Raw genomic sequence first — 115,343 nt, forward strand, 5'->3', positions numbered from 1 at the left:
GGGGGCGACCCCCCGTCGATGGCCCACCCAAAACGGCCACGGCAGCTACAGCCGCCACAGCAGCCACTGCTGTCACGGCAGTTGAGGCGGCTACGACAGCAGCAATTCCACCGCGCCCACCACCGTCGCCGCGATCACCAGCCGCTCGAACAGCCGCTGGTCGATCCGCCCGACCGCCCATGTCCCGATCAGCGCGCCGGGTACCACGAACACCGCCAGCGCCGCGTCCAGCAGTAGCGAGCGGCCGTCGATGAGGCCGAGGCCGACGCTGAAGGGGACCTTGGAGACGTTGACGATCAGGAAGAAGAAGGCGGAGGTGCCGAGGAAGCCGAGCTTGCGGAAGCCCGCGGAGAGGAGATACATCGACATGACCGGGCCGCCCGCGTTGGCGACCATCGTGGTGAAGCCGCCGAGCACGCCGTACGAACGGGCTTTCACCCGGCCCGCACGGGTGGCGACGGCGTCCGGTTCGTCGGCCGCCTCGGCGCGGCGGCGGCGCCACACGGTGACACCGGCCATGACCAGCAGGATGGCGCCGATGGAAATCCGTACAAGGCCGTCGTCGGCCCAGAACAGGAACAGGGTGCCGCCCACCACGCCGAGCGCGACGGCCGGGAACAGCCGCCACAGGGTGGGCCAGTGGGCGTGCCGACGGTAGGCGCGGACGGCGAGCACGTCGCCGAGGATCAGGATCGGCAGCAGGATGCCGGTGGAGGCGCGGGCGGGGAGGACGGCCGCGAACACGGCGAGACTCACCGTGTTGGCGCCGCTCACGGCGGTCTTGGAGAAGCCGACGACCAGCGCCGCCGCTGCCAGCGCCGCGAACCCCCAGCCGGATATGTGCCACAGCGTCATCGTGTTCATGGAGAGACCGATGGTACGTGCACGAGGCACTCAACTCGACTTCCCACAAGGGGTGTTCGGGCCACACCTCCGTCCGCGATACTCGCGGCGTCCGCACGCGTCACACGCGTACGGCGGTCACGCGTGGCCGACCATCACGCGTGCCCGGCCGCCGTGCGCACACGACAAACGGGAGAGAAGATGCGCGCTCTGTTCAGAAGACTGGTCGCCGCTGCCGCCGCCACGGTAGGACTCGTGGCGCTCGCGCCGGTGCAGCAGGCACAGGCGGGTACGTCCTGCACGCCCGTGCTCGGCTGCTCGGGCACGGTCAACTACTCCGGCAGCCTGGTCCTGGCGGTGCGGGACTGGACGTGCTCCAGCGGTACGACCGCCTCCGCGAGCACGGGATGCGTCTCACTCGCCAACACCCGCTGGCTGAGCGACGGTTACCGTACGCCGAAGGACCAGGACTGGGACGCGTTCAAGGTGGACGCGGGCTGGTGCGTGCTCGTGGAGTTCCAGATCCCGGCCAAGAAGTGGCACGTCACGTACGACCGCCGCAACCAGTCCAGCCCGGTCTACGTGAAGGTCGAGAACTTCGGCACCGCGTACGTACGGGGCCAGTCCCGCACGTCCTGCCCCTGAACCATGCCTGAATTCGCGTGACTTGACGGCCGCGCCCCCGGCGGGGCGCGGCCCGGTCCGCCACAACTCCCCCGGCCGGTGGAGCGCTACGGCGATGACAGCTCAGGCCCGCTCGACCAGTACCGCGCTCCCTTGTCCCACGCCGACGCACATGGTGGCCAGGCCGCGCCCGGCGCCGGTGCGGCGCATGCGGTGCAGGAGGGTGGTCAGGATGCGGGCGCCGGAGCAGCCGAGCGGGTGGCCGAGGGCGATGGCGCCGCCGGTCGGGTTGACGAGGTCCGGGTCGATACCGAGCTGGTCCACACAGGCCAGCGCCTGGGCGGCGAACGCCTCGTTGAACTCGGCCTCCTGGACGTCTCCGATCTCCCAGCCGACGCGGGCGAGCGCCTTGCGGGTGGCGGGGACCGGGCCGAGGCCCATCACGTCGGGGTGAACGCCCGCCGAGGCACCGGCGACGTAGCGGCCGAGGGATTCGAGGCCCAGTTCACGCAGTGCGTCCTCGCTGACCAGGAGCAGACCGGCAGCGCCGTCGTTCATCGGGGAGGCGTTGCCCGCCGTGACCGTGCCGTCCGCCCGGAACACCGGCTTGAGGCGGCCCAGTTTCTCCAGCGAGGTGTCCTCGCGGACGCATTCGTCCTGCTCGACCGCCACTCCGTCCGGCCTTTCCACGGAGAGGAGTTCGGCGTCGAAGTGGCCGTTCTTCCTTGCGGCGGCTGCCAGTTGATGACTGCGCAGTGCGAACTCGTCCTGCCGTGCACGGGAGATGCCGTGGCGGGCGGCGACCTCCTCGGCCGTCTCGCCCATCGACAGCAGGCCGTGCAGGTCCTTCATCGCCGGGTTGACCAGTCGCCAGCCGAGCCGGGTGTCGTGGGTCTCGATGCGGTGCGGCAGCGCCTCGTCCGGGCGGGGCAGCACGAAGGGCGCGCGGCTCATCGACTCGGAACCGCCCGCGAGCACGATGTCGGCCTCGCCGGACGCGATGGTGCGCGCGGCGGCGGTGACCGCCTCCATGCCGGACGCGCAGAGGCGGTTGACGGTCGCGCCGGGCACGGAGTCGGGCAGCCCGGCGAGCAGGACGGCCATGCGGGCGACGTTCCGGTTGTCCTCGCCCGCCTGATTGGCGGCACCCCAGTAGACGTCGTCGATCCGGGCCGGGTCGAGGGCGGGCACGTCCGCGACGAGTCGGCGGACGACAGTGGCGGCCAGGTCGTCGGGGCGTACGGCGGACAGGGCTCCGCGCAGTCTGCCGATGGGCGTACGGCGGGCGGCGGCGAAGTGGACGGGACGCACGGGACGACTCCTGAGGACGAGCACTGCGTTCGAGTTGACCAGCACCACAGTTAATTAGCACTGCTAGTTTGGACTGTAGACCCCGGACGGGCAGCCTGGGAAGATCCCGCCATCCTGCCCCACCCCTGCCCTTGAGGCGGACCTATGGATGTCCCCCATATGTGGGCTCCCCACGTGTGCGGGCCCCACACGTGGGGAGCCCACACGTGCGGAGCCCACACGTGCGGAGCCCACATATGCGGAGCCCACATATGCGGAGCCCACATATGCGGAGCCCACATATGCGGAGCCCACATATGCGGAGCCCACCTACGCGAGCAGAGCAGCACCCCTGCGCGAGCCCCACCCACATAGCGGCACCCCGCATGGCCGGAGACACCACACCCACCCACCCCCGGAGGCCCCCATGCCCGACCCCCGCGAGCACCGGCTCGGCCGCATCACCGCGTACGAGTGGCCGCACCCCGCGCCTCGCTACCTGGCCCTGCTGGTGCACGGCTACGGCGAGCACGCCGGACGGCATGCCGGAGTGGCCGAGGTCCTGCACGGGCACGGAGCCGCCGTGTACGCGCCCGACCACACCGGGCACGGGAAGTCCGACGGCGAGCGGGTGGTGATCGAGGACTTCGAGGAGGTCGTCGCGGACGTGCACCGCGTGTCGGAGCGGGCCCGCACCGCCCATCCAGGGCTGCCGCTGCTCATGGTGGGCCACTCGATGGGCGGGCTCATCGCGTCCCGGTACGCGCAGCGGTACCCGGACGAGCTGAGCGCGCTCGTGCTGTCCGGGCCGGTGATCGGCGCCTGGGAGCTGCCCGTCCGGCTGCTCGCCCTGGACGAGATTCCGGACGTCCCGATCAACCCGGCCGCGCTGTCCCGTGACCCGGTGGTGGGCGCCGCCTACGCGGCCGACCCACTGGTGTGGCACGGCCCCATGAAACGGCCGACACTTCTGGCGTTCACGCACACCCTGGAGCGGATCGCCGAGGAGGGCGAGGTGCCCGCGCTGCCGATGCTCTGGCTGCACGGCTCGGACGACCGACTCGTCCCGATCGACGGCAGCAGGCCGGGCGTGGCACGGCTCAGCGGGGGCCGGGCGGTGGAGCGGGTCTTCCCCGGCGCACGACACGAGGTGTTCCTGGAGACCAACCGCGAGGAGGCCTTCGCGGAGCTGCTGGATTTCGTGGACTCGGTACTCCCGCGCTCCGGAAACCCGGCAGACCCCTCCCCCACCTCATCACCCCGTCCCTGACCTCCTCCTTATCCGGACAGGGAGCTGGCCGAAGACCGTCTGCACCGCGCGGCATGCTCGTGGCAGACTGCACCGCGCGTCCGCCGGGGACGCGCGGACCGGAGGAGTCGGCGTGACGGGTACCGAAGAGGCAGTCGGACGGATCGACACCACCCGCCCGCATCCGGCGCGGGTCTACGACTGGTTCCTCGGCGGCAAGGACAACTACCCCGTGGACGAGGAACTCGGCCGGAGAATAACGGAGATCGAGAGCACCGCGCCGCAGTCCGCGCGTGCCAACCGCGCGTTCATGCGGCGTGCCGTACGCCATCTGGCCGCGGAGCAGGGCGTCCGTCAGTTCCTGGACATCGGCACCGGTATCCCGACCGAGCCCAACCTGCACCAGATCGCCCAGTCCGTCGCGCCGGACGCGCGCGTCGTCTACGTGGACAACGATCCCATCGTGCTGGCCCACGCGGGCGCCCTGCTGCGCGGCACCCCGGAAGGGGTCACCGAGTACCTCCAGGCCGACGCGCTCGACACCGCCTCGATTCTCGAACAGGCCGCGAAATTTCTGGACTTCGGCCGCCCCGTGGCCCTTTCGCTGATCGCCCTGCTGCACTTCATGAAGGACGACGACGGGCCGCACGCGATGGTGGACACCCTGGTGGACGCGCTGGCGCCGGGCAGCTTCCTGGTGCTGTCGATGATGACGGCCGACTTCGACCCGGTGAACGTCCGGCGCGGCATCGACGCGTACGCGGCGGGCGGGGTGACCCTGGTCGCCCGCTCCCGTGCGGAAGTGGGCGCGTTCTTCGGCGAGTCGGAGGTGCTGGAGCCCGGTGTCGTACCGGTCGCGGAGTGGCACCCCGAGGAGCCGATCCCGGCGGGCTCGGCTCCGGTGCCGCTGTACGGAGCGGTGGGCCGCACGTCGTAGACCGCCGACGAGCCTGCCGCCGGGCCGAGTTGGCCGGACCGCCGCCCCGCATTTGTCAGGCGGGCGGCAGTGGAATGTCCAGCACCTCCGCGATCGTCCGCAGCACCCCGTTCTCGTTGTTGGAGGGCGCCATGTGGCGGGCGCGACGGGCCACTTCGGGGTGCGCGTTGGACATGGCGTACGACCAGTCGGCGGCGTCCAGCATCTCCAGGTCGTTGAGGTAGTCCCCGAAGACCATCGTCTGCGCGGGGGTGATGCCCAGGTCACGCTGGAGCAGGCGCAGCGCGGTGCCCTTGTTCGCGGTGCGGTTCATGATGTCCACCCAGTGCTCGCCGGACACGACGACCTGATGGGTGGCGGCGAACGCGCCGAGCGCGGGTGCCGTGCCGTGCTCCACGGGTCCGAAGTCGAAGACGGCGACCTTGATCACGTCGTCGTCCACGGCGGTGACGTCCTCCACCACCCGGTGCTCGACGTAGTACCGGCGCACCTCGGCGAGGAACGCCTCGTCCGTCCGCTCGACGTACGCCGCCCGCCTGCCGCACACCACGGCACCCACGTCGGCTCCACCCTCCGTCAACTTCCTTACGGTATGGGTTATTTCGGCGGCGACGGCGGTGTCCAGCGGGTCGGAGTGCAGCTCCACCCCGTCGCGTACCACGTAGGTGCCGTTCTCCGCGATGAAGGCCGTACCGTCCGCGACCGGGGCGAACTGCCGGGCCAGCGTGGCGTACTGGCGTCCGCTGGCCGGGCTGAACCGCACGCCCCTGCGCCGTAGTTCGGCCAGCATGGGCCACAGGCCGTCCGGGAGGTGCTTGGCGTCGTCCAGGAGGGTGCCGTCCATGTCGGTGACGACGAGACGGATGTCGGCGGGACCGGCGGGCACGGGCGAGGGGTTGATCAGCGGCGCGGGCGTGGCGGGCATGACTTCTTCCGGTGAGGGTATGGCGGATCGGGTGCCGCTCCAGTGTTCCTCATCCGGGGACGGGCCACGCGGCCCGGTGCCGCCCCTCGGCGAGGTGTCCGGCGAGCCGTTTCCGCAGGGTGGGCGGGCCGTCACGGTGCGCGGTTTCCGGGACAGCGCGATCAAGGTGACTGCACAATGGCGGCGGACCACCACGGGGCCACGAGGAGAGGGGCGGCGACGTGACCGAGGGCGACTCCACGACGGCATGGCCGGCGAGGCTGAACACCTCCGTGGCGCACAACGCGCGCGTCTGGAACTACTGGATCGGCGGCAAGGACAACTACGAGGTCGATCAGCGGGTGGGCGAGCAGGTCGCCGGGATGTTCCCGGTGATCCGGGCCGTGGCCCGCGCCGACCGGGGTTTCCTCGGGCGCACGGTGAGCCACCTGGCCGGGGAGCGCGGGATGCGCCAGTTCCTCGACGTGGGCACCGGGCTGCCGACGGTGGACAACACCCACGAGATCGCACAGCGCGTCGCACCGGACTCCCGGATCGTCTACGTGGACAACGACCCGATCGTCCTGGTGCACGCCCGCTCGCTGCTGACCAGTTCCCCCGAGGGCGTCACCGACTACATCGACGCCGATGTGCGCGACCCGGAGTCCATCGTGCAGGCCGCCGCCGACACCCTGGACCTGTCGCAGCCGGTCGCGGTGATGATGCTGGGCATCCTGAACTTCGTCCTGGACACCGACGAGGCGCACGACATCGTGCGCCGGATCATGGCCGCCGTCCCGTCCGGCAGCCATCTGGTACTGACCCATCCGACGTACGACGCGGAGGTGGGCGGCGAGGGCAATGTCGCGGCGATGGAGTTCTGGAACGCCAACGCCACCCCACCGATCACCGCGCGCAGCCATGCGCGGATCGCGGCCTTCCTGGACGGCCTGGACATGGTCGAGCCGGGCCTGGTGCCGTGTTCCCAGTGGCGGGCCGAGGCGGACGCCGCGCCGGTGCCGCAGTACGGCGCGGTCGCGGTGAAACCCTGACCACGGCGACCGGGGACCCACCTCGCGCACCCCGAACCAGCCTGACGGGGAAGGTACTTGGGCGGCGATCCCCCGTCGCCCCCACGGACTTCCCGCACCGATCCGGCCCGCTGCCCGGCGGGCGCCCCACCCGGAAAGTATGATCAAGCAATGTCTGACATGACCGAAACCACGCCCGGCTGGCTGTCCAGCGACGAGCTGGAGATGGCCAGGGCCAGGATGCCGATCCTGTACGTCGAGGCCGTACCCGTGCGGGTGGACGACAGCGGTGAAGTCACCAGCATCGGACTGCTGCTGCGCATCGGCCCGGACGGCACGGTCAGCCGCACCCTGGTGTCCGGCCGCGTGCTGCACCACGAGCGCGTCCGTGACGCCCTGCTGCGCCACCTGGAGAAGGACCTCGGCCCGGTCGCCCTGCCCCGCGTCCCGGCCTCGCTCCAGCCCTTCACCGTCGCGGAGTACTTCCCCACGGTGGGTGTGACCGCGTACCACGATCCCCGCCAGCACGCTGTGTCGCTGGCCTATGTGGTCCCGGTCACCGGGGACTGCCGCCCGCGCCAGGACGCCCTGGATCTCGTCTGGTTCAGCCCCCAAGATGCGGCCTCGGCCGCCGTGCAGAACGAGATGCCGGGCGGCCACGGAGCACTGCTGAAGCAGGCGCTGGCCCATGTGGGTGTGATCGGGTAGCCGGGACCCGCGTGGTTCAGGGTGCGGCGAAGAGGGTGGGGAAGCGCGGGGCGAGCCAGGGTCTGCGCCCCCAGGCGAGCACATGTCCGCGTGACATGGCCTGCCAGGGGCCCAGCCGTCCCAGCGCGATGAGGAGGAAGCCGACCGGCGAGACGAGGATGGTGCAGTCCGGGCGCTCCGGCGGCCCGGGCAGCACCTCGACCGTACCGTCGGTGAAGGTGACGCCGAAGGCCGGGCCGCGCCGGACACGCAGGGTGAAACGGGCCGTCAGCGTGGACGGGACGGCGACGCGCGGCATCACCGCCTTCAGGAACGGCAGACACAGGCCGACCCGCGTCTCGTCGATCATGTGCGGCCGACACAGGCCGCGCGCGAGGTCGTAGCCGTGGCCCAGCATGTGGGTCAGCAGGTACGAGGCCAGTACGTCCTGGTCCATCCGGCCCAGCGGGGTCAGGAGGGTCCGGTCGGCGGTCCCGTCCGCGGCAGCTCGGTCCACGGCGTTAAGAAACGTTTCAGCCTGCGTGACGATCATCGCGGCCAGCGGTTTCGCGGCGCGTTCGGGGAACTCGGTGAGGCTTCGGGCGTTGGCCGCCGCGAGGCTCCGCGGCGTGCCGTCGCCGTAGGGGCGTTCCCGGCCGGACACCAGGTCGGCCATGAGCCCGTTGGCCAGCGCCAGGTGGGCGGCCGTCTCACCGACGGTCCACGCCAGCCCCGGTACCGGAAGGGCCGGGTCGGCGGCGCCGTTCAGCAGCGCGGCGACGGCGTGCGCGGTCTCCCGTATCGCCCGCCCGAGCCCGTCCGGCAGGGTGTCCGGGGCGCTCGTCCGTGCTGCATGTTCCACGCCGCTCGTGCTCCTCGCGTCTCGCCGATCGGGCCTGTGCAGCCGGTACCAAACCAGACCCACCGGTCCGGGACAAGGGGCCCGCGAGGAATCGCACAGAGACCGCACACGGCCGCGCCCGCCGAGCAAGCCGGACATACGAAAGGCCGCCCTCTCGTGGATGAGAGAACGGCCTCCGACCAGCGTTTCCGCGTGGTCGGGACGACAGGATTTGAACCTGCGACCCCTTGACCCCCAGTCAAGTGCGCTACCAAGCTGCGCCACGTCCCGGTGCCCGTCTGACCTGGGGTTTCCCCGGTCGGAACGCGCAGGGAAACAATACCGCACTCGGGTCGGTGGTCGCGCCTCCGTTTGCTGACCGGGGCTCGTGCCGGAGCTGGAGATCTCCAGCGGGTCGCCCCGGCACGGGCTGCCGCTGGCAGTGCGCACCGCGCTGGGGCTGGGGACGCGGGGGTGTGGGGCGGGGGGCGTGGGCGCGGTGCTGGTGAGTGCCGTCGCCTCTTGGACCGGCCGTCCGAGGGCTACACCCACATGGCGCCGGTGACGTGGTGCCGCTGGACACGCTGGATGGCTGGACCGTACGGGCGCCATCCTCGTGGAGCCCTGCCTCGGGGCCGGGCCGGGGCGGCTACCCCGGCGTGAGTCGGCGCCAACCCCGTGCGGGACCGGTGTGCGCCGGTGCGCGGGCCCCGCGTCGGTCAGTGCGGGCCCGGCGCCCGGAGTCGTAGGTCGGCGCGGACCAGCCCTCGTACGGCGGGCAGCGCGAGGAGTGCTGCCGCGACCGCGACGCTGACGACGGCGGATATGCGGAGGACCTGCCCCGCGCCGAGGAGTCCGGCGGCCGGGCCCGCGAGTGCCTGGCCGACCGGCATCATGGCGAGCGATCCGGCGACGTCGTAGGCGTGGATGCGGTTGAGCACGTCGGCCGGGACCTGGGTCTGGACGCTCGTCGCCCACATCACGCCCCAGAACGACGTCCCGGCGCCCGCGACCGCAGCGCCGGTGGCCATCGCGGGCACGTCCAGGCCGAGGCCGACGGCGGCCGGGAACACGAAGAAGGCGAACAGGGCGACCGCACCGGCGCGGAGCATGTGGCGGGGGCGCAGCCGGAGGGCGAGGAGGCCACCCGCGACCGTGCCCGCGCCGAGGGCGGAGTTGACCAGGCCGTAGGCGCGGGCGCCGTGCTGCTGGACGACCTCGGTCGCCACCAACGGGACGGTCGGCCCCCATACCGCGATCATGTAGACGCACCACACGGCGATCACGCCCCAGAGCCAGGAGCGGGCCCTGAACTCCCGCCAGCCCTCGATGAGATCGGCCCGGAAGGCGCGCGGTCCCCGGTTCGGTACGCGGGCGCCGCCGGGCAGCGGGGGCAGCCGCAGCAGGAGGAGGCAGAGGGCGCTGACGGCGTAGGTCGTGGCGTGCGCGGCGAACACCCCGCCGGGCGAGGCGAAGCCGACCAACACGCCCGCGACGGCGGGACCGGCGAGCTGTGCGGCGGACTCGGCGACGCGTATCGCGCCGTTGGCGCCCTGGACGTCGGAGGCGAGCCGGGGCACGGTGCTGGCCACGCCGGGCTGGAAGACGGCGCCCGCGACCCCGTTGGCGAAGCCGATGGCGCAGATCTGCCAGAGCACCACGTGCCCGGTGAAGAACAGCGCGGCGGCGACGGACTGGGTGCCGAGCCGGACCAGATCGGCGCCGATCATCAGCCGCCGGGTGCCGAAGCGGTCCGCGATCACCCCTCCGAAGACGACGAGTCCGGCGAACGCGGCGGCCGTGGACGCCATCGCCAGGCCGACCGCGCCGGCTCCGTATCCGTGCTGCAACAGCCCGGCGGCGAGGGCCACCGGCAGCATGGTGTCCCCGAGCCGGGCGATCGCGCGGGCGGTGAAGAAGAGCGCGAAGTCCCGTGACCACACGGCGCGTCGGGCCGCCGGTACGCCGACGGGAACGGCCTCGGTCCCGGTGCTCTCCCCCTCGTCGATGGCACGGCGCGCGTCCGCTCCGGTCATGGTGTCCTCCCCCGTCCCCCGCCGCGCGGGATCATCCCACGTCCGCGTGGTCCTCCGGCAGACCCAGCGTCGGATGTGCTTCGAGCAGGCGGGGTGGGGCCGCCTGACGCCAGGAGTCGGTCAGGACGGCGCGGAGTTCGGCCTCGTCGTCCAGTGCCGCCAGGCGGGCGCGGACCCAGGCGAACTGTGCCTCGTGGGCGGCGATCCAGAACTTCTCCGGTTCGGCCAGGACCAGTTCGTCGCGCTCCTCCTTCGGGCAGCGCACGGCGAGCGAGGTCTCGTCCTCGGGGAGCGTGACGAACATCTTCCCGGCCACCCGGAAGGTGGGCATGCTCCAGGCCGTCTTCTCGGTGGTGTCCGGCAGGGACAGGGCGATTCGGCGTACGTCTTCTGCGTCCGGCATACAACGCACGGTAGCCGCTGCCACTGACAGTCACCCTGGCCTGTGGACAACCGCCCGGCGACCACCACGCCGACCACCCGGGCGAGGGCTCCGGTGACCCTCCGGGTGACCGCCCCGGCACCTCTCATCGGCGTCCGGCCGCTCCCACCGGCTCTAGGGCCTGTCTTCAAACTCCCCTCTGCCCCACGACGCCCGGCACGCCCTCTCGCCGCACCGGCCGCGACCCCGAGTACGCCCAGTACGAGGGATCACGGCCGGCACACCGAGAGCACGCACCGGACGCCCCGGGGCCGTCCTCCGGACGACGAGGGGAGTGTGAAGACAGGCCCTAAGGCCGCGCCGCCCGCCGCAGCGCGTCCAGCACCGGGCGGATCAGCGGATGCTCCTCCGCTCCGCGCCGTACGGCGGCGAAGACGCGGCGGGTGGGGGCTTCGCCGTCCACCGGGCGGACGACCACGCCCGTCAGGTCCGTGCCGTGCAGCGCGGACCGGGGTACGAGGGCGACGCCCGCGTCGGCGGAGGCGAGGGCGACGACGGCGCGGAAGTCGTCCGAGGAGTGCTCCAGACGGGGCTGGAACCCCGCGCTCTCGCAGGCCAGGACGACCACGTCGTGACAGGGGTTGCCCGGATAGGGGCCGATCCACGGGTCCTTGGCGAGTTCGCCGAGCGGGACGACCGGGGCGTCGGCCAGCCGGTGGCGTACGGGGACGACCGCGTCGAACGGCTCGGCGTACAGGGCCAGGTGGGTGAGGCGGGGGTCGTCGGCGGAGGGCGCTCCCCGGTACTCGACGGCGACGGCCACGTCCACCTGCCGGTCCAGCACCATCGGCAGGCTGGCGTCGCCCTCGGCGTCCTGGACGCGGAGGCGGATGCCCGGCGAGGTCCGGGCGAGGCGGGCCAGCGCGGGCGCCACGACCTCCGCGATGCCGGTGGCGAAGGCGGCCACGGTGACCGTGCCCGCCTCACCGGAGCCGTAGGCGGCGAGTTCCGCCTCGGCCCGCTCCAGCTGGGCGAGGACCACATGGGTGTGCGCGAGCAGGATCTCACCGGCCGGGGTGAGCCGTACGCCCTTGGCGCCGCGCTCGACCAGGCGGTGGCCGGTCTCCTGCTCCAGGGCGGTGAGCTGCTGGGACACGGCGGACGGGGTGAGGTACAGCGCGGCAGCCGCCGCGGTGACGGTGCGGTGGTCGGCCACCGCACGCAGGATGTGGAGCCGCCGTGCCTCGATCATGCGGCAAGTATCGCAAGGGCGCGGACGGGACGGGACATCCGTCCTGGTCAGGCGGGTCCCGAGGGGATCTCTCGGCGCGGTGCGGCCGCGGGACGAGGGGAGGGGCGGCCCGGCCGGGCCGCCCCTCCCCTCGTGCGCTCGCGGTGGCCGGTGCTCAGCCGTCCAGTTCCGCGCGGGCCGCGACGAACGCGTCCACGGCCCGGTTCACGTCCTCGGTGGAGTGCGCGGCGGAGAGCTGGACGCGGATGCGGGCCCGGTCCTGCGGGACGACCGGGTAGGAGAAGCCGATCACGTACACACCGCGCTCCAGCAGGAGTTCGGCCATGCGGCCCGCCCTGGAGGCGTCGCCGATCATGACGGGCGCGATGGCGTGGTCGCCGGGGAGGATGTCGAAGCCCTCCTCCGTCATCCGGCGCCGGAACAGCGCGGTGTTCTCGCGCAGCCGGACCCGCAGGTCGTCGGCGGACTCCAGCAGGTCGAGGACCTTGAGGGAGGCGGCGGCGATGACCGGGGCGAGGGTGTTGGAGAAGAGGTACGGCCGCGAGCGCTGGCGGAGCAGGGCGACGATCTCGGCGCGGGCGGCGACGTAGCCGCCGGAGGCGCCGCCGAGGGCCTTGCCGAGGGTGCCGGTGATGATGTCCACGCGATCCATGACGCCGTGCAGCTCGGGCGTGCCCCGGCCGGACGGGCCGACGAAGCCGACGGCGTGCGAGTCGTCCACCATGACCATCGCGTCGTAGCGGTCGGCCAGGTCGCAGATCTCGGCGAGCGGGGCGACGTAGCCGTCCATCGAGAACACGCCGTCGGTGACGATGAGGCGGCGGCGGGCGTCCTGGGACTCCTTGAGCCGGGTCTCCAGCTCCGCGAGGTCGCGGTTGGCGTAGCGCAGACGGCGGGCCTTGGAGAGGCGGATGCCGTCGATGATGGAGGCGTGGTTGAGGGCGTCGGAGATCACCGCGTCCTGCTCGCCGAGCAGGGTCTCGAAGACACCGCCGTTGGCGTCGAAGCAGGAGGAGTAGAGGATCGTGTCCTCCTGGCCGAGGAACGCCGACAGCCGCGCCTCCAGCTCCTTGTGGACCTCCTGGGTGCCGCAGATGAAGCGGACGGAGGCCATGCCGTAGCCCCAGCGGTCCAGGGCGGCGTGGGCGGCGGCGACGACCTCGGGGTGGTCGGCCAGGCCGAGGTAGTTGTTGGCGCAGAAGTTCAGGACCTCGCCGGGACGGCCGCCGGAGGTGACGGCGACGGTCGCGGACTGCGGGGTGCCGATGACGCGCTCGGGCTTGTGCAGACCGGCGGCGCGGATCTCGTCCAGGGTGGCGCGCAGGTCGTCGCGGACGGAATCGAACATGCTGTTACTCCAACGGTGCGGGGCGGTGGTGCGGGCCGGGCGGGCGGCGGCGCGGCCGGGAGGGGGCGCCGCCGCCGCGCGTCACGCGGTCCAGTCGAGGATGATCTTGCCGCCGGTGCCGCTCGCCGCGTCCGCGAAGGCGGCCTCGAAGTCGCGGTGGTCGTAGCGGCCGGTGATCACGGGCGAGAGGTCGAGACCGCCCTCCAGCAGCACCGACATGGCGTACCACGTCTCGAACATCTCGCGTCCGTAGATGCCCTTGAGGGTGATCATCGAGGTGACGATCCGCGCCCAGTCCACCGGGAACTCCTCGGCGGGCAGGCCGAGCATGGCGATCCGGCCGCCGTGGGTCATGTTGGCGATCATCTCGCGCAGCGCCTCGGCGCGGCCGGACATCTCCAGGCCGATGTCGAAGCCCTCGCGCAGGCCCAGCTCGCGCTGGCCGTCCGCGATGGTGGTGCGGGAGACGTTCAGGGCGAGGCTCGCGCCGATCTTGCGGGCCAGCTCCAGGCGCTCCTCGCTGACGTCGGTGACGACGACGTTGCGGGCGCCCGCGTGCCGGGCGACGGCGGCGGCCATCAGGCCGATCGGTCCGGCGCCGGTGATCAGCACGTCCTCCCCGACCAGCGGGAACGACAGCGCGGTGTGCACGGCGTTGCCGAACGGGTCGAAGATCGCGGCCACGTCGAGGTCCACGGGGACGCGGTGCACCCACACGTTGGACGCGGGCAGCGCGACGTACTCCGCGAACGCGCCGTCCCGGCCGACACCGAGACCGACGGTGGCGCGGCACAGGTGACGGCGCCCGGCCAGGCAGTTGCGGCACTTGCCGCAGACGAGGTGGCCCTCGCCGCTGACCCGGTCCCCGACGCGGATGTCGGCCACGTCACGGCCGGTCTCCACGACCTGTCCGACGAACTCGTGCCCGAGCACCAGGGGCGTTCTGATGGTCTGCTGCGCCCACCCGTCCCAGTTGCGGATGTGCAGGTCGGTGCCGCAGATGCCGGTGCGCATCACCTTGATGAGCACGTCACCGTGACCGATGACCGGCTCGGGCACGTCCGCGAGCCGGAGTCCCGGTTCCGCCTTGTCCTTGACCAGCGCCTTCAACGCTACGGCTCCTGTGAGAGTGCGGTCCCGGCACAGAGGCGCGCTGTCGCGGCCCGCACCGGGGCAGGGGGGTGGATTCACCCCGCAATCTGCCGTACGCGGGGCTCCGGGTCCATCGATGTTTTCTTAACCGGCGCCTCAGCTTTCCTTCACGCCCCGCCGGGGGCGGGCAGCGCACCGGCGTGGCGGCGCGGCCGTCACACCGGCGGGCCAGCGGAAGCGGGGCCGGGGGCCGGGGCGGGGCGGTGGGGCGGGCGGCGCTCGGGATCAGATGGGGAGGCCGTCGTCGGCGGCGCGTTCGACGCGGGCGACGACCTGGGCGGCGAGCGCCTTGACCGCGTCGAGTCCGGAGCGGCCCCAGGTGCGGGGCGCGGTGTCGAAGGCGCACACGGTGCCGAGCGCCATACCGGTGCTGTCGATCAGCGGGGCGCCGAGGTAGGCGCGCAGCCCGTGGTCGTCCACCACGGGGTTTCCGGCGAACCGTGGGTAGTCGCGCACGTCGTCCAGTACCAGGGCCTTGCGGCGGACGGCCACATGGGGGCAGAAGCCGTGGGCGCGGGGCAGCACGCGGCCGGGCGGGCGGTGGCGCGGGGCTCCGGCGTCGGGGTCGGCGGGATCGGCGGGCGGGAGGCGCAGGCCCGCGAAGAACTGCCGGTCGGCACCGAGGAAGTTGACCATCGCGTACGGCGCGCCGGTGAACCGGGCGAGGTGGTCGGCGAAGGCGTCGAGTCCGGGCTCGGGCCGCTCCCCCACACCGAGCAGACGCAGCCGGGCCAGCCGGGCGGGAGCGTCCGGGTCCTCCGGGGTGAGCAGCAGGCCGCGCGCCGGGCGGGACGGTTCGTAGCTCATGGCCGGGCTCCTGCGGCGGCTGCACTGTGTGCGTGGCACATGGGTCGGCTCCCTGAACGGTGTGGTGGGATCACATGTGGGCGCCGTGGCTCGGCGCGGGCGTGGGCGCGTGGGCGATGAGATGCCGTACGAGGACCAGCAGGGTCTGCACCCCGGAGCTGGAGATGCGGGCGTCGCAGCGCACGACCGGGATCGCGGGGTCGAGATCGAGGGCGGCGCGCACCTCGTCGGGCTCGTAGCGGTGGCCGCCGTCGAACTCGTTGACGGCGACGATGAAGCCGAGCCCGCGCTCTTCGAAGAAGTCCACGGCGGCGAAGCACTCCTCCAGGCGCCGGGTGTCGGCGAGGACGACCGCGCCGAGCGCCCCCTCGGACAGCTCGTCCCACATGAACCAGAAGCGTTCCTGGCCGGGGGTGCCGAAGAGGTAGAGGACGTGTTCCGGGTCGAGGGTGATGCGCCCGAAGTCCATCGCGACGGTCGTCTCGACCTTGTTCTCGATGCCGTCGAGGCTGTCGGTGGCCGCGCTGACCGTGGTGAGGAGTTCCTCGGTGCTGAGCGGGGCGATCTCGCTGACCGCTCCCACGAAGGTCGTCTTGCCGACCCCGAACCCGCCCGCCACGAGGATCTTCAGGGCGGTCGGGAACGGGTCAGAGCTGTCGTCGTAGTCCATCGAGCACTGCCTCCAGCAGGGACCGGTCGGTGGGGTTGTGGTGGTACTCGGGGGGCTTGGTGGTGAGCGCCCCGCAGTCGAGGAGGTCCGACAGCAGCACCTTGGTGACCACGGCGGGCAGTTTCAGGTGCGCGGCCACCTCGGCGACCGGGACGGGGGCCCGGCACAGGTCGAGCGCCTGGGCGTGCTCGGGGCCGAGGTAGCCGAGGGGGGTGACCCCGGTGGTCATCACCTGCGACATCAGGTCGAGGGCGTTGCTGGGCTCGGTGCGGCCGTTGCTGACCGTGAAGGGCCGCACCAGCCGTCCGGCCGCGTCGTCGAGCCAGGGTCCGTCGCCGGCTGCGGCCACGCTCAGTGCCTCGTCGCGGTGGGCTCACCGGCGTGCAGCCTGGGGGCGGTCACGAGGTAGGGGCGGACGCTCTTGACCAGCATCGCCATCTCGTAGCCGAGCACGGCGGCGTCGGCCTCGCGGCTCGCCAGTACGGCGAGACAGGTGCCGGAACCGGCCGTGGTGACGAACAGCAGCGTCGAGTCCAGTTCGACCACGACCTGGCGTACGTCGCCGCCATCGCCGAAGCGGATGCCCGCGCTGCGGCCGAGGGAGTACAGGCCGGAGGCGAGGGCCGCCATGTGGTCGGCGCTGTCGGCGTCGAGTCCGTGCACGGACTTGACGAGTCCGTCGCAGGACAGCAGGACCGCGCTGGAGGTGTGCGGCACACGCTGGACGAGGCCGCTCAGCAGCCAGTCGAGATCGGATGCGTGGGGGGTCTGCGCATCGCTCGGCATGGTGGATCGACTCCTTGGGGTGGGAAAGGCCGGGGGTGGGCGGAGGTGGGGTGGGGGCTGGTACGGGTGGGGCGTGGGGGTACGCCGTCGGTGGGCGGCCGGGGCTCCGGTCAGCCTGTCGGGGTGCCGTGGTCGGGTGGGGCCAGGTCCGCCGGGCCCAGGTCGGAAAGCCCCATGTGCGGGGAGCCCGTGTGCGGGGAGCTCATGTGCGGGGAGCCCGTGTGGTGGGCGCCCAGTTCGTAGCGGTCGAGGGCGTCGAGCCGCAGCGAGCCGGTGTCGGTGAAGGACTGGTGGGCCGTGGTGGGGACGGAACCGGTGTCCACCCGCTCGGCCGCCTCCTCGAACTCCAGGCTCTGCTGGGCCTCCGCCAGTCCGACACCGCGCTGGAACGCGGCCATCAGCTGCGGGTCGTGGCCCACCGGGGAGTCGTTCTCCTGGCGCGGTGCCGGGCCGCCCCGCAACTGGGGCACGATGTGCTCCTGGGCGCGTCGGCGCGGGAGTTGGGGCCGGCTCATGGTGCCGCGCACCACCTCGGCGGCACGGGGAGTGGGCACGGCGCCCGTGTGCGACTCCACCACCGGCCGGTGTTCCGGTGCGATACCGGGTACGGCCTCGGCCGGGTTGCCCCGCTGGCGCGAGCCCCGTACGGGCAGCGGCGGGGGTGCCCCGTCCCGCTCGGGCTCCGACGGTACGCGGCGTCTACGGCCGCCCCCGGCGGCTCCCGTGGCTGTGGCGTCGTACGACGTGATGAGCGGCGGGGTCGGGGGGAGGGCGGGGGCGACGGGTGCCGTGGGCACGGCGGGCGCGGCTGACCCCGTAGGAGCGGCAGGTGCTGTGTGTGCGTCACCCATGTGGTCCGGCACCACAGGAACCGGCCCGGTACGGGCGCGGTCCACATGTGCGGGCACCACGCCCCCAGGCACCACACCCCCGGGCACCACACCTCCGGGCACGGCACCGCCGGACACCACACCGCCCGGCGCCCCGGCCTCCGGCACGCCTTGGAGCGGACCGTCCGGCAGCGGGGGCACCGCGGCCGGTGCGTCCGGCATCCCGAGATCCCCCGTCGCCCCCTGCGAGGCGGCCCCCAACAGCGCCTGCGGGATGACCAGTACGGCCTGGACACCGCCGTAGATGTTGCCCTGGAGGCGGACGCCGATGCCGTGGCGGCGGGCGAGCTGGGAGACGACGTAGAGGCCGATGCGCCCGTCGGCCAGCAGGCTGGCGACGTTGACCTGGTCGGGGTCGGCGAGCAGGGCGTTCATCCGCTCCTGTTCCCCGGTCGGCATGCCGAGCCCCCGGTCCTCGACCTCGACGGCGAGCCCGGAGGTGACGAGGTTGGCGCGGAGCAGCACCTCGGTGTGCGGCGCGGAGAACACCGTGGCGTTCTCGACCAGTTCGGCCAGCAGGTGGATGACGTCCGCGACGGCGTGGCCGCGCAGGTCACCGTCCACCGGCGGGACGAGCTTGACCCTCGAATACTGCTCGACCTCCGCGATGGCGGAACGCAGCACCTCGGTCATGCTCACCGGGTTGCTCCACTGCCGCCGGGAGACGGCGCCGCCGAGCACGGCGAGGTTCTCGGCGTGCCGCCGGATGCGGGTGGCCAGGTGATCGACGTGGAAGAGGCCCTTGAGGAGATCGGGGTCCTCGATCTCGTTCTCCAGGTCGTCCAGGATCGAGATCTCACGGTGCACCAGGGACTGAAGGCGCCGCGCGAGGTTGACGAAGACCTCCAGTTTCTGTTCGCTGCCCGCCTGGCTGGAGAGCTGCGCGGCCTGGACGACGGCGGCGACGGCGCGGTCGTGGGCGCGTGCGAGGTCGGCGGCGAGGAGTTCGAACTCGTCGGCGTCGGCGGGCGGTTTGCCGCGCGAGCCGCGCTGCGGGGGTGCCTCGCCCCGGCGCAGCGCCTCGACCAGCGCGTGCAGGTCGGCCTCGCCGCGCGCGGCGGTGCGGCGGAGCGCGTCGATCCGGTCGCTGACGGCGCGGGCGGCCCGGTCGGCGGCGACGGCGGCGATCAGGATGCCCGCGACGGCGACCGCGACGGCCCCGGCGAGCACCGCCCACAGCACGGGTCCGGTACGGGCGCCCGCCGACCGGACGCTGAACAGCACGGCCGCGCTGCCGCTGAGCGCGACGGCGAGCGGCGGGAGCACGGCGAGCCGCATGAGCTGGGGCCGTATCAGCGCCTCGGGCAGTGCGGGAGCGGGGCGGGTCACCGGCCGCCCGTGCCGACCGCCCTCGCGGCGGTCGGCACGGGCGGCCGGTGCACGGAGGTGGGACATCTGCTTCCTCGTACTGGTCCGTCGGGCCTGGGTCCTCGCGGTGCCGGACGGGCGTGGGCAGCGGAAATGAGCCCCCGCGACGCCTGGCGGACACTGACAGTAGTCGGCTGCGCACGGCGTCCGGTGCGCAGTTCACAAACTCCCCCGCCCAGGGTCCCGCTCTGGTATGAGCCGTCGTACGACAGACCGATAACCGCGCCGCAACGCCGAGCGGAAGCGGGCTTCGAACGGTCGGATTCGGTCAGGAACGGTGATCGGACATGACGATGGCCGGTACGCACGAGTGTGCGTACCGGCCATCGGAGCAAACCCAGCAAACTCAGCGAACCCGGCGGCTCGGTGCCGGACCCGGCCGACACCGGACCCCAGCCGAGACCGCCCGGCCGACACCGGCCCCGCCGACACCGGACTCCAGCGTCTCCGGGCTCCGGCGTCTCCGTACCCAGCCGTCTCCGGACTCAGCCGTCCGACGCGAGATCCAGCTCCGCCTGCGCCGCCGGAGCGGCACCCGCGGCCGTCCCCGTCCCGGACGCCGCTCCCGGCTTCCGGCGCCACGGAGCCGTCACCGGGTCCGCGGCCACACGCCACCACCGCTCGGCCGGGATCTCCCCGCCGGGCTCGAAGGGCTGGCCGGGCCGGGGCAGCGCGACGGTCTGCCCGGCGTCCTCGGCGGCGTCGGCGGTCCACTCGCCGGGCTCGGCCCAGGCGTGCATGGCCAGGTTGAAGGTGCCCCAGTGGATCGGGAGCAGCACCCCGTGCGGGGCGCCGCCCTGGAGGTCCAGGTGGGCGCGGACACCCTCCTCGGGGGTCATGTGGATGTCGGGCCACAGCTCGCCGTACGCGCCGATCTGGATCATGGTGGCGTCGAACGGGCCGTGCTCGGCGCCGATGCCCTTGAAGCCCTCGAAGTAGCCGGTGTCGCCGCTGTGGTAGATCCGGTGCCGGTCGCCCGCGACGGTCCAGGAGGCCCACAGGGTCTGCTGGGCGTTGCGCAGGCCGCGCCCGCAGAAGTGGCGGGCCGGGGTGGCGGTCAGCGTGAGGCCGCCGACCTTGGTGGCCTCCTGCCAGTCGAGTTCGCGCAGCCGGTCGGCGGACACGCCCCAGTGTTCCAGGTGCGCGCCCACGCCCAGCGGCACCGCGAACACGGTCTCGGTCCCGGCCAGCGCCTTGATGGTGGGCATGTCCAGGTGGTCGTAGTGGTCGTGGGAGATGACGACCACGTCCACCGGGCCGAGCGCGGTCAGCGGGACGGGCACCGGGTGCAGCCGCTTGGGTCCCGCGAAGGAGAACGGGGAGCAGCGCTCGCCCCAGACCGGGTCGAACAGCACCCGGTGGCCGTCAATCTCGGCGAGCACGCTGGAGTGGCCGAGCCAGGTCACCCGGAGTCCGGTGGCGGGCGGCCGGGCGATGTCGGCGAGGGTGGTGGGGTACACCGGGACCGTGCCGCTCGGGGAGCGCAGCGGGCGGGTGTCCTTGTCGAAGAATGCCTTGGCGAGTTCCAGCGAGGAGGCGTCCGGGCGGCTGCCGCCCCTGCCTCCGGGGTTCTGGAAGACACCGTCCTTGAAATGGGGCGAGCGCCGGATACGGGCGAGTCGCTCACCGCGCGGTTCCGCGCCGAAGGCTTCGGGTCGCAGCGAGCCGAGCCCGAAACGCTGGGAACGCAGACCGGTCACGGTACCTCCAGATGACATCGGTGAGTCCTCCATTATGGTCGCCCCGCGCAACCGTTCGGTGGGGCGGGGTATTCCCCGGCGGGGGCGCGCCGAGCGCGTTGACAGCCTCCGCGACGGCTTCCGATACTGGCCCGCGCCCCGGCCGCCCGCCCGGCCCCGCGCTCGCCACCAGGCCCTTTCACCGTCTCCCCGTACCCGGAGCCCTCATGACCACCCCGCTCATCTCGCTCGTCTGGACCGACCACGTCACCGGCCGCCGGGGCTTCCTCGTCGTGGACCGGCTGGTACGGGGCGTGTCCAGCGGCGGACTGCGGATGCGGCCGGGCTGCACGCTGGAGGAAGTGGCCGGACTGGCGCGCGGGATGACGATGAAGGAGGCACTGCACTACGACCCGGCGGCCCGGTACGTCCCGCTCGGCGGCGCCAAGGGCGGCATCGACTGCGACCCGCGCGACCCGGAGGCGTACGGACTGCTGGTCCGCTACCTGCGCGCGATGCGGCCGTACGTCGAGAGCTGCTGGACCACCGGTGAGGACCTGGGGCTGACCCAGGATCTGGTGGACCGGGCGGCGGCCGAGGCGGGGCTCGTGTCGTCGGTGCAGGCGGTGTATCCGCTGCTGGACGACGAGTCGGCGGCCCGGCGACGGCTCGCGGACGCGTTCGCCGCCGAGGTGGACGGCATCGGCCTGGACGAACTGGCGGGCGGCTGCGGGGTGGCGGAGTCGGTTCTGACGGCGCTGGACCGGGCGGCGGTACCGCACCGGGGCACGCGGGTTGCGCTTCAGGGCTTCGGCACGATGGGCGGGGCGACGGCGCGGTTCCTGGCGCGGGCGGGTCTGTCGGTGGTCGCGGTGGCCGATGTGAAGGGCACCATCGCCCACCCGGACGGCCTGGACGTGGAGGCGCTGCTCGCGGCGCGGGACGCGTTCGGCACGGTGGACCGCGCGGCGCTGCGGCCCGACGACCGTGAACTGCCGGGCGACGCCTGGCTGTCGGCGGACGCGGAGGTACTGGTCCCGGCCGCGGTGTCGTACGCGGTCGGCGCGGCGGAGGCCGGTCTGATCACCGCCCGCTGGGTGGTGGAGGCCGCCAACATGCCCGTACTGCCGGAGGCGGAGGCCGCGCTGACGGCGCGCGGGGTGACGGTGCTCCCGGACGTGGTGGTCAACTCCGCCACCAACGCCTGGTGGTGGTGGACGCTGTTCGGGGACATCGGCCCGGCCCCGGAGGAGGCGTTCGCACACATCCGCCGGGCGATGCGGGCCCTGGTCGGCCTGGTCCTGGACCGCGCGGACCGGGACGCCACCACCCCGCGCGCGGCCGCCCACGCGGTGGCGGCGGACCGCCTGCCGGTGATCGGGGAACGCTTCGGGTGGTACCGCTGAGGGCCGCGCGGCCACCCCGCAGTCACTCCGCCCCGCGCGGGCCGGGTCGGGGCCCGACCGACCCCGGCCCGGCCCGCCCGCGAGCCACTTCGACCGGACTCACGCCACGGAGGCGATACGCATCCGGATGTCCTCGGGGGACAGCGCGCCCTTCGCGGTGACCGTGTCGCCGGAGGACTCACCGCGCAGGCGGCGGCCGATCCACGGCACCAGGTACTCGCGGGCCCACTGCACATCGTCGCGGCGGACCTCCAGGGTGCCGCGCGGCGGGAGCATCGGCCAGGGCTGCTCGGGGTCGGCGGGTACGGGGAGGCCGAGCACCTGGGCGGCGCGCAGGCCGACACGGGTGTGGCCCTCGGGCGAGAGGTGGAGCCGGTCACCGTCCCAGGCCCTGCGGTCCTGTATGGACCGCAGCGACCACAGGTCGAGCACGGGGCAGCCGTACCGGTCGGCCACGGCGCGCACATGCCCGTTGTACGTGGCGATCTTGCCGCGCAGGTGCTTGAGGACGGGAACACCACGGGTGTCGAAGCCGGTGGTGACCAGGACGGTGCCCGCGACGGCGGAGAGCCGGGCCACGGCCCGCTCGAACCGCTCGGCCACCTCGTCCGGATCGGTGCCGGGCCGGATGATGTCGTTGCCACCGGCGCAGAAGGAGACCAGGTCGGGGGCGAGTGCGACGGCCTGGTCGAGCTGGTCGGCCATGATCTGGTCGAGCAGCTTCCCGCGCACGGCGAGGTTGCTGTAGGTGAAGTCGCCCTCGGGGCGGAGGTCCGCGAGCAGGACCGCGAGGCGGTCCGCCCAGCCCACGAACGCCCCGTCGGGGCCGGGGTCACCGACGCCCTCGGTGAAGCTGTCCCCCACCGCCACGTACGACCCGATCATCGCTCTGCTGTCACTCTTCGAATCGTCTGCCACGTCGCGCCATGATTCACCTCGCGGTGTGACCTACGCGACCGTAGGAAAGGGTTGACGAACGGTGACATGAGACACCCTTAAATATTCTGTCAACTCCGGAATACACCCACCGGTCAACATGTTGATCCGCCGACCCGCGTTGATCCACTGTTGATCCATCGACTCATGCCGCTCATGACATGAGTCGCGTTGAGCGGCATTGAGCGGCATAAAGGCCGGACCCCGGTGACCGGGGTCCGGCGTCAATGGTTGACGGTTCCTAGAGACCGACCCCGTGCGCCCGCAGATACGTGACCGGGTCCATGTCGGAGCCGTACCCGGCCGCGGTGCGGATCTCGAAGTGCAGATGCGGGCCGGTGACATTGCCGGTCGCGCCGGACAGCCCGAGCCGCTCCCCCTCGGTCACCGACTCCCCCACCACGACGGACAACTGGGACAGGTGCGCGTACTGCGCGTACCGCCCGTCGTGCAGCCGGACGACGACCTGATTGCCGTACGCGCCGCCCCACCCGGCGGAGACGACGGTTCCGGCGGCGACGGAGCGCACGGTCGTACCGGTGGGGACGACGAAGTCGATGCCGGTGTGATAGCCGCTGGACCACATGCCGCCCGGCACGTGATAGCCGGTGCCGATGGTCGCGCCGACGACGGGCAGCGCGTACCCGGTGGCCGTACTCGGCGCGGTGGGCGCGGACTTCGGCGCGGCGGAGGGGCGTTCGGGCGCGGGGCGCGAGGGGCGCGAGGGGCGCGGCGGAGTGGCGGGCCGGGCGGGCGCGGGGGCGGAGCGGCCGTCGAGGGCGAGCTTGAGGCCGGGGTGGATCAGCGAGGGGTCGCCGCCCACGGCCTGGCGGTTGTCGTCGTAGATGCGCTGCCAGCCGCCGTCCACGGCGTGCTCTTCGGCGATCTTCGCCAGCCAGTCGCCGGACCGGACGGTGTAGGTGCGCGTGCCCTGCGGCCGGTGGTCGGGGGTCTGCCGCTCGGCGGACACGGTGGGGGCGGAGGGCGCGGCGGAAGGGGCGGAGGGCGCGGGCGCCGTGGCGGGCCGGGCGGCGGCCGGATGGCCGGGGGCCGCGTGGGCGCCGGTGGCGCCGATGAGCGGCAGGGCGAGGGCGGCCCCGCCGGTTCCGGCGACGGCGATGGAGCGGCCGAGTCGGTGGGGCTTGGGACGTCTGTGCTTACCCGAGGCGGGCATGGCGCTGTTCCTCTCCGGCGCCTGCGAGGTGAGCTGTCGGGTTCGGGCTGGAGTTGCCCGGCCGCTTGCGCGGCTGCACCCCAAGCCTGTCGCGGAGACCGTGACGGGCGTTGATGCCGGTGGGTCCCCCGCTCCTGCCGGGCACGGGTCATGGGTGTGGGAGGTCCGGTCGGCGGCAGGATTCGGCGTTCCGTCCGGATCTGCGGTGAACGTAAGCGGCGAGGACACGGCCCGACAAGCAAACGGTTCCTCCGCCCGCGCGCCCCGAAGATCCACCAGCCCGTTTCATGGTCACGTTGGGTGAGACGGAGAGGATCACGGTCCCCAACTCCCCAGGAAACATCGCCTATTACGTGTCCCTGACACGCGACGCAGGGTCAGAATATGACACTCCTCACGCATGGGGACTTCATGTCACCCCATTACCGGGCGAGTTGACAGAGAAAGCCCCATTGCCTACAGAAGGCCCACAGCGCACGGAAGCGGACAAGTGTCCCGCCTGCGACGGTGTCCGGGCCGCTCCCGGACCCGGCGTCGTATCGTCGTCGCCATGACCGCCCGCGAGCCGCGCGGGCGGGGCCGGCCCGAAGGAGAGCCCCCGTGACGCAGCAGGTCCCCTCGACCGAAGCCGGGCTGACCGGTGTGCGCAACTTCCGCGACGTGGGCGGACTGCCCACCGCGGACGGGCGCCGGGTGCGCCCCGGTGTGCTGTTCCGCAGCGGCCATCTCGCGCACGCGACCGCCGCGGACGCCGTCTTCCTGGGGTCGCTGGGCCTGCGTACCGTGTTCGACTTCCGCAACGCGGCCGACCAGAGGCTGGAGGGCCCGGACGTCGAGCTGCCCGGCGTGCGGAACGTGAACCTGCCGCTCAGCGACCCGGCGGACGGTGCCGAGTTCTGGCGGATGGTCCGCGACGGCGACGTGGACCAGCTCCGGGACATCCTCGACGGCACCAAGGGCACCGACCGCATGATCGCGTCGTACCGCGCGATGGTCACCGAGCGCACCGACGAACACGCGCGGGTGCTCGGCGCGCTGGCCGACGACAGTCTGCCCGCGCTGATGCACTGCGCCGCCGGGAAGGACCGGGCGGGTGTCTCGGTCGCCGTCACACTGCTCGCCGTCGGCGTGGAGCGGGACGCGGTCGTCGCGGACTACCTGGAGTCCAACGCCCCGCACCGGCGCTACCGGGTGCGCCGCGGCGGCAACGCCGAAACCGCGCACACCCCCGAGGTGATGGAGCTGCTCAGCCCCCTGTTCGACGCACGCGCCGAGTACCTGCTGGCCGCGCTGAGCCGGATCGAGGAGGTCTGGGGCGACTTCGACACCTACTACGAGCGCGGGCTGAACCTGACCCCGGAGGCACGGGAACGGCTGCGCGACCACCTCGTGCACTGAGCCCCGCCCCAGCCCCGGCCCGGCACCCGCACCCGGCCCACCCCGAGTCCCCCGCCCCCGCCCCTGTCCCGTCGTACGGCTCAGCTCTTGGCGCCCACCGAGAACAGCAGGTACAGGAACGCGGCCAGTACGTGCCCCAGCGCGATGTAGATGATGAGCCGAATCCACAGGGACCGGGGGAACTTCTCCTCGATGTCGGTCATGACGACTGCTCTCCGGTGGTCGGGCCCAGGCACAGCGTGGCCGTGGGACTCTGCAAGAGGGTGTGGACGAACAGCAGCTCGACCCCTTCGTGGTCCTCGGCGGCGAGCCGGTGCGGGGTGAGCGAGTCGAAGTGGGCGCTGTCGCCGGGCGCGAGGAGGTGCGCGGTGTCCCCGAGGCGCAGCCGGAGCCGCCCCTTCAGGACGTACAGCCACTCCTCACCGGGGTGGACGCGCACGATGTCGCCCTGCGCGCCGTACGGCACCTGGACGCGCAGGGCCTGCATGCCGCGCCCCTGGGCCCCGGCCCGGAGGTAGGTCCAGCCACCGGCGCGGGTGGGTTCCATGTCGGCGGCACGGACGACGGAGTCCCGGTCGGCTGCGGATTCACCGAGCAGGTCGGAGACGGTCGTACCGTAGACGCGGGCCAGTGCGAGCAGCATGGGCAGCGAGGGCTGGCGCAGGCCGGTCTCCAGCCGGGAGAGGTGGGCCGGGGAGAGCCCGGCGGAGCGGGCGGCGGCCTCCAGGGTGAGGGCCGCGCGCCGCCGCAGGGCGCGGAGTTGAGGCGCGACGGCGGGCAGCGGATCGCCGCCCTCCCCCGCCGGTACGGCGTCCGAGGCGTTCATGCCTCCATTCAGCCGGAACCTTGCCTCCGGGGCAATTTTCTTGCCTCAGAGGCAAAATCCCCGCCCCAAGCCCAACCCCAACCCCCGCCCCCAAGCCCAAGCCCAAGCCCAAGCCCAAGCCAAGCCCGAGCCAAGCGCCGAAGCTCCCTCAGCGGTTGGCCACCGCCTGCTTGATCAGCGTCTTCCCGAAGTCCCACATCAGTCCGCCCCCGCTGTGCGCGTCGTCCATGACGGCGGTGAACGCGTCCACGAACCGGTCCACGTCGGCCTCGTCCAGCACCAGCGGCGGGATCAGCTTGATGACCTCCAGGTGGTCGCCGGAGACCTGGGTGAGAATCCGGTGCCGCTGGAGCAGGGGTACGACCACCATCTGCGCGAACAGGCCCTTGCGGGCGGCCTGGAGCATGGTCCAGCGACCGCGCAGCTTCAGCGAGGTCGGGCGGCCGAACTCGATGCCGATCATCAGGCCCCGGCCGCGTACGTCGGCCAGCAGCTCGTAGGTGTCGATGAGGGCGGCGAGCCGGGACCTGAGGAGTTCGCCGGTGGTGCGGACGTTGGCGACGATCTGCTCGTTCTCCATGACCGACAGCACGGCGAGTCCGGCGGCCATCGCCTGCGCGTTGGCGCCGAAGCTGGCGGAGTGGACCAGGACGCGGTCCATCGAGGAGTAGACCTTCTTGAAGATCCAGTCCCGGCCGAGGGTGGCGCTGACCGGGACGTAGCCGCCGGAGAGCGCCTTGGCTACGCAGACCAGGTCGGGTTCGACGCCGTCTTCGTGCTGGTAGGCGTAGAAGTCGCCGGTGCGGCCGAGGCCGGTCTGCACCTCGTCCGCGATGAGCAACGCCTTGTGCTTGCGCAGGAGTTCCTGGGCGGCGAGGAGATAGCCGGGCGGGGCCTCGTGGACGCCCTTGCCCTGGATGGGCTCCACGATGAGGGCGGCGACGTCGCCCTTCCTCAGCTCGCGGGCGAGCGCGTCGAGGTCTCCGAGGGGGATCGCGGTGTCGGGCAGCAGCGGGGCGAAGCCGTCGCGGAAGCCGTCCTCGCCGTTGACCGACAGGGAGCCGGTGGTCAGCCCGTGGAAGGCGTGGTCGCAGTACAGGACGCGGGGTTTCCCGGTGGCGTACCGGGCGAACTTCAGGGCGGTCTCGACGGCCTCGGTGCCGCTGTTGCCGAAGAACACCCGGTCCAGGTGCGGGCTGTGCGCCAGCAGGCGTTCCGCGAGCAGGCCGGGCAGCGGCTGGCAGTCGAACCGGGTGAGGTCGGCGAGGTCGGCGTCCAGTACGTCGTGCAGCGCCTTGCGGACGACCGGGTGGTGGCGGCCCAGGCCCATCACACCGAACCCGGCGAGCATGTCCAGGTGGTCGTTGCCGTCGGCGTCGAAGAAGTGGGCGCCCTCGGCCCGTTCGTAGACCCTGTCGAAGCCGATGGTGTGCAGCATGCGCGGGAGCTGCGGGTTGAGGTACTTGGCGTGCAGCTCGTAGCGCTCGGCTCCCCGCTCGGCGAGGAGCGCGCCGAGGTCGAACTCCGTGGTCATTCAGTCGTCTCCTTGAGAGTGCCCAGGTCGGTGGCCGGTTCGTGCGCGGCGAGGGCGGCTCCGATCCGGCCGGCGATCTCCACGGGGGTCAGCCCGATGTCGGCCAGCACCTCGCCGCGCTTGGCGTGCGCGAGGAACTGCTCCGGGATGCCGAACCGGCGTACCGGTACGTCCACGTCGGCGTCCCCGAGGGCGAGCGCGACCGCCGAACCGACCCCGGCGGCGCGGCTGTTGTCCTCCACGACGGCGACCAGCCGGTGCCGGGCCGCGAGCGGGGGCAGCGCCGGATCGACGGGTTTCACCCAGCGCGGGTCCACGACGGTGCAGCCGATGCCGCGTGCGGCGAGCAGGTCGGCGGCCTGGAGGCAGACCGGCGCCATCACGCCGACGGCGACGAGCAGCACCTCGGGCGCGGTGTCGCGGCGCAGCACGTCCAGGCCGCCGACCTGGTCGAGCGCCGGGATGTCCGGGCCGACGGACTCCTTGGGGAAGCGGATCAGGGTGGGCGCGTCCGCCACGTCCACGGCCTCGCGGAGCTGGGCGCGCAGCTGTCCGGCGTCGCGGGGGGCGGCGATGCGCAGACCGGGCACGACCTGGAGGATGGACATGTCCCACATGCCGTTGTGCGAGGGCCCGTCCACCCCGGTGACCCCGGCGCGGTCCAGGACGAACGTCACCCCGCACCTGTGCAGGGCCACGTCCATCAGGAGCTGGTCGAAGGCGCGGTTGAGGAACGTGGCGTAGACGGCGACGACGGGGTGCAGGCCGCCGGTGGCGAGTCCGGCGGCGGAGACGGTGGCGTGCTGCTCCGCGATGCCCACGTCCCAGACCCGGCCGGGGAAGCGGGCGGCGAAGGCGCCGAGTCCCACGGGGTGCAGCATGGCGGCGGTGACGGCGACGACGTCCGGGCGCTCCTCCCCGATGCGCACGATCTCGTCGCCGAACACGGAGGTCCAGGAGGGTGCGGCGGCCGGGGTGAGCGGCTCGCAGGTCAGCGGGTCCATCACGCCGACGGTGTGGAAGCGGTCCTCGTCGTGCGCGAGGGCGGGTTCGTAGCCGCGGCCCTTCTCGGTGAGGCAGTGCACGACGACCGGGCCGCCGAACCGCTTGGCGCGGCGCAGCGCGGACTCGACGGCGGCGATGTCGTGGCCGTCGATGGGGCCGACGTACTTCAGGCCCAGGTCCTCGAACATGCCCTGCGGTGCGACGGCGTCCTTGAGGCCCTTCTTGGCGCCGTGCAGCGAGTCGTAGAGGGTGCCGCCGACCACGGGGGTGCGCTGGAGGACGTCCTTGCCCCAGGCGAGGAAGCGTTCGTAGCCGTCGGTGGTGCGCAGGGTGGCCAGGTGGTTGGCGAGGCCGCCGATGGTGGGCGCGTAGGAGCGCTCGTTGTCGTTGACGACGATGATCAGCGGGCGGTCCTTGGCGGCGGCGATGTTGTTCAGCGCCTCCCAGGCCATGCCGCCGGTGAGCGCGCCGTCCCCGATGAGGGCGACCACGTGTCCCCCGGTGCCGCGCACCTGGTGGGCCTTGGCGAGCCCGTCGGCCCAGCCGAGCGCGGTGGAGGCGTGGCTGTTCTCGATGACGTCGTGCTCGGACTCCTCGCGCGAGGGGTAGCCGGACAGGCCGCCCTTGCCGCGCAGCTTGGAGAAGTCCTGGCGTCCCGTCAGCAGTTTGTGCACATAGCTCTGGTGGCCGGTGTCCAGCAGAATCCGGTCCACCGGCGAGGCGAAGACCCGGTGCAGGGCGATGGTCAGCTCGACCACGCCCAGGTTGGGTCCGAGGTGTCCGCCGGTCCGGGACACCGCCTCCACCAGGAACTGGCGTATCTCCTCGGACAGCGCGCCGAGTTCCGTCTCGGACAGCTTCCTCAGGTCGCGCGGGTGCCGGATGTTCTCCAGGATCGTCACGCTGGCCCCCTCTCGGTCCGTGCCGTGCTGTCTGCCGGTCCGCTCCGTGCGGCGGGGTGGAGCCGACCGCCACCGGCCCGGCCCGGACCGCCCGCGACAGGTGCCGCGGGCGGCGGGACGGGCCGGAACCCCGGAGAGCGCTCCGGGGGTACGGCGGTCACGGGCCTACTCCCGGTTCCCGGAGACGGTCTCGCGCATCGCCCGCAGGGACTCCTTCAGGGAGCCCATCGTGGCGAGGACGGCGGTCGGCTCGTAGCCGCAGTGCGCCATGCAGTTGGCGCAGCGCGGGTCCTTGCCCCGGCCGTACTTGTCCCAGTCGGTGTCCTCGACCAGTTCGCGGTACGTGGGGACGTACCCGTCGCTCATCAGGTAGCAGGGGCGCTGCCAGCCGAAGAGGGAGTAGTTGGGGATCGCCCAGGCCGTGCAGGGGAAATCGACCTTGCCCTCCAGGAAGTCCAGGAAGAGCGGGGAGTGGTTGAGCCGCCAGCGGCGCCGGTTGCCGCCCGCGAACGCCTTCTTGAAGAGTTCGCGGGTCTGCTCGACGCCGAGGAAGTGCTCCTGGTCGGGGGCCTTCTCGTAGGCGTAGGCGGGCGAGATCATCATCTCGTCCACCTCCAGGTCGTCATTGAGGAAGTTGAGCACCTCGATGATCGTCTGGGGGGTGTCGGTGTTGAAGAAGGTGGAGTTGGTGGTCACCCGGAAGCCCTGCCGCTTGGCCTCCTTGATGGCCTCGACCGCCTCGTCGAACACGCCCTCCTTGGCGACGGACTCGTCGTGCCGCTCTCGCAGCCCGTCGATGTGCACCGCGAAGGCGAAGTAGGGCGAGGGGGTGAACTTCTCCATCTTCTTGCGCAGCAGCATGGCGTTGGTGCAGAGGAAGACGTACTTCTTCTTCGCCACCAGCTGCCGCACGATCTCGTCGATCTGCGGGTGCATCAACGGTTCGCCACCGGCGATGGAGACCATCGGCGCACCGGACTCCAGCACCGCGCCGACGGCCTGCGCGACCGGCATGCGCTGTTTCAGCACGCCCGCCGGGTGCTGGATCTTGCCGCAGCCCTCGCACTTGAGGTTGCAGGCGAACAGCGGCTCCAGCTCGACGATCAGCGGGAACTTGTCGCGCTTGCGGATCTTCTGTTCGGCCAGGTATGTAGCGACCTTGATGGACTGGCGCAGCGGCATGGCCATCTGGGCTCACCTCCGGGGGAGCAGCAATGAACGGTGCCAATCGAAAAACGCGGGAAGAACGGACCGAAGAACGCGGAAAGCCGATATTCCACCGCGTACCGTGCCGATCCGGACGAGTTCATGTTCTGGAGCGTCCACGACCACCCGGACGGCCGCAACCGGGCGCGCACCGGCGCCCGAGGCGGTCCGGAGCGTGGCGGCGGACTCCATGTCCACCGCGAGCGCCCCGGTGGCGCGCAGCGCGGACCGTTCGGGGCCGCGGACCACGTGGTCGGAACCGGTCAGCGGACCGGTGTGGACGGTGCGGCCGGGCAGCAGCCGCGTGAGTTCCTCGACGAGCAGTTCGGTGCCCTCGCACGGGACGGTCCCGTACGTGTCGCGGGTCTCCTCGGCGACGATCAGGTCGCCGGGGTGGGTGCCGGGGGCGAGCCCGGCGCAGAACCCGGTGGCCAGCACGGCCGCACCGGCCAGCGCCGGGTCCGCCAGATGTCCGGCGACCGACCGCTCGGCCGCCTTCGGGCCCATTCCGGTCCGTACGAGGCGGTACGGGCCGCCGGGCACGCCGCGTGCGCCGGTGCGCAGCGCGAGGTGCTCGATGCCGAGCGCGCAGGCGATCAGCAGCGGGGCCGGGGCGGGCGCGCCGTCCACTCAGCCCTCCCCGGCGGCGCCGCGGCCGTGCGGCCGGGCGGTACGGGCCAGCGGGGGGCGCTCGAAGGGGTCGCCGTTGAGGTAGCGGCCGAGCGCGGTGAGCGGGAACACCTGCCGGTACAGGTGGTAGTTGATGGAGAAGTCCCAGGGGAAGCCGGTGCCGGTGAAGTACGGCTCGTCCCAGGAGCCGTCCTCGGCCTGGGTCTCCACCAGCCACCGCACCCCGCGCTCGACGGCGGCGGAGTCCCGTTCCCCCGCCGCGAGCAGCGCCATCAGCGCCCACGCGGTCTGCGAGGCGGTGGAGACCCCGCGTCCGCTCCACTCCCTGGCGTACCGGTAGGAGCGCAGGTCCTCGCCCCAGCCGCCGTCCTCGTTCTGGACGCGCTCCAGCCAGGTCACCGCGCGCCGGATCGCCGGGTGGGTGCCGGGCAGTCCGGCGGCGGTCAGGGCGGGCACCACCGAGCCGGTGCCGTACACGTAGTTGACGCCCCAGCGGCCGAACCACGAGCCGTCCGGCTCCTGTTCGGCGAGCAGCCAGTCGATGCCGCGCCGGGTGCGCGGGTCGTGGGCGAGGCCCTCGGCGGCCAGCATCTCCACCACGTGCGCGGTGACATCGGCGGACGGCGGGTCGATGACCTCGCCGAAGTCGCAGAACGGCAGCCGGTTGGGGAACTTGCTGGTGTTGTCCACGTCGAACGCGCCCCAGGCGCCGTTCTTCGACTGCATCCCGAGGTTCCAGCGGACCGCGCGGCCGAGGGCGCCCTCCACCCGGTCGGGGTCGTGGTGGCGGACCCGGCGCAGCGCGAGGGCCACCTCGGCGGTGTCGTCGATGTCCGGGTAGTTGTCGTTGTGGAACTCGAACGCCCAGCCGCCCGGCGGGAGTTGGGGCCGCTTGACGGCCCAGTCGCCGCGCCGGACGATCTCCTCCCCGAGCATCCAGTCGGCGGCTCTGACCAGTCTGGGGTCGTCGGCGGGCACTCCGGCGTCCGCCAGCGCGATGACGGCGAGGCAGGTGTCCCACACCGGCGACTGGCACGCCTCGATCATCCGGGAGCCGTCCTCGCGCCACACCGCGAACCGGTCCAGTGACTCAAGTCCCGCGCGCATCACGGGGTGTTCGAGGTCGTAGCCGAGCAAGTGCAGCGCGATGACCGAGTAGACGGCCGGGGGCTGGATGCCGCCCCAGCAGCCGTCGTTCTCCTGGCGCTCGATGATCCAGCGGGCCGCCGTACGCATCGCCGCCTTGCGCAGCCGACGCGGCGCCACCTTGCGGAACCGGTGCAGCACCTTGTCGAGCCGCTGGAACGCACCGTCCCAACTGGCCACCGGAGCGAGGGACTTGGCGGGATTCGGGTCGGCCGGGTCGGTGTGCAGCTCGTCCAGCGGGAACGGCGCGGGCCGCACCGGGCGGTGCGCGGAGACCACGGTGAGCGGCACGATGGTCTGCCGCGCCCAGCAGCCGAAGTCGTAGATGTTCAGCGGCACCCAGGTCGGCAGGTAGATGATCTCGGGCGGGAGTTCGGGCAGGTCCTCCCACTTCCACCAGCCGAACAGAGCGAGCCAGATCCGGGTGAAGACCCGGGCCCCCGCGATCCCCCCGCGCTCGCGGACCCAGGCGGAGGCGCGGGCCATGTGCGGGGCGTCGGGCGCGTCCCCGGCGAGCCGCAGCGCGACGTACGCCTCCACGGTGGCGGACAGGTCTCCCGGGCCGCCGTGGAAGGTGGCCCAGGCGCCGTCCTCGCGCTGCTGCCCGCGCACGAACAGCGCGGAGGCGCGGGTGGTCGCCTCGTCGCGGATGCCGAGGAACTGGCGGAGCAGCAGGTCCTCGGCGTCCATCGTGACGTTGGTCTCCAGATCGCCCTTCCACCAGCCCTGGTCGTCCTGGAGGGCGAGCAGGAACTCGGTGGCGCGGCGGGTGGCGCGGGCGGCCGTGTCCCGCGTCCCGGCCGCCTCGTGGGCGGTGCGGTCGGTGTCACTGGCCGCGGCAGCGCGGGACGGCAGGGCCGCCCCGGTGCTTCCGTCGGTCGTCGCTGTCATGGCTTCCCCTTCGTGCAGTCGTGAGTCGTGCTGCTGTGGGTCCGCCGTCGGCCGGCCCGCCCCTCGCGGGGGCGTCCGGCCGGCGACTACGCGAGGCTCCGGCCGATGGCGCTCATCTCTTCCGTACGACGACGAAGTCGGCGAGCGCCGCGAACGCGTCGCGCACCCGGTCGGGCATGTCCACGGCGTCCAGCGCGTCAAGGGCGACGCGGTGCTGGCGGCGTGCCTCCTCGGCGGTCCATTCGCGGCCCCCGGCCTCCTCGATGAGGGCGGCGCGGGCGGCGAACTCGGCCTCGGAGAAGTTCTCGAAGTCGCTGCTCTTGGCGTCGGCGGCGAGCATCTCGCCGAGCCGCTCGGAGGCCGGGCCCCCGGCCGCGAGGGCGGCGACCACGGGCAGCGACTTCTTGCGCTGGCGCAGATCGCTCCAGGTCTGCTTGCCGGTGGAATCCGGGTCGCCCCAGATGCCGAGCAGGTCGTCCACCGCCTGGAAGGCGAGGCCGAGGTGGTGGCCGTAGCGCTCCAGGGTGTCGGCGGTGCGGTCGTCGGCGCCGCCGAGGACGGCGCCGATGGAGCTGGACGCGGCGAGCAGGGCGCCGGTCTTGTTGCCCTCCATCTCCAGGCACTCCGCGACGCTGACCCGGTCGCGGTGCTCGTAGGAGATGTCCTGCGCCTGACCGTCGATCAGGGCCCGGGTGGCGCTGGTGAGCCGCCGGGTGGCGCGGCCCGCCTCGACGGTGCCGAGCTCCAGCAGCACCTCGTTGGCGAGGGCGAACAGGGCGTCACCGACCAGAATCGCCTGGGCGGGGCCGTGCACCTTCCACACCGTGTCGCGGTGCCTGCGCTGCTCGTCGCCGTCCATCAGGTCGTCGTGCAGCAGCGAGAAGTTGTGCACCAGCTCCACGGCGACCGCGCCGGGCACGCCGGTCTCGGGGGCGGCGCCGGTGACCTCGGCGGAGAGCACCGCGAGGGCGGGACGCACGGCCTTGCCGCCGTCGCCGTCGGCCGGGTTTCCGGCAGCGTCGATCCAGCCGAAGTGGTAGGCGGCGACGGTGTCCATCGGAGGGGCCAGCCGGTCCACGGCCGCGCGCAGGACCGGTGCGGCCAGGGTGCGCCCGCGCTCCAGGAGCGCGGTCACGTCCACCTCGGCTCTCCGGGCGGGCGTCGGGGCCGGGGGAACAGTGGGCACAGTCTCTCCTCTTGTCGCGGTACCGGGGGTGCGCGGGGCTGCCGCGTACGGTTGGGCCGTCACCGGGCACCGCCTCGCGGGGCGCCGGTGGCCTGCGGCTGTCGGCCGGGGGTGCGGAGGTGTTCCGCGAAGTCGGGTCCGGGGGCGGGACGGGCCGTCGCGTCGGCCGTGTAGAGGCCGCGCGGACGGGCTCTGCCCAGCGCGCCGAGGGCCGCGTCGGCGGCGGACACCCCGCTGCGGACGGCGCCCTCCATCGTCGCGGGCCAGCCGGTGGCGGTCCATGCCCCGGCCAGGTAGAGGCCGGGTTCCCGGGTGCGGGCGCCGGGGCGGAGCCGGGCGGTGCCGGGTGCGGGGGCGAAGGTGGCGGTGCGTTCGCGGGTGACGAAGAAGTCCCGTACCTCGGCACCCCGCGCGCGGGGCAACAGCCGCTCCAGCTCCGGCAGATACCGCTCGCGCAGCTCCGCCACGGGGGTGTCGATCTCGCCCTGTGCGGCGGACTGGGACAGCGCCAGATACTGGCCGTCCGTCAGCCCGGAGGCGTGGGTACGGTCGAACACCCACTGCACGGGGCTGCCGAGGGCGGCGAAGAACGGCCGGGTGAGCACGGTGCGGTCGTAGACGACGTGCACGTTGAGGATGGGCGCGGTGTCCAGCTCCAGCAGGCGCTCGGGGGCGTCCAGCGCGCCGGGCGGCAGCAGGGCGTGCGCCTCGCGCTGGGGTACGGCGAGGACGACCGCGTCGGCGGACCTCGTCCCGCCGGGAACCCGAACGCTCCAGCCGCCGTTCTCCTGGGGGGAGACGGAGGTGACGCGTGTACGGACCTCGGTACGCACGCCCGCGGCGTCGAGCGCCCTGCGGGCCAGCCGGTCGTGCAGTTCGCCCAGCGGCACATGGGCCCAGCCGATGTCGGCCGCGCCCGGGTCGGACAGCAGACCGGTCTTGAACACCATCGCGGCGAGTGCCAGCGAGGCGTCGCCCGCGACCGCGTTGAGCGTGGCGACCCCGACCAGGTCCCAGAGGGCCTCGACGGCGCGCGCCGACTGGCCGTGCGTGGCCAGCCAGCCGCCGAAGTCCTGTGCGTCGAGGGCCGGATCGGCGAGGTCGAGACGTCTCAGCGCGAGTGCGGCGCGGCCGACGGCGGCGCGCTCGGCGAGCGAGAGGTGCGGGTAGGCCGCGAGGCTGCGGCCGAGGTGCAGGGGCACGGGCAGCGCGTCGCGACGCAGCCGCCCGAGTCTGCGCCCGGCGGGCCGTCTCGGGTCGAGAACGGGCACGTCGAGACGATCCTGCAGCGGGGCGAGCGCGGCCGCGCCGATCCGGTCGAGGAACCAGCGGTAGGCGGTGCAGCAGCGCAGGTAGACGTGCTGGCCGTTGTCCACGGTCAGTTCGCCGCGCCGGAAGGAGAAGGCGAGGCCGCCGAGCCGGGGCCGGGTCTCCAGCAGGGTCACGGCGAGGCCCGCGTCGGCGAGGGCGAGCGCGGCGGTGACGCCCGCGAGGCCGCCGCCGACGACGACGGCACGCCGGTGCCCCTCCGGTGTGTCCTCACCGGACGCCTGTGGGTGGCGTGGCCCCTCGCTCATCGTGCGTCCTTCCCCGTGTGCCGCGCGTGCTGGATGAACGGTGCACGGTCGGCCGTCGCAGTCAGGGACGCCACGCCGGTGCGGAGGGTTGCCCTTCGCATCCGGCGCCCGCGCGCCGCGGGGTCGGCAGGGTCTACGCGGTCCATCAGGCGCGCCTCCTGACGGGCCGCCGGGAGGCGTGCCGGGTGTCCAGGCCGGAGAGTCCGCGCACGGCGACGTACGCCTTCTCGTGTCCGGGGAGCGAGACCCGGCCGCGCAGCACGGCCTCGGGGTCGCGTTCGATACGGTCCAGCAGGCGGCGGTAGATACCGGCCATCGCGGCGACGCAGGCGCCGCTGCGCCGGTCCAGCATGGGCAGCAGCCGGTAGCCCTCGGCGAACAGGGCGCGGGCGCGCCGTACTTCGAAGTGGACGAGCCCGGCGAAGTCGGAGCCCGGCGGCGGGGTCGGACCGGCGAACCCGGCCGAGCAGCCGAACTTGGCGAGGTCGTCGGCGGGCAGATACGTACGGCCGCCCTCGGCGTCCTCGCGGACGTCGCGCAGGATGTTGGTGAGCTGGAGGGCGAGGCCGAGGGTGTCGGCGTACTCGGGGGCGCGTTCGGCGCCGCGCGCCCCGCGTTCGGTGCCGAAGACACCGAGCGAGAGGCGGCCGATGGCCCCGGCGACGCAGCGGCAGTAGACCTTGAGGTCGTCCCAGGTCTCGTAGGTCTCGCCGCGCAGGTCCATCTGGACGCCGTCGATCAGCTCGTCGAGCCCTTCGAGCGGGATCGGGAAGACGCGGGCGGCGTGCGCGAGGGCGACGCCCACCGGGTCGGTGTCGTCCTCCGCGACCTCACCGGCGCGGACCCGGGCGAGCAGGGTGCGGGTCTCCTCCAGCCGGGCCACCTTGGCGTCGCCGGGCAGGTCGCCGTCGCCGATGTCGTCCACGCGCCGGGAGAAGGCGTAGAGCGCCGACATGGCGCGGCGCTTGGCGGACGGCAGCAGGCGGATGCCGTAGGCGAAGTTGCGGGCCTGCTGCCCGGTGACGGTCTCGCAGTAGCCGTAGGCGGCGAGTACCGGCGCGGACGCGTGTGGTACGGACTCCACGGTCCGGATCACCCCTCTCCTCGCAGGGTCGTGCCCACCTCGCGCAGCAACTGGACCTTGCCGGGGCGGGGCGGGCCGGGAAGTACGTCGTACGCGGCGGCGGCGATCGCGCCGACCGCCGCCCTACCCCCCGCCACGAACCCCGCCAGCAGCAGCTTCAGTCTGCCGTGGACGCTACCCACCAGGGGGGCGCCTTCATTCAGCAGATCGCGGGCGCGTTGCGCTTCGTACGCGACCAGGGCGCGCACCGACGCGCCCGTGGTTTGCGCGGCGAGGTCGGTTTCGGTGACGTGGAACCGCTTCATGTCCTCGGCCGGGAGGTAGATCCGGTCGCGGGCGAGGTCCTCCGCGACGTCCTGGAGGTGCTCCACGATCTGCAGCGCGGTGCAGACCGCGTCCGAGAGGCGGACGCGTTCGGGGGTGGAGGTACCGGTGACGGCGAGGACGAGGCGGCCGACGGGGTTCGCGGAGAGTTCGCAGTAGGCGAGGAGGTCCTCGTAGGTCTCGTAGCGGGCGACGAGCTGGTCCTGGCGGTTGGCGGCGATCAGGCCGTGGAACGGCTCGGGGGTCAGACCGCGACCGCGCACGGTCGGCTGGAGGCGGCGCAGCAGGGGGTGGCGGGGGGTGCCGTCGAAGACGCGGGCGAGGTCGGCCTCGAAGGCGTCGAGCAGGCCGTGCCGGTCGGCGGCGTCGGCCTCGGAGACGCCGAGGGCGCGGGCGTCGGCTCCACCGGGGGCGAGGTCGCCGTCGCCGATGTCGTCCACCAGGCGGGCGAAGCCGTAGACGGCCATGAGGTCGGCGCGCCAGGCACGGGGCAGGAAGAAGGGGGCCACGGGGAAGTTCTCGCTCGCGGCCTTGTCCAGGGTGGCGCGTTCCAGTCCGGGCGCCGTACCGCTTCCCGTCATCGCGCGCTGCCCGGGGCGGGGACGGCACGTGCTGCGCTGAGCCGGGGAGTTTCCGTAGCCATTGCCGTCACATCTCCCGTTCTACACTGCCTACCCAATACACACTATTTCGGACACGCCGCCCAGTCCTGCGCAGGGACTCCGGCGGAGGGTGTCGCGCATTATCGCCCCACTTGCCGCTTTACGGGACCGCTACAGCTTACGTTGTACAACGCAGCGTGGTCCGCCGGGGTGTCCCGCACGTCACAACAACACGTCGATCGCCGTCAAGATTCCTGAGCCGACCGGAAGTTGACACCCTTTTTCCCTGCGGCACTCCCCCTTTCCCCCTGCGGCACTCCCCGCGGCCCTCCCCCGCGGCACGGCGACGGCCCCGCCCGGAGCGTTCCGGACGGGGCCGCGGGGTACGTCGTCGGCTACTTGCCGGTGAACTTCTCGTACTCCCCGAGCACCTCTTCGGTGGGCCCGTCCATGCGCAGCTCGCCGCGCTCCAGCCACAGGACGCGGTCGCAGGTGTCGCGGATGGACTTGTTGTTGTGGCTGACCAGGAAGACCGTACCGGCCTCCTTGCGCAGCTCCCGGATACGGGCCTCGGAGCGCTTCTGGAACTTGCGGTCACCGGTGGCCAGCGCCTCGTCGATCATGAGGACGTCGTGGTCCTTGGCGGCGGCGATGGAGAACCGCAGCCGCGCGGCCATGCCGGAGGAGTACGTCCGCATCGGCAGCGTGATGAAGTCGCCCTTCTCGTTGATCCCCGAGAAGTCCACGATGCCCTGGTAGCGCTCCTTGACCTGCTCACGGGACATGCCCATCGCCAGGCCGCCCAGGATGACGTTCCGCTCGCCGGTGAGGTCGTTCATCAGGGCCGCGTTCACGCCCAGCAGCGAGGGCTGGCCGTCGGTGTAGACCTTGCCGCTCTCGGCGGGCAGCAGACCGGCGATGGCCCGCAGCAGCGTGGACTTGCCGGAGCCGTTGGACCCGATCAGGCCGATGGCCTCGCCGCGCCGGGCGACGAAGGAGACACCGCGCACCGCGTGCACCTTGCGCACCCCCCGCTCGTCGCCGCGCCGCAGGATGCGGCTGAGCGCGGAGGTCGCGCTGCCCTTGCCCGTCCTGGCGCCGTTGACGCGGTAGACGATGTGCAGTTCGTCGGCGATGACCGTGGGACGCGGGTCGCGGTCCCGTACGAGGTCGCGCTCAGGGGTCTGCTCAGCCACGGCCGTACCGCTCCTCAGCCTTCCAGAAGTACACGAAGCCGCCCACGAAGAAGACCACGGCCCAGCCCAGCGCGATGCCCCAGACGTGCGGGGGCAGGTTCTGCGCGGCGCCGTAGCCGTCGATCAGGGCGAACCGCATCAGGTCCATGTAGACGGCGGCCGGGTTGATCTGGAGCAGCAGCTTGGCCCACTCCGGGCGGTCCTTGAGCATCCCGGAGATGGAGAACATGACACCGGAGGCGTACATCCAGGTCCGCAGCAGGAACGGCATCAGCTGCGCGAGGTCGGGTGTCTTCGCCCCGGCCCGCGCCACGATCAGCGCCAGCCCGGTGTTGAACAGCAGCTGGAGCAGCAGGATCGGGATGATCAGCAGCCACGACATGCCGGGGTAGTTGCCGAACCCGATGGCCACCAGGAACATCACGATCAGCGAGAACAGCAGCTGCTGGAGCTGCTGGAGCGAGAACGAGATCGGCAGCGCGGCGCGCGGGAAGTGCAGCGCGCGCACCAGGCCGAGGTTGCCGGAGATCGCGCGGACCCCGGACATCACCGAACTCTGCGTGAAGGTGAACACGAAGACACCGGTCACCAGGAACGGGATGTAGACGTCCTTGGACATGCCCCGGCTGGCGTGCAGGATGACGCCGAAGATGAAGTAGTACACGGCCGCGTTCAGCAGCGGGGTCGCCACCTGCCAGAGCTGGCCGAGTTTGGCCTGGCTGTACTGCGCGGTCAGCTTCGCCTGGGAGAAGGCGATGATGAAGTGGCGCCTCCCCCACAGCTGCTTCACGTACGCGCCGAGCGAGGGGCGGGCGCCGCTCACCGCGAGCCCGTACTTGGCGGCGAGGGCCGCCGGGGTCAGTCCCTCGTCGGGCGACGGGGCCGCGCTCACCGCGACACCTCCGTCATTGGTTCTCTCACTCACAGGCGGATGCTCTCGTCGTCGGGTCCGTCATGTTCGTCGTGCGCGCTGTCCGGGTCCCTCCCCCGGCGCGCCGCGCACGTGGACCCGCAGGGTCGAGCTTGTCAGATGACGGGCGGCCGGCCCAGCCGGGTGAGCCGCCAGACCGTGCGCCACCGCATGGGGCGCCGGGGTCCGCAGGGGGCGGTCCAGCCCTCCTTGAAGCCGCCGAACCATGCCTTCAGCGCCGGTCCGGACGGGCGGCGCGCCAGGGTGAGCAGCAGCCAGACCCCGAGGTAGACGGGGACCAGGAGGGCGGGGAGGTTGCGCCGGGCCAGCCAGACCCGGTTGCGGGCGACCATGCGGTGGTAGACCGCGTGCCGGGAGGGGGCGGTCGTCGGGTGGTACAGCACCATGTCCGACCGGTAGTCGATCATCCACCCGGCGTCCAGGGCACGCCAGGCGAGGTCGGTCTCCTCATGGGCGTAGAAGAACTCGTCCGGCAACCCGCCGACCTGGGCGAAGACCGCGGTGCGGACCGCGTTGGCGCCGCCGAGGAAGGTGGTCACGCGGGAGGAGCGCATCGGGTCGGCGGCGCGCAGCCGGGGCACGTGCCGACGCTGGGTCGCGCCGGTCTCCGGGTCCGCGATGCGGAAGCTGACGATGCCGAGCCGGTCGTCGTCCGCGAAGGCGCGGCGGCACAGTTCGGCGGTGTCGTTGCGGGCGAGCAGGCCGTCGTCGTCGAGGAAGAGGAGGACGTCCACGTCCCCTCCGCCGGGGCCGAACGCCTGGATGCCGACGTTGCGCCCGCCGGGGATGCCCAGGTTCTCCGGGAGTTCGACGGTCCGTACGCCCTCGGGGACGTCCGGGACGGGCGATCCGTTGCCGACGACGACGACCTCGACCGGGTCGCCGTCCTGCTTGGCGACCGAGTCGATGAGCGCACGGAGTTCGTCGGGGCGGTTGCCCATCGTGATGATGACGGCGCCGATCTTCATACCGCTCACCTCAGCCTGCTGGACGCGAGGATGGACACCAGGTGCAGCAGGGTCTGCAGCAGGGCGATCCCGGCGAGGACGGCGGTGCCGAGCCGGGTGAAGAACAGGTCGCCGCGGATCTGGTCGATGACCGCGAGGACCAGGATCAGCAGGGCGGCCTCGATGCCGAGGATCAGCCGGTGGAACTTGAGCGCGGCGGCGGCCCGGCGGGCCAGCGCCATGCCGGAGGAGCGGGGCTCGGCGGCGGACTCCTGGACGACGGCGAGCCCGGCCTGGTGGCGGGCGACACCGACGAGGTCGGTCTCGGCCTTGATCAGGATCGCGCCGAGCGCGGCCAGGGTGCCGAGGAACGCCCACAGCCAGTCGATACGGCCGCTGCCCCACAGGTCGGCGGCGCGCAGGCCGAGGCCGACCAGGACGGCCGCGTCGGTGAGGTAGGCGCCGACCCGGTCCAGGTAGACCCCGCCCAGCGAGTACTGCTTCTTCCAGCGGGCGACCTCGCCGTCCACGCAGTCCAGCAGCAGGTAGAGCTGGGTGGCGAGGACGCCGAGCACGGCGCCGGTGATGCCGGGCACCAGCAGCGCCGGTGCGGCGAGCACACCGCAGACGGTCATCAGGTACGTGAGCTGGTTGGGCGTGACCCTGGTGTTCACCAGGTAGCGGTCGATGCGGAGGGACACCTCGCGCATGTAGAGGCGTCCCGCCCAGTGCTCACCGCTGCGCCGGTCCTTCACCCCGGCGGGGTGCACGACCGGGCGGAGTTCAGCTACCGATGGCCTTGACATAGTCGGCGTAGATGTCCTTGATCTGGGTCGTCGTGAGGGCGAGGTGTTCGAGGATCGTGTAGCGGCCCGGCCGGGTCTCCGGGGCGAACTCCACGGCGCGGACGAACTCGTCCACGTCGAAGCCGATCTCCTCCGGCAGCACCGGGAGGCCGTGACGGCGCAGCACACCGGCGATCTCGGCGGCCTCCTCGTGCGCCCCGCGCAGGTACATGGCGAACGCGGCGCCGATCCCGCACTGTTCGCCGTGGGCGGCGGCGCGCTTGGGGAACAGCAGGTCGAAGGCGTGGTTGATCTCGTGGCAGGCGCCCGAGGAGGGGCGGGAGTCGCCGGAGACCGACATGGAGATGCCGGTGAGCACCAGGGACTCGGCGAGCACCTGGAGGAACCCGTCGTCGCCGATCCCGCCGGGGTGGCGCAGTACGGCCTCGCCCGCCTGCCGGGCCATCGCGGCGGCCAGGCCGTCCACCTTCTCGCCGTTGACCCGGTTGGCCAGCTCCCAGTCCGCGACGGCGGAGATGTTGGAGATGACGTCACCGATGCCGGAGCGCACGAAGCGGACCGGGGCCTCCCGGATCACGTTGAGGTCGATGACCACGGCGATCGGGTTGGGCACGCCGTACGAGCCGCGGCCCGCGTCGTTGTCCAGGGTGGCGACCGGGGAGCACAGGCCGTCGTGCGCCAGGTTGGTGGCGACGGCGACGAGCGGCAGCCCGATCCGGGCGGCGGCGAACTTGGCGCAGTCGATGATCTTGCCGCCGCCGAGGCCGACGACCGCGTCGTAGTGGCCGGACTTCATCTCGTCCGCCAGCCGCACGGCGTCGTCCAGGGTGCCGCCGCCGACCTCGAACCACGAGGCGCCGGGCAGCGAGGGCGCGATGCGCTCGCGGATACGGGCGCCGGAGCCGCCGCTGACGGCTATGGCGAGCCGCCCGGCGTGCGAGATCCGCTCGTCCGCGAGGACCGCGGCCAGGTCGTCGAGGGCACCCGCGCGGATGTCCACGACGAGCGGCGAGGGGATGAGCCGCGTCAGTACTGGCACGCGATCTCCCGGCCCCGTGCGAGGTCGTCGTGGTTGTCGATCTCGACCCAGCTGATGTCGCCGATCGGCTCGACGTCGATGGTGAAGCCGCGGTTGACCAGCTCCTGGTAGCCGTCCTCGTAGTACAGCTGCGGGTCGCGCTCGAAGGTGGTGCGCAGCGCGTCGGCCAGCTCCTCGGCGGCGTCGCCCTCGATCAGCGTCACACCGATGTACTCGCCGGTGGCCTCGGCGGGGTCCATCAGCTTGGTGATGCGGCGCACGCCCTTGCCGGGCTCGACGACGACCTTCATCTCCTCGTCGGCGAGGGACTTGACGGTGTCCAGGGCGAGGATGATCCGCTTGCCGTCGCCGCGGGCGGCGAGCAGCGTCTTCTCGACGGAGACGGGGTGCACGGTGTCGCCGTTGGCGAGGATCACCCCGTCCTTGAGGGCGTCACGGCCGCACCACAGGGAGTAGGCGTTGTTCCACTCCTCGGCCTTGTCGTTGTCGATGAGGGTCAGCTTCAGCCCGTACTTGGCCTCCAGCGCCTCCTTGCGGGCGTAGACGGCCTCCTTGCGGTATCCGACGATGATCCCGACCTCGGTGAGACCGACCTCCGCGAAGTTGCCCAGGGTGAGGTCGAGGACGGTCAGCGACTCCTCGTCGCCCTCGGGGCCCACCGGCACCAGGGCCTTGGGGAGGGTGTCGGTGTAGGGGCGCAGACGCCGTCCGGCGCCGGCCGCCAGAACGAGGCCGATCATGCGGGTTCTCCTTCGTCGTGTACGGCGGGCGCCCCGGAGGACGCCCAGAAGCGGATGCTCTCGGCGAGCACCACGAGGGCGACGGCCACGGCGAGAACCGTGAGCGCGGCCTTGAACTGCGGGGCGGTGAGCACGGCGGCCAGGACGGCGACGAGCAGCGTGCGCCCCTCCTGCCCCCCGACGGCACGCACCAGCCAGGCGGGGGGAGAACCGGCGCCGGTGCGGATGCGGTAGACCGTGTCGTAGTGATGGTAGGCGACGGCGGCCACCAGCCCGAAAGCCGCCGGAAGCGCCCCGTTCACCTCCGCTTTGCCCGCCAGCGCCAGGACGGTGCCGTATTCGGCGGCCCGGAACAGCGGCGGGACCAGCCAGTCGAGGGCGCCCTTGAGGGGGCGGGCGACGGCGAGCGCGGAGGTGAGGACGTAGAGGGCGGCGCCCGCGACCGGGAGCCAGCCGCCGAAGCGGGTGAGGGCGGCGCAGGCGACGACGGCGGCGCCGCCGAGCAGGGCGACGGCGGGGACGGCGAGGCCGGGCAGGCCCCGGCGCGCGAGGCGGCCGAGGAGGTGCGCGAGCGGGCCGGAGTCGGTGAGGTCGGCCAGCGCCCCGGCGGCGCGGTCGGTGCGCACCGCGCGCCGGGTCACCGAGCGCAGCACCCGGCCCGCCGTGGTGTAGCAGGCGGCGAAGGCGCAGCCGATCAGCAGCACGACGAGGGTGATACGGGGGGTGGTGACGGCGGTGAGCACGGCGATCATCGCCCAGCGCTCCCCGATGGGCAGCACGATCATCCGGCGCAGCCAGACCGTCCAGCCGAGGCCGTCGAGCCGGTCGGAGAGGGCGGCGGTGGGGCTGGTGTTGGCGGTGGCGTCGTGGTTGGCCTCGTTGAAGGAGAAGTCCACGACGTGCCGACAGGTCTGGAGGACCATCGCGCCGAGCGCGAGCGCCCACACGTCGTCCCCGCCGCGGGCCGCGCCGAGCGCGAGGCCCGCGTAGTAGGCGTACTCCTTGGCCCGGTCGAAGGTGGCGTCCAGCCAGGCGCCGAGCGTGGAGTACTTCAGCGCGTAGCGGGCGAGCTGGCCGTCGGTGCAGTCGAGCACGAACGAGGCGAGCAGCAGCACCCCGGCCGCGACGAACCCGGCGCGGGTGCCGGTGGCCGCGCAGCCGGCCGCGATCAGCGCGGTGATCAGCGAGGCGGTGGTGACCTGGTTCGGGGTGAGGCCCCGGCGGGCGCACCAGCGGGCCAGGTGGCGGGAGTACGGGCTGATGCAGAATGTGGTGAAGAAGCCGTCGCGGGCCTTGACCGCCGACTTCAGCCGGACCGCCTCGTCGTCCACGGCGGCGACCGACTGCCGGGCCTCGTTGCGGGCCTGCGGGTCGGCGGGGACGGCGGCCACCAGGGTGCCCAGCTCGGGGCGGTGCACCTCGTCGCCGTCGGCGCCGAGCGCGGTGACCACGCGGTCCGCGAGGCTGTCCACGGCGAGGGCGGTGCCGCCTCCGGCGGAGGTCTCGCGGGCCAGGGCGCGGGTGAGGGCCTGCCGGGCGGCGGGCTGCGCGGTGACGGCGCCGGGTACGGCGGCGAGCGGGTACCGGGGGTCGGTGAGCGCGAGGCGCAGCGCGTGCCGGTGGCCGACGAACCGGGCGTCCACCAGGGCCACCCGCCGGTCGGCCGGTACGGCGGCGATCAGCGTCTCCGCCTCGGGGGTGTCACCGGCCGCCCGTACGTCGAAGCCGAGGGACCGCAGGTCGGCCTCCAGCGTCGATCCGGGCACCGGCTGACCGGTGACGATGGCGGTCGGCAACCGAACTCATCTCCCTGGGTGCCGGCGCGCGGGGCACCGGTCTGTCATGTGCGGGGTGCCCTGGGCGCGGCACCTCGGGGCGGCATGTCGGCAGAGGCTATCGGATGGGTCCGAGACCCTGTTCACCGGCCGTTCACGGCCCGGTCCACGGCAGCCGACCGGGCCTTTGCCGCGATCATCATGGGCGATCCGGGGCCCCCGGACAAACTTCCGGACGCAACTCCGGGCATCCCACGTCAACCCGGACAGCCGGGCCGTCACCGGCATAGGGTGGGCGACCATGACGTGGCTGATCACCGGCGGAGCCGGATACATCGGGGCGCATGTGGCGCGGGCCTTGGCGGATGCCGGGGAGAGTGTCGTGGCGCTGGACGACCTGTCGGGCGCGGTGCCGGAGCGGCTGCCCGCCGGGATGCCCCTGGTCCAGGGCTCCACGCTCGACGGGGACCTGCTGAAGCGGGTGCTCACCGAGCACGGAGTGACGGGTGTGGTGCATCTCGCGGCGCGCAAGCAGGTCGGGGAGTCGGTCGCGGAGCCCGTCCGCTACTACCGGGAGAATCTGGGCGGCCTGGCCACCCTGCTGGACGCGGTCGCGGCGACGGGCGTCCGCCGACTGGTCTTCTCCTCCTCGGCCGCGGTGTACGGCAACCCGGACGTGGACCTGATCACCGAGGACACCCCGTGCGCGCCGGTGAACCCGTACGGCGAGACCAAGCTGGCCGGTGAGTGGCTGGTCCGGGCGGCGGGCCGGGCGCACGGGATCTCCACCACGTGTCTGCGGTACTTCAACGTGGCGGGCGCGGCGGCGCCGGAGCTGGCGGACACCGGGGTGTCCAACATCGTGCCGATGGTCTTCGACCGGCTGGAGCGGGGCGAGGCGCCCCGGATCTTCGGCGACGACTACCCGACCCGGGACGGCACCGCGGTCCGGGACTACATCCATGTCGCGGATCTCGCCGAGGCGCATGTCGCGGCGGCCCGGCGGCTGGCGGACGCGGAGCCGGGCGAGGACCTGACGCTGAACATCGGCCGGGGCGAGGGCGTCTCGGTGCGCGAGCTGATCACGGCGATCCAGGAGATCACCGGCGAGCGGCGGCCCGCCGTGGTCGAGCCGCGCCGCCCGGGCGACGCGCCCCGCGCGGTCGCCTCCGCCGAACTGGCCGCGAAGACCCTCGGCTGGCGTGCCGGGCGCGGGGTCGAGGAGATGGTGGAGTCCGCCTGGGCCGGTCGGCGGCAGCACCGGGCACGCTGAGCGGGAGCCGCCGCGGACACCCCGGACGGCGGAGCGCGGCCCGCCGCCCGGACCACCGGTGAGCGCCCTGACCTGGGGATCGTTTCCGCAGGTCAGGGCATATGACAACGGTGTTCAGCACCACGTTGCCCGATACCCCCCGCCCGTAGTTCACTGGGTGGCCCGGCGTGACACGGAGAGGCGGTCCACTCATGGGGGCAGGGCACGACCACGGGCACACGCACACCCACGCACCGCCCACCGGGACGGCCGCCGCGGCCTACCGGGGGCGGCTGCGCGCGGCCCTGTGCATCACCCTGATCGTCCTGGTGGTGGAGGTCGTCGGCGGGCTGCTGGCCGACTCGCTCGCCCTGATCGCGGACGCCGCCCACATGGCGACCGACGCCGTGGGCCTGGTCATGGCGCTGCTCGCCATCCATGCCGCCAACCGCCCGGCGAGCACCAACCGCACCTTCGGGCTGGCCCGCGCCGAGATCCTGGCCGCCCTCGCCAACTGCGTGCTGCTGCTGGGCGTCGGCGGCTATGTGCTGGTCGAGGCGGTGCAGCGGTTCATGACGCCCGCCGACACGCACGGCGGGCTGATGGTGCTGTTCGGCGCGATCGGCCTCGTCGCCAACTCGGTCTCGCTGACCCTGCTGATGCGGGGGCAGAAGGAGAGCCTGAACGTGCGCGGCGCCTTCCTGGAGGTGGCGGCGGACGCGCTGGGCTCGGTGGCGGTGCTGGTCTCGGCGGCCGTGATCCTCACCACCGGCTGGCAGGCCGCGGACCCCGTCGCCTCGCTGGTCATCGGTCTGATGATCGTGCCGCGCACGGTGAAGCTGCTCCGCGAGACGCTGGACGTGCTGCTGGAGGCGGCGCCCAAGGGCGTGGACATGGCGGAGGTGCGGGCGCACATCCTCGCCCTGGACGGCGTGGAGGACGTGCACGACCTGCACGCCTGGACGATCACCTCGGGCATGCCGGTGCTCTCCGCGCACGTGGTCGTCAGTTCCGAGCAGCTCAGCGCGATCGGCCACGAGAAGATGCTGCACGAGCTCCAGGGCTGCATCGGCGACCACTTCGACGTGGAGCACTGCACCTTCCAGCTGGAACCGGGCGGTCACGCGGAGCACGAGGTACGGCTGTGCCACTGAACGGGGCCTGTGGCCACCTCCGCACCCCGTCCACACCCCGCTGACCCCCGGCACATCCGTTCGACGGCCCGGAGCGGTTCCGCCCGGAGCGGGCCGGGCACGATGATCTACCGGGTCCCCTGCCGGTGCGGCCCCGCGCGGGCGACATGCCGGGAAGTTCCGGGAGCACCGGCCCGGTACGGCAGACTGGGGACGCGAAGACCGAGGCGAAGGATGGGTATGCCGATCACACCTGCCAGCGAGACGCACAGTTCGTCGAACGGCACCACTGAGGCGATTCTGCTGGAACTGGTCGATGAGAAGGGCGTCACCATCGGCACCGCGGAGAAGCTCTCCGCCCATCGGGCACCGGGGCAGTTGCACCGGGCGTTCTCGGTGTTCCTCTTCGACGAGCAGGGCAGGCTGCTGCTCCAGCAGCGGGCGCTCGGCAAGTACCACTCCCCCGGTGTGTGGTCCAACACCTGCTGCGGCCACCCGTACCCCGGTGAGGCGCCGTTCGCGGCGGCGGCCCGGCGGACCTTCGAGGAGCTGGGGGTCTCGCCGTCGCTGATGGCCGAGGCGGGCACGGTGCGCTACAACCACCCGGACCCGGCGTCGGGGCTGGTGGAGCAGGAGTTCAACCATCTGTTCGTCGGGATGGTGCAGGCGCCGCTCGCCGCCGACCCGGAGGAGGTCGGCGCCACCGCGTTCGTGACGGCGGCGGAGCTGGCGGAGCGGCACGCGCGGGACCCGTTCTCGGCGTGGTTCATGACCGTGCTGGACGCGGCGCGCCCGGCGGTCCGGGAGCTGACGGGCCCCTCGGCGGGCTGGTAGCCGCCCCGGAGCGTCCGGCTCAGAGCGCGGGGTACGGCGGCTTGAGCGGGAGCGCCGCCCAGATCACCTTGCCGCCGCTCGCGGTGTGCTCGACGTCCACCGCCCCGCCCGCCTCGCGCGCGATCTCCCGGACCAGCAGCAGGCCCCGGCCGCCGGTCCGGCCGTGGTCGGCCTCCAGGGCGGTGGGGCGGTAGGGGTGGTTGTCCTCCACCGACACCCGCACCCACTCCGCGCCGACGGCCACCTCCACGGCGAGCACCGGCGACAGCAGCGCCGCGTGCCGTACCGCGTTCGTGACCAGTTCGGACACGATCAGCAGCAGTCCGTGCACCAGGTCGTCGGAGACGGGCACGCCCTGGCGCAGCAGCAGGTCCCGGACGGCGCGCCGGGCCTGCGGGACCGAGGCGTCCTCGGCCGGCGCGGTGAAGCGCCACACCCCCTCGTACGGCAGGGGGGCCGCCGGTTGCCCGACCGCACCCGGCGGACGCGGTCCGCTCTCGCCCCCGTGGTCGTCCATCGTCCGGTCGCCGCCCTCGCGCTCGATTGTCACCACATGTCGAATGGTGGCAACGACGCGCTCCGTACCCGATGACTGAACAGAAGTCAGCGACTATCGAGCATTTCCGACCGTTCGCGCACGGCATGGTCGGCCGCACGACCGTTCCTGTCCTCCGGGCGCCGGTTCCCGAACTCTTCGGGTTGTACGGCTCCGGTTCCCGACCGGCTTCGCGCGCGGGACGGCGCGCGGGACGGCGTACGCCTCCGGTGTGCGCCCCGGGTGCTCAGGCGGCCGGGTGCTCAGGCGGCCGGGTGCTCGGGTTCGGTGACCATGCCGACGACGCGGCGGCCGCCGTAGCCGGAGGCGATCAGGCCGAGGCCGTCGAAGAGCAGGGCGAGCGAGAAGAAGCAGCCGATCACATACTGGCTGCTGCTCGGCCAGGCGCCGAGGACCAGGATGCCCAGCAGCAGGTCGAACGCGCCGAGCAGCAGGGTCCAGCCGAACTGGGGGCCGCGCACCACCAGGCTGCCGACCAGCCGGAACAGTCCGGCGGACAGGAACAGCAGGGCCGCGAACATGGTGAGCGCGGCGGCGGCCGCGTGCGGCATCCGGATGACGACGATCCCGGCCGCGATGTTCAGGGCGGCGACGATGACACCGAGCCAGAAGAAGCTGGTGCCGCGTGCCTGGACGGCGTGCAGCAGGCCGACCGCGCCGCCGATGAGCAGCAGCCAGCCGAACAGCAGCATGGAGGTCAGCGTGGCCACGCCGGTGTAGACGAGGCCGACCACCCCGGCGAGCACGAGCAGCACCCCGAGCACCGCGAGCCAGCCGAAGTCGCGGCGCACGGCCGCCGCCCTTCCCTTGGACCTGCCGGACCTGGCCATCGCCGCCTCCTCGTTCGCCCCGCCGCTCTGCGCGTCCGTCCGGGGCCCCGCCGGGTTCCGGCCCCTGTCTCCGTGTCCCCGGCCCTGCCCTCCGGCATGCCTCGGTCCACCGGCCCGGCCCACACCGGGGCTACGATCCGGCGCATGGATGCCGCTCTCTCGCACACGGTCACGGACGCGGTCGCCACGGTCGTCGTCCGCCATCCGGCCAAGCGCAACGCCATGACGGCCGCGATGTGGCGCTCGCTGCCACCGCTGCTGGAGAAGCTCGCGGCCGATCCGGCGGTGCGGGTGCTGGTGCTCACCGGGGAGGGCGGGACGTTCTGCGCGGGCGCCGACATCTCCACGCTGCGCGGGTCACCGGCCGAGGCGCAGGAGCTGTCGGTGGCCGCCGAGGAGGCGCTGGCCGCGTTCCCGAAGCCGACGGTCGCGGCCGTGCGCGGGCACTGTGTGGGCGGGGGCGCGCAGCTCGCCGCCGCGTGCGATCTGCGGCTCGCGGAGGAGGGCGCGCTGTTCGGGGTGACCCCGGCGAAGCTCGGGATCGTCTATCCGGCGTCCGCGACCCGGCGTCTGGTCGCGCTGGTGGGTCCGGCGACCGCGAAGTACCTGCTGTTCACCGGGGAGCTGATCGGCACCGGGCGGGCGCTGCGCAGCGGGCTGGTGGACGAGGTGCTGCCCGTGGGCTCGCTGGACGCGCGGGTCGCGGAGCTGGCCGCCGTGCTCGCCGCCCGCTCCCAGCTCACCCAGGCCGCCGCGAAGGAGTTCGTGCACGGCCGTACCGACCGGGACGCCCACTGGCGCGAGCAGGCGCGTACGGCGGGGGACGCGGCGGAGGGGGTGGCCGCGTTCCTGGAGCGCAGGCCGCCGCGTTTCACGTGGACGGTGCCCGGCCGGACGTGAGTCCACCGGGCGCCCTGCTCCCTGCGGCCGGTGCCACCTGCCACAATTGCCGCGCAACCTCAGTGGAGAAGGCGGTACGGGAACGTGACCACACCCCGCACAGGGTCCATCGAAGGCAGGATCGCCGAGGAGCTCGGCGTACGGGAGCGGCAGGTGAGAGCCGCGGTCGAGCTGCTGGACGGCGGTTCGACGGTGCCGTTCATCGCCCGCTACCGCAAGGAAGCGACCGAGATGCTCGACGACGCGCAGCTCCGCACGCTGGAGGAGCGGCTGCGCTATCTGCGCGAGCTGGAGGACCGGCGGACCGCGATCCTGGACTCGGTGCGCGAGCAGGGCAAGCTCACCCCGGAGCTGGAGGAGCGCGTCCTCGGCGCGGAGACCAAGGCGCGCCTGGAGGACATCTACCTGCCGTTCAAGCCGAAGCGGCGCACCAAGGCACAGATCGCCCGCGAGGCGGGCCTCGAGCCACTGGCCGAGGGGCTGCTCGGGGACCCGTCGGTGGAACCGGCCACCGCCGCCGCCGCGTTCGTGGACGCGGACAGGGGCGTCGCGGACGCGCAGGCCGCGCTGGACGGCGCGCGGGCGATCCTGACCGAGCGGTTCGCGGAGGACGCCGACCTGATCGGTGAGGTCCGCGAGCGGATGTGGACGCGCGGGCGGCTGGCCGCGAAGGTGCGCGAGGGCAAGGAGGAGGCGGGCGCGAAGTTCGCCGACTACTTCGACTTCACCGAGCCGTTCACGGCGCTGCCCTCGCACCGGGTGCTGGCGATGCTGCGCGGCGAGAAGGAGGACGTGCTCGATCTCGTCCTGGAGCCGGAGGAGCCGACCGAGGGCCCGTCGTCGTACGAGGGGATCATCGCGGACCGGTTCGGGATCGCGGACCGGGGGCGGCCGGGCGACAAGTGGCTGCGGGACACGGTGCGTTGGGCGTGGCGGACGCGGGTGCTGGTGCATCTCGGGATCGATCTGCGGCTGCGGCTGCGGACGGCCGCCGAGGACGGCGCGGTGGACGTGTTCGCCGCGAACCTGCGCGATCTGCTGCTGGCGGCGCCCGCCGGGACGCGGGCGACGCTGGGCCTGGACCCCGGCTTCCGTACCGGGGTGAAGGTCGCCGTGGTGGACGCCACCGGCAAGGTGGTCGCCACGGATGTCATCCACCCGCACGTCCCGGCCAACAAGTGGGACCGGGCGATCGCCACGCTGGCCGCGCTGTCCCGCGCGCACGATGTGGACCTCGTCGCCATCGGTAACGGCACCGCCTCCCGCGAGACGGACAAGCTGGCCGCCGAACTGATCGCCAAGCACCCCGAGTTGAACCTCACGAAGGTGATGGTGTCCGAGGCGGGCGCGTCGGTGTACTCGGCGTCGGAGTACGCCTCGCGTGAACTGCCGGACATGGACGTGTCGTTGCGCGGCGCGGTGTCCATCGCGCGGCGCCTCCAGGACCCGCTGGCGGAGCTGGTGAAGATCGACCCGAAGTCGATCGGGGTCGGGCAGTACCAGCACGACCTGTCCGAGGTGAAGCTGTCCCGCTCGCTCGACGCGGTCGTGGAGGACTGTGTGAACGGCGTCGGTGTGGACGTCAACACCGCGTCCGTGCCGCTGCTTTCGCGGGTGTCGGGGATCTCGGCGGGGCTCGCGGAGAACATCGTGGCGCACCGGGACGCGAACGGGCCGTTCTCCTCGCGGTCGGAGCTGAAGAAGGTGGCGCGGCTCGGCCCGAAGGCGTTCGAGCAGTGCGCGGGCTTCCTGCGCATCCGGGGCGGCAGCGACCCGTTGGACTCCTCCAGCGTGCACCCGGAGGCGTATCCGGTGGTGCGGCGGATGGTGAAGACCACCGGTGAGGAGGTGGCGTCCCTGGTCGGCAACACGGGGGTGCTGCGCTCGCTGCGTCCGGCGGACTTCGTGGACGACACGTTCGGTCTGCCGACGGTCTCCGACATCCTCAAGGAGCTGGAGAAGCCGGGCCGCGACCCGCGTCCGGCGTTCCGGACCGCGACCTTCAGGGAGGGCGTGGAGAAGCTCTCCGACCTGTCCTCCGGGATGGTGCTGGAGGGTGTGGTGACGAACGTGGCCGCGTTCGGCGCGTTCGTGGACATCGGCGTCCACCAGGACGGCCTGGTCCATGTGTCCGCCATGTCGAAGAACTTCGTCAAGGACCCGCGTGACGTGGTCAAGCCGGGTGACATCGTCAAGGTGAAGGTGCTCGACGTGGACATCCCGCGCAAGCGGGTCTCCCTGACGCTGCGCCTGGACGACGAGGCGGTCCCCCAGGGCGAGGACGCCGCCCCCCGCCGCCAGCAGCGCGGCGGCGACGCCAACCGCCCGCCGCAGCAGCGCCGTCCGCAGGGCGGTGGCGGTGGCGGCAACCGCGACCGCGACCGCGCCAAGTCCCGCACCAGCGGCGGCGATCGCGGCGGCTCCCGGCAGGCCCCGGCCCCGTCGAACAGCGCGATGACGGACGCGCTGCGCCGGGCGGGTCTGCTGAAGCCGGACAACTGACGCCCGCCGGAGACGCGTCGCGGAGGGCGGTTCCCCATTCCGGGGGGCCGCCCTCCGGCGTCACCGGGTTCCGGTCGGCGGACCGGGCGCGCTGCCCGTCCGGCGCCGCAACTGCTCCCGGAGAGCGGGGCCGAGCACCTCGCCGCGCGTCAACTCACCTATCTGGGTGGGGAGTTCGCCGGTGCGCGGCTCAGTGCTCCGTCACCTTTCCGTCCTGCACCTCCAGCCGCCGGGTCACATGGACGGCGTCCAGCATGCGGCGGTCGTGGGTGACGAGGAGGAGGGTGCCCTCGTAGGAGTCGAGGGCGGATTCCAGCTGTTCGATGGCGGGAAGGTCGAGGTGGTTCGTCGGCTCGTCGAGGACGAGGAGGTTGACGCCCCGGCCCTGGAGGAGAGCGAGGGCGGCCCGGGTGCGTTCGCCCGGGGAGAGGGTGGCGGCGGGGCGCAGGACGTGGTCGGACTTGAGCCCGAACTTGGCGAGCAGGGTGCGGACTTCGGCCGGTTCGGTGTCGGGCACGGCCGCGCGGAACGCGTCCAGCAGGGACTCGCCGCCGTGGAACAGCGCGCGGGCCTGGTCCACCTCGCCGACCAGGACACCGGAGCCCAGCGTGGCGTGTCCCGCGTCCGGTGCGACCCGGCCGAGGAGGGCCGCGAGCAGCGTGGACTTGCCCGCGCCGTTCGCGCCGGTGACCGCGACCCGGTCCGCCCAGTCGATGCGCAGGGAGACCGGTCCGAGGGTGAAGTCGCCGCGCCGTACCTCGACGTCGCGCAGGGAGGCGACGACCGCGCCGGAGCGCGGGGCGGCGGCGATCTCCATGCGGAGCTCCCACTCCTTGCGGGGCTCCTCGACCACGTCCAGCCGCTCGATCATCCGCTGGGTCTGCCGCGCCTTGGCCGCCTGCTTCTCGCTGGCCTCGCTGCGGAACTTGCGGCCGATCTTGTCGTTGTCATTCCCGGCCTTGCGGCGGGCGTTCTTCACGCCCTTGTCCATCCAGGAGCGCTGCGTCTGCGCCCGGTCCTGGAGGGCGGCGCGCTTGTCGGCGTACTCCTCGTACTCGTCTCGGGCGTGCCGCCGGGCCACGTCCCGTTCCTCCAGGTACGACGCGTAGCCGCCGCCGTAGAGGTTGATCTGCCCCTGGGCGAGGTCGAGTTCGAGGACCTTGGTGACGGTGCGGGTGAGGAACTCGCGGTCGTGGCTGACGACGACCGTACCGGCGCGCAGGCCGGTGACGAAGCGCTCCAGGCGTTCCAGGCCGTCGAGGTCCAGGTCGTTGGTGGGCTCGTCCAGCAGGAACACGTCGTAGCGGGAGAGCAGCAGGGAGGCGAGGCCGGCGCGGGCCGCCTGGCCGCCGGAGAGGGAGGTCATCGGCTGGTCCAGGCCGACGGCGAGGCCGAGGGTGTCCGCGACCTCCTCGGCGCGTTCCTCCAGGTCGGCGCCGCCCAGGTCGAGCCAGCGCTCCAGGCTCGCCGCGTACGCGTCGTCGGCGCCGGGCGCGCCGTCCACCAGCGCCTGGGTGGCCGCGTCCATGACCCGCTGCGCCTCGGCGACGCCGGTGCGGCGGGCGAGGAAGGCGGCGACGCTCTCGCCCGGCCTGCGGTCCGGTTCCTGCGGGAGGTGGCCGACGGCGGCGGTCGGCGGGGAGAGCCGCAGCTCGCCCTGGTCGGGGGTCACGAGCCCGGCGAGCATCCGCAGCAGCGTGGACTTCCCCGCGCCGTTGGCACCGACCAGCCCGATCACGTCACCGGGCGCCACGACGAGGTCGAGCCCGGAGAAGAGGGGGCGGTCACCGTGCCCGGCGGAGAGATTCTTGGCGACGAGGGTGGCAGTCATCAGGGAGCCGATCCTAATGCGCGGCGGGGGCGGGACGGCGCGGGGCGGTACGGGGCCGGGATGCGGGGCGGCACGGGGCTGGGCGCGGGGCGGGGTGGTGCCGGGAGCCGGTGTCCCGGCCCCCCACCCCCCGGCTCGCGCCCCCTCAGCTACGGCACCCGCACCCCCGTCACGTCAGGCACCCGCAGCCCCGCCGTCCCGTGCGGCGCACGGACCGCGCCGCCCCGCCCCGTCACGGCCGCCCGGAACGCGTCCGCGCCGCCGACCAGCGGCAGGGTGGCCGTCGTGCGGGCCAGGTCCAGGGTGAGGGCGGGGCGGGTGGAGGCGGGGAGGATCAGACCCCGGTCGGTGCCCGCGACGATCAGGGCGAGGCGGTGGCCCTTGGGGACGACGTGGTCGCTCGTGGCCAGTTCGAGCGTCGTCGTGTACGCCCGGCCGGGGACGAGGGGTTCGCCGTGGGTGAGGGAGGCGTGGTGGCCGAGGTCGGCCCAGCCCCGGCTGAACACGGTACTGCCCACGTCGGCGGTCTTCGCCGCCGTCTCCAGGAAGCAGGCGCTGTCGGCGGGGGTGCTCGCGCCCCAGCAGGTGCGGTCGGTGAGGGTGGTGATGCCCTCGCCGTCGTCGGTGTAGTCGCGGATCGTGGCCGGGCCGAGGTCCACCAGGACGGCCGACAGCCGCGCGGAGGCCGTGCTCGGGGTGACGGTGACGCTCACCCGTGAGGAACCGGACAGGCGCAGGTCCCCGCCGAGCGGCGGGGTGAGGAACGCGGCCTTCTCCGGGGTGGGTTCGGCGGCGTGCGCGGCCCAGTCGCTCTCGCCGCGCGCGGGGTCGTCGGTGAACGTCGCGGTCCCGGTGGCCGGTCGCACGGCGAGGGTGCCGACGCCCGCCGTGCGGCCGGGGGCCGGGTGCAGGGTGGTGGCCGCCGTACCGGCCGGAGGCCAGACGGCGGAGGTGGCCCACCGGTCGGGGGCCCGCTCCACGTCGGCCATCGGCTCGCGGTCGATGCCGTTGTCGTAGCCGAGGAGTTCGTGGTCGAACCAGCGGTGCAGGGTGTCCACCCAGGCGCCGCGCCGGTAGTCGAAGGGGTCCACGTGCCCGGTCTGGGAGAGCCAGATCTTGCGGTGGACGCCGTTCCGGGCGAGGGCGTCCCACCACTGGCCGACGTTCTTGGCGCGGACGTTGAGGTCCTGCGTGCCGTGCACCAGGAACACGCTGGCCCGTACCTTCGCCGCGTCCTTGACGTAGTCCCGCTCGGTCCAGGTCGGGGTGAGGTCGCCGGTGCGCGGGGTGCCGTCGGTCAGCGCCTTGCGTACGGCGGTGCAGCGGGCGCGTGCGTCGGCGCTCTGCACGTAGTCGGAGAGCCGGTCGGGGCCGTCGTCGCGCATCTCCGCGCCCTGGGCGACGTAGTAGTCGTACCAGGCGGAGATCCCGCTGATCGGGACGATGGTGCGCAGGCCGCGCACGCCGGTGGCGGCGACGCCGTTGGCGATGGTGGCGTCCCAGCTCTTGCCGATCATGCCGGTGCGGCCGTCGCTCCAGTCGGCGCGGACGGTGGTCGTGCCGGTGCGGGAGGTGTAGGCGGTGGCGCGGCCGTTCAGCCAGTCGATGACGGCCTTGGCGGAGGTGATGTCGGAGGGGCCGCCGACGTCCACGCAGTCGTCGGAGCGGTTGGTTCCGGCCAGGTCCACGCCGACGACGGCGTAGCCGCGCGGGACGAAGAAGTTGTCGTAGAACAGGGGCAGTCGGGCGATGCGGCCCTGGTCGTCGTAGGTCTTGAGCTGGCTCTCGTTGCCGCGTCCGCAGCAGGAGTAGTACGGGCTGGCGTCCATGATCACCGGTACCCGGCGGCCCGCGCGGGCGGGTTCGGCGGGGCGGACGACGTCGGCGGCGACCCGGTCGGTGCGGCCGTCGCGGTCGAGGTCCAGGCCGGTGTCCACCCAGACCGACTCGCGCACGGCGTCGGCGTAGGAGTAGACGGGGCGGCTCTCGCGCGGGGCGGCCTGGGCGGCGGGGGCGAGGAGCCCGGCGAGCAGGGCCGCGACGGCTGCCGCGACGAACGCGGCGAGCCCGGCGGAACGCGTGCGCGTGGGGGTGCGTTTCGGCATGCGTGGGACGGTACCTCCGTCAACTCCCCTGCCGTAGGAGGACTTTCGGACGGGGCGTCATATGTCGGCCGAATGGCGATCGTGTGACGGCAGGTGCCGTGGACAGGTCGAGGGGGTGCTGTGCTGAATAGGCTCCGAACCGACCTCCTGCCCCCACGACTTGGAGCTGACGTGCACCGCAGAATCATCGCGCCGGGCGCACTGGCGGCGGCCTCCCTGCTGCTGGCGATCCCGGCGTCGGCCGCGAGCGGCACCCCCGGCGCGCCGGGCATCGGCGACCCCTACTACCCGGCCTACGGCAACGGCGGGTACGACGTCTCGCACTACGACCTCCGGCTCCAGTACCAGCCGACGACGGACGAGTTGCAGGGCACCGCCACCATCCTGGCGACCGCCACCCAGGACCTGTCCCGGTTCGACCTGGACTTCCTGCTGGACGTGAGCGAGGTCCGGGTCAACGGCGCGAAGGCGTCGTTCACCACGTCCGGCGAGCACGAACTGGTCGTCACCCCGAAGACCGTGCTCGCCAAGGGCACCCCGCTGACCGTGGTCGTCCGCTACAGCGGCGTCCCGTCCTCGAAGTCGGCGTACGGCTTCACCTCCTGGCACCGCACCCCGGACGGCGGCATCGGCGCCAACGAGCCCGAGTCGGCCTGGTGGTGGTTCCCGAGCAACGACCACCCGAGCGACAAGGCGACCTACGACGTGTCGGTGGCCGTGCCGGACGGCACCCAGGCGATCTCCAACGGGACGCTGGTGTCGAGCAGTTCGAAGCTCGGCTGGACCCGCTACAACTGGCGCCAGGACAAGCCGCAGGCGACCTACCTGGCCACCCTCGCGCTGGGCCGCTTCGACATCACCACCTCCGTCTCCGACGGCGGGGTCCCGGTGATCAACGCCTACAGCAAGGACCTGGGCGCCAACGACGGCGCGGCGCGGGCCAGCGTGGAGCGCACCGGCGAGATCGTGGACTGGCTGAGCGACTACTTCGGCCCGTACCCGTTCGGATCGGCGGGCGGTTACGTCCCGAACACCACTACCGGGTACGCGCTGGAGACGCAGACCCGCGTCTACTACAGCCCGCGCCAGTTCGCGGCCGGGTCCAACACCTCGGTGGTCGTGCACGAGCTGGCCCACCAGTGGTACGGCGACGACGTGTCCGTGAAGGACTGGAAGGACATCTGGATCAACGAGGGCTTCGCGCGGTACGCGCAGTGGCTGTGGTCCGAGCACGAGGGCGAGGGCACCGCGCGGCAGCTCGCGGACTTCACCTACGCGGCCCATCCGGCGGACGACGCGTTCTGGACGGTCGCGCCGGGTGACCCGGGCCCGGACAACCAGTTCGACATCGCCGTCTACGACCGGGGCGCCCTCGCCATCCAGGCGCTGCGCGAGAAGATCGGCGACCCGGCGTTCTTCCGGGTACTGAAGGGCTGGCCCGCCGAGCACGCCTACGGCAACGCCTCGGTGGCCGACTTCCGGACGTACGCGGAGCGGATCTCCGGCACGTCGCTCACCGCGCTGTTCGACACCTGGCTCTACCGGCCGACGAAGCCGTCCGCACCGGCCGCCCGTGCGGCGTCGATCGCGGCGCCCGGCGCGGCGGTCCCGGCCCGGCCGAAGTCGTGGAAGTCCATCCAGGCGACGAACGGCGTGCACGGACACTGAGCCGCCGGGGCGGCGCGGTGCCCCGCTCACGGGGCACCGCGCGGGCCGGGACGTGCGGCGCCCGGCTCCCGCGGCCGTTGGTGGCCCGGGAGCCGGGCGCCGGGCGCTCCGCCTAGCGGGGCAGGCCCTCGGGCCGCTGTTCCGCGTTCGCGGTGACCCGGCGGCGGACGCCGAACCAGCCCGCGACCAGCAGGACGGCGATGACGGGGATCAGCAGCAGGGTCTCGCGGCCGACCTGGGCGTCGTCCCACATCATGCCGAGGCAGGCGACCAGGAAGACGATGGTCACGATCTCGGTGACGGGGCTGAACGGCAGCCGGAAGCGGGGCCGGGTGACCTGCCCGGCGCGGGCGCGGCGGACGAAGACGAGGTGGCAGACCATGATGATGATCCAGGTGCTGACCACGCCGAGGGAGGCGACGTTCAGCACGATCTCGAACGCCTGGCTCGGCATGAGGTAGTTGAGCACCACGCCGATCACACAGACCGCGCAGGTCAGCAGGATGCCGCCGTAGGGGACCTGGCTGCGGTTCATCCGGGCGGTGAACTTCGGCGCGGAACCGGCGGACGCCATCGAGCGCAGGATGCGGCCCGTGGAGTACAGGCCCGAGTTCAGCGAGGACATGGCGGCGGTGAGCACCACGAGGTTCATCACGTCACCGGCGGCCGGGATACCGATCTTGGACAGCACGGTGACGAACGGGCTCTGGTCGGCGGAGTAGACGGAGCCGGGCAGCAGCAGCGCGAGCAGCACCACCGAGCCGACGTAGAACAGACCGACGCGCCACATGATCGAGTTGACGGCGCGCGGCACCACCTTGTGCGGCTCGGCGGTCTCACCGGCGGCGACGCCGACGAGTTCCAGCGCCGCGTAGGCGAAGATCACGCCCTGCATGACGAGGACGACGGGCAGCACTCCGTGGGGCAGGATGCCGCCGTGTTGGCTGATCACGCTCAGGCCGGGCGTGTGGCCGTCCACCTGGTGGTGGGTGGCCAGCAGGACGATGCCGATGATCATGAAGGCGACGAGGGTGGTGACCTTGACGATGGAGAACCAGAACTCCATCTCGCCGAAGATCTTCACGGAGATCAGGTTCACGGTGAGCACCACGGCGAGGGCGATCAGCGCCATCACCCACTGGGGCACCGAGGTGAACATGGACCAGTAGTGCGTGTAGAGCGCGATCGCGGTGATGTCCGCGATGCCGGTCGTGGACCAGTTGAGGAAGTACATCCAGCCCGCGACATAGGCGCCCTTCTCCCCGAGGAACTCGCGCGCGTACGACACGAACGAGCCCGAGGACGGGCGGTAGAGCACCAGCTCGCCCAGCGCCCGCACCACGAAGAAGGCGAAGACGCCGCAGACGAGGTAGGCGATGGCGAGCGCCGGTCCGGCGGTGTGCAGTCGGCCACCGGCGCCCAGGAAGAGTCCGGTGCCGATCGCGCCGCCGATGGCGATCATGTTGACGTGGCGGGCCTTGAGGTCCTTGCTGTAACCGGCGTCGCCCGCGTCCGCGGGTGCGGCCCGCTCCGCCCCCTGACGGACATCGGCCTGTGCCGGTTCCACGGCTTCCTTGTTCACGGGTGGCTCCACTCCCTGCTGCGCGCGGATCCGGGGCCCCGCGTTCGTACGGTTCGGCCCGCACCACCCGGTGTTCTCGCGGTACGGACCAAGCCAGCAGCTTCCCAGAGGAGCGCCGGATACACGGTGGTCCGCATCACACAGCGTGACTTCTCACACGATCCATGCCGTATACACACACCGTCTGCCTCGTAAAACCGTTCCGCACGGTCCGACGGGGAGGTCGCGGAGCGTGACGCCCGGAGAGCGGCCGTCGCGTCGGCGGGCACGCGCGGAAGCGGGCCCGGAGAGGGTTCGGCCTCTCCGGGCCCGCCAGGTTCCGGGCCGCCGCGTCGGCCCGGTCGGTGCTACGGCCTCACGCGCGGGGCGCCCCGCCGAACCGCTCGCCCTTCTCCGCCTTCTCCACCAGCAGCGCGGGCGGGGTGAACCGCTCGCCGTACGCCTCGGCCAGCTCCCGGGCGCGGGCCACGAAGCCGGGCAGGCCGCCCGCGTAGCCGTCGATGTACTGAAGGACACCGCCGGTCCAGCCGGGGAAGCCGATGCCGAGGATCGAGCCGATGTTGGCGTCCGGGACGGAGGTCAGCACGCCCTCCTCCAGCAGCCGTACGGTGTCCAGCGCCTCCGCGAACAGCATGCGCTCCTGCATGTCGCGGAACGGCAGGGTGCGGCCGGGGCGGGTGAAGTGCTCGCGCAGGCCCGGCCAGAGCGCCCCCCGCCTGCCGCTGTCGTCGTAGTCGTAGAACCCGGCGCCGCCGCTGCGGCCGGGGCGGCCGAACTCGTCCACCATGCGCTCGATGAGCGCGTCGGCGGGGTGCGGGGTCCAGGTGCCGCCCGCCTCCTCGACGGCCCGGCGGGACTCCGCGCGGATCTTCCGGGGCAGGGTCAGGGTCAGCTCGTCCACCAGGGAGAGCACCTTGGCCGGGTATCCGGCCTGGGCGGCGGCCTGCTCGACGGAGGCGGGCTCGACGCCCTCGGCGACCATCGCCACGCCCTCGTTGATGAAGTGGCCGATCACCCGGGAGGTGAAGAAGCCGCGCGAGTCGTTGACGACGATGGGCGTCTTGTTGATCTGCCGGACCAGGTCGAACGCGCGGGCCAGCGCCTCGTCGCCGGTGCGGTCGCCCTTGATGATCTCCACCAGCGGCATCTTGTCCACGGGCGAGAAGAAGTGCAGGCCGATGAAGTCGTCCTGCCGTGCCACGCCCTCCGCGAGCGCGGTGATGGGCAGCGTGGAGGTGTTGGAGCAGAGCAGCGCGTCGGGGGCGACGACGGACTCGATCTCCTGGAACACCTTGTGCTTGAGCGCGGTGTCCTCGAAGACGGCCTCGATCACCGCGTCGCAGCCCGCGAGGTCGCCCGTCTCGGCGGTCGGGGTGATCCGGGCGAGCAGCGCGTCGGCCTTCTCCTGGCTGGTGCGGCCCTTGGCGACGGCCTTGGCGCACAGCTTCTCCGAGTAGCCCTTGCCCCGGGCCGCCGCCTCGGCGGTGACGTCCTTGAGGACGACGTCGATCCCGGCGCGGGCGCAGGAGTAGGCGATGCCCGCGCCCATCATCCCGGCGCCGAGGACGGCCACCTTGCGGACCGGGCGGGGTTCGACTCCCCGGGGGCGGCTGGCACCGGAATTGACGGCCTGGAGGTCGAAGAAGAACGCCTGGATCATGTTCTTGGCGGTCTGCCCGGCGGCCAGCTCCACGAAGTAGCGGGCCTCGATGACCTGCGCGGTCTCGAAGTCCACCTGGGCGCCCTCGACGGCGGCGGCGAGGATACGCGCCGGGGCCGGGTAGGGGGCGCCGCCGGTCTGCTTGCGCAGGGTGGCCGGGAACGCGGGCAGGTTGGCGGCGAACCTGGGGTTGGCCGGGGTGCCGCCGGGGATGCGGTGGCCGGGCACGTCCCAGGGCTGCGCGGAGTCGGGGTGGGTGTCGATGAACGCCCGCGCCTTGGCGAGGAGTTCCTCGGGGGTGGCGGCCACCTCGTGGACCAGGCCGTTCTCCTGGGCGCGGCGCGCGTTGTACTGGGTGCCCTGGAGCAGCACCTTCAGCAGCGCGTCGGTGATGCCGAGCAGCCGTACGGTGCGGGCGACACCGCCGCCGCCGGGCAGCAGGCCGAGGGTGACCTCGGGGCAGCCGATCCTGGTGCCGGGGGTGTCGAGGGCGATCCGGTGGTGGCAGGCGAGGGCGAGTTCGAAACCGCCGCCGAGGGCCGCGCCGTTGATCGCGGCGACGACCGGCCTGCCGAGGGTCTCGATGCGGCGCAGGTCACGCTTGAGGGCCAGCCCGCCGTCGAACAGTTCCTGGGCGGTCTCCGGGGTGACCTTGATCAGGTCGCGCAGGTCGCCGCCCGCGAAAAAGGTCTTCTTGGCGGAGGTGACGATGACGCCCCGCACGGAGTCCTTCTCGGCCTCCAGCCGGTCGGCGGTGGCGGCGAGCGAGGCGCGGAACGCCGCGTTCATGGTGTTGGCGGACTGGTCGGGGTCGTCCAGGACGAGGGTGACGATCCCGGTGTCGTCCTGCTCCCAGCGGATGGTGGTGCTCTCGGTCATGACAGCCGTCTTTCGTGAGGTCTCGGGGTGCCGCGGGGAGGGTCAGACGCGCTCGACGACGGTGGCGATGCCCATGCCGCCGCCGACGCACAGGGTGGCCAGGCCGTACCGCTTGTCCTGCCGCTCCAGCTCGTCCACCAGGGTGCCCAGGATGATCGCGCCGGTGGCGCCGAGCGGGTGGCCGAGCGCGATGGCACCGCCGTTGACGTTGACCTTGTCCAGGCTCAGGCCCATGTCCTTGACGAAGCGGAGCACGACGGCGGCGAACGCCTCGTTGATCTCGACCAGGTCGATGTCGTCGATGGTCAGCCCCGCCTTGGCGAGCGCCTTGCGGCTGGCGGGGGCGGGACCGGTGAGCATGATGGTCGGCTCGCTGCCGGAGACGGCCGCCGAGACGATCCGGGCGCGGGGGGTGAGGCCGTGGCGCTCCCCGACCTCGCGGGAGCCGATGGCGACGAGCGAGGCGCCGTCCACGATGCCGGAGGAGTTGCCCGCGTGGTGGACGTGGTCGATCTTCTCCACCCAGTGGTACTTCTGCAGCGCGACCGCGTCGAAGCCGCCCAGCTCGCCGATGTCCGCGAACGACGGCTTCAGCCGGGCGAGGGAGTCGGCGGTGGTGCCGGGGCGCAGGTGCTCGTCGTGGTCGAGGACGGTCAGTCCGGCGCGGTCCCTCACCGGGACCACGGAACGGTCGAAGCGGCCTTCCTTCCAGGCGGTCGCGGCCCGCTCCTGGGACAGCGCCGCGTACTCGTCCACGTCCCGGCGGGAGAAGCCCTCGATGGTGGCGATCAGGTCGGCGCCGATGCCCTGCGGTACGAAGTTCACCGCGAGGTTGGTCATCGGGTCGTTGAACCAGGCGCCGCCGTCGGACGCCATCGGCACCCGTGACATCGACTCCACGCCGCCCGCGAGGACCAGATCCTCCCAGCCCGAACGGACCTTCGCCGCCGCCATGTTGACGGCTTCGAGACCCGAGGCGCAGAAGCGGTTCTCCTGCACACCGGCGACCGTGTCGGGCAGTCCGGCGGCGACGGCCGCGATCCGCGCGATGTCGGAGCCCTGGTCGCCGACCGGGCCGACGACGCCGAGCACGATGTCGTCCACGGCGGCCGGGTCGAGGTCGGGGAAGCGGTCACGGATCTCGTGGATCAGGCCGACGACGAGGTCCACGGGCTTGGTGCCGTGCAGGGCACCGTTCGCCTTGCCGCGTCCGCGCGGGGTGCGGATCGCGTCGTACACGTACGCTTCGGTGGTCACTGTGTGCCTTTCGGGGTGGTTCGCGGGTGCGCGGAGGCGGATGGGGTCGGGGGTGCGGGGAGCAGGGCGGGTACGTCCCAGTCGCGGGCGACCTCCCCGGTGTGCGCGCCGGGCAGCGCGGGGCCGGTACGGACGGCGGTCGGGGTGGCAGAGAAGCGCGGGGCGGGGGCGGGCTGGGTGAGACCGGCGTGCTCGGTGAAGGTGGCACGGGCGGCCAGTTGCGGGTGGTCCGGGGCCTCGCGCAGCGTGAGCACAGGGGCGACACAGGCGTCCGAGCCGTCGAAGCGGGCCGTCCACTCCGCGCGGGTACGGGACTTGAAGCGGGCGGCGACCCGGTCGCGCAGGTCGTCCCAGCGGGCCGGGTCGGCGTGCGCGGACTCCAGGCCGTCCAGCTCCAGCAGACGCAGGAACTCGGCGTAGAAGGCGGGTTCGAGCGCGCCCACCGCCATGTGCCGACCGTCGGCCGTCTCGTACGTGCCGTAGTAGGGGCAGCCGCCGTCCAGCAGGTTGGCGCCGCGCCGGTCCTGCCAGGCACCGGCGGCGAGCATGCCGTGGATCATCGACGTGAGATGCGCGGTGCCGTCCACCACGGCCGCGTCCACCACCTGGCCGGTGCCGGTGGCGCGGGCGTGGTGCAGGGCGGCGAGCACGCCGACGACGAGGTAGAGGGAGCCGCCCGCGTAGTCCCCGAGCAGGTTGGCGGGGACGGCGGGCGGGCGGCCGGGGTCACCGATCATGCCGAGCGCGCCGGTGACGGCGATGTACGACACGTCGTGCCCGGCGCGCGGGGCGAGCGGGCCGTCCTGCCCCCAGCCGGTCATCCTGCCGTACACCAGACGGGGGTTGCGGGCGTGGCAGGCGCCGGGGCCGACGCCGAGCCGTTCCGCGACGCCCGGCCGGAACCCCTCGATCAGCACGTCGGCCCGCGCGGCGAGGTCCAGCACCCGGGCGGGGCCGTCGGGGGCCTTGAGGTCCAGGACCACGGAGCGCTTGTTCCGGTTGGTCACGTCACGGGCTGGGTCGATGCCGAGCCCCGGCCCGCCCGGCCGCTCCACCCGCACCACGTCGGCCCCGAGATCCCCGAGCAGCATGGCGGCGAAGGGGCCGGGGCCGATACCGGCGAGTTCCAGGACGCGGACTCCGGCGAGGGGGCCGGGGGAAGCGGGCGCCGCATGGGACGGCCCGGAGGCGCCGGGGGTGGGGTCGGGCACGCTCGTGGTGCCGGTCGGCGTCCCTGCCGTCGTCATGATGCCGTCTCCCGCCGCGCTGTCGTCCGGCCCCGTCGCTGTCCCACCCGTGATGCTAGGAACCCGCCCCACCGGGCACAAGGGGTGAACGAGCGAGCGCTTAGTCACCCCGCACGGTACCGGGCACCGCGCCGGACGCGCGTACCCGCGCGGTGCCGGGCGGAACGTACGGTGTGACGCGCGCGGGTGCCGTGCGTACGGCGCGAGACGGAGGGGTGCCATGAGCAGGCCGAACCGGACGGACCGGCCGTACGACATCGTGCTGTTCGGCGCGACCGGCTTCGCGGGCGGTCTCACCGCCCGCTACCTGGCCGCGCACGCGCCCGAGGGGCTGCGCTGGGCGATCGCCGGGCGCGATCCGGGACGGCTGGACCGGCTCCGCGCGGAACTGCCGGGCGGTTCGGCCGTGGGGGTGGTGCGGGCGGACGTGGCCGACCCGGCGTCCCTGCGCGCGCTGGCCGAGGCGGCGCGTGTGGTCGCCACGACGGTCGGCCCGTACCTCGAGCACGGCGCCGAACTGGTCGCGGCCTGCGCCGACAGCGGCACGGACTACGTGGACCTGACCGGTGAGCCGGAGTTCGTGGACCTGATGTACGTCCGTCACGACGCACGCGCCCGCGAGACCGGCGCCCGCCTGGTGCACTCCTGCGGCTTCGACTCCGTACCCCATGACCTGGGCGCGTTCTTCACCGTGCGGCGACTGCCGGAGGGGGTGCCGCTGACCGTGGACGGGTTCGTGACGGCGGACGCGGCGTTCTCCGGCGGGACGCTCGCCTCGGCGCTGAACCAGTTCGCGCGCGGGCGGCGGATGCGGGCGGCGGCCCGCGACCGCGCCCGGCACGAGCCCCGGCCGCACGGCCGCCGGGCCACCGCCCCGCCGGGCGTCCCCCGGTACGCGGCGGAGGTCGGCGCGTGGGCCCTGCCGCTGCCCACCATCGACCCTCGGGTCGTCCTCCGCTCGGCCCGTGCCCTGGACCGCTACGGCCCCGACTTCCGCTACCGGCACTACGCGGCCGTACGGCGCCTGCCGATGGCGGCGGGCGGGGTCGCGGCGGTCGGCGCGCTCGCCGTGACCGCCCAACTCCCGCCCGTCCGGAGCTGGTTGTCCGCCCGACTCGCCCCCGGCACCGGCCCCTCCCCCGAACGCCGGGCCCGGAGCTGGTTCCGGGTGCGTTTCGTCGGGGAGGGCGGCGGGCGCCGTGTCCTCACCGAGGTCTCGGGCGGCGACCCCGGCTACGACGAGACGGCGAAGATCCTCGCCGAGTCGGCCCTCTGCCTGGCCCTGGACGACCTGCCCCCGACGGCGGGCCAGGTCACCCCGGCGGTGGCGATGGGAGTGGAGCTGACCGAGCGCCTGCGGGCGGCCGGGATCAGGTTCCGGGTGGTGGCGGAACGGTCCGCCGGGGACCGTCCGTGAGCGTGGCCGCCTCCCGCAGCACGCGTCGGCACAGGGCGTCCGCCCGGCGGGTGGTCTCGGGGAGCCGGTGGGCGGGCGTGAGTGCCAGGGTGTGGGCCACGGCGTTGCCGAGGCTCACCCGGTGCCCCACGGACACGAACACCGGTTTCACCCCGGCCCGCGTCCGCACGGCCCGCCCGACCTCCTCGCCCTCCGCGAGCAGCGGCGCGGTGGCGCCCCGCCCGGCGCCCGGTTCCTCATGGCGGAACGCGAACGGGTTCTTGCCCACCCCGATGGTCGGCAGCCCCGTCAGCACCCCGAAATGACTGGCCAGCCCGAACCGGCGCGGATGCGCGACCCCGTACCCGTCGCAGACGACCAGCCCCGGCGGCTCGGGCAGCGCCTCCAGCGCGGCCAGCACGGCGGGGATCTCCCGGAACGCCAGCAGCCCCGGCACATAGGGGAAGGCCACCCGCCCGACGGCGGTGCCCTCGGCGACGACCTCCAGCGTCTCGGCGTCCAGCACCACGGCGGCGGCGGCCACGAGATCGGCTGCGTCGTCGTAGGCGACATCCACCCCGGCCACCGTCCCGAACCCCGGCTCGGGCCCCACCTCCCCCAGCACCAGCCGCCCCCGCAGAGCGTTCTGCACCGCGCGTGCTTCCTCCACCGTGGCGGGGGTGTCGGGCGGGGTGAGGGGGAAGGTCATGGGGCGACTGTACGGGGGGGGTGAGCGCGTCGGCCGAGGGGCGCCGGGGTGATCCGTGGCCCCGCCGGTCAGCCCTTCCTCTCGTCCAGCGCTCGTCGGAGCTGGGCCTTGTTCATGCCGGAGCGGCCGGGGATGCCGCGCTGCCTGGCCTCGTTGTAGAGCTGGTCGTAGGTGGGGCCCCGGGCGCCGGAGTGGGAGCGGTGGCCGCCGCGCTCGCCGGAGGACATGTCCTGGAGCGAGGAGCGGCTCGCCGTCTTCGACTCGCCCGCGCGGGCGCGTTCCTTGTTGACGGTGCGGGCCGCGATCTCCTCGGCGCGGCCGGTGCTCTCACCCCGGTCCCGGGCGCTCTGCTTGATGTGCTCGTACTGGCGTTCCCGCTTGGGGCTGGAACCGGCGGGCATGGTGGGCTCCCTTCCGCGGTGGGCGGCCGACGCGGGCACGGGTACCCCGCCCGCGCCGACCGGCACCTCAGCGTTCGAGCCGGGCGACCCGCCCCTTCTCCCCCGCCGCCCAGCACCCGAGGTCGGGCGTGCAGGACACCGTGTCGTACGACCCGGTGTCCACCGTGCGCCAGCTGCGGCCCCCGTCGGCCGTCACATCCGTACCGGTGGGGCCGACCGCGAGGGCGGTGGTGCGGCTGTACGGCAGCCAGGCCGCGCCGGAGCGGTAGGCGGGCGGCGGCACGGCGGCCGGGCGCCAGCTCCGGCCGCCGTCGGAGGTGACGGCGGCGGCGTGCGGGGACGCCTGGTCGGGGCGGTAGTCGCCGCCGACGGCGAGCCCGTGCTCGCGGTCGCGGAAGGCGAGCGCGAAGACGCCCCTGGCCGGATCGCCCGCCGGGACCGGGGTGTCGGTGGCGCGCCAGGTCAGGCCCCGGTCGGCGGAGTGCAGCACCCGGGCGCGGGCGCCGCCGCCGGTGGCGATCCAGGCGTCCCGGCCGCCGGAGGTGACCAGGCACTGGCCGCTCGCGGCGAACGCCGCCTCGCCGTCGAGGGCGGGCGGCATCCCGGCGGAGGGCAGCACCCGCCAGGACCGGCCGCCGTCAGCAGTGGACAGCACCCGGAACCTCCCGTCCACCGGGTCGCCCACAGCGAGGCCGTGCCGACTGTCGAAGAAGGCGAGGCAGTCGTAGAACGCCTTGGGGTCGGCGTTGCGGAACGACTCCTTCCAGGTCGCCCCGCCGTCCTCGGTGCGGTAGACGCGGGAGGCGTCCCCCTCACCGATGGCGAGCACCACGGCCCGGCGCCCGTCGAACGCCTCCACGTCCCGGAACTCCAGCGCGCCCGCGCCGGGCGGGGAGACGTTCCCCCAGTGGGCGCCGCCGTCGGTCGTCCGCAGCACGGTCCCGCCGGTCCCGGCCAGCCACGCGGTGTTCCGGGAGACGGCGGCGAGGCCGCGGAAACGGGTGGTGGGGGTGCCGGTGTCCTTGAGCGCCCAGTGCACACCGGAGGACCGGTTGGCGGTGGTGGCGGACCAGTCCACGGCGGCGGACCGGGACGCGGTGGCGGCCGTTCGGGACGCGGTGGTGGCGGTCGGCGTGCCCGCCGTGGCAGCCGTCCCCGTAGCGGCCGGGCCCGCCTCGGCCGCCGGTACGGCCAGCGCGATCAGTGCCGCCCCGCCCATGATCCCGGCCACGGCCGTACGCCCCCTCCGTCGCGTCCACCCCTGAAGGCCCCTGCGCCCCGTACGCCTCTGAAGACCCACGAGCCCCGCCCGCCTCGTACTCCCCGCACCCCTCATACGCCTCATGCCCCGCGAAGCTAGTCCACCGCCCCGGAGGCGTCCAGAGGGCGTCAGCGGCGATCCCTCGCCCCAAAGCATGAACTCGGTGACCGAGGTCACCCGTTCTCCAGATGCACGCGGAAGTCGATTCGCACGTCTCTACCCGTGCCAGGTCCCACCACCCGCAGGTCGTTCAGCCGTAACGAGGGAGCAAGGCGTTGTCCACCGTCATTGAGCAGCCCGTCGAGGCCCGCCTCGTCTCCGCAGCACCCCGCATGCAGTCCATCCCGGCCACGCTCCGCTACGACGAGGCCGACCCGTTCGCCGTGCGCATGGCGTTCCCCGCCCCGGCCACGCTGGAGGGCGTGGACGTGTGCTGGACGTTCTCCCGCGAACTGCTCGCCGCCGGGCTGCGCGGCGCGGAGGGCAACGGCGACGTCCGGGTCCGCCCCTACGGGTACGACCGCACGGTGCTGGAGTTCCACGCGCCCGAGGGCACGGCGGTCGTACACGTACGGTCCGGGGAGATCCGGGCGTTTCTGGACGCCACCGGCGACCTCGTCCCGGTCGGCCTGGAGCACCTGCACTTCGACCTCGACCACGACCTGGACGAGCTGATGCGCGACACCTGCTGACCCGGCCCGCCGACAAATCCCGTTGCCCCGTTCCCCGCCCTCTCCTACCGTGGACGACGTCCTGTTGTCGTCGAGGGGAGAGGGACGTTGCTCGTCTGAGGTTGCGAGACACCGCGTTCACACCGGGCCCCGGTGTGTCCCGTGGCGTACGACCTCGGCGTGCGAGCCGTCCTCCGGCACAGGTGTTCCGGCCATTCCCGGACATCCCCGCCCCCGCGCCCCGGTTCCGCCTCGCGGTGTTTCGACACGCACTCGAACCCGACCGCACCGGCAACCGCGAGGTAATCGTGTCAATCCACCCCCGTACCCCCGGCTTCTCCGCGCCCGGCTCCCTGGCCTGTGCCGCCCTCTCCTTCACCTGGCCCGACGGCACCCCCGTCCTGGACGGCCTCGACCTCTCCTTCGGCCCCGGACGCACCGGCCTCGTCGGCGTCAACGGGTCGGGCAAATCAACCCTGTTGAAGCTGCTGGCGGGCGAACTCACTCCCACCGGCGGCGGTGTCCGCGCCACCGGCGACATCGGACACCTGCCGCAGAACGTCACCCTGGACACCGCACTCCGCGTGGACGAGGCACTCGGCATCGCCGGGCGCCGGGCCGCGCTGCGCGCCATCGAGTCCGGGGACACCTCCGAGGTCCACTTCGACACCGTCGGCGACGACTGGGACGTGGAGGAACGCGCCCTGGCCACCCTCGGGCGGCTCGGCCTCGCCCACCTGGGCCTGGACCGCCGGGCCGGTGAGGTCTCCGGCGGCGAGGCGGTGCTGCTGCGGCTGGCCGCGCTCCTGCTGCGCCGCCCCGACGTGCTACTGCTGGACGAACCGACCAACAACCTGGATCTGCACGCCCGTCGGCGTCTGCACGCGGCCGTCGCCGCCTGGCCCGGCGTGCTGGTGGTGGTCAGCCACGACCGCGCGCTCCTCGACCTCGTGGACCGGATCGCGGACCTGCGCGACGGCCATGTGGTCTGGTACGGCGGCAACTTCACCGCCTACCAGGAGGCGCTGGAGACCGAACAGGAGGCGGCGGAACGCACCGTGCGGGCCGCCGAGGCGGACGTACGCCGGCAGAAGCGCGAACTGGCCGAAGCCCGGATGAAGCTGGCCCGCCGCAAGCGGTACGGGGAGAAGATGGCGGAGTCCAAGCGCGAACCGAAGATCGTGATGGGGAACCGCAAGCGCTCCGCGCAGGAGTCGGCGGGCAGGCACCGCATCCTGCACGAGGACCGGCTCGCGGAGGCCAGGGAGCGGCTGGACGAGGCGGTGGACGCCGTCCACGACGACGACGAGATCCGCGTCGAGCTGCCGTACACGGCCGTACCCGCCGGGCGCCGGGTGCTCACCCTCGACGCCCCGCGCACGGCGTACGGGGCACGGGTGGACGGCGTACTGGAGCTGCGCGGTCCGGAGCGCGTCGCGCTGGTCGGGCGCAACGGGACCGGGAAGACGACGCTGTTGCGGACGATCGCGGGTGAACTGCCGCCGGTGGAAGGGGAGTCGGTGGTCCATGTGCCGCTGCGTTTCCTGCCGCAGCGGCTCGATGTGCTGGACGACGCGCTGACGGTCGCGGAGAACGTGGCCCGCTTCGCGCCGGACGCGAGCGTCAACCGGGTCCGGGCGCGGCTGGCCCGCTTCCTGTTCCGGGGCGCGCGGGCCGACCGGCCGGCCGGGACGCTCTCCGGCGGCGAACGCTTCCGCGCCGCGCTGGCCGCGCTGATGCTGGCCGAGCCCGCACCCCAGTTGCTGCTGCTGGACGAGCCGACCAACAGCCTGGACCTGGCGAGCGTACGGCAGCTGACCTCGGCCCTCGCGGGGTACGAGGGCGCGCTCCTCGTGGCCAGTCACGACCTGCCGTTCCTGGAGTCGCTCGGCATCACCCGGTGGCTGCTGATCGAGGACGGGGTGCTGCGGGAGATCACGCGGGAGGAGGCCGTCGGGGCGCCGTGAGCCGGGTCTCGGCCGGGACACGGCCCGGCAACGACCGGTGACGTGGGGTTTTGTCCGCGCGGGGGCGCCCTGCATGATGGCGGACCGGCGCCCGCGCGTGGGCGCCGGTCCGCCGCACCGGTCCGCGCAACCGAAGGGAAGGCCGCCCGTGCCCAGCAAGAAGGCCCTCGTCCGCCGCCCCGGCCCGCGACTCGCCGAGGGCCTGGTGACGCACCGCGAACGGGAGAAGGTGGACGTCGGACTCGCCGTCGAGCAGTGGGAGGCGTACACCGGGGCGCTGCGGGCGGACGGCTGGGAGACGGTCGAGGTGGCCCCGGCGGACGACTGCCCGGACGCGGTGTTCGTGGAGGACACCGTCGTGATGTTCCGGAACGTGGCGCTGATCGCCCGGCCGGGCGCGGAGTCCCGGCGGGCGGAGACGGCCGCCGTGGAGGAGGCCGTCGCCGGGCTCGGCTGCTCGGTGAACTGGATCTGGGACCCTGGCACCCTGGAGGGCGGCGACGTGCTGCGGGTCGGGGACACCGTGTACGTCGGCAGGGGCGGGCGCACCAACGCGGCCGGAATCCAGCAACTCCGGGCAGCCTTCGAGCCGTTGGGGGCACGGGTGGTGGCCGTCCCGGTGCACAGGGTGCTGCACTTGAAGTCGGCGGTGACCGCGCTGCCCGACGGCACCGCGCTCGGGCACATCCCGATGATGGACCGGCCCTCGCTGTTCCCCGGATTCCTCGCGGTGCCGGAGGAGTCCGGGGCGCACGTGGTGCGGCTCGGCGGGCACCGGCTGCTGATGGCGGCGAGCGCCCCGCGCACGGCGGAACTGCTCACCGACCTGGGCCACGACGTGGTGACGGTGGACATCGGGGAGTTCGAGAAACTGGAGGGGTGCGTGACGTGCCTGTCGGTCCGGATGCGCGAACTGTACGCATGACGCGTCGCCGGAAAGAGCCGACCTGACGATCCGTCAGGCGTTGGCGCGGCGCAGTGCCAGGCGTTCCTTCTCGGACAGGCCGCCCCACACCCCGAAGCGTTCGTCGTTGCGCAGGGCGTAGTCCAGGCAGGCGGGCCGGAGTTCGCACATGCCGCAGATGCGCTTGGCCTCGCGCACCGAGCTGCCGGGTTCCGGGAAGAAGAAGTCGGCTCCGGTCTGCGCGCACAGGGCCTGTGTCTGCCAGGTGGGGTCCGCCGGGGCGATCGTGTCGATGTGCATGGCAGGAGCCTGCCGTGCGGCGCGAAACGTTCGATCAACGCCGGGTCAACGCGCGCTCGGCGTCAACTGGGCGCGCCCAGGACCTGTTGATTACGCGCCGCGCGGAACGCGGGCAGGCGGAGGCGCGGCGGGTCAGGCGGAGGCGCGGCGGATCAGGCGGAGGCGCGGCGGATCAGGGTGGTCGGCAGGATCACCCCGGCCGGGGATTCTGCGGCCGGGCCGTCGGCGCGGGCGCGGCCGGTGCCGCCGAGCAGCAGCCGGACCATCAGCCTGCCCATCTCCTCTATGTCTTGGCGGACCGTCGTGAGCGGCGGCCGGGCCTCCTCAGCGACGGGCAGCACGTCGTCGAAGCCGATCACCGCCACGTCCTCGGGCACCCGGCGTCCCTGTTCGCGCAGGACGCGCAGCGCGCCGAGCGCGGAGAGGTCGTTGGCGGCGAACACGGCGTCCACGTCGGGGTGGCGGGCGAGGAGTTCACGCATCGCGCGTTCGCCCCCGGCGGAGGTGAAGTCGCTCTCCGCGACGAGTTCCGCCGCGCCGCCTCCGACGACGTCCCGGTAGCCGTCGAGCCGGTCCACGGCGGAGGTCTGGTCGAGGGCGCCGGTGATGTGCGCGATCCGGGTCCGGCCGAGGGCGACGAGATGGCGTACGGCCTCGCGGGCGCCGCCCCGGTTGTCGCTGTCCACGTAGAGCGGGCCGGGGGTGCCGTCGCTCCAGTCGGGACGGCCGCCGAAGACGGTCGGTACCCCGGCGCTGCGGATCAGGGCGGGCAGCGGGTCGTCCAGGTGCAGGGAGAAGACGAGCGCGCCGTCCACGTGTCCCCCGGCGAGATAGCGGGCGACGCGGGCGTGGTCGGCGCGGCCCTCGGTGAGCATCAGCACGAGTTGGTTGTCGTGCGCGGTCAACTCCTTGCTGATGCCGCGCAGTTGGAGGGCGAAGAAGGGGTCGGTGAAGACCCTGGCCTCCGGTTCCGCGATGACGACGGCGACGGCGTCGTGCCGTTTGGTGACCAGGCTGCGGGCGGCCTGGTTGGGGACGTAGCCGAGTTCCTCGACCGCCCGCCGGACCCGCTCGACCAGCGGTTCCCTGACCCCGTCCCCGCCGTTGACGACGCGGGACACGGTGGCGCGGGAGACCCCCGCCCGCGCGGCCACGGCCTCCAGCGTGGGGCGCGACACTGCCTCGGTCACTTCCGGAACTCCTCCCAGGTCCCGACAACGCGGCGAGCCTGGGTGCCAGACGCCGCCGGGCGAGACTTCGCGGACACGGCCTGCGCCGCCGACGGCCCAGGATAACCAGTCACGCCTGCTCGTGCCGGGCCCGGCTCGGCTGGACGCGCTTGGGCTCGCCCGGCATCTTCGGGTACTCCGGCGGATACGGCAGGTCACCGAGCCCGTGATCGTGCTCGTCCCGGCGGGCCAGTTCGAGGAGGGCGTCCAGGGAGTAGGCGTGGTCGTCCATGTCGGCGTGCACGTCCCCGAGTTCGGCGAACCGGGCGGGCATGGTGACGAGGTCGAAGTCGCGCGGGTGGGCGGTGCCGACCTCCTCCCAGCGCAGCGGTGCGGAGACCGGGGCGTGCGGGCGGGGGCGTACGGAGTAGGCGGAGGCGATGGTGCGGTCGCGGGCGGTCTGGTTGTAGTCCACGAAGATCCGCTCCCCGCGTTCCTCCTTCCACCACTTGATGGTGACCAGCTCCGGCATCCGGCGTTCCAGTTCGCGGCCGACCGCGATGGCGGCGCGGCGCACCTGGGTGAAGGTCCAGCGGGGTTCGATGGGCACGAAGACGTGCAGTCCGCGTCCGCCGGAGGTCTTCGGCCAGCCGCGCAGGCCGCCGAACTCGTGCAGTACGGCGCGGAGTTCGTGTGCGGCGCGGACGGCGTCGTCGAAGTCGGTGCCGGGCTGCGGGTCGAGGTCGAGGCGGAGTTCGTCGGGGTGGTCCACATCGGCGCGGCGCACCGGCCAGGGGTGGAAGGTGAGGGTGCCGTACTGCGCGGCCCACACCACGGCGGCCTGTTCGGTGGGGCACATCTCGTCGGCGCTGCGTCCGCTGGGGAAGGTGATGTGCGCGGTGGGAATCCAGTCGGGCATGCCCTTGGGGGCGCGTTTCTGGTAGAACCACTCGCCGCCGACGCCGTCCGGGTAGCGCTCCAAGGTGGTGGGGCGGTCGCGCAGGGCGCGCAGGATGCCGGGGGCGACGGCCGCGTAGTAGCGGGCCAGGTCCAGCTTGGTGTAGCCGCTCTCCGGGAAGAACAGCTTGGCCGGGCTGGACAGCCGTACGGTCCGCCCGGCGACCTCCAGTTCCACCGCTTCAGCCATGCGGCCACCGTAGGCGCCCCTCCGGCGGGCCGCATACCGGGCGACAGCCGAATGAACCACGCACACCGGGCACACCGGGGCGGTGGCGCGCAGAATCGGTCGCATGGACCTGCCGGTGATGCCGCCCGTGAAACCCATGCTCGCCAAGTCGGTCGCGGCGATCCCGCCCGGCATGCACTACGAGGCGAAGTGGGACGGATTCCGGGCGATCGTGTTCCGCGACGGCGACGAGGTCGAGCTGGGCAGCCGTACGGGCAAGCCGCTGACCCGGTACTTCCCCGAGCTGGTCGCGGCGCTCAGGGAGCGGGTGCCCGAGCGGTGCGTGCTGGACGGGGAGGTCGTGATCGCGCGGGACGGGCGGCTGGACTTCGACGCGCTGACCGAGCGCATCCACCCGGCCGACTCGCGGGTGCGGACCCTTGCGGAGCGGACCCCCGCGTCCTTCGTCGCCTTCGACCTGCTGGCCCTCGCCGACCAGGCCCTGCTGGACGTGCCCCTCACCGACCGGCGCGCGCTGCTGGAACGCGCCCTCGCCGGGGCGGACGCGCCGGTGCATCTCGCTCCCGCGACCACCGACGTGGAGGTGGCGCGCGGCTGGTTCGAGCAGTACGAGGGTGCCGGTCTGGACGGGATCGTCGCCAAGCCGCTCACCCTGGCCTACCGGCCGGACGAACGGGCCATGTTCAAGATCAAGCACGAGCGGACGGCGGACGTGGTGGTGGCCGGGTACCGCTTCCACAAGAGCGGTCCCGTGGTGGGTTCGCTGCTGCTCGGGCTGTACGACGAGCGGGGGCGGCTTCAGCACGTGGGTGTCTCGGCGGCCTTCCCGATGAAACGGCGCGCGGAACTGGTCGAGGAGCTGGAGCCGCTGCGGATGGCCGACGTCTCCGGGCACCCCTGGGCCGCGTGGGGCGAGGCGGCCGCCCACGAGTCCGCCCGGCTGCCGGGGGCGCCCAGCCGCTGGTCCGGCAAGAAGGATCTCTCCTGGGTGCCGGTCCGTCCCGAACGCGTCGCGGAAGTCGCCTACGACCACATGGAGAACGGCGCCCGCTTCCGCCACACCGCCCGCTTCCGCCGCTGGCGGGCCGACCGTACGGCCTCCAGCTGCACGTACGCGCAGCTGGAGGAGCCCGTGCGGTACGACCTCGCGGAGATCCTGGGCCCGTAGGGGGTTCCCCCTGCGGGACGCGTCCGGGCCTTCGCCTCCGGGCGCGGGAGTGCGGCCGGACCGTGGTGGCCGGGTGGGCGTTCAGTGGAGGCCGCGGACCGTCCGGAGGGCTTCTCGGGCATGCGCGGCGAGGCCGTCGGCCGCGCATTGGCGGGCGAGTTCCTCGCCGCGTTCCAGTTCGGATACGGAGCGGGTGGCGATGCCGTATTCGACGCGGGCGGCGGCGTGCTCGTACTGGCACGGGGACAGTTCGAGGTAGGCGACGGCCTGCTCGGCGAGCCGGACCGCCTCCCGGCCGGTGGCGAGGGCGGCCTGGCAGCGCAGGGCCTCCCCTATGGCCGTGTCGGTGCCGAACCGCTCGGCCTGCCGACGGGCGTCGGTGGCGAGCTGGGCGGCACGGGCGGGCTCCCGCGGGGCGAGCGCCTTGGCGAGGTCGATGGCCCACGGCGCGAGCACCGGGTTGTGGCCGCCGCGCGCCAGCGCGGTCTTCTCGGCGGCCTGCAACTCGTCCACCCCTTCCTCGACCCGGCCGACGGCGAGCAGCAGCCGTCCCCGCACCGAGCGGATGTCGGGCAGCACGATGGTGGTGGGATACGGCGGGGCGAACTGGTACCGCTCCGCGAGGGACCACGCCTCCTCCACGTGCCCGCGCGCCAGCAGGGTGTCCACCAGACCGCAGGTGGCGGACCAGTACAGCGGCAGGCCGCGCCCGACCCGCTCGGCGAGTCTCAGCGCCTCGCGCAGTACGACCTCGGCGTCGGCCAGCTTGCCCTGCCTGCGGTAGGCGAGTCCCAGGTAGGCGTTGGCGAGGGAGAGATGACCGCCGCTCCACCCGGCGCCGGTGTAGGCACGCAACGCTTCCTGGAAGAGACTCTCGGCACGGTAGAGCCGGTCGGTGTAGGTGTACGCGCTGCCGAGCATCATCAGTAGCTCGATGCCCCACTCGTCGTCGGTCCAGCCGAGACCGGGAGCGAGACGGTTGTTGACCAGCGCGCGGTCGCAGAGCTGGGCGACCTCCTCGGCGCTCTCGCCGTGCGTCATCAGGTCGAAACCGCGCAGGATCAGCAGCGCCCGCTCGGAGTTGTCCCGGCCGGTACCGGCGGCGGCGAGTTCGGCGAGCCGCCGGGACCGCTCCGGGGAGCCGGACTCGCCGTGGATGCTCTCCCACATGAACTGCACGGCCTGGAGCCGCAGTCGGACCGGGCCGGGCTCGTGCCGGGCGACCTCCGCCTCGACCGTGCGGACGGCCTCCTCCAACTGGTTGTTGTGCAGCAGCACCTGGGAGAGCGTGATGACGGCGTTCACCCGGCGGTCGCAGTCGAGACCGGGCAACGACAGCGCGTGCTGGAGGTGCTGGACCGTGACGCCGGGTTCGGTGAGGTGGGCGGCGCGGCCCAGCTCGTACAGCACATGCGGCTCCGCCTCGGGCCGGGGCGGCTCCCGCAGGGCGCGTTCCAGACAGCGGCGGGCCGCGTCCGGCGCGCCGACGGCGAGGTGTTCACGGGCCGCCTCCCGCATCTGCTCGACGACGTTGTCGTCTCCCTCGGGGTGCACTTCGAGCAGGTGCCGGGAGACTTCCACGATGCCGAGGTCCATCACCGTGACGAGCCGCGCGGCGGCCCCGTGCAGCGCGGTGCGCCGCGCGCGGCTGATGGCGTCGAAGATGGTTCCGGCGATCAGCGGGTGCACGAACTCCAGTGTCCGCTCGGCCGGTTCGGCGCCGGGTGCGGTCGCGGCGGGCTGCGAGGCGGTCAGGATGCGCTCGTCCTGAAGGAGTTGGACGGTGCGCAGGGCCGTGTCCAGGTCCAGACCGGCGAGCGTGGCGGCCATGTCCACCCGGATGCCGGTGCCGAGGATGACGGCGGCCTGTGCGAACGCGACGGCTTCCACACCGAGTTCGTGCAGCCGGTCCATGAGCCCGCCGCCCTTGGCGCCCCGGTTCAGCTCACGCAGTTCGGCGGCCTGTGCCTCGACGGGCCGGAGTCCGCCGTCCCGCACCTTGGTGAGGAGTTCGACGGTCTCGTAGGGGCTGCCCGCGGTGACGGCCCAGACCTCGCGGCAGAACGCGTCGTCGGCGTGCGGGCCGACGATGTGCCGGGTGAGCCCGGCGACGCCGTCCGGGGTGAGGGCGCTGAACACATGGACGGGCCCGGCGGAGGCGTCGGTCACCTTGTCCAGGAGGCGGGCGCTGTCGCCGTCCACCCCGCCGGGGCGGCGGGCGAGGACCACCAGTACGGAGAGGTCGTCCAGGTGTTCCACGAACGCGGCGAGCCAGCCCAGGGTCTCCTGGTCGGCCCAGTGCGCGTCGTCCAGCAGCAGGACCAGCGGCCAGTCCCGGGTGGCGAGACGGCGTACGACGGAGACGAGACCGTCGATCACGTAGCGCGGGTCGGCCGTGGTGCCCTCGCCGGGGTCGGCTATGCCGAGCGCGGGTCCGGCGATGTCGTACGAGTCCCCGAGGTAGGCGCGGGCCTCGTCCGGGGAGAGTGAGACCAGGGCGGGCTGGAGGAGTTGGCGCAGGGTGTTGAACGGGACCGACCGCAGCGTCTCGGCGCCGCGCGCGGACCACACCGTGCAGTTGCGGGCCTCCGCGACCCGGCGGATCTCGGCCAGTAGCGCGGTCTTGCCGAGACCGGCCTCGGCCCGGAAGACGATCAGCCCGCCGGTGGCCGAGCCCTCTTCGCGGAGTGCGTCGAGCGCCCTCTTGGCGACCTCGATCTCCGTGTCCCGCTCCCACAGGGTGGCCGAACCGTCCCCGCCCGGCCGTTCCTCCGTCATCCCGTTCCTCCCCAGCCGGCCCCGAACGACGTACTGGCCAGGAGCCTAGCCGCCCGGCGGCGCGGATGGAGGGGGGTCCGGAGAGCTGACCGAAGGGAGCACGCGCCGGAGCGCGCCCCACGACCGGGCTCGGGCCGGAGGCCCGTCCGTGCCGTACGTCCCACGACCCGTCGGACGTACGGATGACGGACGGACGACAGGCCGGGACGCGGGCGACTTCAGGACAGCGGCACAACACCGGAGCGAGAAGGCCGATTTCATCCGTAATGCGAGTTTCCGCCGCCGGTTCCTCCCGGCGTGGAGCGGCAAAGCGGGGTGCTCTCATCACACTTTCACCGATGCCTCTTACGGTGGGGGCATGACGCAGGCGACTCCTCCCGGCTGGTACCCCGACCCCGGCCGCACGAACGACGGCCCGCCCACCGAACGCTGGTGGGACGGCGCGGCATGGACCGAGCGCACCCGGCCCATCGGTGCCGCCGACCCGTGGGCCCCTCCGGCGACTCCCCCGCAGCCCGCCGCACCGGAGTGGCAGGGGACGGCACAGCAGCCGCGACAGGACGGCACGCCCCACCCGGCGCACCCGGCCCACCCGGCGTATCCGAGCGGGTCCGCGGGCGGGCCGCCGTACCCCTACGGGTACGGGTATCCGGGTCAGCCCCCGCAGCCGGGCGGCGGGCCGCGCCGGGGGCTGCGCACCGGGATCGCCATCGCGGTGACGGCGGCGGTACTGGCGAGCATCGGGGTCGGTGTGTGGGCGCTGGCCGGGAACGGCGGCGGCGACCACCGCCCGGAGGCCCGGCAGAGCCAGGGCCAGGACGGCCGGGGCGGCCAGGGCAGGCGCGGCGGGGACGGCGGCCCGGACGGGCAGCCCGATCCGGGCGGGTCGGCCGCGCCCGAGGTGAAGGGCGGCGGCACCCTGCCGGACCGTCTCGACGGGATCAGTCTGCCGGTGCCGAAGGGCTGGACCGGCTCACCGATGAGCGTCGGCGCCCAGCTCACCTCCGACGACACCTACGCCTGCCCCGGCGACACCAAGAACAAGTGCACCCCGGGCGGCCTCTCCTCCGCGCCCGCCCTCGCCCTCGGCACCAAGGGCAGCACCCCCGAGGCCGTCGCCAAGGCCGACATATCCGCCAACGCCGAGCAGTCCTACGGGGGTTCGACCTACGGCGGCATCACCTCGCACGAGGTCGCCGCCTCCCGTGCCGTCACGGTGGCCGGGCAGAAGGGCTACCTCGTCCGCTGGAAAGCCGTGACCCGCAAGGGCGCCGACGGTTGGGTCCAGTCCGTCGCCTTCCCCTCCCCCACCAAGCCCCAACTCATCGTCGTCCTCCGCTTCGGCATCGACGTCGGCCACCCCACGTCGGTCATCGACGACGTACTGAAGGGCGTCAAGCCGTACACCGGAGGCGACGGCACCGGCCAGAACGTCTGAGGGACCCCGGAGCCCCCACGGCCAACGCCCCCAGGGGGCGGGGAGAACCGCGGGACCGGCCACGACGGCCCCGCACCCGGAAGAACAGCGCCCCGCACAAAGGATTCGGCCGGGTGGGGCAGCCTCCACTCGAAGGCTGCCCCACCCGGCCGGGCAATGCGCCGCTCCCGTCCCCACGGTGCGACGCGATCAGGCCACCGCCGCTCATCCGGCAACGGCGACCTGGGTCTCACATGCCCCGACCACCGGGACGATCGAGCCCCAGCGCGGGCAGCACGGTGGCCTCGACGAACCGCACCAGATACGCGGCGTCGGCGTACAGACCGCTGAGCACCGGCCGCACCCGCAGCACCCCGAACATCATGGCCGGGACGAACTCCAGCGCCGGATGGTCCGCCGGGACCTCCCCGCGCTCCACGCCCCGCGCCAGCATCAGCTGAAGCGCGGCGATCTCGGGCTGGACCAGCGCCTCCCGCAGCGCCTGGGCGAGTTCCTCGTCGGCGGTGACCGCGTGCCCGAGGGCCTGCATCAGCCGCGCGTCCTTCTTCGACCAGTCGCCCGCCGCCCGCGCGGCCAGTCGCAGGTCCCCGGCGAGCGTCCCGGAGTCGATACCGGCGAAGCGCACCTTGCGGCTGGCGCGCAGCGCGGCGGCGACGAACTGGGGCTTGGTCTTCCACTGCCGGTAGAGCGTGGACTTGCTGCACCGGGTGGTGGCGGCGACCCCCTCCATCGTCACGGAGTCGTACCCGCACTCGCGGATCTGCTCCAGCACGGCGTCGAAGAACTCCCGCTCACGCTCCGGCGTGATCTTGGAGCGGCGCGAAGCGGCGACCGAGTCCGGTACGACCGGCTCCGGTGCGTCCGCGGCCTGCGACGTCATGCGCGCCCTCTCCCTCGCTCGTCCCGGCGGGCCCGCGCCCGCACCGGCTGCTGAATCGATACGCCAGTGTACCGGTACCGAACCGTATCGGTACACTGGCGTATCGGTACGCAAACGTATCGATGTATCTGACACATGTTCAGCGAATTCAGTGAAGGGGCCGGGGGATGAGTACCCGAACCGAGCCCGCGTACGCGGCAGCGGACGCGAGCGAGTCCGCTCCGGCGGGAGCGGCGCCGAGCGCGCCGGCCCCGGCGGAGGCGGACGCCGCGGCCGAACCGCCGCATGCCGCGACCGGGTCGCCGCGGCCTCCCACCGGCGGCGGCGAGAACCCGGCCCGGCGGGGAGACGGCCCTGTACGCCCGCCCCTGCTCCGTGAGTTCCTGCTCGTCGCCGGATTGTTCATCGTCTACAAAATCGGGCGCCAACTGGCCACCGGCCACACCGGCGCCGCCTTCCGCGACGCGCACCGCGTCTGGGGCCTCGAACGCGCCCTGGACCTGCCCCGCGAGAACGGCGTGCAGTCGCTGCTGCTGCACGGCGGTGATCTCGTCCAGGTGGCGAACACCTACTACGCGACCGTGCACTTCCCGGCGACGGTGGCGTTCCTGGTCTGGCTGTATCTGCGGCACCCCGCGCACTACCTGTGGGCGCGCCGCGTACTGGCCGTCCTCACCGGCGCCGCGCTGGTGCTGCCGTTCGTCTTCCCGCTGGCCCCGCCCCGGATGCTGGCCGCCACCGGTCTGATCGACACCGGCCGGGTCTTCGGCCCGTCGGTGTACGGCCCCCCGGCCGCCGACCACCTCTCCAACCAGTTCGCCGCGATGCCGTCGCTGCACTTCGGGTGGGCGCTGATGGTGGCGATCGGCATGACGGCCGTCACCCGCTCCCGCCTGCGCGTGCTGTGGCTGCTGCATCCGCTGCTGACCCTCGCGGTGATCGTGGGCACGGCCAACCACTACTGGCTGGACTCGGCCGCGGCGGCCGTCATGCTCGCCGCCGCGCTCGCCGTCGTACCCCGGCCGGGAGCCGTACGCGACACGACCGCGCCGCGCGCCCCGGCGCACCGGCCCGTGTTCGCGGGGGCGGGCCGATGAGCGCCGCCGCACCGCTCGCCGTGGGTCTCTCGCTGGTCTCCGCCGTGGCCTACGCGCTGGCCGCCGTCGCCCAGGAACGCATGGCCGCGCGCGGCGCGGGCGCGGGGCTGGTACGGCTGCTCGGCACGGGTGCCTGGTGGGCGGCCGTCGGTCTGAACGCCGGGGCCGCGCTGCTGCACGTGGTGGCCCTGAAGTACGGCCCGCTGACCCTGGTCCAGCCGCTGGGCGCGCTCACCCTGGTGGCCGCGGTACCGCTGGGGGCGCGGGCGGCCGGGCGCCGGGTGCGCGCGGTGGAGTGGCGCGGTACGGCGCTGACGCTGGCCGGGCTCGGCGCGCTGCTGGTGACGGCGTCGGGACCGGCGCCGCACCGGGTGCTGAGTCTCACCGAGGCGCTGGGGGTGGCCGGAGCGACGGCCGCCGCGATCGGTCTGCTGGCCCGGCGCGGAGGGCGGCCGGGGCTGCGCCACGCGACCGCGTCCGGCCTCGCCTCGGGCGTGGCGTCGGCGCTGACCCAGACCGTGACGGTGGCCGCGACGGACCGGACCGGGCCGCCGCTCGGGGTCCGTGAGGCGGTGGTCGCGGTGCTGGTCGCCGCGTTCGCCGCCGGTGGGCTGCTGCTGTCGCAGACCGCGTACCGGGGCGGGCTCGGCGCTCCGCTGGCCGTGGTCACCCTGGCCAACCCGGTGGCCGCCGCCGCCATCGGCCTCGCGCTGCTCGGCCAGGGTCTGCACGGCGGCCCGGAGGGCGTCCTGCTCGCGCTGGGCGGTGCGGTGCTGGCCGCGCGGGGCGTGCTCCTGCTGGCCCGCGCGACACCCGGCGTACCGCCCGGCCCGCCCGGCGACGGCGCTGCGGGTCCGGGTCCGGGCGCTCCCGCCGATGCCGATGCCGAGCACCCGGTGGCGGCGGTGCTCGCCCTCCCGCCCGGCACGGCCACCCCGGAACCCGCGCTGAAGCCGCGCCAGCGGGGACGGCGGCGGCACCTCACGCCCCACTGAGCCCACGGGACTCGGGGCGGGGCAGCTCCGGGACGGGGTGTCCCCCTCCGCGCTCAGCCCAGGCCGCGCGAGTCCTGCTTGAGTGCCGTGTCCACCGTGAGCGCGGTGGCCACGACCAGGCTCAGCAGGGGGTCGGGGAGCTGGTGGTGGATCTGGAGGACGTAGTTGTCCGCCGTGGTGAAGAGGGTCTTGGCCAGGCCCTCCCAGGTCTTGGTGATCCGCGCGACCTCGGTGTCGGTGTGGTCGGTGATGGCGAAGTTCCACGCCCGCCAGTTCTCCGCCTTGATCGCGCCGACCTTCTGGCCGTTCACGTTCATGGCGAAGTTGATCTTGCCGATCATGTTCTGCTGGACGATCTCACCGACCGGCGTGCCGTCCGGACGGGTCACCAGGACACGGGACTTGAAGATCTTCGCGGGCCGGGTGAGCAGCAGCACCGGCTGCCCGTGGGCGTCGCGGATCTCCAGCCGGTGGGTCATGTACTGGTCGAGGCTGGAGACGAAGCGCAGTATCTTCCTCAGCGCGCTCTGGCCGACCTCAGCGACCGAGGCGATCTGCCGACCGCTCTGGTCCATGACCGTGTACTCGTTGGTCAGCTCGATCAGCTTGGCCTTCTGGTTCACCACCAGGACCGGTTCGGTGAAGAGGGTGCCGCCGCCGGGGCCGCCCGCCGTGACACCGGCCTGGTCGCGCACCTGGCGCTGCACACGGGGGTCGGGGTGCGGCGCGGCCTGCGCCTGGGGCGCGGCTTGCGGGGGCACCTGTCCGGCGGCCTGCTGCGCGGCGTTGGTGTGCTCGGTCCAGCGGACGCCGTCCCAGTAACGGAGGGTCTGCGCGGCCCCGTGCGGGTCGGGATACCAGCCTGCGGGGGTGTTCGATTGCGTGGTCACCGGGGCACATTACCCCGGCCTGACCGGTACCTGACCAGCGTGACGGGGGGCCCGTACGGGACGGTGACCGGGTCCGTACGGGGCCGTGACCCGGCCGGTACGACGACGGTCCGGCGGGTCCCGTACGGGCTCGACGGTCCGGCGGGTCCCGTACGGGGCAGTGCGCGCCGCCCCGTACGGGGACGGCTCAGACCGTCACGAGAGCCGGGTCGCTGACGCCGGGGCGCCCGTTCTCGATGTGCCCGGCGAAGCCGCGCCGGAACGCGGCGTCGGTCTCCGAGGTGACGGTCAGGTCGTACCAGCGGGAGCCGGACGCGAGCCGCACGGTGTGCCGCACGGTCGCGCCGGGCCTGACGGTCACGGTGGCCGGAGCGCCGCCGTAGCCGTCCGTCACCTTCAGCCGGACGGTGGCCGACCCCCCGGTGGTGAAGGTGAGTTCGAGGTCGTCGCCGACGGGGCGGGCGGTGACCTCGGGTCCGGCGGTCTTGTTGACGCCCTTGAAGCTGCGCGCGAACCCGTTGGGACCGTGCACGGTCAGGTCGTAACTCCCTCCCGAATAAGCGGAGTTCCAGGTGTCGGTGAGCTTCTTGCCCGCCTCCGTGGTGTACGGCCAGGGACCGTCCGCGCGGTTGCCCGAGGTGACCAGGAAGGCGGCGCCCGCCTGTGCGCCGGAGGCGAAGGTCAGGGTGAACCTCCCGGCGGCCGTGTCCGCCGAACCATCCACCACCGGCGCGTACTTGAGCGGCCGGGTGGGACGGCTGCCGCGCTCCTGCTTCGGCAGCGCCGGGTGCGCGGGCGGGGTCGGCACGTAGTCGGGGTGCCGGTCGCGGTCCGGCGGGGCGTAGCCGCCCGTGGACGGCAGCGACACCGGACGGGTGTCCGGGCGGGAGAAGTCGAACGCGGAGGTCAGATCGCCGCACACCGCCCGGCGCCACGGCGAGATGTTGGGCTCCCGCACCCCGAAGCGGCCCTCGATGAACCGGATGATCGAGGTGTGGTCGAAGGTCTCGGAGCAGACGTAACCGCCCTTGCTCCAGGGCGAGACGACCAGCATCGGCACCCGCTGTCCCAGCCCGTACGGCCCCGTCGGGTTGGCCGCGCTCCCCTTGAACAGGTCCAGCGCCGGATCAACGGTGGACAGGCCCTGCGCGGCGGAGGCGGGCGGGAACGGCGGGATCACGTGGTCGAAGAAGCCGTCGTTCTCGTCGTACGTGATGAACAGCGCCGTCTTCGCCCACACCTCGGGATCGGAGGTGAGCGCGTCCAGCACCTGGGAGATGTACCAGGCACCGTAGTTGGCGGGCCAGTTGGGGTGCTCGGTGAACGCCTCGGGCGCCGCGATCCAGGACACCTGGGGCAGCCTGCCCGCCTTCACGTCGGCCTTCAGCCGGTCGAAGTACCCTTCGCCCTTGCGGGCGTCGGTGCCGGTGCGGGCCTTGTCGTACAGCGGGTCACCGGGCCGGGCCTCGCGGTACTGGTTGAAGTACAGCAGCGAGTTGTCGCCGTAGTTGCCCCGGTAGGCATCGTCGATCCAGCCCCAACCACCATTCGCGTCAAGGCCGTTGCCGACGTCCTGGTAGATCTTCCAGGAGACCCCGGCCGCTTCGAGACGTTCCGGGTACGTCGTCCAGCCGTACCCCTTCTCGTCGTTGCCGAGGACCGGGCCGCCGCCCTTGCCGTCGTTGCCGGTGTGTCCCGTCCACATGTAGTAGCGGTTGGGGTCGGTGGAGCCGATGAACGAGCAGTGGTAGGCGTCGCAGATGGTGAAGGCGTCCGCGAGCGCGTAGTGGAACGGGATGTCGGCACGGGTCAGATACGCCATCGTCGTCGGGGACTTGGCGGGCACCCACCCGTCGTACCTGCCCCCGTTGAACGCGGCGTGGCCGTCGTTCCAGCCGTGCGGCAGGTCCTGGATGAACGCCATGCCGAGGTCGTCGGCGTCCGGGTGGAACGGCAGCACGTCCTTGGTGCCGTCGGACTGCTTCCACACCGAGCGGCCGTTCTGCGACACCGAACGCGGGTCCCCGAAGCCGCGCACCCCGCGCAGCGACCCGAAGTAGTGGTCGAACGAACGGTTCTCCTGCATCAGGACGACGACGTGCTCGACGTCCCGCACCGTACCCGTCCGACGATGCGCGGGCACCGCCGCCGCACGCTCGATACTGTTCGACAGCGCACTGAACGCCGTGGTGGCGCCCGCGAGCTGCAGGAATCGCCGCCGGTTCACATCGGTCATGGCGTGGGGGTCCTCTCGTCGTCCGAACATCCGCGACACCGACCCGTCCGGCACCGGCGCGCAGCGAGTGTTCCAACGGCACCGAACGGGACGGAAGGGTCCGGTGGCGCCTACATGAAAGTCACGAGTACGGCGGAGGAAGCCCCGCCCCGCTCCACCCCGGGTGGCACAGGGCGCGGCCGGGCCGGTGCCGCCGGGGCCGACCGCGGGAGCATCAGCGGATTCCGGCCAACTGCCGTACCGGGGGCGGCCGGTGCGGGGACGGTATCCGGGCGGCGGCTCGGGTTCCGGATGACCGGTGTCGTCGTACGGGAGGCCGCGCCGGGGTACGGCCGGATCAGGACGGCGCGGCGCCGTGCTCCGCGTGTCTCCGGGACGTTCGCGGATATCGTTGTCCCGGTCCGCACGGGGGCGGACGGGGTACGGCGATCGGGGTGCCAGCCATGTTCGAGGTACGTCTGCTCGGGCCGGTCGAGGTGTGGGACGGGGAGCGGCGGGCACCGCTCGGCGGGGTCAGACCGCTGGCCGTACTGGGCGCCCTGGTGGTGCGCCTCGGAGAGGTCCTGTCCACCGACCGCCTGGTGGACTGTGTGTGGGACGAACACGCCCCGGCCACGGCGGGCGCGCTGGTCGCCACCCATGTGTCGGCGGTGCGCCGGGCCCTGTCCCGGATCGGCGCCGCCGACCTCGTGGTCACCCGACCGCCCGGCTACGTCGCCGTACTCGACCCGGACCGGGTGGACGCCCGGCGCTTCGAGAACCTGCTCGCCACCGCCCGCGAGGCCGCCGCCGAGGGCCGGACGGCCGAGGCGGTGGTGACCCTCGACGCGGCGCTGGGCCTGTGGCGCGGACAGGAGGCGCTGGAGGGCCTGGGCCAGACCTTCGCGCGGATCGAGTCGGCCCGCCTCGCGGAACTGCGGCTGGTGGCGCGCGAGGAGTCGTTCGGCCTTCGGCTCGACCTCGGCCGCGAGGACGAGACCATCGCCCCGCTGCTCGCCCACGTCGCCGCGCATCCACTGCGCGAACGTCCGCGCGGCCAGCTGATGACCGCCCTCTTCCGCACCGGCCGCGTCTCCGACGCCCTACGTACCTACCGGGAGGGCCGTACGGTCCTGCGCGACGAACTCGGCATCGAACCGGGCCCGCACCTGCGCGCCGTGCACCGCGCGGTACTGGCCGACGACACCGACGTGCTCGGAGCACCGGCCGCGCGCGGGCGTACGGCGCCCGGTACGGCGTCCGGCGCGACGCGGGCCGTACGGACCGGGGCAGGGACCGGAACCGGAACCGGAACCGGCGACACGACGGGGGACCAGCACGCCCGGTCCGCGTGGCCCGTCTGGCCGGAGTGGCCGGGCGGGCCGCACGAGTCGAGCGGGCCGAGCGGGCCGCCGAAGGCACCAGGGGTGTCGGAGCAGGCGCACGTACATGACCGCTCGAGCGGTTCGGGCGGCTCGGGCGGTCCGGCCCACATGGGGCCGGGCGACATGGGGCCGGGCGACATGGACGCAGGCCACATGGACGCGCGCCACATGGACCGTCCAGGCAGCATGGGCGCGAGCCACATGGGCCCCGGCCATATGGACAGCACAGGCACCGCGGGCGGAGCAGCCGCCGCAGACGGTGTGCCGGACCGCCCGCCGACCGCGACTCACCCCTCTGGTCACCCGCCCGGCCACGCCGCCCGCCACGCCTCCGGCTCCGCCCCGCCCCATCCCCGCCTCGCCGCCGACGCCCCGCCGCACATGGCGCCCGGCCGGAACGCCCCCGCCTCCTCCCCCGTCGCCGCGATGCCGCAGCGGCGCACCGCACCCGCTCCCTCCCATCTCCCGCCGGACATCGCGGACTTCGTGGGCCGCGAGGAGCAGATCGACTGGGCGGCGGGGCTGCTGGAGCGGGTGACGGCCGGGGGGCGTACGGCACCGCCGATCGGGGTGATCTCGGGGCGCTCGGGATCGGGGAAGACCGCGCTGGCCGTGCATGTGGGGCATCGCACCGCCGAACTCTTCCCGGACGGGCGGCTGTTCATAGACCTCAGGGCCGCCGACACCACGCCCCTCCAGCCCGCCGACGCGCTCGCCCGGCTGCTGCGCGCGATGGGCGCCGAACCGGAGACGCTGCCCGGTTCCCTGGACGAGCTGACCGGGCTGTACCGCACCCACGTCGGGCACCGGCGCATCCTGCTGATCCTGGACAACGCGGCCGGTGAGGCGCACGTACGGCCGCTGCTGCCGCCCGGCGCCGGCTGCGCGGTGCTGGTCACCAGCCGGCGTCGGCTGGTCGCGCTGGAGGGCGCCGCGCATCTGGACCTGACCGTGCCCGACGAGGGCGAGGCGCTGGAACTGCTGCGGCGGGTGGCCGGGGCCGAGCGCACCGGTGCCGAACCGGAACGGGCCGCCGAGATCGTCGCGCTGTGCGGTCGGCTGCCGCTCGCGGTGCGTATCGCGGGGGCCCGGCTGGCCGCCCGCCCGCACTGGGCGCCGGGGCGGCTGGCCGGACGGCTGCGGGACGAGCGGCGCAGGCTCAGCGAACTCAGCGCGGGCGACCTGGAGTTGCGGACCAGTCTGGAACTCGGGTACGCCGATCTGGACCCGCAGGAGCGCCGGGCGCTGCGCCGACTGGCCCTGCTGGACCTGCCCGACTTCGCGGCCTGGATAGCGGCGCCGCTGCTCGGCATCGGCACGGAGGAGGCCGAGGAGGCGGTCGAGCGGCTGGTGGACCGCCACTTCATCGACGTGCTCGGCGTGGACGGCACGGGCCGCGCCCGGTACCGCATCCACGACCTGGCCCGCGAGCACGCCCGCGAGCGGTGCCTCACCGAGGAGAGCCCCGGGGAGCGGGCGGCGGCCGTGCTGCGGCTGGTGGCGTGCTGGCTGGACCTGGCCCGCAAGGCAGCCGCGCGCGGGCCCGGCGGTTCGACCCGGCACTTCCCCGAGCCCGAGGTTGTACGGCCGCTCGATCCGGAGACCGAGGGGTCGCTGCTGGCGCGGCCCGCCGCCTGGTTCGCCGCCGAACAGGCCGGTCTGCTCGCGGCGGCCGTGCACTGCGCCGACCACCGACTCCCGCGTGCCGCACGGGATCTCGCGGGTGCGCTGACAGCCAGCTCGGCGGCGCTCTACAACGAGTTCGACGCCTGGTCCCGCTCGCACACGGCCGCCCTCGCGGCGGTCCGGCGCGGCGGCGACCGCGAGGGCGAGGGCTGGCTGCTCACCGGTTACGGCCAACTCCGCTACGAGCAGGACGATTTCGACGCCTCGTACACAGACTTCGCGCACGCCCTGGACCGGTTCGAGACGCTCGGGCAGGTACCGCACGGAGAAGCGGCGGCGCTGGCCGGGATGGGCACCGTCCGTCGTGAACAGGGCCGCCACGAAGAGGCGTTGACGCTGCTGCGGGCCGCGCTCGACCGGTACGGCCGCTCCGGTGACCCCGTCGCGCGGGCCGGGGTGCTGAGCGGCATCGGCTACGTGCACCGCGAGCAGGGTCGGGGCGCCGAGGCCCGTACGGCTCTGTCGGAGGCGCTGGAGCTGTACCAGCGGGCCGGTGACCGGCACGGCGAGGGTCTGACGGTACGGTCCCTCGCGCTGTGCGACCGGGCGGAGAACCGGTACGAGGCGGCCGAGCGGGGGCTGCTCCGGGCGCTGGAGCTGTTCCGCGAGCCGCGCGACAGCCTCGGCACCATGTACACCGAACAGTCCCTGGCCAAGGTTGAGTTGCGCACCGGGCGGGCGGACCGGGCGGTCGAACGGCTCGGCCGGTGTCTGACGGTGGCGCGCGAGCGGCAGGACCGGTTCGGGGAGGCGCTGGGCCTGCGCACCCTGGGCGAGGCGCGGCTCGCGTCCGGTGATCCCGTCGCCGCCCGCGACCCGCTGGAGCGGTCCCTCGCCCTCTGGTCGGCGTTGCGGCTCCCGGTGTGGCGGGCCAGGACCCTCCGGAACCTCGCGGCGGTCCACGCGGCCGACGGGGACACGGAGTCGGCGCGGGCCCTGCGCGCGGAGGCCCTGGAGGTGTTCGGCGCGCTCGGCTGCCGCGAGGCCCGCGAGCACGCCGACCACACCGAGCACACCGAGCACACCGAGCACACCGAGCACACCGAGCACACCGAGCACACCGAGCACACCGAGCACGGAAACCCACCGGAGCCGAGGGAGGACCGGGACCGCCGCGCCCCGGACTGACCGGGCCACCGATTCCGCCGCATCCGCGCAGTTCAACTCCCTTGCAGCGAAACTGCAGAGGCTTTGCAGAGCCGTCCGGCACGCTGTGCGGTGTGACGGACATCATCCCGCTCTCCGATCCTCGGGTCGCCCGCGTCGCCGAACGCGACTGCGGCGAACCCCTGGTGGACCTGCGCGCGACGGCCGGGCTGCGGCTCGACGCGCGGAAGGCCGACGCCACCGGCGCCTACGCCCACCTGCGTTCCGGCGCGCTCGCCCGGCTGCTGGACGCCCAGCGGCTGCTGCCGGACGGCATCCGGTTCCTCGTCGTGGAGGGCTACCGCCCGCCCGGCCTGCAACGCGCCCACTACGAGAGCTACGCGGCCACCCTGCGCACCGCACACCCCGACGCGCCGCCGGACCGCATCCGGGAGCTGGCCAGCGCCTACATCTCCCCGCCCGAGGTCGCCCCGCACGTCGGAGGCGGCGCGGTGGACCTCACCCTGTGCCGCGCGGACGGCACCGAACTGCCGCTCGGCACCGAGGTCAACGCGACCCCGGAGGAGAGCGACGGCGCCTGCCGCACCGCGGCGCCCGGCATCCCGGCCGAGGCCCGGGCGCACCGGCGGCTTATGGAGCGGGCGCTGACCGCCGTCGGCTTCGTCAACTACCCCACCGAGTGGTGGCACTGGTCGTACGGAGACCGGTACTGGGCCCTCCTCACCGGCGCGCCCGCCACCCGCTACGGCCCCGTCGCACCACCCGCACCCGCCCATTGACCGGCTCGACCCGCTCCACCCGTCCGGACCGCCCGACCAGCGGTCCGGGCCCTCACCGCGGCACGAAGAACGAACGGGGGACGACCATGACCACCACCGGCGGTACCTGCGCACCCGCGCCCCGCCCCGACCACGTACGCCCCGAACACCCGCACCGCGACCACCCGCATCCCGAGCCCGCACACCCCGAAACTCCGTGGAATCCGGAGGAGTTCGACGCCTGCTTCACCGCCGACATGCCCCGGCTGCGCAGGCGGCTGCTCGCGCTCACCGGCAATCCGCACGACGCGGACGACCTGCTCCAGGAGACGTATCTGCGGCTGTCCCGGCGGGCACGCGGGCCCGGTCTGGGGCACCGGCGGCACCCGTACGCCTACACCTGCGCCGTCGCGCTGAACCTGCTGCGCGACTCGTGGGCGCATCCCTCCCGCCGGGAGCGCGTCACCGACCGTGTCCCGGAGGCCGGTTGGGACGGCGGACTCGCCAACTGGGAGGCGCGGACGACCGCGTTGGCGCTGCTGAGCGTGCTCTCGCCGAAGGAGGCCGCCGCCGTGATCCTCGTCGATCTGGAGGGGCTCAGCCACGACACGGCGGGCGAACGCCTCGGCGCGCACCGGGGCACGGTGCAGCGCAACCGGATGCGCGCGCTGGCCAAGATGCGGGCCGCGCTGGGCCGTTAGGGACATGGACTCCGCCGTCGTGTCCCGCGGGGGTGGGCGCGGCGGCGGTACGGTCCTGCGGGACCGGCACCGACCCCCCACCGTCGTCACCCGCACGACCGGGTGACGGAACGTCAGTGAAGGATGTGCTTCGTGACCACCCGATCCGTCCGGCCCGCCCGGCCGACCCGCTCCACCCGCCTGTTCATCGGGCGCGTGCTCGCCGCCGCGACCGCCACGGCGGGTGTGGCGCTGCTGCCCGCCACCGCGCACGCGGCCACCGCGCGGGCCGCCACGCCCGCCGTCCGTACGTCCGCGTCGGCCGCCGACGCGGCCTGCGGGGTCCTCGCGTCCGGCGCCTCCGCCACCGCGCAGGCCGCCGTGGACGCGGCCTGCTCGCAGATCGGCGTCTGGTACTCGTGGGGCGGCGGGCACGGCGCCACGCCGGGCGCCACCTACGGCTACTACGACGGCCAGGACCCGGACAGCGCCCACGACAACGAGCGCAAGGGCTTCGACTGCTCGGGCCTGATGCGGTACGCCTACTACCGGGCGACCGGCAAGGACCTGCTGAACGGCACCGCCGACGACCAGTTCCACACCTCCAAGGCGTCCGCCCGCTTCTCGGCCGGGCAGGGCACCGCGCCGCTGCTCCCCGGTGACCTGATGTTCTGGGGCAGCGGGCACATCCACCATGTCGCCATGTACCTGGGCGGTGGCCAGATGGTGGAGGCGTACGAGTCGGGCACGCACATCCGGGTGACCCCGGTGCGCACCGGCGGCGACTACGCGGGCGCGGTCCGGATCAACGGCACCGGCACCCCGACTCCCCCGCCCGCCGACGGCGGCACGGTCTTCGAGACCTGGGGTACGGGCGTGCGCACGCACTCCTCGCCGAGCACCGGGTCCTCGGTGGTGGACACCTTCGCGGGGCCGACGCAGGTGTCGGTGCAGTGCCAGAAGCACGCCGAGAGGGTGACCGCCGAGGGGTACACCAACGACATCTGGTCGCGGCTCGCGGACGGCTCCTGGCTGACCAACATCTACATCAAGGGCCCGGCGTCGCTGCCCGGCGTCCCGGACTGCGGGGGCAGCAACCCGCCGCCGCCCGGCGGGGGCAGCACGGCGCACCAGACGTGGGGCACGGGGGTGCGCACGCACGGCGAGCCGAACGTGAACGCGGCCGTGGTGGACTACTTCGCCCAGCCCACCACGGTCAACGTGGTCTGCCAGCGACACGCCCAGGAGGTCACCGCCGAGGGGTACACCAACGACGCCTGGTCGAAGCTGACGGACGGCTCCTGGATCACCAACATCTATCTGAAGGGCCCGGCCTGGCTGACGGACGTGCCCACCTGCTGACCCGGACCCGCCGTCCGGAACCGGTCGGGCCGGTCCCGGACGGCGGGCGGGCGCGTCGGCCGTACGGCGTCACGACGTGCTCAGGTACGCCTCCACCTCGCTGAACTGCCCCGCCGGCCAGCCGGTGTTGCCGCTGACGGTGAGCCGCAGGTACCGCAGGCTGGTGGAGGCGGGCAGGTTCACGGTGGCCGTGTTGCCGGTGGCCGGGTCGAAGCGGTAGCCGGTGGCGCCGACCACCGTGGAGTACCCGGTGCCGTCGGTGCTGCCCAGGACGGTGACCGTCTGGGTGCGGGCGCCCCACGCCGAGGACGGCGGGAGCTTCAGCACCAGGCGGCGTACCGGGGTGGTGGCGCCGAGGTCCACGGTGAGGGACTGCGGGAAGGCGTTGTTGGCCGATTCCCAGTAGGTGCCCGTGTCCCCGTCCACCGCCCTGCCGGGGGTGTAGACGTCCTGGGAGCCGGTCGCGGTGGCCGGGCGGCCCTTGGCCAGGTTGCGGTTCGGGTCGGGGGCGGGGTTGCCCTGGCCGGGCTGGGGCCAGGTGGAGCAGTCCGCCCAGGTGCTGTTCCAGCCGGAGTTGCCGCCGCCGTCGGTGAGCGCGAACGTCCCGGAGTTCGCCGGATAGGGGCAGTTGTAGATCCCGGCGGAGCCGACCTGGGTGGCGGTGACGTTCGTGAAGGTGGCCGCGCCCTGCGCCTCCGCCTGCACGACCACGGTTCCGGTGTTGCGGACGGTCGCCCCGGTGACGTTGACGTTGCGCACCGGGTGGCCGGTGCCGCCGCCGGACACGAACTCGAAGGCGCTGTACGGGCTGTCGGTGATCGTGGTGTTGGTGATGTTGACGGTCGCGTTGATCGCGCTGTCGTAGGAATCGACGCGCAACGCCCCCATCGGATGGTTCCAGTTGGGGTTCATCGCCCCGGCGCGGACCAGGGTGTTGCCGTCCACGGTGATGGTCCCGGCGAGCGGGGAGAACGGGTCGAGGAACTTCTGGTTGGAGATGGCGATACCGCTGCCGAGGGCGTTGGTGTCCGCGATCCGGTTGTCGCGTACGGCGATGTCGGTGCCGCCGTAGATGGCGATGCCGTTGGCCAGGTTGGGCTGCGAGATGGTGTTGTTGTCGAAGCTGGAGCCGGAGTCGGCGCCGTTCAGCGACCACATGGCGAGGGAGTCGTCGCCCTGGTTCCGGAGGAAGTTGTTGCGGACCCGCACGCCGTGCGCGTTGCCGTTGAGGTTGAGACCGTCGGCGGTGGTGTCGAGGACGCGGCTGTTCTCCACCACGAGGTTGTCGTTGTTCCCGGTCAGCCAGAGCCCCACCTTGAGGTGCTGCAACCACATGCCGGAGACAGTGGAGTCGGGGCCGAGCGAGCCGTTCACGAAGTTGTCGGGGCTGGAGTCGATCCGCTCGGTGACCTCGCCGATCACGGCGAAGTCCTTGATGTGCACGTTGCCCGCGGAACTCGACTGGTCGATGAACCGGGAGGTGCGCACCACGGAGTACCAGGCGCCCGCGCCCGCGAGGGTCACGTTCTGCACGCCGTTCAGGGACTGGGTGATCCGGTAGTCGCCCGGCGGTATCCACACCGTGCCGCCCCGGGCCGCGGAGATCGCGTCCCGGAACGCCTGGGTGGAGTCGCCGTTGCCCGTGGGGTCGGCGCCCTTGGAGACGACGGACACCGATCCGGCGGGCTGGCTCCCGGCCGCCGCGACCTGCTCGAAGTCGGCCACGTCCACAGTGACTTGGGTTCCCGTGGACTCGAAGGCGACCTTGTCCCCCGCCTGCACGGTCCGGCCGAACAGCATACGGGTGTTGTCGAAGAGGTGGTGCGTCTTGGCCCCCGCGATCCAACTGGTGTCCACGTACGAGTACTTGGAGGTCACGGGAAGCGTCTGGGTGAGCCGGGTGCCGTTGACGTAGACGGCGAGGGAGCCGGTCTGTCCGTCGGGCACGCTGTAGGCGATGTTCACGGCGTTGGCGGTGCGCGGCACGGTGAACTCCACGCGCTGCCCGGAGCCGAGCCGGACGGCCTGCCGCCCGGACGCCTCCGACGCGAGGGTGCCCTGCGTGTAGTCGGGGCCGATCCTGGTGCCGGTGGTGGTCGCGGACTCGGCCTCCACGGAGGTGAACGGGAGTGTCGCGCCGGTGGCCGCGTGGGCGGCCGGTACGACGGCCGTGAGCATCCCGGCGGCCAGGGTGACGACCGTCCCGATTACTGGCATGAGCCTGACATATCTGGCGGTGAGAGCGCTGCTGCTGTGCATGTGCCGATCCCTTCGGGTGGGGGTGCTGAGAGGGGTACGGGGTGAGTCGGTGCGGGGTGGAGCAGTGGGAGTGGTGCGGGTGCGGGGTGGAACGGTCTCGGGGGCGGCGCGGCGCCTCAGGGGGTGAGCCAGGCCGCCGTGTCGCGGGGCAGGCGGCCGGTGTCGTCCAGGGGGCCGCTGGTGAGCAGGAGGCCGGTGTGCGGGGGGAGTTCGGTGGGGGTGGCGGCGAGGTTGAGCACGCAGATCGCGTCCGTGCGGGACTCGTCCCGCCCCCGGGTGAAGGCGAGTACGCCCTCGGGTGCGGGCAGCCAGGTCAGCGGGCCGGTGCCGAAGGCCGGGCGGGCGGCGATGGCGCGGCGGTAGAGAGTGAGCAGGGAGTCCGCGTCGTGCTGTTGCCGGTCAACCGCGTACGCCCCCCAACCGACCGGCTGCGGCAGCCAGGGCTCCTCCCCCGAGCCGAACCCGGCGTGGGGCGCGTCGGCCGTCCACGGCAGCGGCACCCGGCAGCCGTCCCGGCCGGGGTCGGCACCGCCCGACCGGAAGTACATCGGGTCGTGTAGGCGATCGACCGGGACATCGGCCTCGGGCAGCCCCAGTTCCTCCCCCTGGTACAGGTAGACCGCGCCGGGCAGCGCCAGGGACAGCAGGGCCGCCGCCCGCGCCCGCCGGGTGCCGAGCGCGAGATCGGCCGGGGTGCCGAACGCCTTCGTGGCGAAGTCGAACCCGGTGTCGGCGCGGCCGTACCGGGTGACCGTGCGGGTCACGTCGTGGTTGCACAGCACCCAGGTGGCGGGGGCGCCGACCGGGGCGTGTTCCGCGAGGGTGCTGTCGATGGAGCCGCGCAGCCGTCCGGCGTCCCAGGGGCACGACAGGAAGGAGAAGTTGAAGGCGGTGTGCAGTTCGTCGGGGCGCAGGTAGCGGGCGAAGCGCTCGGGGTCGGGCAGCCAGACCTCGCCGACGAAGACCCCGTCGTAGGCGTCGGCGACCCGTCGCCAGGCGCGGTAGACGTCGTGGAGTTCGTCGCGGTCCACGAAGGGGTGCGGGTCGGGTCCGGCGGCGAGGTCGGGCAGCGCGGGGTCCTTGGCGAGCAGCGCGGCGGAGTCGATACGGACACCGGCCACGCCCCGCTCGAACCAGAAGCGCAGGATGTCCTCGTGCTCCTGCCGGACCACCGGGTGCGCCCAGTTGAGGTCGGGCTGTTCGGGGGTGAAGAGGTGCAGGTACCACTCGCCGTCCGGCAGCCGGGTCCACACCGGTTCGGTGGAGCCGACGAACTGCGACGGCCAGTCGTTGGGCGGGAGTTCGCCGTGCGCGCCGCGTCCGGGCCGGAAGTGGAACAGCTCGCGCTCGGGGCTGCCTGGTCCGGCGGCGACGGCCGCGCGGAACCACGGGTGCCGGTCGGAGACATGGTTGGGCACGATGTCCACGATGGTGCGGATGCCCAGCTCACGGGCCTCCGCGATGAGTTTCTCCGCCTCCGCGAGTGTCCCGAAGGCGGGGTCGATGCCCCGGTAGTCCGCGACGTCGTAGCCGCCGTCCTTCATCGGTGACGGGTACCAGGGGTTGAACCACAGTGCGTCCACGCCGAGTTGGGCGAGATACGGCAGCCGGGAGCGGACGCCCGCGAGGTCGCCGGTGCCGTCGCCGTCGCCGTCCGCGAAGCTGCGCACGTACACCTGGTAGATGACGGCGTCGCGCCACCAGTCGCGGTCGGTGGCCCGGGTGCGGGTGGCGGTGCGGGCAGGGGTGGGCTGTCCCACGGTGCGGTCCCTTCTGTGGGGTGAGGTCCGGGCGGGCGGGGCGCGGGCGGTCAGCCCTTGGTGCTGCCCGCGCTGATCCCGGCGACGATGTGCCGCTGGAAGACGAGGAACAGCGCCACCATCGGGACGCTCGCCATGACCATCGCGGCGATGAGCACGGTGAGCGGGATGTTCTGCGACAGCTGGACGAGGGCGACGCTGATCGGCTGCCGGTCGGTGTCGGAGAACACCATCAGCGGCCACAGGAAGTCCTGCCACACGGCCACCAGCGCGAAGATCGACACCACGCCGAGCACCGGCCGCGACATGGGCAGGACGACGGACCACAGGACGCGCGTCCGGCCCGCGCCGTCGATCTCGGCGGCCTCCAGCACATCCCTGGGCAGCTGGTCGAAGAACCGCTTGAGCAGATACAGGTTGAAGGCGTTGGCGACGGCGGGCAGCCAGATGGCGAGCGGGTCGTTGAGCAGACTGGTGTGCAGCAGCGGGAGATCGGCCACGGTCAGGTACTTGGGCACGACCAGTGCCTGGGCCGGGACCATCAGCGTGGCGAGGATGCCGCCGAGGACGAACTTCCCAAAGGCGGGCCGGAGTCGGGACAGGGCGTAGGCGGCGGCCGTGCAGAACACGATCTGGCACAGCCAGGCACCGGCCGCCTGCACGACGGTGTTCCACAGGTGGGCCGGGAGCCGCATCAGGTCCCAGGCGTCCGTGTAGCCGCCGGTGTGCCAGTGGTGCGGAACCAGGGTGGGCGGGGTGCGCGCCACCTCGTCCGGCGACTTCATCGCACCGGTCACCATCCAGTAGACCGGGAAGAGGAAGGCGAGGGCGAACAGCAGGACGGTGGCGGTGAAGACGGTCCAGTAGACGATCCGGCCGCGCGGGCGGGCCAGGGTGGCCGGGGAGACCAGGGTGCGCACGGCGCTCCCGCGTCCCGCTCGGACCGTCCTCGTACGCCCCTGTCGGACCGTACCCGCGCGCGTCCCTCGAACCGCCCCCGTACGTCCCTCTCGGAGCGTGCTCACGCGTCCCCCTCCGATCGGGTCAGCCGGAGGTATCCGGCGGAGAAGACCCCGAGCAGCACCAGCAGCATCACGCTGAGCGCGCAGGCGCCGCCGAAGTCGTTGTAGAGGAAGGCGTATTTGTAGATCAGGTAGAGCACGGTGACCGTGGCGTTCTCCGGTCCGCCGCCGGTGATGACGAACGGCTCGGTGAACACCTGCATGGTGGCGATGATCTGAAGGAGCATCAGCATCAGGATCACGAACCGGGTCTGCGGGACGGTGACGTGCCGGACGCGCTGGAGCAGGTTGGCGCCGTCCAGTTCGGCGGCCTCGTACAGCTCGCCGGGGATGGACTGGAGGGCGGCGAGGTAGATGAGGACGGTGCCGCCCATGTTGGCCCACGTGGCCACGATCACCAGGGAGATCAGGGCGGTGTCGGCGCCGTTGGACCAGTTCGAGGTGGGCAGGTGGACGGCGCGCAGCGCCTCGTTGGCGAGTCCGGCGCCGGGGTCGTAGAACCACTTCCACAGCAGGGCGCTGACCACCGGCGGGATCATCACCGGGAGGTAGACGGCGACCCGGAAGAAGGCGCGGGCGTGCCGGAGTTCGTTGAGGACCAGGGCGAGCAGGAAGGGGACGGCGAAGCCGAGGAGCAGGGCGAGCGCGGTGAAGGTGAGCGTGTTGCGCCAGGCGGCGGTGAACTCGGGGTCGTGCAGGACGCGGGTGAAGTTGGCGGTGCCGGCCCACTGGGGCGGGGAGCCGGGGGTGTACTTCTGGAAGGCGATGACGACGGCGCGGACCGCCGGATACCAGGAGAACAGCGCGAAGCAGAGCAGGCCGCCCAACAGGAATGCGTAGGCGTGGAGTTGGTCGGTGAGAGTGCGCCGCCACCGGCCGTCGGGGCGGGGCGCGGGGCGCGTCCGTGGCGGGACGGCGGCCCGCTGGGCGGAGGGCCGCTCGGCCGTCTTCGTCATGGCGGTCAGCTCCGGGCCAGGATGCTGTCGATCTTGCCGGAGGCGTCCTCCAGGAGCCGGTCGATGTCGGCGTCCTTCTTGGTGAGGACGGCGGACACCACGCCGTCCAGGACGGAGTAGATCTGCTGGGCGTCCGGCGGCTCGATCTTCATCTCCAGCTTCTGGTTGCCGTCCAGGAACGCCTGGTAGTTCTCCACCGGGACGTTGGCGTTGGCCTTCTTGACCTGCTGGTCCCTGGCGTCGGCAGCGCCGGTGAAGAGGCGGGGCTCGGGCAGGCCGACGGGTGCGTCGTGCCGTTTGGCGCGGGCGTAGTCGCCGAGGAATCCCTTGCCGGGGCTGAGGAACATGTGGTCGAGCCACTTCAGGCCCGCCCGGATCTGCGCGGGGGTCGCCCGGCGGTTGAACATGTAGCCGTCGCCGCCGATGAGGGTGCCCCGGCCGCCGGGCATGGGGGCGAGGGCGAGGTCCTTGTAGTCGCCGCCCTTCTCCTTGACGAGGATCGGGATGTTGTCCGGCGCGGAGAGGTACATGCCGAGCTTGCCCGAACCCATCATCTGCTGCGCGTCGTTGATGACGAGGAGCTGCTTGCTGCCCATCGAGTCGTCGGTCCAGCGCATGTCGTGCAGGTTCCGCAGGACCGCGTGTCCCTGCGGGGTGTCGATGGTGGCCTTCCTGCCGGAGGCGTCCACGACGTCACCGCCCTGGGAGTACAGCTCGGCGGTGAAGTGCCAGCCGCCCTGGTTCTGCGCGCTGTAGTCGGCGTACCCGACGGTGCCGTCACCGAGGGCGGCGATACGTCTGGCGGCGGCGCGGACCTCGTCCCAGGTCGCCGGGGGCCGGTCGGGGTCGAGTCCGGCCTTCTCGAACAGGGCCCGGTTGTAGATGAGCCCCATGCTGTAGCCGGTGCGCGGGATGCCGTAGACCTTGCCGTCCACGGTGTAGATGTCCCTGAGCTGCTTGCTGAGGGTGCCGTAGCTCTTGAGTTCCCCGAGGTACGGCGTGAGGTCGGCGGCCTGGTGGATGTCCACGACGTGCCGGGCGTCGGTGAAGTACGTGTAGAACACGTCCTCCATCTGCCCACCGGCGAGTTTGGCGTCGAACGTCTTGGGGTCCTGGCAGGGGAACGCGTCGTGGGCGACGACGTCGATGTCCGCGTGGGCCTTCTCGAACGCGGCGGTGTCGGCCTCGAAGAACGCGCGATCGACCTTGGCGCTCCTGGGCGGCTCGCAGTTGACGGTGATGCGGGTCTTCCCGCCGGAGGCGCCGTCGTCGCCCGACCCGCAGGCGGACGCGGTGAGTGCGAGGGAGGAACAGACGCCGATCGCGGCGAGGGTGCGGCGGAACCCGGTGCTTGTCATCGGTGGACCCCTCAGGGCAGGAGCGGTGGGCGCGGCACACTCAAGCACCGACACCAGGGGTCCGCAAGATGTCGCGTGAGAATTGAAATTATTCGACAGTAGCTGTGATCTTCTGGACCTCAGTCGCGCGGGGCTTGCGCGGTGGAGCCGCGCACCACGAGTTCCGGCTCGAACAGCAGCTCTTCGGCGGGCACGGAGGTGCCCGCGATCTGCGCGTTCAGGAGTTCCACGGCGGCGCGCCCCATCGCCTCGATGGGCTGGCGGACGGTGGTCAGCGGGGGTTCGGTGCAGTTCATCAGCGCCGAGTCGTCGTAGCCGACGACGGAGATCCGGCCGGGCACGTCAAGTCCCCGGCGGCGGGCGGCGCGCACCGCGCCGAGGGCGAGGGGGTCGCTGGCACAGACGATGCCGGTGACGCCCCGGTCCAGCAGCCGGGCGGCGGCGGCGTGGCCGCCCTCGATGGAGAAGATGGCGCGGGCCACGTACGCGTCGGGGAGGCCCCCGGCGACCGCGCGGGCGGCGGCGAGTTTGCGGGCGGAGGGCACGTGGTCGCCGGGTCCGAGGACCAGGCCGATCCGCTCGTGCCCGAGCGAGGCGAGGTGGCGCCACGCCTGTTCGACGGCGACGGCGTCGTCGCAGGAGACGCCGGGGAAGCCGAGGTCGTCGATGGCCGCGTTGACCAGCACGACGGGGATGTTGCGCTCGGCGAGCAGCCGGTAGTGGTCGTGCGGCGCCTCGGCCTGCGCGTAGAGACCACCGGCGAAGACGACGCCCGACACCTGCTGCTGGAGCAGCAGTTCGACGTAGTCGGCCTCGGAGACGCCGCCCTTGGTCTGGGTGCACAGCACCGGGGTCAGCCCGAGCTGCGCCAGCGCGCCACCGATGACCTCGGCGAACGCCGGGAAGATGGGGTTCTGCAGCTCGGGCAGGACCAGGCCGACCAGGCGGGCCCGTTCACCGCGCAGCTGGGTGGGACGCTCGTAGCCGAGGACGTCGAGCGCGGTGAGCACCGCCCGCCGGGTGGCCTCGGAGACTCCGGGTTTGTTGTTGAGCACCCGGCTGACCGTGGCCTCGCTGACCCCGACCTTCTTCGCCACTTCCGCAAGTCGTCGCGTCATGCGCGCAAGTTTAGCGCAAGGCTTGCAAACGGTTTGCGGGATTCCCCGCGCGGTGGTGTCCGGACGGCGGCGGGACCCGGCCGCCGGAATCCCGGTCCGCCGGAGACCGACCGCCACGGAGGGATCGGTACGGCGGATCGGGCGCGGGCGGTTGTCTGCCCGGCCCCGTCGGCGACCTGAACGCCGACGGAACCGGGTCAGTTCTCGGGGGAGGGCACGACCGTGAGGCGGGCGCCGGAGGTGCGCGGGCGACGGCGACGGCGTGTCACGGCGCCGGGGCGGCGGTTGTCACGCAGCACCATCGTCAGCCGGGTGTAGCCGAACTCCCGCAGCGCGGCGGGGGTTTCGTCCACGATCCGGCACTCGGTCGGCTCCCGACGCGGGTCGGGGTGGCGCAGCAGGCGTACGGCGCTGTCGAGCCGCGATCCGCGCTCACCGACCGCGCCGAGCCAGTGCGGCAGGCCCTGCCGGAAGGCGGCCTCCATGATCGGGTCCTGGGCCACCTCCCGCCGCAGGGCGAGGAGTTCGTGGTCGTGGGCATGGTGTTCGACGGCGGTCTTCAGGTGGGCCAGCATCGGCAGGCACCAGCCCGGTTCGTGGTCGCCGAGGATGCCGGGGGCGTCGGGGTGGAAGAGGACGAAGCGCAGGAAGCTGACGGCGGGCATCGCGGTGGGGTGCGGGCGGACGCCCGAGAAGAGCGTGCCGTAGGCGGAGTTGGCCGTGACGACGGTCCAGCGGTGGTCCACGACCAGCGACGGGAACGCCACGGCGTCCACCAGCGCGGCGTAGTCCTCCAGGTAAGCCCGAGCCTCGGGGCTCTCGGCGACGGGCGGTGGCGCCCACTGCCCTTCTGCCTGATGTGCCATCGGGAGGTCACCCCTCTTGCCTATGCGGCCTTCACGCGGCGATGCGATCCTGTCCGCCCGACGCAACTCGTGTCAACTATCGTGGCATTTCCTGCCGGGCGACGGCCGAAATTCGCCACAGTTGTGGCGAGACCTGGATGTGGGTTCGGCGTACCGGCTACTCTCCCGGAAGTCCGGATGAACCGCCTGTGCGAAGCCCGGACCTACCTGAAGCCTTCAAGAGACGTAGGAGTTCTGTCGGTGACGGATGGCTACGAGGACGCGGGCGCCCCGGAGACCGCTCGGCTACCGGCCGTCGTCGCCCGCGTCACCGCGCTCGCCGACCGCCTCGGGGTGCCGCACACCGAGGTCCTCGACGTCGGGCGGCTGCATGTCGCCTGCGGTGTGCCGGAGCCGGTGGTCAAGGCGCTGCTGAGCGGTCGGCCGGCGGGGGAACCGGACGTGCAGGCACGGTTCCTGCAACGCCTCGACCTGCTGCGCCGCACCCGGCTGAAACCGAACGGCCGCCGCCACACCCAGCAGGAGATCGCCGACGGCGCCGGAATGTCCCGGCAGCAGGCGGGCGCCCTTCTCAACGGCGACCGGCGGCCCACGATGGAGCACTGCGACGCGCTCCAGCGCTACTTCCGGGTCCACGCGGGCTTCCTGACCGCCGAGGACCCCGAGGCGCTGGCGGGCGCGCTCCAGCGCGCCGAGCAGGAGTTGCTGCAGAGGCTCGCGGACCGGGAGGACCGGGAGCGCGCGGCGGACGGCACGGCGGACCCGGTGCAGCGGCTGCTCCAGGACCACGGCGTACGGGGCATCGCCTGGCGCGCGGCCCAGCTCCCCACGGACCAGCACCGGGACAAGGTCGCGGAGTGGCTGGACATGCTGCTGGAGAGCGTGCAGCGCCCCGAGTGAGCCCGGCGGCGGGGCGGGTCAGCCGTGCCGGACCGACACGGCCGTCAGCACCAGTCCCCCGCCGATCAGCCAGCGCCCCTCGAAGCCGGACAGCCGGGCGCCGCCCACCAGGGGCCCCGGCACCAGCAGCCGGGCGTGGAACGTGCCCCGCGCGGGCGGGACCCGGCCGCCGGAGGTGCCCGGTGCCGCGCCCGGTGCCGACGGTCCCGGGGTCAGCGTGATGTCGGCCTCGGAGAAGTCCAGCCAGGCACGGGTGAGCGGGAACCACGCCTTGTAGACGGACTCCTTGGCGCTGAACAGCAGCCGGTCCCAGTGCACTTCGGGGTGGGCGGCGCTCAGCTCGCGGTGCCGGTCGCGCTCGGTGGGCAGCGCGACGGTGTCGAACACGCCCTCGGGGAGCGGTCCGTGGGGTTCGGCGTCGATACCGAGCGAGGCGAGGTCGGCGGTGCGCACCAGGGCGGCGGCCCGGTAGCCGTCGCAGTGCGTCATGGTCCCGGCGATGCCCTCCGGCCACACCGGCGCCCCGCGCTCCCCGGTCGGCACCGGCCGGGGTTCGAGGCCGAGCTTCTCCATGCAGCGCCGCGCGCAGACCCGTACGGCGGTGAACTCGCGGCGCCGCTTGGGCACCGCGCGGGCCACCAGCGCCCGTTCCTCCGGGTGGAGGGCGTCCGGGTACAGCGCGTCCTCGTCGGCCTCCGCGTCCCCGAACGTCTCCACGGCCACCACGGACGGCGGGAGCAGTTCCTCGATCACCGGGCCAGGACCTCCATCGGCAGGATGCGGCGCGGACGGCCGGGCGGTACCGGACGCTTGCGCCACTCACGGGGGTAGCCCACCGACACCTCCTCGAAGCGGACGCCCTCGTGGACGGTGGAGCGCGGGATGTGCAGATGGCCGTAGACCATCGTGGCGACCCGGAAGCGGCGGTGCCAGTCGGCGGTCAGCGCGGTGCCGCACCACATGGCGAACTCGGGGTGCCGGAGCACCTCGGTGGGGTGCCGGTCCAGCGGGTAGTGCGCGGCGAGGACGGTGGGCAGGTCCTCGGGGATCTCCGCGAGACGGCGCTCCGTCCCGGCGACGCGGGCCCGGCACCAGTCCTCGCGGGTCGGGTACGGGTCGGGGTGCAGCAGGTGCTCGTCGGTGCAGACGATCCCGGTGCCCTCGGCGTGGGCGAGGCCCTCGGCCTTGGTGGCGCAGCCGGGCGGCAGGAAGGAGTAGTCGTACAGCAGGAACAGCGGGGCGACGGCGACCGGGCCGCCGGGGCCGTGCCACACCGGGTACGGGTCCTCGGGGGTGGTGACGCCGAGGTCCCGGCACACCTCGACCAGATGGTCGTAGCGGGCGGCGCCGCGCAGCGTGACGGTGTCCCTCGGGTGGGTCCACAGGTCGTGGTTGCCGGGGGCCCACAGCACCTTGCGGAAGCGTCCGGCGAGGGTGGCGAGCGCCCAGCGGATGTCCGCCACGGTCTCCGCGACGTCACCGGCCACGATCAGCCAGTCGTCCTCGCTCTCCGGGCGCATCCGTTCCACCAGGGCGCGGTTCTCGGGATAGGAGATGTGCAGATCGCTGATGGCCAGCAGCTGTCCGGACTCCGCCGTGGACCCCACCCCGCGCACCTCTCTCCTCCGGAACCGTTCCGGACGTCTTCCCGATCATCGGTCGGCACCACGAGAACACACGCGCCGGACCACGACAAGAGGGAAACCGGCCGGTCACCGGGGTTGTCCACCCCGCCCGGCGGATCACCTCCGGCCCGCCCCGGGGACCGCGTCCGGCGCCCGCCACCCCGTCCCGGCCACACCCCGTACCCCGGCCGCACTCCGCCCGCACCCCCGGTCCGGGCGGGCGCCGGCCCCCGGGGAATCCGTGACCCACACGTTGCACGCCCAGGCGATTGAAAGCCGTATGATCGCCGCAAGCCGACGCCCCTAACTCCCCCTCGAACAGGGCCGTTTGGCGCACCCTCCTCCCTCCTGTCCGGGTCGCGGACCGCCCCGTCCTGCCCGTACCGTCCCGAAGGCGGCCCGCATGCGCTCTCGCGTCCGCGTCTGGCTCAACCGCACGTACGCGGAGAACGTCTTCTTCATGGACCAGCTCCGGAGCAATCCCGACGGCCGGGCGGTGCGGGTGCACGCCACGCACGGCGACGCGGACTCCCCCGTGCTGGCCGCCGCCGACACCGCCGAGCTGGAGCCGGAGGGCCTGTCCCCGGCCGGGTACGTGGAGTACGCCCTCGATCTGTGCGCCCGGCGCGGCATCGACGTGTTCGTGCCCCGGCTGCACCAGGCGGAGATCGTCCGGCACCGTGCCGACTTCGCCGCCGCGGGCACGGCCGTGCTGGGCCCGACCCCGGAGGGCGCCGCCGTCTTCGAGGACAAGGCGACCGCCTACGAGGCCGTGCGGTCCGTCGGCGTGCCGGTGCCGCCCTGGTGGCGGGTCCGCACGGCCGACGAACTCCTGTGCGCCGTAGAGGAGTTGGAGGCGGGCGGACACCGGGCGTGTTTCAAACCGGCGGCGGGCGCGGGCGGGGTCGGCTTCCGGATGATCACACGGTCGCCGTTCTCGCTGGAGAACCTGGACGGCTTCCCCGGTCCGTGGGTCCAACTGGACCCGGTGGTCGAGGCGTTGCGGCGGGCGGAGCGGCCGGTGGACTGGCTGGTGATGCCGCGCCTGGAGCAGCCGGAGGTGTCCGTGGACTGTCTGACCGGCGCGGACAGCCGGTTGCGGATGGCGGTGGGCCGCACCAAGAACGGCCGCCGCCGGGGCTTCACGCTGCACGAACGGTGGCTGGAACCCGCGCGGTTGATCGCGGAGGGGTTCGGGCTGCGCCATCTGTCCAACATCCAGTTCCGGATGCTCGGCGACCGGCCGGTGCTGCTGGACGTCAACACCCGTGCGGCGGGCGGGCTGCACCAGCTCGCGCAGTGCGGGATCAACGCGCCCTGGGCGGCGGTGCGGCTCGCGCTGGGCGAGGACCCCGGTGTGCTCGAACCGCCGTTCCTCGGGCAGGACTACACGGTGGTCTCCGGACCGCGCCCGCTGCGCCCGGTCTCCCTCCCCCGGCAGCGCACGGCCGGACCCGACCCGCTGCCCGCGACCCCGGCCCTCGTGGGCGCGCCGGTGGCGGAGCGGCCGTCCGGACCGGACCGCGTGCGCGGGGCGGACCCGCTGCCGGGGGCGGACCGATCCGGTCTGCCTTCTTGACACCATCTTTGGTCCATACCAACTTGGGTGGCGCACCGGGAGCTTCCGGCTCCCGCACCGCACGGAGCTTCCCGCTCCCGAACCGCTCCGCACGCCCGAACACCCCTTCATCCCCAGGGAGATCGTGTGCGCCACCTCCTCGGACGTCCCAGACACCGGGTCCTCGCCCTGCTCGGCTCCGCCGCCCTCGCGCTCGGCGGAGCCGTCGCGCTTCCGGGCACCGCCCAGGCGGCCAACGTCCTCACCAACCCCGGCTTCGAATCGGGCGGCCTCTCCCCGTGGAGCTGCTCGGGCAACCTCGGCTCGATCGTCTCCTCCCCCGTGCACGGCGGCACCAAGGCCCTCCAGGGCGCGGTCTCGGCGAGCGACAACGCCCAGTGCAGCCAGACCGTCGCCGTCCAGCCGAACACCACGTACGCGCTCAGCGGCTGGGTGCGCGGTTCCTACGTGTACCTCGGGGTGGGCGGCGGCGCCTCCACCTGGACGTCGTCCCCGACCGCGTACAGCAGGCTCAGCCTCTCCTTCACCACCGGCGCGGCACAGACCAGCGCCACCATCTACGTGCACGGCTGGTACGGGCAGGGCAGCTACACCGCCGACGACATCAGCCTGGACGGCCCCGGCGGCGGAGGGGGCGGCGGCGACACGCAGGCCCCGAGCGCGCCGAGCGGCCTGACCTCGACCGCCAAGACCGCGAACAGCGTCTCGCTGAAGTGGAACGCCTCCACCGACAACGTCGGTGTGACCGGCTACGACGTCTACAGCGGCGGCAACCGGATTCTCACCGTCGGCTCCACCGGCACGACCGTCTCGGGGCTCTCCCCCAGCACCGCGTACACCTTCACGGTGAAGGCGCGGGACGCGGCCGGGAACACCTCCGGGGCCTCCAACTCCCTGTCCGTGACGACGAACGCGGGCAGCGGCGGCGGAGGCGGCGGCACCGGCTTCAAGCAGGCAGCGCCGTATCTGTACGAGGGCTGGGGCGATCCGCCCAACCCAGCGACCGTGATGAGCGCGACCGGCGTGAAGTGGTTCACGATGGCGTTCGTGCTGGACTCCGGGGGCTGCACCCCGTCCTGGGACGGCAGCCGTCCGCTGACCGGCGGCGCCGACCAGACCGCGATCAACCAGATCCGCTCGGCGGGCGGTGACGTCGTCCCGTCGTTCGGCGGCTGGTCCGGCAGCAAGCTGGGCGCCAACTGCTCCTCGGCGAGCGCGCTGGCGGGCGCGATGCAGAAGGTGATCGACGCCTACTCGTTGAAGGCGATCGACATGGACGTCGAGAACACGGACGAGTTCGAGAACGAGGCCGTCCGGGCGAAGATCCTCACCGCGCTGAAGACGGTCAAGGTCAACAATCCCGGTCTGAGGACCATCGTCACCTTCGGCACCTCCACCACCGGCCCGACCGCCTCCGGCAACCGGCTCATCGAGCAGGCCCAGTCCCTGGGCGCCAACATCGACGTGTTCACGATCATGCCGTTCGACTTCGGCGGCGGCGCCGACATGTACGGCAACACGGTGAGCGCGGCCGAGGGGCTGAAGAACAAGCTGAAGTCCACGTTCGGCTGGGACGACGCGACCGCCTACGGCCACATCGGGATCTCCGGCATGAACGGGCTGTCGGACCAGCAGGAGAACACCACTCCGGCCATCTGGACGCAAATCAAGGACTGGAGCAACTCCCACCACATCGCACGGCTCGCCTACTGGGCCGTCAACCGCGACCGGGCCTGCCCCGGCGGCGGCGTGGTCAGCAACTGCTCCGGCATCAGCCAGAACACCTGGCAGTTCACCTCGATCACGGCCGGTTTCACCGGCTGACACCGCCGACCCACCGCACACCCGCACCCAGGACCCGCCCGGCCACGCGTGGCCGGGCGGGCTCCGACGGGCCCCAACTCACTCGTTAAGGAAGCTACTTGAGATAGGCGAGCCCCGGATGGACGGCCGTGTACCCGTCCACCAGCCGACGGGCCACCGCCACCGAGTCCACCAGGGGATGCAGTGCGAACGCCTTCACGGCCCGCGCCCGCTCCCCGGACTCCGCGGTGGCCAGCACCTCCCGCTCGACCGCCTTCACCGCGCCCACCAGGGCGGCGGCGTGCCCGTCGAGCGGTGAAACGGCCACCGGACGCGCCCCGCCCGCGTCCACCAGGCACGGCACCTCGACGACGGCCTCGGCGTCCAGGCTCGGCAGGGTGCCCCGGTTGCGGACATTGAGGATCAGCGTGGCGCGTTCGTCGCGGGCGACGGCCCGCATCAGCGCGAGGGCGACCTTCTCGTACCCGCCGGACAGGTCCTCCTCCTCGCGCTCCCCGGCCCCGGCGGCCTCCCGGTTCTCCGCCATGTACGTCGCCTCGCGCTCGGCGCGGGTGCGGTGCCAGGCGTCCAGCGCACCGCTGCCCGGCCGTACCGCCTCCTCGTAGAACCGTGCCTGCTGGTCGCGGAGGAAGGCACCGCGGGTCAACTCCGCCTCCCTGTAGGCGCGTACGGTCTCGCGGTTGAAGTAGTAGTAGTGCAGGTACTCGTTGGGGACCGCGCCGAGCGAGCGCAGCCAGTCGGCGCCGAAGAGGCGGCCCTCCTCGAACGAGCCGAGCAGCGCGGGATCGCCCAGCAGGCGCGGGAGTTCGTCCCGGCCGTCCACGCGCAGCCCGCGCACCCAGCCGAGGTGGTTGAGCCCGGCGTAGTCGATCGACGCCCGCGCCGGATCGGCGCCCAGCACCCGGGCGATGCGGCGGCCGAGGCCCACCGGGGAGTCGCAGATGCCGATGACCCGGTCCCCGAGATGGCGGGACATGGCCTCGGTGACCAGCCCGGCCGGGTTGGTGAAGTTGATGACCCACGCGTCCGGGGCGAGCCGGGCCACCCGGCGGGCGATGTCCACGGCGACCGGGACGGTGCGCAGGCCGTAGGCGATGCCGCCCGCGCCGACCGTCTCCTGCCCGAGGACGCCCTCCGCGAGCGCCACCCGTTCGTCCTCCGCGCGGCCCGCGAGACCGCCGACACGGATCGCGGAGAAGACGAAGTCGGCGCCGCGCAGGGCGTCGTCGAGACCGGTGGCCGCGGTGACGCGGGGCGCGTCCGGGACCCCGGCCGCCTGCTCGGCCAGCACCCGGGTGACCGCGCGCAGCCGGGCCTCGTCGGTGTCGTGCAGGACGACCTCGGTCACCCGGCCCGCGCCCCGGTCCGCCAGCAGCGCCCCGTACACCAGCGGCACCCGGAATCCGCCGCCGCCCAGAATCGTCAGCCTCACGCCTCGTGTCCTTCCCGCCGGGCCGTCCCGGCGCCACTCCCCGCGCCCGCCCGCGGCCCCCGGACGCGGGCCGGAACGCGGCCGGTCACCGCCGCAAGTCAACCACCCCGGACGCGCACCGGACCGCGCACCACCCACGGCACGCCCGCCCGCGACGCGGCACCGGCCGCACCGCACATCACCCCAAGTTCGCCCAACTCCCGCTCCCAGTAATGGATTTACCTGTCGGAACTCTTGACGCTCCGGTCGCCCGAGAGCACATTGGCGACACCCTGAGAGCGCTCTCACCCTGGTGGGCGGGAGCGCTCCGACAGGCGTCCCCCGCACCCCCTCACCATCGGAGAGGCACCTCCATGACCGAGCCTTCCGGCGCGCACAGACCCGGCGCCCTGCGCCGGGCCCTCCTCGCCGCCGCCGCCACGCTGTCCCTGGCGGCGGCGGTCACGACCGCCGCCACCACGCCCGCCGACGCGTCGGCGCCCACCCCGCCGTCCGGCTGGACCCAGGTGTTCCTGGACGACTTCAACGGCGCGGCCGGGTCCGGTGTGAACACCGGCAACTGGACCTACGACACCGGGACCTCGTATCCGGGCGGCGCCGCGAACTGGGGCACCGGCGAGGTCGAGACGATGACCTCCAGCACCAGCAACGTGGCGCTCGACGGCAGCGGCAACCTGCTGATCACGCCCCGCCGGGATGCCTCGGGCCGCTGGACCTCCGGGCGGATCGAGACCAACCGCACCGACTTCCAGCCCCCCGCGGGCGGCAAGCTGCGGGTGCAGGCCCGTATCCAGATGCCGAACGTGACGGGCGCGGCGGCCAAGGGGTACTGGCCCGCGTTCTGGGCGCTCGGGTCGCCGTTCCGGGGCAACTACTGGAACTGGCCGTCCATCGGCGAGCTGGACATCATGGAGAACGTGCAGGGCCTGAACAACGTGTGGGCCACCATGCACTGCGGCACCAACCCCGGCGGCCCCTGCAACGAGACGACCGGCATCGGCAACTCCCGGCCGTGCCCCGGCTCCACCTGCCAGTCGGGCTTCCACACCTACGCGATGGAGTGGGACCGCTCGACCAGCCCCGAGGAGATCCGTTTCTCGGTGGACGGCACGACGTACCACACCGTGCGCGCCAACCAGATGGACGCGACGAGCTGGGCGAACGCCACCAACCACGGGTACTTCGTGATCCTGAACGTGGCGATGGGCGGCGGCTTCCCCGGCGCGTTCGGCGGCGGCCCCGACGGCGGTACCGAGCCGGGCCACCCGATGGCCGTGGACTACGTCCAGGTGCTCCAGTCCGGCAGCGGCGGCGGTGGCGGCACGACTCCCCCGCCGTCCGGCGGCCGGGACGCCTACGGCACGATCCAGGCCGAGTCCTACGACGCGCAGTCCGGTGTGGTCCCGGAGGCGACGACCGACACCGGGGGCGGGCAGGACATCGGCTCGCTGGCGAACGGTGACTGGGCCCAGTACAAGGGCGTCAACTTCGGCTCCTCGCCCGCCACACAGTTCCGGGCGCGGGTGGCCAGCGGTGCCGCCACCGGAGTCGGCGGTCTGGTCGAGGTGCGGCTCGACAGCCGTTCCAACGCGCCCATCGGCAGCTTCGCGCTGTCCAGCACCGGGGGCTGGCAGTCCTGGCGGACGGTGCCCGCGAACATCTCCGGGGTCACCGGCACGCACGACGTCTACCTGACGTTCAGCAGCGGTCAGCCGGCGGACTTCGTGAACGTGAACTGGTTCCAGTTCGGGCGCTGAGCCCCACCGCACGACGGCAGGACCGCACCGGGGGCGGTCCCGCGCACCGGCCGACGGGCCGCCGCGGGGCCGCCCCCGGGCGCGTCAGCCCAGTTCCGCCCGGAAGGCCGCCGGGGTGTGGCCGGTGCGGAGCTGGAAGAACTTGGAGAAGTTGGCCGGGTCGGGGAAGCCGACGGCCGCGCCGACGCGGGTGACGGGCAGGTCGGTGTGCGCGAGGAGGCGTTTGGCCTCCAGCACGACGCGTTTGTCGATGAACCCCTTGGGCGTCCCGCCGGTGGCGGCGCGGACCGCGCGGACCAGGGTGCGGCGGGAGTAACCGAGGGCGTCCGCGTAGGCGCTGACGCTGTGGTTGGCGGCGAAGTCCTTCTCCACGGCGTCCCGGAAGAGGGTGAACGCGCTGTCCGGCTGGCGTCCGCCGGGCCGCCCGGCACCGGCCGCGAGGTGGGCGAGGCGCAGCAGGAACCCGGTGAGGGTGTGCCGCAGCACGGCGGTGTGCAGGCTGAGCGGCAGGGTCGTGGTGTCCTCGTACTCGCGCCGCAGATGGGCGAGGGAGGCGTGCAGCGCGGCGAGCCGGTCGGGGTCGGGGCGCAGCAGCGGGGGCAGGTCGTAGCGGTAGAGGTTGGTGGCCTCGACGGTGGCGCGGGGCAGGAAACCGGGCTGCATGGTGAGGACGGTGCCCCGGTAGGCGTCGGTGCGGGAGAAGCGGTGGACCTGGCCGGGGCGTATCCAGAGCAGATCGCCGGGGCGGGCCTCGTACTCCGCGAAGTCCACCATGTGCCGGACCGGGCCCTCGGTGAAGAGCATCACGACGTGGAAGTCGATGCGGTGAACGCGGTGCAGCGGGGCATCCGCGTGCCAGGTGCGCCCGGCGCCCATCGGGCAGACCTGCATGCCCACACCGCCCACGGCCAGTTCGACGGGGAAGGGGAACGTCCTGATGGCGTCGCCACCCCCCACGGTGGGCGCGATTTCGGATGCCATGTCCGCCATGTCCCCTTCGCACCGCTCTTCCCGCGTGATCACTGTCCCAGATTCACCACAGAGTGACACACCTCGCCCTACCGGCCCAAAAGTCAGACTTTTACTTTTGAACGCGTCCGGCCAGCCAACCCGCAGCTAACGAGGACTCTTGAAGATGAGCACGCAGACATCCGATGCCTTCGAGTGGACCGACCTGGACCGCCGTGCCGTGGACACCGCCCGGCTGCTCGCGGCGGACGCCGTGCAGAAGGTGGGCAACGGCCACCCCGGCACGGCGATGAGCCTGGCCCCGGCCGCGTACACGATCTTCCAGAAGACGATGCGTCACGACCCGGCGGACCCGGAGTGGGCGGGCCGCGACCGCTTCGTCCTCTCCCCGGGCCACACCTCGCTGACCCTCTACACCCAGCTCTACCTCGCCGGGTACGAGCTGGAGCTGGACGACCTCAAGGCGTTCCGCACGCACGGTTCCCGGACCCCGGGTCACCCGGAGTACGGCCACACGGCCGGGGTGGAGACCACCACCGGGCCGCTCGGCCAGGGTGTCGCCAACGCCGTCGGCATGGCGATGGCCGCCCGCTACGAGCGCGGCCTGTTCGACCCGGAGGCCCCCGAGGGCACCTCCCCCTTCGACCACACCATCTGGGCGATCGTCTCCGACGGCGACCTGGAGGAGGGCGTCTCCGCCGAGGCGTCCTCGATGGCCGGACACCAGAAGCTCGGCAACCTCGTCCTCGTCTACGACGACAACCACATCTCCATCGAGGGCGACACCGCCACCGCCTTCTCCGAGGACGTGCTGGGGCGGTACGCGGCGTACGGCTGGCACACCCAGCGGGTGACGCCCACCGACGACGGCGACATCGACGCCCCCGCGCTGCACGCGGCGCTGGAGGCGGCCCGTGCCGAGACCGGCCGCCCCTCGATCATCGCCCTGCGCACGGTCATCGCCTGGCCCGCGCCGAACGCCCGGAACACCGAGGCGTCGCACGGCTCCGCGCTCGGCGCCGAGGAGATCGCGGCGACGAAGCGGCTGCTCGGCTTCGACCCGGAGCGCACCTTCGAGGTAGCGGACGAGGTGATCGCGCACACCCGCCGCGCCCTGGACCGGGGCGCCGAGGCGCACGCCGCCTGGGACAAGCGGATCGCCGAGTGGCGCGCCGCCGCCCCGGAGCGGGCCGCGCTGTTCGACCGGATCGGCAAGGGCGAGCTGCCCGAGGGCTGGGAGGAGAAGCTCCCCGTCTTCGAGACCGGCAAGGCGGTCGCCAC

Annotated in this window: 95 protein-coding genes, 1 tRNA gene, 1 pseudogene and 1 riboswitch (1 of these 98 running past the window's edge); of the genes and pseudogenes, 31 read left to right on the forward strand and 66 right to left on the reverse strand. The window is 73.0% G+C overall.

The annotated features are described in order from the left end of the window. Window positions 1–90: 90 nt before the first annotated feature. Window positions 91–864, reverse strand: a complete 774-nt coding sequence (locus KUM39_RS13005) for a sulfite exporter TauE/SafE family protein (protein WP_217785741.1) — start codon at window positions 862–864, stop codon at window positions 91–93. A 180-nt stretch (window positions 865–1,044) separates the two neighbouring features. Between KUM39_RS13005 and KUM39_RS13010 the strand changes: the two genes are divergently transcribed. After that, window positions 1,045–1,488, forward strand: a complete 444-nt coding sequence (locus KUM39_RS13010; RefSeq protein ID WP_217785836.1) for a hypothetical protein — start codon at window positions 1,045–1,047, stop codon at window positions 1,486–1,488. Between the two features lie 102 nt (window positions 1,489–1,590). Here the strand turns inward: KUM39_RS13010 and KUM39_RS13015 are convergent, their stop codons facing one another. Beyond that, on the reverse strand, window positions 1,591–2,778 hold the full coding sequence (locus tag KUM39_RS13015) for a thiolase family protein (RefSeq protein WP_217785742.1): 1,188 nt from the start codon (window positions 2,776–2,778) through the stop codon (window positions 1,591–1,593). A gap of 406 nt (window positions 2,779–3,184) precedes the next feature. Here KUM39_RS13015 and KUM39_RS13020 point away from each other — a divergent pair, with 406 nt between their 5' ends. Together KUM39_RS13020 and KUM39_RS13025 are read left to right on the forward strand one after the other, a co-directional pair. Continuing rightward, window positions 3,185–4,027 (forward strand): alpha/beta hydrolase, encoded by an 843-nt coding sequence (locus KUM39_RS13020; protein ID WP_217785743.1) that lies wholly within the window; start codon window positions 3,185–3,187, stop codon window positions 4,025–4,027. A 112-nt stretch (window positions 4,028–4,139) separates the two neighbouring features. Further along, entirely contained in the window at window positions 4,140–4,943 is an 804-nt protein-coding gene (locus tag KUM39_RS13025; protein WP_217785744.1) for an SAM-dependent methyltransferase, read from the forward strand. Between the two features lie 55 nt (window positions 4,944–4,998). On the opposite strand, the gene KUM39_RS13030 is transcribed toward KUM39_RS13025, so the two are convergent. Continuing rightward, window positions 4,999–5,868 carry a Cof-type HAD-IIB family hydrolase gene (locus KUM39_RS13030; RefSeq protein ID WP_217785745.1) on the reverse strand — a complete coding sequence of 290 codons (870 nt, stop codon included), beginning with the start codon at window positions 5,866–5,868 and terminating at the stop codon, window positions 4,999–5,001. A 221-nt stretch (window positions 5,869–6,089) separates the two neighbouring features. Between KUM39_RS13030 and KUM39_RS13035 the strand changes: the two genes are divergently transcribed. Together KUM39_RS13035 and KUM39_RS13040 are read left to right on the forward strand one after the other, a co-directional pair. Then, on the forward strand, window positions 6,090–6,899 hold the full coding sequence (locus KUM39_RS13035) for an SAM-dependent methyltransferase (RefSeq protein ID WP_217785746.1): 810 nt from the start codon (window positions 6,090–6,092) through the stop codon (window positions 6,897–6,899). 150 nt (window positions 6,900–7,049) lie between these two features. Continuing rightward, window positions 7,050–7,586, forward strand: a complete 537-nt coding sequence (locus KUM39_RS13040) for an NUDIX hydrolase family protein (RefSeq protein WP_217785747.1) — start codon at window positions 7,050–7,052, stop codon at window positions 7,584–7,586. 16 nt (window positions 7,587–7,602) lie between these two features. On the opposite strand, the gene KUM39_RS13045 is transcribed toward KUM39_RS13040, so the two are convergent. Both KUM39_RS13045 and KUM39_RS13050 read right to left on the reverse strand, forming a co-directional pair. Then, the gene (locus KUM39_RS13045) at window positions 7,603–8,427 is read right to left on the reverse strand and encodes a maleylpyruvate isomerase family mycothiol-dependent enzyme (protein ID WP_308288112.1); all 825 of its coding nucleotides are present in this window, start codon (window positions 8,425–8,427) and stop codon (window positions 7,603–7,605) included. A 193-nt stretch (window positions 8,428–8,620) separates the two neighbouring features. Continuing rightward, a tRNA-Pro gene (locus KUM39_RS13050) sits at window positions 8,621–8,697 on the reverse strand. A 94-nt stretch (window positions 8,698–8,791) separates the two neighbouring features. Here KUM39_RS13050 and KUM39_RS28775 point away from each other — a divergent pair. Then, a pseudogene (locus KUM39_RS28775) lies at window positions 8,792–8,881 on the forward strand (transketolase); the annotation flags it as partial. Window positions 8,882–9,125: 244 nt separating this feature from the next. Here the strand turns inward: KUM39_RS28775 and KUM39_RS13055 are convergent. The 11 genes from KUM39_RS13055 to KUM39_RS13105 form a co-directional block, all read right to left on the reverse strand. Continuing rightward, window positions 9,126–10,442: an MFS transporter gene (locus KUM39_RS13055; protein ID WP_217785749.1), complete on the reverse strand. Its 1,317-nt coding sequence runs from the start codon at window positions 10,440–10,442 to the stop codon at window positions 9,126–9,128. A gap of 31 nt (window positions 10,443–10,473) precedes the next feature. Continuing rightward, entirely contained in the window at window positions 10,474–10,845 is a 372-nt protein-coding gene (locus KUM39_RS13060) for an MmcQ/YjbR family DNA-binding protein (RefSeq protein ID WP_217785750.1), read from the reverse strand. A gap of 328 nt (window positions 10,846–11,173) precedes the next feature. Then, window positions 11,174–12,076, reverse strand: a complete 903-nt coding sequence (locus tag KUM39_RS13065) for a LysR family transcriptional regulator (RefSeq protein WP_217785751.1) — start codon at window positions 12,074–12,076, stop codon at window positions 11,174–11,176. 154 nt (window positions 12,077–12,230) lie between these two features. Further along, the gene (locus tag KUM39_RS13070) at window positions 12,231–13,424 is read right to left on the reverse strand and encodes a glycine C-acetyltransferase (protein WP_217785752.1); all 1,194 of its coding nucleotides are present in this window, start codon (window positions 13,422–13,424) and stop codon (window positions 12,231–12,233) included. Between the two features lie 81 nt (window positions 13,425–13,505). Then, window positions 13,506–14,534 carry an L-threonine 3-dehydrogenase gene (gene tdh / locus KUM39_RS13075; protein WP_217785753.1) on the reverse strand — a complete coding sequence of 343 codons (1,029 nt, stop codon included), beginning with the start codon at window positions 14,532–14,534 and terminating at the stop codon, window positions 13,506–13,508. Window positions 14,535–14,801: 267 nt separating this feature from the next. After that, window positions 14,802–15,383, reverse strand: coding sequence for a GAF domain-containing protein (locus KUM39_RS13080; protein WP_217785754.1), 582 nt, complete (start codon window positions 15,381–15,383; stop codon window positions 14,802–14,804). A 70-nt stretch (window positions 15,384–15,453) separates the two neighbouring features. After that, complete coding sequence (locus tag KUM39_RS13085) at window positions 15,454–16,053, reverse strand: GTP-binding protein (RefSeq protein ID WP_217785755.1); 600 nt, start codon at window positions 16,051–16,053, stop codon at window positions 15,454–15,456. Further along, entirely contained in the window at window positions 16,031–16,402 is a 372-nt protein-coding gene (locus tag KUM39_RS13090; RefSeq protein ID WP_217785756.1) for a DUF742 domain-containing protein, read from the reverse strand. The genes KUM39_RS13085 and KUM39_RS13090 overlap by 23 nt, the downstream gene beginning before the upstream one ends. A 2-nt stretch (window positions 16,403–16,404) precedes the next feature. Further along, window positions 16,405–16,839, reverse strand: coding sequence for a roadblock/LC7 domain-containing protein (locus KUM39_RS13095; protein ID WP_217785757.1), 435 nt, complete (start codon window positions 16,837–16,839; stop codon window positions 16,405–16,407). Window positions 16,840–16,949: 110 nt separating this feature from the next. Then, window positions 16,950–19,124: a sensor histidine kinase gene (locus KUM39_RS13100; RefSeq protein ID WP_246620059.1), complete on the reverse strand. Its 2,175-nt coding sequence runs from the start codon at window positions 19,122–19,124 to the stop codon at window positions 16,950–16,952. 458 nt (window positions 19,125–19,582) lie between these two features. Next, on the reverse strand, window positions 19,583–20,797 hold the full coding sequence (locus KUM39_RS13105) for an MBL fold metallo-hydrolase (RefSeq protein WP_217785758.1): 1,215 nt from the start codon (window positions 20,795–20,797) through the stop codon (window positions 19,583–19,585). A 206-nt stretch (window positions 20,798–21,003) separates the two neighbouring features. Between KUM39_RS13105 and KUM39_RS13110 the strand changes: the two genes are divergently transcribed. Further along, window positions 21,004–22,182, forward strand: a complete 1,179-nt coding sequence (locus KUM39_RS13110; RefSeq protein ID WP_217785759.1) for a Glu/Leu/Phe/Val dehydrogenase dimerization domain-containing protein — start codon at window positions 21,004–21,006, stop codon at window positions 22,180–22,182. A 99-nt stretch (window positions 22,183–22,281) separates the two neighbouring features. On the opposite strand, the gene KUM39_RS13115 is transcribed toward KUM39_RS13110, so the two are convergent. Then, window positions 22,282–23,067 carry an SGNH/GDSL hydrolase family protein gene (locus tag KUM39_RS13115; protein ID WP_217785830.1) on the reverse strand — a complete coding sequence of 262 codons (786 nt, stop codon included), beginning with the start codon at window positions 23,065–23,067 and terminating at the stop codon, window positions 22,282–22,284. 292 nt (window positions 23,068–23,359) lie between these two features. Next, window positions 23,360–24,292: a M23 family metallopeptidase gene (locus KUM39_RS13120; protein ID WP_217785760.1), complete on the reverse strand. Its 933-nt coding sequence runs from the start codon at window positions 24,290–24,292 to the stop codon at window positions 23,360–23,362. Between the two features lie 5 nt (window positions 24,293–24,297). Next, window positions 24,298–24,452, reverse strand: a riboswitch (cyclic di-AMP (ydaO/yuaA leader). A 440-nt stretch (window positions 24,453–24,892) separates the two neighbouring features. Between KUM39_RS13120 and KUM39_RS13125 the strand changes: the two genes are divergently transcribed. Continuing rightward, complete coding sequence (locus tag KUM39_RS13125; protein WP_217785761.1) at window positions 24,893–25,690, forward strand: tyrosine-protein phosphatase; 798 nt, start codon at window positions 24,893–24,895, stop codon at window positions 25,688–25,690. An 80-nt stretch (window positions 25,691–25,770) separates the two neighbouring features. On the opposite strand, the gene KUM39_RS13130 is transcribed toward KUM39_RS13125, so the two are convergent. From KUM39_RS13130 to KUM39_RS13215, 19 genes are all read right to left on the reverse strand, one after another. Further along, window positions 25,771–25,893 (reverse strand): DUF6126 family protein, encoded by a 123-nt coding sequence (locus KUM39_RS13130; protein WP_217785762.1) that lies wholly within the window; start codon window positions 25,891–25,893, stop codon window positions 25,771–25,773. Next, window positions 25,890–26,516, reverse strand: a complete 627-nt coding sequence (locus tag KUM39_RS13135) for a helix-turn-helix domain-containing protein (protein WP_217785763.1) — start codon at window positions 26,514–26,516, stop codon at window positions 25,890–25,892. The genes KUM39_RS13130 and KUM39_RS13135 overlap by 4 nt, the downstream gene beginning before the upstream one ends. A gap of 148 nt (window positions 26,517–26,664) precedes the next feature. Continuing rightward, entirely contained in the window at window positions 26,665–28,050 is a 1,386-nt protein-coding gene (locus KUM39_RS13140; RefSeq protein WP_217785764.1) for an aspartate aminotransferase family protein, read from the reverse strand. Then, window positions 28,047–29,957 (reverse strand): 1-deoxy-D-xylulose-5-phosphate synthase, encoded by a 1,911-nt coding sequence (gene dxs, locus KUM39_RS13145; RefSeq protein ID WP_217785765.1) that lies wholly within the window; start codon window positions 29,955–29,957, stop codon window positions 28,047–28,049. Before dxs ends, KUM39_RS13140 begins: the two co-directional genes overlap by 4 nt. Before the next feature lie 165 nt (window positions 29,958–30,122). Next, window positions 30,123–31,145 carry an adenosyl-hopene transferase HpnH gene (hpnH, locus tag KUM39_RS13150; protein WP_217785766.1) on the reverse strand — a complete coding sequence of 341 codons (1,023 nt, stop codon included), beginning with the start codon at window positions 31,143–31,145 and terminating at the stop codon, window positions 30,123–30,125. Between the two features lie 6 nt (window positions 31,146–31,151). Further along, window positions 31,152–31,793, reverse strand: coding sequence for a phosphorylase family protein (locus tag KUM39_RS13155; RefSeq protein WP_217785767.1), 642 nt, complete (start codon window positions 31,791–31,793; stop codon window positions 31,152–31,154). After that, window positions 31,794–33,830 carry a squalene--hopene cyclase gene (shc, locus tag KUM39_RS13160; RefSeq protein ID WP_217785768.1) on the reverse strand — a complete coding sequence of 679 codons (2,037 nt, stop codon included), beginning with the start codon at window positions 33,828–33,830 and terminating at the stop codon, window positions 31,794–31,796. It abuts the gene before it with no gap. Between the two features lie 112 nt (window positions 33,831–33,942). Beyond that, entirely contained in the window at window positions 33,943–35,016 is a 1,074-nt protein-coding gene (locus KUM39_RS13165) for a polyprenyl synthetase family protein (RefSeq protein WP_217785769.1), read from the reverse strand. A gap of 59 nt (window positions 35,017–35,075) precedes the next feature. After that, a complete protein-coding gene (gene hpnE / locus KUM39_RS13170) occupies window positions 35,076–36,593 on the reverse strand; it encodes a hydroxysqualene dehydroxylase HpnE (protein ID WP_217785770.1) in 1,518 nt (505 codons plus the stop codon). Further along, entirely contained in the window at window positions 36,590–36,739 is a 150-nt protein-coding gene (locus tag KUM39_RS28780; protein WP_372455749.1) for a DUF6380 family protein, read from the reverse strand. Before KUM39_RS28780 ends, hpnE begins: the two co-directional genes overlap by 4 nt. Further along, entirely contained in the window at window positions 36,739–37,689 is a 951-nt protein-coding gene (gene hpnD / locus KUM39_RS13175) for a presqualene diphosphate synthase HpnD (RefSeq protein WP_217785771.1), read from the reverse strand. The genes KUM39_RS28780 and hpnD overlap by 1 nt, the downstream gene beginning before the upstream one ends. Next, window positions 37,686–38,582, reverse strand: a complete 897-nt coding sequence (gene hpnC, locus KUM39_RS13180) for a squalene synthase HpnC (protein WP_217785772.1) — start codon at window positions 38,580–38,582, stop codon at window positions 37,686–37,688. Before hpnC ends, hpnD begins: the two co-directional genes overlap by 4 nt. Before the next feature lie 416 nt (window positions 38,583–38,998). Further along, window positions 38,999–39,799: an ABC transporter ATP-binding protein gene (locus KUM39_RS13185; protein ID WP_217785773.1), complete on the reverse strand. Its 801-nt coding sequence runs from the start codon at window positions 39,797–39,799 to the stop codon at window positions 38,999–39,001. Next, window positions 39,792–40,724 (reverse strand): ABC transporter permease, encoded by a 933-nt coding sequence (locus KUM39_RS13190; RefSeq protein WP_217785774.1) that lies wholly within the window; start codon window positions 40,722–40,724, stop codon window positions 39,792–39,794. Before KUM39_RS13190 ends, KUM39_RS13185 begins: the two co-directional genes overlap by 8 nt. 101 nt (window positions 40,725–40,825) lie before the next feature. Beyond that, window positions 40,826–41,698, reverse strand: a complete 873-nt coding sequence (locus tag KUM39_RS13195; RefSeq protein WP_217785775.1) for a glycosyltransferase family 2 protein — start codon at window positions 41,696–41,698, stop codon at window positions 40,826–40,828. Window positions 41,699–41,703: 5 nt separating this feature from the next. After that, complete coding sequence (locus KUM39_RS13200) at window positions 41,704–42,483, reverse strand: CDP-alcohol phosphatidyltransferase family protein (RefSeq protein WP_217785776.1); 780 nt, start codon at window positions 42,481–42,483, stop codon at window positions 41,704–41,706. After that, window positions 42,461–43,522, reverse strand: a complete 1,062-nt coding sequence (locus KUM39_RS13205; RefSeq protein ID WP_217785777.1) for an iron-containing alcohol dehydrogenase family protein — start codon at window positions 43,520–43,522, stop codon at window positions 42,461–42,463. The genes KUM39_RS13200 and KUM39_RS13205 overlap by 23 nt, the downstream gene beginning before the upstream one ends. Next, window positions 43,510–44,262, reverse strand: coding sequence for a phosphocholine cytidylyltransferase family protein (locus KUM39_RS13210; RefSeq protein ID WP_217785778.1), 753 nt, complete (start codon window positions 44,260–44,262; stop codon window positions 43,510–43,512). The genes KUM39_RS13205 and KUM39_RS13210 overlap by 13 nt, the downstream gene beginning before the upstream one ends. Further along, window positions 44,259–46,058 (reverse strand): DUF5941 domain-containing protein, encoded by a 1,800-nt coding sequence (locus tag KUM39_RS13215; protein WP_217785779.1) that lies wholly within the window; start codon window positions 46,056–46,058, stop codon window positions 44,259–44,261. Before KUM39_RS13215 ends, KUM39_RS13210 begins: the two co-directional genes overlap by 4 nt. A gap of 280 nt (window positions 46,059–46,338) precedes the next feature. Here KUM39_RS13215 and galE point away from each other — a divergent pair, with 280 nt between their 5' ends. The 3 genes from galE (at window position 46,339) to idi (ending at window position 49,256) form a co-directional block, all read left to right on the forward strand. After that, window positions 46,339–47,310: a UDP-glucose 4-epimerase GalE gene (gene galE, locus KUM39_RS13220; RefSeq protein ID WP_217785780.1), complete on the forward strand. Its 972-nt coding sequence runs from the start codon at window positions 46,339–46,341 to the stop codon at window positions 47,308–47,310. A 191-nt stretch (window positions 47,311–47,501) separates the two neighbouring features. Then, complete coding sequence (locus KUM39_RS13225; protein ID WP_217785781.1) at window positions 47,502–48,443, forward strand: cation diffusion facilitator family transporter; 942 nt, start codon at window positions 47,502–47,504, stop codon at window positions 48,441–48,443. A gap of 219 nt (window positions 48,444–48,662) precedes the next feature. Beyond that, window positions 48,663–49,256: an isopentenyl-diphosphate Delta-isomerase gene (gene idi, locus KUM39_RS13230; protein WP_217785782.1), complete on the forward strand. Its 594-nt coding sequence runs from the start codon at window positions 48,663–48,665 to the stop codon at window positions 49,254–49,256. A gap of 19 nt (window positions 49,257–49,275) precedes the next feature. On the opposite strand, the gene KUM39_RS13235 is transcribed toward idi, so the two are convergent. After that, entirely contained in the window at window positions 49,276–49,773 is a 498-nt protein-coding gene (locus KUM39_RS13235) for an ATP-binding protein (protein ID WP_217785831.1), read from the reverse strand. Between the two features lie 281 nt (window positions 49,774–50,054). Beyond that, window positions 50,055–50,642 carry an HdeD family acid-resistance protein gene (locus KUM39_RS13240; protein WP_217785783.1) on the reverse strand — a complete coding sequence of 196 codons (588 nt, stop codon included), beginning with the start codon at window positions 50,640–50,642 and terminating at the stop codon, window positions 50,055–50,057. A 144-nt stretch (window positions 50,643–50,786) separates the two neighbouring features. Here KUM39_RS13240 and KUM39_RS13245 point away from each other — a divergent pair, with 144 nt between their 5' ends. Beyond that, complete coding sequence (locus tag KUM39_RS13245; protein ID WP_217785784.1) at window positions 50,787–51,542, forward strand: enoyl-CoA hydratase/isomerase family protein; 756 nt, start codon at window positions 50,787–50,789, stop codon at window positions 51,540–51,542. An 84-nt stretch (window positions 51,543–51,626) separates the two neighbouring features. Continuing rightward, the gene (locus tag KUM39_RS13250) at window positions 51,627–54,044 is read left to right on the forward strand and encodes a Tex family protein (RefSeq protein ID WP_217785785.1); all 2,418 of its coding nucleotides are present in this window, start codon (window positions 51,627–51,629) and stop codon (window positions 54,042–54,044) included. A 190-nt stretch (window positions 54,045–54,234) separates the two neighbouring features. Here KUM39_RS13250 and KUM39_RS13255 read toward each other — a convergent pair whose 3' ends face one another. Together KUM39_RS13255 and KUM39_RS13260 are read right to left on the reverse strand one after the other, a co-directional pair. Continuing rightward, window positions 54,235–55,875, reverse strand: coding sequence for an ABC-F family ATP-binding cassette domain-containing protein (locus KUM39_RS13255; RefSeq protein ID WP_217785786.1), 1,641 nt, complete (start codon window positions 55,873–55,875; stop codon window positions 54,235–54,237). Between the two features lie 149 nt (window positions 55,876–56,024). Next, window positions 56,025–57,980, reverse strand: coding sequence for a Xaa-Pro dipeptidyl-peptidase (locus KUM39_RS13260; protein WP_217785787.1), 1,956 nt, complete (start codon window positions 57,978–57,980; stop codon window positions 56,025–56,027). Window positions 57,981–58,151: 171 nt separating this feature from the next. On the opposite strand from KUM39_RS13260, the gene KUM39_RS13265 reads away from it, so the two are divergent. Further along, complete coding sequence (locus KUM39_RS13265; protein WP_217785788.1) at window positions 58,152–59,648, forward strand: M1 family metallopeptidase; 1,497 nt, start codon at window positions 58,152–58,154, stop codon at window positions 59,646–59,648. A 112-nt stretch (window positions 59,649–59,760) separates the two neighbouring features. Here the strand turns inward: KUM39_RS13265 and KUM39_RS13270 are convergent, their stop codons facing one another. The 4 genes from KUM39_RS13270 to KUM39_RS13285 form a co-directional block, all read right to left on the reverse strand. Further along, entirely contained in the window at window positions 59,761–61,230 is a 1,470-nt protein-coding gene (locus KUM39_RS13270) for an amino acid permease (protein WP_217785789.1), read from the reverse strand. A 355-nt stretch (window positions 61,231–61,585) separates the two neighbouring features. Further along, window positions 61,586–63,769 carry a 3-hydroxyacyl-CoA dehydrogenase NAD-binding domain-containing protein gene (locus tag KUM39_RS13275; RefSeq protein WP_217785790.1) on the reverse strand — a complete coding sequence of 728 codons (2,184 nt, stop codon included), beginning with the start codon at window positions 63,767–63,769 and terminating at the stop codon, window positions 61,586–61,588. A 42-nt stretch (window positions 63,770–63,811) separates the two neighbouring features. Then, on the reverse strand, window positions 63,812–65,026 hold the full coding sequence (locus KUM39_RS13280; RefSeq protein ID WP_217785791.1) for an acetyl-CoA C-acetyltransferase: 1,215 nt from the start codon (window positions 65,024–65,026) through the stop codon (window positions 63,812–63,814). After that, on the reverse strand, window positions 65,023–66,273 hold the full coding sequence (locus tag KUM39_RS13285; RefSeq protein ID WP_217785792.1) for a CaiB/BaiF CoA transferase family protein: 1,251 nt from the start codon (window positions 66,271–66,273) through the stop codon (window positions 65,023–65,025). Before KUM39_RS13285 ends, KUM39_RS13280 begins: the two co-directional genes overlap by 4 nt. 220 nt (window positions 66,274–66,493) lie before the next feature. On the opposite strand from KUM39_RS13285, the gene KUM39_RS13290 reads away from it, so the two are divergent. Then, on the forward strand, window positions 66,494–67,690 hold the full coding sequence (locus tag KUM39_RS13290) for a saccharopine dehydrogenase family protein (RefSeq protein ID WP_217785793.1): 1,197 nt from the start codon (window positions 66,494–66,496) through the stop codon (window positions 67,688–67,690). Here KUM39_RS13290 and KUM39_RS13295 read toward each other — a convergent pair. The 3 genes from KUM39_RS13295 to KUM39_RS13305 form a co-directional block, all read right to left on the reverse strand. Continuing rightward, window positions 67,644–68,378 carry an endonuclease V gene (locus tag KUM39_RS13295; RefSeq protein ID WP_217785794.1) on the reverse strand — a complete coding sequence of 245 codons (735 nt, stop codon included), beginning with the start codon at window positions 68,376–68,378 and terminating at the stop codon, window positions 67,644–67,646. The genes KUM39_RS13290 and KUM39_RS13295 overlap by 47 nt on opposite strands. A 68-nt stretch (window positions 68,379–68,446) precedes the next feature. Then, complete coding sequence (locus tag KUM39_RS13300) at window positions 68,447–68,779, reverse strand: plasmid stabilization protein (RefSeq protein ID WP_217785795.1); 333 nt, start codon at window positions 68,777–68,779, stop codon at window positions 68,447–68,449. A gap of 67 nt (window positions 68,780–68,846) precedes the next feature. Next, complete coding sequence (locus KUM39_RS13305) at window positions 68,847–70,010, reverse strand: WD40/YVTN/BNR-like repeat-containing protein (RefSeq protein WP_308288113.1); 1,164 nt, start codon at window positions 70,008–70,010, stop codon at window positions 68,847–68,849. Window positions 70,011–70,315: 305 nt separating this feature from the next. Here KUM39_RS13305 and ssgD point away from each other — a divergent pair, with 305 nt between their 5' ends. From ssgD to ddaH, 3 genes are all read left to right on the forward strand, one after another. Further along, window positions 70,316–70,732 carry a spore wall synthesis regulator SsgD gene (gene ssgD / locus KUM39_RS13310; protein ID WP_217785796.1) on the forward strand — a complete coding sequence of 139 codons (417 nt, stop codon included), beginning with the start codon at window positions 70,316–70,318 and terminating at the stop codon, window positions 70,730–70,732. A 287-nt stretch (window positions 70,733–71,019) separates the two neighbouring features. Further along, window positions 71,020–72,678, forward strand: a complete 1,659-nt coding sequence (locus tag KUM39_RS13315; RefSeq protein WP_308288114.1) for an ABC-F family ATP-binding cassette domain-containing protein — start codon at window positions 71,020–71,022, stop codon at window positions 72,676–72,678. A 148-nt stretch (window positions 72,679–72,826) separates the two neighbouring features. After that, entirely contained in the window at window positions 72,827–73,603 is a 777-nt protein-coding gene (gene ddaH / locus KUM39_RS13320) for a dimethylargininase (RefSeq protein WP_217785797.1), read from the forward strand. Between the two features lie 33 nt (window positions 73,604–73,636). Here ddaH and KUM39_RS13325 read toward each other — a convergent pair whose 3' ends face one another. The 3 genes from KUM39_RS13325 to ligD form a co-directional block, all read right to left on the reverse strand. After that, window positions 73,637–73,882 carry a WhiB family transcriptional regulator gene (locus KUM39_RS13325; protein ID WP_217785798.1) on the reverse strand — a complete coding sequence of 82 codons (246 nt, stop codon included), beginning with the start codon at window positions 73,880–73,882 and terminating at the stop codon, window positions 73,637–73,639. 152 nt (window positions 73,883–74,034) lie between these two features. Continuing rightward, on the reverse strand, window positions 74,035–75,072 hold the full coding sequence (locus tag KUM39_RS13330; RefSeq protein WP_217785799.1) for a LacI family DNA-binding transcriptional regulator: 1,038 nt from the start codon (window positions 75,070–75,072) through the stop codon (window positions 74,035–74,037). Window positions 75,073–75,181: 109 nt separating this feature from the next. Further along, window positions 75,182–76,198, reverse strand: a complete 1,017-nt coding sequence (gene ligD / locus KUM39_RS13335; protein WP_217785800.1) for a non-homologous end-joining DNA ligase — start codon at window positions 76,196–76,198, stop codon at window positions 75,182–75,184. A gap of 103 nt (window positions 76,199–76,301) precedes the next feature. On the opposite strand from ligD, the gene KUM39_RS13340 reads away from it, so the two are divergent. Then, the gene (locus KUM39_RS13340; protein ID WP_217785801.1) at window positions 76,302–77,366 is read left to right on the forward strand and encodes an ATP-dependent DNA ligase; all 1,065 of its coding nucleotides are present in this window, start codon (window positions 76,302–76,304) and stop codon (window positions 77,364–77,366) included. 81 nt (window positions 77,367–77,447) lie between these two features. On the opposite strand, the gene KUM39_RS13345 is transcribed toward KUM39_RS13340, so the two are convergent. After that, window positions 77,448–80,144: an ATP-binding protein gene (locus KUM39_RS13345; protein ID WP_217785802.1), complete on the reverse strand. Its 2,697-nt coding sequence runs from the start codon at window positions 80,142–80,144 to the stop codon at window positions 77,448–77,450. A gap of 358 nt (window positions 80,145–80,502) precedes the next feature. On the opposite strand from KUM39_RS13345, the gene KUM39_RS13350 reads away from it, so the two are divergent. Next, window positions 80,503–81,582: a DUF2510 domain-containing protein gene (locus tag KUM39_RS13350; RefSeq protein WP_217785803.1), complete on the forward strand. Its 1,080-nt coding sequence runs from the start codon at window positions 80,503–80,505 to the stop codon at window positions 81,580–81,582. A 229-nt stretch (window positions 81,583–81,811) separates the two neighbouring features. On the opposite strand, the gene KUM39_RS13355 is transcribed toward KUM39_RS13350, so the two are convergent. Beyond that, complete coding sequence (locus KUM39_RS13355) at window positions 81,812–82,462, reverse strand: TetR/AcrR family transcriptional regulator (protein WP_217785804.1); 651 nt, start codon at window positions 82,460–82,462, stop codon at window positions 81,812–81,814. Between the two features lie 167 nt (window positions 82,463–82,629). Between KUM39_RS13355 and KUM39_RS13360 the strand changes: the two genes are divergently transcribed. Together KUM39_RS13360 and KUM39_RS13365 are read left to right on the forward strand one after the other, a co-directional pair. Continuing rightward, window positions 82,630–83,559, forward strand: coding sequence for a phosphatase PAP2 family protein (locus tag KUM39_RS13360; protein ID WP_217785805.1), 930 nt, complete (start codon window positions 82,630–82,632; stop codon window positions 83,557–83,559). Next, the gene (locus KUM39_RS13365; protein ID WP_217785806.1) at window positions 83,556–84,554 is read left to right on the forward strand and encodes a hypothetical protein; all 999 of its coding nucleotides are present in this window, start codon (window positions 83,556–83,558) and stop codon (window positions 84,552–84,554) included. Before KUM39_RS13360 ends, KUM39_RS13365 begins: the two co-directional genes overlap by 4 nt. Window positions 84,555–84,607: 53 nt before the next feature. Here KUM39_RS13365 and KUM39_RS13370 read toward each other — a convergent pair whose 3' ends face one another. Then, on the reverse strand, window positions 84,608–85,444 hold the full coding sequence (locus tag KUM39_RS13370) for an LURP-one-related family protein (RefSeq protein WP_217785807.1): 837 nt from the start codon (window positions 85,442–85,444) through the stop codon (window positions 84,608–84,610). Between the two features lie 187 nt (window positions 85,445–85,631). Further along, complete coding sequence (locus KUM39_RS13375) at window positions 85,632–87,680, reverse strand: phosphocholine-specific phospholipase C (RefSeq protein ID WP_217785808.1); 2,049 nt, start codon at window positions 87,678–87,680, stop codon at window positions 85,632–85,634. 443 nt (window positions 87,681–88,123) lie between these two features. On the opposite strand from KUM39_RS13375, the gene KUM39_RS13385 reads away from it, so the two are divergent. The 4 genes from KUM39_RS13385 (at window position 88,124) to KUM39_RS13400 (ending at window position 94,637) form a co-directional block, all read left to right on the forward strand. Further along, window positions 88,124–91,858: a BTAD domain-containing putative transcriptional regulator gene (locus tag KUM39_RS13385; protein ID WP_246620062.1), complete on the forward strand. Its 3,735-nt coding sequence runs from the start codon at window positions 88,124–88,126 to the stop codon at window positions 91,856–91,858. A gap of 92 nt (window positions 91,859–91,950) precedes the next feature. After that, a complete protein-coding gene (locus KUM39_RS13390) occupies window positions 91,951–92,616 on the forward strand; it encodes a M15 family metallopeptidase (RefSeq protein WP_217785809.1) in 666 nt (221 codons plus the stop codon). An 86-nt stretch (window positions 92,617–92,702) separates the two neighbouring features. Further along, the gene (locus KUM39_RS13395; protein WP_217785810.1) at window positions 92,703–93,296 is read left to right on the forward strand and encodes an RNA polymerase sigma factor; all 594 of its coding nucleotides are present in this window, start codon (window positions 92,703–92,705) and stop codon (window positions 93,294–93,296) included. Between the two features lie 195 nt (window positions 93,297–93,491). Continuing rightward, on the forward strand, window positions 93,492–94,637 hold the full coding sequence (locus tag KUM39_RS13400) for a C40 family peptidase (protein WP_372455752.1): 1,146 nt from the start codon (window positions 93,492–93,494) through the stop codon (window positions 94,635–94,637). 69 nt (window positions 94,638–94,706) lie between these two features. On the opposite strand, the gene KUM39_RS13405 is transcribed toward KUM39_RS13400, so the two are convergent. The 7 genes from KUM39_RS13405 to KUM39_RS13435 form a co-directional block, all read right to left on the reverse strand. Further along, complete coding sequence (locus KUM39_RS13405; RefSeq protein ID WP_372455751.1) at window positions 94,707–96,854, reverse strand: discoidin domain-containing protein; 2,148 nt, start codon at window positions 96,852–96,854, stop codon at window positions 94,707–94,709. A gap of 158 nt (window positions 96,855–97,012) precedes the next feature. Then, window positions 97,013–98,656 carry a glycoside hydrolase family 13 protein gene (locus KUM39_RS13410; RefSeq protein ID WP_217785813.1) on the reverse strand — a complete coding sequence of 548 codons (1,644 nt, stop codon included), beginning with the start codon at window positions 98,654–98,656 and terminating at the stop codon, window positions 97,013–97,015. A gap of 50 nt (window positions 98,657–98,706) precedes the next feature. Then, window positions 98,707–99,576: a carbohydrate ABC transporter permease gene (locus tag KUM39_RS13415; protein ID WP_217785814.1), complete on the reverse strand. Its 870-nt coding sequence runs from the start codon at window positions 99,574–99,576 to the stop codon at window positions 98,707–98,709. 101 nt (window positions 99,577–99,677) lie between these two features. After that, window positions 99,678–100,634 (reverse strand): carbohydrate ABC transporter permease, encoded by a 957-nt coding sequence (locus KUM39_RS13420; RefSeq protein WP_217785815.1) that lies wholly within the window; start codon window positions 100,632–100,634, stop codon window positions 99,678–99,680. A 5-nt stretch (window positions 100,635–100,639) separates the two neighbouring features. Further along, entirely contained in the window at window positions 100,640–101,992 is a 1,353-nt protein-coding gene (locus tag KUM39_RS13425) for an ABC transporter substrate-binding protein (RefSeq protein ID WP_217785816.1), read from the reverse strand. A 119-nt stretch (window positions 101,993–102,111) separates the two neighbouring features. Continuing rightward, a complete protein-coding gene (locus KUM39_RS13430; protein ID WP_217785817.1) occupies window positions 102,112–103,110 on the reverse strand; it encodes a LacI family DNA-binding transcriptional regulator in 999 nt (332 codons plus the stop codon). A 197-nt stretch (window positions 103,111–103,307) separates the two neighbouring features. After that, the gene (locus tag KUM39_RS13435) at window positions 103,308–103,976 is read right to left on the reverse strand and encodes an MmyB family transcriptional regulator (RefSeq protein ID WP_217785818.1); all 669 of its coding nucleotides are present in this window, start codon (window positions 103,974–103,976) and stop codon (window positions 103,308–103,310) included. Window positions 103,977–104,216: 240 nt separating this feature from the next. Here KUM39_RS13435 and KUM39_RS13440 point away from each other — a divergent pair, with 240 nt between their 5' ends. Next, window positions 104,217–104,876 (forward strand): helix-turn-helix domain-containing protein, encoded by a 660-nt coding sequence (locus KUM39_RS13440; RefSeq protein ID WP_217785819.1) that lies wholly within the window; start codon window positions 104,217–104,219, stop codon window positions 104,874–104,876. Between the two features lie 18 nt (window positions 104,877–104,894). Here the strand turns inward: KUM39_RS13440 and KUM39_RS13445 are convergent, their stop codons facing one another. Continuing rightward, window positions 104,895–105,629 carry a 4'-phosphopantetheinyl transferase family protein gene (locus tag KUM39_RS13445; protein ID WP_217785820.1) on the reverse strand — a complete coding sequence of 245 codons (735 nt, stop codon included), beginning with the start codon at window positions 105,627–105,629 and terminating at the stop codon, window positions 104,895–104,897. Beyond that, complete coding sequence (locus KUM39_RS13450) at window positions 105,626–106,483, reverse strand: metallophosphoesterase family protein (RefSeq protein WP_217785821.1); 858 nt, start codon at window positions 106,481–106,483, stop codon at window positions 105,626–105,628. The genes KUM39_RS13445 and KUM39_RS13450 overlap by 4 nt, the downstream gene beginning before the upstream one ends. Before the next feature lie 421 nt (window positions 106,484–106,904). Here KUM39_RS13450 and KUM39_RS13455 point away from each other — a divergent pair, with 421 nt between their 5' ends. Both KUM39_RS13455 and KUM39_RS13460 read left to right on the forward strand, forming a co-directional pair. Then, window positions 106,905–108,080, forward strand: a complete 1,176-nt coding sequence (locus KUM39_RS13455) for an ATP-grasp domain-containing protein (RefSeq protein ID WP_217785822.1) — start codon at window positions 106,905–106,907, stop codon at window positions 108,078–108,080. Window positions 108,081–108,206: 126 nt separating this feature from the next. Beyond that, window positions 108,207–109,904 (forward strand): carbohydrate binding domain-containing protein, encoded by a 1,698-nt coding sequence (locus tag KUM39_RS13460; protein ID WP_217785823.1) that lies wholly within the window; start codon window positions 108,207–108,209, stop codon window positions 109,902–109,904. Between the two features lie 94 nt (window positions 109,905–109,998). Here the strand turns inward: KUM39_RS13460 and KUM39_RS13465 are convergent, their stop codons facing one another. Beyond that, window positions 109,999–111,336 carry a 6-phospho-beta-glucosidase gene (locus KUM39_RS13465; protein ID WP_217785824.1) on the reverse strand — a complete coding sequence of 446 codons (1,338 nt, stop codon included), beginning with the start codon at window positions 111,334–111,336 and terminating at the stop codon, window positions 109,999–110,001. Between the two features lie 353 nt (window positions 111,337–111,689). Here KUM39_RS13465 and KUM39_RS13470 point away from each other — a divergent pair, with 353 nt between their 5' ends. Continuing rightward, entirely contained in the window at window positions 111,690–113,093 is a 1,404-nt protein-coding gene (locus tag KUM39_RS13470; protein ID WP_217785825.1) for a glycoside hydrolase family 16 protein, read from the forward strand. Window positions 113,094–113,177: 84 nt separating this feature from the next. On the opposite strand, the gene KUM39_RS13475 is transcribed toward KUM39_RS13470, so the two are convergent. Further along, complete coding sequence (locus KUM39_RS13475; protein WP_217785826.1) at window positions 113,178–114,083, reverse strand: helix-turn-helix domain-containing protein; 906 nt, start codon at window positions 114,081–114,083, stop codon at window positions 113,178–113,180. Window positions 114,084–114,228: 145 nt separating this feature from the next. Here KUM39_RS13475 and tkt point away from each other — a divergent pair, with 145 nt between their 5' ends. Next, window positions 114,229–115,343, forward strand: the 5' portion of a protein-coding gene (gene tkt, locus KUM39_RS13480) for a transketolase (RefSeq protein ID WP_217785827.1). It continues 961 nt past the right edge of the window; only the first 1,115 of its 2,076 coding nucleotides appear in the window; its start codon is at window positions 114,229–114,231; its stop codon lies beyond the right edge, outside the window.

The organism is Streptomyces corallincola (genome assembly GCF_019104725.1).
GTDB classification, from domain to species: domain Bacteria; phylum Actinomycetota; class Actinomycetes; order Streptomycetales; family Streptomycetaceae; genus Streptomyces; species Streptomyces corallincola.

What these genes read in the sequence shown, in the direction of transcription:
- KUM39_RS13115 (WP_217785830.1), bottom strand. Translation starts at nt 23,067, where the DNA reads ATGATCGGGTCGTACGTGGCGGTGGGGGACAGCTTCACCGAGGGCGTC.
- KUM39_RS13290 (WP_217785793.1), top strand. Translation starts at nt 66,494, where the DNA reads ATGAGCAGGCCGAACCGGACGGACCGGCCGTACGACATCGTGCTGTTC.
- KUM39_RS13430 (WP_217785817.1), bottom strand. Translation starts at nt 103,110, where the DNA reads ATGACGCGACGACTTGCGGAAGTGGCGAAGAAGGTCGGGGTCAGCGAG.
- KUM39_RS13055 (WP_217785749.1), bottom strand. Translation starts at nt 10,442, where the DNA reads ATGACCGGAGCGGACGCGCGCCGTGCCATCGACGAGGGGGAGAGCACC.
- KUM39_RS13295 (WP_217785794.1), bottom strand. Translation starts at nt 68,378, where the DNA reads ATGACCTTCCCCCTCACCCCGCCCGACACCCCCGCCACGGTGGAGGAA.
- KUM39_RS13420 (WP_217785815.1), bottom strand. Translation starts at nt 100,634, where the DNA reads ATGACGAAGACGGCCGAGCGGCCCTCCGCCCAGCGGGCCGCCGTCCCG.
- KUM39_RS13365 (WP_217785806.1), top strand. Translation starts at nt 83,556, where the DNA reads ATGAGCGCCGCCGCACCGCTCGCCGTGGGTCTCTCGCTGGTCTCCGCC.
- KUM39_RS13355 (WP_217785804.1), bottom strand. Translation starts at nt 82,462, where the DNA reads ATGACGTCGCAGGCCGCGGACGCACCGGAGCCGGTCGTACCGGACTCG.
- KUM39_RS13065 (WP_217785751.1), bottom strand. Translation starts at nt 12,076, where the DNA reads ATGATCGAGGCACGGCGGCTCCACATCCTGCGTGCGGTGGCCGACCAC.
- KUM39_RS13005 (WP_217785741.1), bottom strand. Translation starts at nt 864, where the DNA reads ATGAACACGATGACGCTGTGGCACATATCCGGCTGGGGGTTCGCGGCG.
- KUM39_RS13120 (WP_217785760.1), bottom strand. Translation starts at nt 24,292, where the DNA reads ATGCCCGCCTCGGGTAAGCACAGACGTCCCAAGCCCCACCGACTCGGC.
- KUM39_RS13325 (WP_217785798.1), bottom strand. Translation starts at nt 73,882, where the DNA reads ATGCACATCGACACGATCGCCCCGGCGGACCCCACCTGGCAGACACAG.
- KUM39_RS13040 (WP_217785747.1), top strand. Translation starts at nt 7,050, where the DNA reads ATGTCTGACATGACCGAAACCACGCCCGGCTGGCTGTCCAGCGACGAG.
- KUM39_RS13285 (WP_217785792.1), bottom strand. Translation starts at nt 66,273, where the DNA reads ATGACGACGGCAGGGACGCCGACCGGCACCACGAGCGTGCCCGACCCC.
- KUM39_RS13395 (WP_217785810.1), top strand. Translation starts at nt 92,703, where the DNA reads ATGACCACCACCGGCGGTACCTGCGCACCCGCGCCCCGCCCCGACCAC.
- KUM39_RS13470 (WP_217785825.1), top strand. Translation starts at nt 111,690, where the DNA reads ATGACCGAGCCTTCCGGCGCGCACAGACCCGGCGCCCTGCGCCGGGCC.
- KUM39_RS13245 (WP_217785784.1), top strand. Translation starts at nt 50,787, where the DNA reads ATGGATGCCGCTCTCTCGCACACGGTCACGGACGCGGTCGCCACGGTC.
- KUM39_RS13195 (WP_217785775.1), bottom strand. Translation starts at nt 41,698, where the DNA reads ATGAAGATCGGCGCCGTCATCATCACGATGGGCAACCGCCCCGACGAA.
- KUM39_RS13300 (WP_217785795.1), bottom strand. Translation starts at nt 68,779, where the DNA reads ATGCCCGCCGGTTCCAGCCCCAAGCGGGAACGCCAGTACGAGCACATC.
- KUM39_RS13060 (WP_217785750.1), bottom strand. Translation starts at nt 10,845, where the DNA reads ATGCCGGACGCAGAAGACGTACGCCGAATCGCCCTGTCCCTGCCGGAC.
- KUM39_RS13345 (WP_217785802.1), bottom strand. Translation starts at nt 80,144, where the DNA reads ATGACGGAGGAACGGCCGGGCGGGGACGGTTCGGCCACCCTGTGGGAG.
- KUM39_RS13110 (WP_217785759.1), top strand. Translation starts at nt 21,004, where the DNA reads ATGACCACCCCGCTCATCTCGCTCGTCTGGACCGACCACGTCACCGGC.
- KUM39_RS13385 (WP_246620062.1), top strand. Translation starts at nt 88,124, where the DNA reads ATGTTCGAGGTACGTCTGCTCGGGCCGGTCGAGGTGTGGGACGGGGAG.
- KUM39_RS13435 (WP_217785818.1), bottom strand. Translation starts at nt 103,976, where the DNA reads ATGGCACATCAGGCAGAAGGGCAGTGGGCGCCACCGCCCGTCGCCGAG.
- KUM39_RS13020 (WP_217785743.1), top strand. Translation starts at nt 3,185, where the DNA reads ATGCCCGACCCCCGCGAGCACCGGCTCGGCCGCATCACCGCGTACGAG.
- KUM39_RS13405 (WP_372455751.1), bottom strand. Translation starts at nt 96,854, where the DNA reads ATGCCAGTAATCGGGACGGTCGTCACCCTGGCCGCCGGGATGCTCACG.
- KUM39_RS13140 (WP_217785764.1), bottom strand. Translation starts at nt 28,050, where the DNA reads ATGACCACGGAGTTCGACCTCGGCGCGCTCCTCGCCGAGCGGGGAGCC.
- KUM39_RS13210 (WP_217785778.1), bottom strand. Translation starts at nt 44,262, where the DNA reads ATGATCGGCCTCGTTCTGGCGGCCGGCGCCGGACGGCGTCTGCGCCCC.
- KUM39_RS13085 (WP_217785755.1), bottom strand. Translation starts at nt 16,053, where the DNA reads ATGGACTACGACGACAGCTCTGACCCGTTCCCGACCGCCCTGAAGATC.
- KUM39_RS13360 (WP_217785805.1), top strand. Translation starts at nt 82,630, where the DNA reads ATGAGTACCCGAACCGAGCCCGCGTACGCGGCAGCGGACGCGAGCGAG.
- KUM39_RS13130 (WP_217785762.1), bottom strand. Translation starts at nt 25,893, where the DNA reads ATGACCGACATCGAGGAGAAGTTCCCCCGGTCCCTGTGGATTCGGCTC.
- KUM39_RS13340 (WP_217785801.1), top strand. Translation starts at nt 76,302, where the DNA reads ATGGACCTGCCGGTGATGCCGCCCGTGAAACCCATGCTCGCCAAGTCG.
- KUM39_RS13425 (WP_217785816.1), bottom strand. Translation starts at nt 101,992, where the DNA reads ATGACAAGCACCGGGTTCCGCCGCACCCTCGCCGCGATCGGCGTCTGT.
- KUM39_RS13475 (WP_217785826.1), bottom strand. Translation starts at nt 114,083, where the DNA reads ATGGCGGACATGGCATCCGAAATCGCGCCCACCGTGGGGGGTGGCGAC.
- KUM39_RS13455 (WP_217785822.1), top strand. Translation starts at nt 106,905, where the DNA reads ATGCGCTCTCGCGTCCGCGTCTGGCTCAACCGCACGTACGCGGAGAAC.
- KUM39_RS13375 (WP_217785808.1), bottom strand. Translation starts at nt 87,680, where the DNA reads ATGACCGATGTGAACCGGCGGCGATTCCTGCAGCTCGCGGGCGCCACC.
- KUM39_RS13350 (WP_217785803.1), top strand. Translation starts at nt 80,503, where the DNA reads ATGACGCAGGCGACTCCTCCCGGCTGGTACCCCGACCCCGGCCGCACG.
- KUM39_RS13080 (WP_217785754.1), bottom strand. Translation starts at nt 15,383, where the DNA reads ATGAGCTACGAACCGTCCCGCCCGGCGCGCGGCCTGCTGCTCACCCCG.
- hpnH (WP_217785766.1), bottom strand. Translation starts at nt 31,145, where the DNA reads ATGGCCATGCCGCTGCGCCAGTCCATCAAGGTCGCTACATACCTGGCC.
- KUM39_RS13010 (WP_217785836.1), top strand. Translation starts at nt 1,045, where the DNA reads ATGCGCGCTCTGTTCAGAAGACTGGTCGCCGCTGCCGCCGCCACGGTA.
- KUM39_RS13225 (WP_217785781.1), top strand. Translation starts at nt 47,502, where the DNA reads ATGGGGGCAGGGCACGACCACGGGCACACGCACACCCACGCACCGCCC.
- KUM39_RS13030 (WP_217785745.1), bottom strand. Translation starts at nt 5,868, where the DNA reads ATGCCCGCCACGCCCGCGCCGCTGATCAACCCCTCGCCCGTGCCCGCC.
- KUM39_RS13095 (WP_217785757.1), bottom strand. Translation starts at nt 16,839, where the DNA reads ATGCCGAGCGATGCGCAGACCCCCCACGCATCCGATCTCGACTGGCTG.
- KUM39_RS13240 (WP_217785783.1), bottom strand. Translation starts at nt 50,642, where the DNA reads ATGGCCAGGTCCGGCAGGTCCAAGGGAAGGGCGGCGGCCGTGCGCCGC.
- KUM39_RS13275 (WP_217785790.1), bottom strand. Translation starts at nt 63,769, where the DNA reads ATGACCGAGAGCACCACCATCCGCTGGGAGCAGGACGACACCGGGATC.
- idi (WP_217785782.1), top strand. Translation starts at nt 48,663, where the DNA reads ATGCCGATCACACCTGCCAGCGAGACGCACAGTTCGTCGAACGGCACC.
- hpnE (WP_217785770.1), bottom strand. Translation starts at nt 36,593, where the DNA reads ATGAGCGAGGGGCCACGCCACCCACAGGCGTCCGGTGAGGACACACCG.
- KUM39_RS13235 (WP_217785831.1), bottom strand. Translation starts at nt 49,773, where the DNA reads ATGGACGACCACGGGGGCGAGAGCGGACCGCGTCCGCCGGGTGCGGTC.
- KUM39_RS28780 (WP_372455749.1), bottom strand. Translation starts at nt 36,739, where the DNA reads ATGGACCGCGTAGACCCTGCCGACCCCGCGGCGCGCGGGCGCCGGATG.
- shc (WP_217785768.1), bottom strand. Translation starts at nt 33,830, where the DNA reads ATGACAGCGACGACCGACGGAAGCACCGGGGCGGCCCTGCCGTCCCGC.
- KUM39_RS13255 (WP_217785786.1), bottom strand. Translation starts at nt 55,875, where the DNA reads ATGACTGCCACCCTCGTCGCCAAGAATCTCTCCGCCGGGCACGGTGAC.
- galE (WP_217785780.1), top strand. Translation starts at nt 46,339, where the DNA reads ATGACGTGGCTGATCACCGGCGGAGCCGGATACATCGGGGCGCATGTG.
- KUM39_RS13135 (WP_217785763.1), bottom strand. Translation starts at nt 26,516, where the DNA reads ATGAACGCCTCGGACGCCGTACCGGCGGGGGAGGGCGGCGATCCGCTG.
- KUM39_RS13260 (WP_217785787.1), bottom strand. Translation starts at nt 57,980, where the DNA reads ATGCCGAAACGCACCCCCACGCGCACGCGTTCCGCCGGGCTCGCCGCG.
- KUM39_RS13100 (WP_246620059.1), bottom strand. Translation starts at nt 19,124, where the DNA reads ATGTCCCACCTCCGTGCACCGGCCGCCCGTGCCGACCGCCGCGAGGGC.
- KUM39_RS13070 (WP_217785752.1), bottom strand. Translation starts at nt 13,424, where the DNA reads ATGTTCGATTCCGTCCGCGACGACCTGCGCGCCACCCTGGACGAGATC.
- ligD (WP_217785800.1), bottom strand. Translation starts at nt 76,198, where the DNA reads ATGGCTGAAGCGGTGGAACTGGAGGTCGCCGGGCGGACCGTACGGCTG.
- hpnC (WP_217785772.1), bottom strand. Translation starts at nt 38,582, where the DNA reads ATGACGGGAAGCGGTACGGCGCCCGGACTGGAACGCGCCACCCTGGAC.
- KUM39_RS13200 (WP_217785776.1), bottom strand. Translation starts at nt 42,483, where the DNA reads ATGTCAAGGCCATCGGTAGCTGAACTCCGCCCGGTCGTGCACCCCGCC.